The sequence below is a fragment of the Nonomuraea sp. NPDC049607 genome (assembly GCF_040675375.1).
Classification (GTDB): domain Bacteria; phylum Actinomycetota; class Actinomycetes; order Streptosporangiales; family Streptosporangiaceae; genus Nonomuraea.
Map to the genome: position 1 here is coordinate 167,832 of NZ_JBFAOV010000008.1, position 112,527 is coordinate 280,358.

At 72.3% G+C, this 112,527-nt stretch carries 106 protein-coding genes (2 of these 106 running past the window's edge); 55 read left to right on the forward strand and 51 right to left on the reverse strand.

Translation table 11 applies throughout. The features are described from left to right. Together AB0J97_RS18365 and AB0J97_RS18370 are read right to left on the reverse strand one after the other, a co-directional pair. A protein-coding gene (locus tag AB0J97_RS18365; protein ID WP_357698154.1) for a YccF domain-containing protein crosses the window boundary here: on the reverse strand, positions 1–136 show its 5' portion. The gene continues 239 nt to the left of window position 1, outside the view; the window shows 136 of its 375 coding nt (coding positions 1–136); it begins with the start codon at positions 134–136; its stop codon lies off the left edge, out of view. A gap of 54 nt (positions 137–190) precedes the next feature. Beyond that, positions 191–955 (reverse strand): TIGR03084 family metal-binding protein, encoded by a 765-nt coding sequence (locus tag AB0J97_RS18370; RefSeq protein WP_364090297.1) that lies wholly within the window; start codon positions 953–955, stop codon positions 191–193. A 55-nt stretch (positions 956–1,010) separates the two neighbouring features. On the opposite strand from AB0J97_RS18370, the gene AB0J97_RS18375 reads away from it, so the two are divergent. The 6 genes from AB0J97_RS18375 to AB0J97_RS18400 all read left to right on the forward strand — a co-directional run bounded on the left by AB0J97_RS18375 (position 1,011) and on the right by AB0J97_RS18400 (position 4,694). Further along, entirely contained in the window at positions 1,011–1,136 is a 126-nt protein-coding gene (locus tag AB0J97_RS18375) for a hypothetical protein (RefSeq protein WP_260478325.1), read from the forward strand. Positions 1,137–1,204: 68 nt separating this feature from the next. Further along, the gene (locus AB0J97_RS18380; RefSeq protein ID WP_311132608.1) at positions 1,205–1,288 is read left to right on the forward strand and encodes a putative leader peptide; all 84 of its coding nucleotides are present in this window, start codon (positions 1,205–1,207) and stop codon (positions 1,286–1,288) included. A gap of 103 nt (positions 1,289–1,391) precedes the next feature. Further along, on the forward strand, positions 1,392–3,065 hold the full coding sequence (locus tag AB0J97_RS18385; RefSeq protein WP_364089916.1) for a nitrite/sulfite reductase: 1,674 nt from the start codon (positions 1,392–1,394) through the stop codon (positions 3,063–3,065). Then, on the forward strand, positions 3,062–3,205 hold the full coding sequence (locus AB0J97_RS18390; protein WP_103955276.1) for an Insertion element protein: 144 nt from the start codon (positions 3,062–3,064) through the stop codon (positions 3,203–3,205). Before AB0J97_RS18385 ends, AB0J97_RS18390 begins: the two co-directional genes overlap by 4 nt. Continuing rightward, on the forward strand, positions 3,202–3,930 hold the full coding sequence (locus AB0J97_RS18395; protein ID WP_352328173.1) for a phosphoadenylyl-sulfate reductase: 729 nt from the start codon (positions 3,202–3,204) through the stop codon (positions 3,928–3,930). The genes AB0J97_RS18390 and AB0J97_RS18395 overlap by 4 nt, the downstream gene beginning before the upstream one ends. Before the next feature lie 23 nt (positions 3,931–3,953). After that, complete coding sequence (locus tag AB0J97_RS18400) at positions 3,954–4,694, forward strand: sirohydrochlorin chelatase (protein ID WP_364089921.1); 741 nt, start codon at positions 3,954–3,956, stop codon at positions 4,692–4,694. Between the two features lie 4 nt (positions 4,695–4,698). Here the strand turns inward: AB0J97_RS18400 and AB0J97_RS18405 are convergent, their stop codons facing one another. From AB0J97_RS18405 to AB0J97_RS18415, 3 genes are all read right to left on the reverse strand, one after another. Next, positions 4,699–5,388 carry a hypothetical protein gene (locus AB0J97_RS18405; RefSeq protein ID WP_364089924.1) on the reverse strand — a complete coding sequence of 230 codons (690 nt, stop codon included), beginning with the start codon at positions 5,386–5,388 and terminating at the stop codon, positions 4,699–4,701. Positions 5,389–5,390: 2 nt separating this feature from the next. Next, positions 5,391–5,888, reverse strand: a complete 498-nt coding sequence (locus tag AB0J97_RS18410) for a SigE family RNA polymerase sigma factor (RefSeq protein ID WP_364089927.1) — start codon at positions 5,886–5,888, stop codon at positions 5,391–5,393. Positions 5,889–5,959: 71 nt separating this feature from the next. Continuing rightward, the gene (locus AB0J97_RS18415) at positions 5,960–6,718 is read right to left on the reverse strand and encodes a DUF1707 domain-containing protein (protein WP_364089930.1); all 759 of its coding nucleotides are present in this window, start codon (positions 6,716–6,718) and stop codon (positions 5,960–5,962) included. A 167-nt stretch (positions 6,719–6,885) separates the two neighbouring features. Here AB0J97_RS18415 and AB0J97_RS18420 point away from each other — a divergent pair, with 167 nt between their 5' ends. Continuing rightward, on the forward strand, positions 6,886–8,232 hold the full coding sequence (locus tag AB0J97_RS18420; RefSeq protein ID WP_357698143.1) for an ankyrin repeat domain-containing protein: 1,347 nt from the start codon (positions 6,886–6,888) through the stop codon (positions 8,230–8,232). 84 nt (positions 8,233–8,316) lie between these two features. Here the strand turns inward: AB0J97_RS18420 and AB0J97_RS18425 are convergent, their stop codons facing one another. The 3 genes from AB0J97_RS18425 to AB0J97_RS18435 form a co-directional block, all read right to left on the reverse strand. Continuing rightward, positions 8,317–9,087: a SigB/SigF/SigG family RNA polymerase sigma factor gene (locus AB0J97_RS18425; protein WP_364089934.1), complete on the reverse strand. Its 771-nt coding sequence runs from the start codon at positions 9,085–9,087 to the stop codon at positions 8,317–8,319. Positions 9,088–9,261: 174 nt separating this feature from the next. Continuing rightward, on the reverse strand, positions 9,262–10,152 hold the full coding sequence (locus AB0J97_RS18430; protein WP_364089937.1) for a maleylpyruvate isomerase family mycothiol-dependent enzyme: 891 nt from the start codon (positions 10,150–10,152) through the stop codon (positions 9,262–9,264). Further along, a complete protein-coding gene (locus AB0J97_RS18435) occupies positions 10,152–10,703 on the reverse strand; it encodes a sigma-70 family RNA polymerase sigma factor (RefSeq protein WP_364089940.1) in 552 nt (183 codons plus the stop codon). Before AB0J97_RS18435 ends, AB0J97_RS18430 begins: the two co-directional genes overlap by 1 nt. Before the next feature lie 157 nt (positions 10,704–10,860). Between AB0J97_RS18435 and AB0J97_RS18440 the strand changes: the two genes are divergently transcribed. Beyond that, a complete protein-coding gene (locus AB0J97_RS18440; RefSeq protein ID WP_357698135.1) occupies positions 10,861–11,286 on the forward strand; it encodes an OsmC family protein in 426 nt (141 codons plus the stop codon). Positions 11,287–11,319: 33 nt separating this feature from the next. Next, a complete protein-coding gene (glgX, locus tag AB0J97_RS18445; RefSeq protein WP_357698133.1) occupies positions 11,320–13,449 on the forward strand; it encodes a glycogen debranching protein GlgX in 2,130 nt (709 codons plus the stop codon). A gap of 12 nt (positions 13,450–13,461) precedes the next feature. Here glgX and AB0J97_RS18450 read toward each other — a convergent pair whose 3' ends face one another. Continuing rightward, positions 13,462–13,863, reverse strand: coding sequence for a hypothetical protein (locus AB0J97_RS18450; protein WP_364089944.1), 402 nt, complete (start codon positions 13,861–13,863; stop codon positions 13,462–13,464). Between the two features lie 131 nt (positions 13,864–13,994). Here AB0J97_RS18450 and AB0J97_RS18455 point away from each other — a divergent pair, with 131 nt between their 5' ends. Genes AB0J97_RS18455 through AB0J97_RS18465 form a run of 3 tightly spaced genes read left to right on the forward strand, consistent with a single transcriptional unit; the run spans position 13,995 to position 16,210 of the window. Then, complete coding sequence (locus AB0J97_RS18455) at positions 13,995–14,717, forward strand: pyrimidine reductase family protein (protein ID WP_357698129.1); 723 nt, start codon at positions 13,995–13,997, stop codon at positions 14,715–14,717. Beyond that, positions 14,714–15,844 (forward strand): ATP-dependent DNA ligase, encoded by a 1,131-nt coding sequence (locus AB0J97_RS18460; protein ID WP_364089947.1) that lies wholly within the window; start codon positions 14,714–14,716, stop codon positions 15,842–15,844. Before AB0J97_RS18455 ends, AB0J97_RS18460 begins: the two co-directional genes overlap by 4 nt. Before the next feature lie 27 nt (positions 15,845–15,871). Further along, on the forward strand, positions 15,872–16,210 hold the full coding sequence (locus AB0J97_RS18465; protein ID WP_357698125.1) for a hypothetical protein: 339 nt from the start codon (positions 15,872–15,874) through the stop codon (positions 16,208–16,210). Between the two features lie 40 nt (positions 16,211–16,250). Here the strand turns inward: AB0J97_RS18465 and pgeF are convergent, their stop codons facing one another. After that, positions 16,251–16,958 (reverse strand): peptidoglycan editing factor PgeF, encoded by a 708-nt coding sequence (pgeF, locus tag AB0J97_RS18470; protein ID WP_357698123.1) that lies wholly within the window; start codon positions 16,956–16,958, stop codon positions 16,251–16,253. 71 nt (positions 16,959–17,029) lie between these two features. Continuing rightward, positions 17,030–17,620, reverse strand: a complete 591-nt coding sequence (locus AB0J97_RS18475; RefSeq protein WP_364089951.1) for a GNAT family N-acetyltransferase — start codon at positions 17,618–17,620, stop codon at positions 17,030–17,032. 69 nt (positions 17,621–17,689) lie between these two features. Between AB0J97_RS18475 and AB0J97_RS18480 the strand changes: the two genes are divergently transcribed. Beyond that, positions 17,690–19,123: an aldehyde dehydrogenase family protein gene (locus AB0J97_RS18480; protein WP_364089954.1), complete on the forward strand. Its 1,434-nt coding sequence runs from the start codon at positions 17,690–17,692 to the stop codon at positions 19,121–19,123. A gap of 17 nt (positions 19,124–19,140) precedes the next feature. After that, positions 19,141–20,028, forward strand: coding sequence for a tetratricopeptide repeat protein (locus tag AB0J97_RS18485; protein WP_364089957.1), 888 nt, complete (start codon positions 19,141–19,143; stop codon positions 20,026–20,028). Between the two features lie 114 nt (positions 20,029–20,142). Here AB0J97_RS18485 and AB0J97_RS18490 read toward each other — a convergent pair whose 3' ends face one another. Both AB0J97_RS18490 and AB0J97_RS18495 read right to left on the reverse strand, forming a co-directional pair. Beyond that, on the reverse strand, positions 20,143–20,544 hold the full coding sequence (locus tag AB0J97_RS18490; RefSeq protein WP_364089960.1) for an RNHCP domain-containing protein: 402 nt from the start codon (positions 20,542–20,544) through the stop codon (positions 20,143–20,145). Position 20,545: 1 nt separating this feature from the next. Continuing rightward, a complete protein-coding gene (locus AB0J97_RS18495) occupies positions 20,546–20,914 on the reverse strand; it encodes an RNHCP domain-containing protein (protein ID WP_364089963.1) in 369 nt (122 codons plus the stop codon). Between the two features lie 320 nt (positions 20,915–21,234). On the opposite strand from AB0J97_RS18495, the gene AB0J97_RS18500 reads away from it, so the two are divergent. Beyond that, positions 21,235–23,322 carry an acyl-CoA dehydrogenase gene (locus tag AB0J97_RS18500; protein WP_364089966.1) on the forward strand — a complete coding sequence of 696 codons (2,088 nt, stop codon included), beginning with the start codon at positions 21,235–21,237 and terminating at the stop codon, positions 23,320–23,322. On the opposite strand, the gene AB0J97_RS18505 is transcribed toward AB0J97_RS18500, so the two are convergent. Beyond that, the gene (locus tag AB0J97_RS18505; RefSeq protein ID WP_357698103.1) at positions 23,282–23,818 is read right to left on the reverse strand and encodes a YceI family protein; all 537 of its coding nucleotides are present in this window, start codon (positions 23,816–23,818) and stop codon (positions 23,282–23,284) included. The genes AB0J97_RS18500 and AB0J97_RS18505 overlap by 41 nt on opposite strands. Positions 23,819–23,966: 148 nt before the next feature. Between AB0J97_RS18505 and AB0J97_RS18510 the strand changes: the two genes are divergently transcribed. From AB0J97_RS18510 to AB0J97_RS18525, 4 genes are all read left to right on the forward strand, one after another. Further along, the gene (locus tag AB0J97_RS18510) at positions 23,967–25,139 is read left to right on the forward strand and encodes a histidine kinase (protein WP_364089969.1); all 1,173 of its coding nucleotides are present in this window, start codon (positions 23,967–23,969) and stop codon (positions 25,137–25,139) included. Beyond that, positions 25,136–25,783, forward strand: coding sequence for a response regulator transcription factor (locus AB0J97_RS18515; RefSeq protein ID WP_357698099.1), 648 nt, complete (start codon positions 25,136–25,138; stop codon positions 25,781–25,783). The genes AB0J97_RS18510 and AB0J97_RS18515 overlap by 4 nt, the downstream gene beginning before the upstream one ends. A 71-nt stretch (positions 25,784–25,854) precedes the next feature. Continuing rightward, on the forward strand, positions 25,855–26,049 hold the full coding sequence (locus tag AB0J97_RS18520; protein ID WP_352325673.1) for a hypothetical protein: 195 nt from the start codon (positions 25,855–25,857) through the stop codon (positions 26,047–26,049). Between the two features lie 5 nt (positions 26,050–26,054). Continuing rightward, on the forward strand, positions 26,055–26,867 hold the full coding sequence (locus AB0J97_RS18525) for an MBL fold metallo-hydrolase (RefSeq protein WP_364090300.1): 813 nt from the start codon (positions 26,055–26,057) through the stop codon (positions 26,865–26,867). A 261-nt stretch (positions 26,868–27,128) separates the two neighbouring features. On the opposite strand, the gene AB0J97_RS18530 is transcribed toward AB0J97_RS18525, so the two are convergent. Continuing rightward, positions 27,129–27,698 (reverse strand): hypothetical protein, encoded by a 570-nt coding sequence (locus AB0J97_RS18530; protein ID WP_357698097.1) that lies wholly within the window; start codon positions 27,696–27,698, stop codon positions 27,129–27,131. Positions 27,699–27,996: 298 nt separating this feature from the next. Here AB0J97_RS18530 and AB0J97_RS18535 point away from each other — a divergent pair, with 298 nt between their 5' ends. Next, positions 27,997–28,299 carry a hypothetical protein gene (locus AB0J97_RS18535; RefSeq protein WP_357698095.1) on the forward strand — a complete coding sequence of 101 codons (303 nt, stop codon included), beginning with the start codon at positions 27,997–27,999 and terminating at the stop codon, positions 28,297–28,299. A 101-nt stretch (positions 28,300–28,400) separates the two neighbouring features. Here the strand turns inward: AB0J97_RS18535 and ligD are convergent, their stop codons facing one another. Then, positions 28,401–29,408: a non-homologous end-joining DNA ligase gene (ligD, locus tag AB0J97_RS18540; RefSeq protein WP_357698093.1), complete on the reverse strand. Its 1,008-nt coding sequence runs from the start codon at positions 29,406–29,408 to the stop codon at positions 28,401–28,403. Between the two features lie 322 nt (positions 29,409–29,730). Between ligD and msrB the strand changes: the two genes are divergently transcribed. Then, on the forward strand, positions 29,731–30,132 hold the full coding sequence (msrB, locus tag AB0J97_RS18545) for a peptide-methionine (R)-S-oxide reductase MsrB (RefSeq protein WP_364089976.1): 402 nt from the start codon (positions 29,731–29,733) through the stop codon (positions 30,130–30,132). A 171-nt stretch (positions 30,133–30,303) separates the two neighbouring features. Here msrB and AB0J97_RS18550 read toward each other — a convergent pair whose 3' ends face one another. Further along, positions 30,304–31,350: a hypothetical protein gene (locus AB0J97_RS18550; protein ID WP_364089979.1), complete on the reverse strand. Its 1,047-nt coding sequence runs from the start codon at positions 31,348–31,350 to the stop codon at positions 30,304–30,306. Positions 31,351–31,459: 109 nt separating this feature from the next. On the opposite strand from AB0J97_RS18550, the gene AB0J97_RS18555 reads away from it, so the two are divergent. The 4 genes from AB0J97_RS18555 to AB0J97_RS18570 are packed head-to-tail and all read left to right on the forward strand — an operon-like array spanning position 31,460 to position 34,898. Beyond that, complete coding sequence (locus AB0J97_RS18555; protein ID WP_364089982.1) at positions 31,460–32,440, forward strand: ABC transporter ATP-binding protein; 981 nt, start codon at positions 31,460–31,462, stop codon at positions 32,438–32,440. 1 nt (position 32,441) lies between these two features. Then, entirely contained in the window at positions 32,442–32,621 is a 180-nt protein-coding gene (locus AB0J97_RS18560) for a hypothetical protein (RefSeq protein WP_364089985.1), read from the forward strand. Position 32,622: 1 nt separating this feature from the next. Continuing rightward, positions 32,623–33,768, forward strand: coding sequence for an ABC transporter permease (locus AB0J97_RS18565; RefSeq protein ID WP_364089987.1), 1,146 nt, complete (start codon positions 32,623–32,625; stop codon positions 33,766–33,768). Then, a complete protein-coding gene (locus AB0J97_RS18570; RefSeq protein WP_364089990.1) occupies positions 33,765–34,898 on the forward strand; it encodes an ABC transporter permease in 1,134 nt (377 codons plus the stop codon). Before AB0J97_RS18565 ends, AB0J97_RS18570 begins: the two co-directional genes overlap by 4 nt. Here the strand turns inward: AB0J97_RS18570 and hemQ are convergent. Both hemQ and hemG read right to left on the reverse strand, forming a co-directional pair. Then, the gene (gene hemQ / locus AB0J97_RS18575) at positions 34,895–35,596 is read right to left on the reverse strand and encodes a hydrogen peroxide-dependent heme synthase (RefSeq protein ID WP_364090303.1); all 702 of its coding nucleotides are present in this window, start codon (positions 35,594–35,596) and stop codon (positions 34,895–34,897) included. The two genes, AB0J97_RS18570 and hemQ, sit on opposite strands and share 4 nt — an antisense overlap. A gap of 5 nt (positions 35,597–35,601) precedes the next feature. Continuing rightward, positions 35,602–37,005 (reverse strand): protoporphyrinogen oxidase, encoded by a 1,404-nt coding sequence (gene hemG, locus AB0J97_RS18580; RefSeq protein ID WP_364089993.1) that lies wholly within the window; start codon positions 37,003–37,005, stop codon positions 35,602–35,604. Between the two features lie 108 nt (positions 37,006–37,113). On the opposite strand from hemG, the gene AB0J97_RS18585 reads away from it, so the two are divergent. Continuing rightward, entirely contained in the window at positions 37,114–38,085 is a 972-nt protein-coding gene (locus AB0J97_RS18585) for a DUF4349 domain-containing protein (RefSeq protein WP_364089996.1), read from the forward strand. 3 nt (positions 38,086–38,088) lie between these two features. Here AB0J97_RS18585 and hemE read toward each other — a convergent pair whose 3' ends face one another. Then, complete coding sequence (gene hemE / locus AB0J97_RS18590; RefSeq protein WP_364090306.1) at positions 38,089–39,039, reverse strand: uroporphyrinogen decarboxylase; 951 nt, start codon at positions 39,037–39,039, stop codon at positions 38,089–38,091. 400 nt (positions 39,040–39,439) lie between these two features. Between hemE and AB0J97_RS18595 the strand changes: the two genes are divergently transcribed. From AB0J97_RS18595 to AB0J97_RS18620, 6 genes are all read left to right on the forward strand, one after another. Continuing rightward, positions 39,440–39,649, forward strand: coding sequence for a hypothetical protein (locus tag AB0J97_RS18595; protein WP_357698077.1), 210 nt, complete (start codon positions 39,440–39,442; stop codon positions 39,647–39,649). A 60-nt stretch (positions 39,650–39,709) separates the two neighbouring features. Continuing rightward, positions 39,710–40,306, forward strand: a complete 597-nt coding sequence (locus AB0J97_RS18600) for a DUF3000 domain-containing protein (RefSeq protein WP_357698075.1) — start codon at positions 39,710–39,712, stop codon at positions 40,304–40,306. A 45-nt stretch (positions 40,307–40,351) separates the two neighbouring features. Continuing rightward, positions 40,352–41,578 (forward strand): ribonuclease D, encoded by a 1,227-nt coding sequence (locus tag AB0J97_RS18605; protein WP_364090000.1) that lies wholly within the window; start codon positions 40,352–40,354, stop codon positions 41,576–41,578. A 134-nt stretch (positions 41,579–41,712) separates the two neighbouring features. Beyond that, positions 41,713–42,858, forward strand: coding sequence for a Gfo/Idh/MocA family oxidoreductase (locus AB0J97_RS18610; protein WP_364090002.1), 1,146 nt, complete (start codon positions 41,713–41,715; stop codon positions 42,856–42,858). Beyond that, positions 42,855–44,015 carry a DUF993 family protein gene (locus AB0J97_RS18615; protein WP_364090005.1) on the forward strand — a complete coding sequence of 387 codons (1,161 nt, stop codon included), beginning with the start codon at positions 42,855–42,857 and terminating at the stop codon, positions 44,013–44,015. Before AB0J97_RS18610 ends, AB0J97_RS18615 begins: the two co-directional genes overlap by 4 nt. Further along, a complete protein-coding gene (locus AB0J97_RS18620) occupies positions 44,012–44,872 on the forward strand; it encodes a sugar phosphate isomerase/epimerase family protein (RefSeq protein ID WP_364090008.1) in 861 nt (286 codons plus the stop codon). The genes AB0J97_RS18615 and AB0J97_RS18620 overlap by 4 nt, the downstream gene beginning before the upstream one ends. Here the strand turns inward: AB0J97_RS18620 and AB0J97_RS18625 are convergent. From AB0J97_RS18625 to AB0J97_RS18655, 7 genes are all read right to left on the reverse strand, one after another. Further along, positions 44,869–45,912 (reverse strand): hypothetical protein, encoded by a 1,044-nt coding sequence (locus tag AB0J97_RS18625; protein WP_364090011.1) that lies wholly within the window; start codon positions 45,910–45,912, stop codon positions 44,869–44,871. The two genes, AB0J97_RS18620 and AB0J97_RS18625, sit on opposite strands and share 4 nt — an antisense overlap. Positions 45,913–46,027: 115 nt before the next feature. Beyond that, the gene (locus AB0J97_RS18630; protein ID WP_364090014.1) at positions 46,028–48,598 is read right to left on the reverse strand and encodes a PEP/pyruvate-binding domain-containing protein; all 2,571 of its coding nucleotides are present in this window, start codon (positions 48,596–48,598) and stop codon (positions 46,028–46,030) included. Positions 48,599–48,633: 35 nt separating this feature from the next. Further along, entirely contained in the window at positions 48,634–49,551 is a 918-nt protein-coding gene (locus AB0J97_RS18635; RefSeq protein WP_364090017.1) for an alkaline phosphatase family protein, read from the reverse strand. 8 nt (positions 49,552–49,559) lie between these two features. Further along, positions 49,560–50,333, reverse strand: a complete 774-nt coding sequence (locus AB0J97_RS18640; RefSeq protein ID WP_364090020.1) for a TIM barrel protein — start codon at positions 50,331–50,333, stop codon at positions 49,560–49,562. Then, a complete protein-coding gene (locus AB0J97_RS18645; RefSeq protein ID WP_364090023.1) occupies positions 50,330–51,331 on the reverse strand; it encodes a LacI family DNA-binding transcriptional regulator in 1,002 nt (333 codons plus the stop codon). Before AB0J97_RS18645 ends, AB0J97_RS18640 begins: the two co-directional genes overlap by 4 nt. Positions 51,332–51,457: 126 nt before the next feature. Beyond that, on the reverse strand, positions 51,458–52,525 hold the full coding sequence (locus AB0J97_RS18650; RefSeq protein ID WP_364090026.1) for a hypothetical protein: 1,068 nt from the start codon (positions 52,523–52,525) through the stop codon (positions 51,458–51,460). A gap of 157 nt (positions 52,526–52,682) precedes the next feature. Beyond that, the gene (locus AB0J97_RS18655) at positions 52,683–54,110 is read right to left on the reverse strand and encodes an FAD-dependent monooxygenase (protein WP_364090029.1); all 1,428 of its coding nucleotides are present in this window, start codon (positions 54,108–54,110) and stop codon (positions 52,683–52,685) included. 92 nt (positions 54,111–54,202) lie between these two features. Between AB0J97_RS18655 and AB0J97_RS18660 the strand changes: the two genes are divergently transcribed. Continuing rightward, positions 54,203–54,496 (forward strand): helix-turn-helix domain-containing protein, encoded by a 294-nt coding sequence (locus tag AB0J97_RS18660; RefSeq protein WP_364090032.1) that lies wholly within the window; start codon positions 54,203–54,205, stop codon positions 54,494–54,496. A gap of 10 nt (positions 54,497–54,506) precedes the next feature. Here AB0J97_RS18660 and AB0J97_RS18665 read toward each other — a convergent pair whose 3' ends face one another. Continuing rightward, positions 54,507–55,880, reverse strand: a complete 1,374-nt coding sequence (locus tag AB0J97_RS18665; protein WP_364090035.1) for an LCP family protein — start codon at positions 55,878–55,880, stop codon at positions 54,507–54,509. Positions 55,881–56,211: 331 nt separating this feature from the next. Here AB0J97_RS18665 and AB0J97_RS18670 point away from each other — a divergent pair, with 331 nt between their 5' ends. The 4 genes from AB0J97_RS18670 (at position 56,212) to AB0J97_RS18685 (ending at position 60,731) form a co-directional block, all read left to right on the forward strand. Next, positions 56,212–56,940: a hypothetical protein gene (locus AB0J97_RS18670; RefSeq protein WP_364090038.1), complete on the forward strand. Its 729-nt coding sequence runs from the start codon at positions 56,212–56,214 to the stop codon at positions 56,938–56,940. A gap of 41 nt (positions 56,941–56,981) precedes the next feature. Then, complete coding sequence (locus tag AB0J97_RS18675; RefSeq protein WP_357698048.1) at positions 56,982–58,166, forward strand: thiolase family protein; 1,185 nt, start codon at positions 56,982–56,984, stop codon at positions 58,164–58,166. Next, positions 58,163–60,250: a 3-hydroxyacyl-CoA dehydrogenase NAD-binding domain-containing protein gene (locus tag AB0J97_RS18680; protein WP_364090041.1), complete on the forward strand. Its 2,088-nt coding sequence runs from the start codon at positions 58,163–58,165 to the stop codon at positions 60,248–60,250. The genes AB0J97_RS18675 and AB0J97_RS18680 overlap by 4 nt, the downstream gene beginning before the upstream one ends. 88 nt (positions 60,251–60,338) lie before the next feature. Then, a complete protein-coding gene (locus tag AB0J97_RS18685) occupies positions 60,339–60,731 on the forward strand; it encodes an SSI family serine proteinase inhibitor (RefSeq protein WP_357698045.1) in 393 nt (130 codons plus the stop codon). A gap of 40 nt (positions 60,732–60,771) precedes the next feature. Here AB0J97_RS18685 and AB0J97_RS18690 read toward each other — a convergent pair whose 3' ends face one another. Next, positions 60,772–62,238 (reverse strand): amino acid permease, encoded by a 1,467-nt coding sequence (locus AB0J97_RS18690; RefSeq protein ID WP_357698043.1) that lies wholly within the window; start codon positions 62,236–62,238, stop codon positions 60,772–60,774. Between the two features lie 90 nt (positions 62,239–62,328). On the opposite strand from AB0J97_RS18690, the gene AB0J97_RS18695 reads away from it, so the two are divergent. Continuing rightward, the gene (locus tag AB0J97_RS18695) at positions 62,329–62,967 is read left to right on the forward strand and encodes a DedA family protein (RefSeq protein ID WP_364090046.1); all 639 of its coding nucleotides are present in this window, start codon (positions 62,329–62,331) and stop codon (positions 62,965–62,967) included. Here AB0J97_RS18695 and dxs read toward each other — a convergent pair. Beyond that, positions 62,912–64,795, reverse strand: coding sequence for a 1-deoxy-D-xylulose-5-phosphate synthase (gene dxs / locus AB0J97_RS18700; RefSeq protein ID WP_357698294.1), 1,884 nt, complete (start codon positions 64,793–64,795; stop codon positions 62,912–62,914). The two genes, AB0J97_RS18695 and dxs, sit on opposite strands and share 56 nt — an antisense overlap. A gap of 149 nt (positions 64,796–64,944) precedes the next feature. Here dxs and AB0J97_RS18705 point away from each other — a divergent pair, with 149 nt between their 5' ends. The 3 genes from AB0J97_RS18705 to AB0J97_RS18715 are packed head-to-tail and all read left to right on the forward strand — an operon-like array spanning position 64,945 to position 67,494. Further along, on the forward strand, positions 64,945–65,841 hold the full coding sequence (locus AB0J97_RS18705; RefSeq protein WP_364090049.1) for a neutral zinc metallopeptidase: 897 nt from the start codon (positions 64,945–64,947) through the stop codon (positions 65,839–65,841). Between the two features lie 54 nt (positions 65,842–65,895). Next, a complete protein-coding gene (locus tag AB0J97_RS18710; RefSeq protein ID WP_357698037.1) occupies positions 65,896–66,708 on the forward strand; it encodes a neutral zinc metallopeptidase in 813 nt (270 codons plus the stop codon). A 36-nt stretch (positions 66,709–66,744) separates the two neighbouring features. Further along, complete coding sequence (locus AB0J97_RS18715; protein ID WP_357698035.1) at positions 66,745–67,494, forward strand: neutral zinc metallopeptidase; 750 nt, start codon at positions 66,745–66,747, stop codon at positions 67,492–67,494. Here AB0J97_RS18715 and AB0J97_RS18720 read toward each other — a convergent pair. The 5 genes from AB0J97_RS18720 to AB0J97_RS18740 form a co-directional block, all read right to left on the reverse strand. Continuing rightward, complete coding sequence (locus tag AB0J97_RS18720; protein ID WP_364090053.1) at positions 67,491–68,696, reverse strand: ROK family transcriptional regulator; 1,206 nt, start codon at positions 68,694–68,696, stop codon at positions 67,491–67,493. The two genes, AB0J97_RS18715 and AB0J97_RS18720, sit on opposite strands and share 4 nt — an antisense overlap. A 35-nt stretch (positions 68,697–68,731) precedes the next feature. Further along, positions 68,732–69,994: an ABC transporter permease gene (locus AB0J97_RS18725; protein ID WP_357698031.1), complete on the reverse strand. Its 1,263-nt coding sequence runs from the start codon at positions 69,992–69,994 to the stop codon at positions 68,732–68,734. Continuing rightward, positions 69,991–70,755 (reverse strand): ATP-binding cassette domain-containing protein, encoded by a 765-nt coding sequence (locus AB0J97_RS18730; RefSeq protein WP_364090056.1) that lies wholly within the window; start codon positions 70,753–70,755, stop codon positions 69,991–69,993. Before AB0J97_RS18730 ends, AB0J97_RS18725 begins: the two co-directional genes overlap by 4 nt. 60 nt (positions 70,756–70,815) lie before the next feature. Continuing rightward, complete coding sequence (locus tag AB0J97_RS18735; protein ID WP_364090059.1) at positions 70,816–71,937, reverse strand: substrate-binding domain-containing protein; 1,122 nt, start codon at positions 71,935–71,937, stop codon at positions 70,816–70,818. A gap of 378 nt (positions 71,938–72,315) precedes the next feature. Continuing rightward, positions 72,316–73,365 carry an aldo/keto reductase gene (locus tag AB0J97_RS18740; RefSeq protein ID WP_357698026.1) on the reverse strand — a complete coding sequence of 350 codons (1,050 nt, stop codon included), beginning with the start codon at positions 73,363–73,365 and terminating at the stop codon, positions 72,316–72,318. Between the two features lie 49 nt (positions 73,366–73,414). On the opposite strand from AB0J97_RS18740, the gene AB0J97_RS18745 reads away from it, so the two are divergent. Next, positions 73,415–73,810, forward strand: coding sequence for a MerR family transcriptional regulator (locus tag AB0J97_RS18745; protein ID WP_364090062.1), 396 nt, complete (start codon positions 73,415–73,417; stop codon positions 73,808–73,810). A 168-nt stretch (positions 73,811–73,978) separates the two neighbouring features. Then, complete coding sequence (locus AB0J97_RS18750) at positions 73,979–74,293, forward strand: hypothetical protein (RefSeq protein WP_364090065.1); 315 nt, start codon at positions 73,979–73,981, stop codon at positions 74,291–74,293. Positions 74,294–74,353: 60 nt separating this feature from the next. Here AB0J97_RS18750 and AB0J97_RS18755 read toward each other — a convergent pair whose 3' ends face one another. Further along, positions 74,354–75,394: a hypothetical protein gene (locus AB0J97_RS18755; protein WP_364090068.1), complete on the reverse strand. Its 1,041-nt coding sequence runs from the start codon at positions 75,392–75,394 to the stop codon at positions 74,354–74,356. A gap of 69 nt (positions 75,395–75,463) precedes the next feature. On the opposite strand from AB0J97_RS18755, the gene AB0J97_RS18760 reads away from it, so the two are divergent. After that, entirely contained in the window at positions 75,464–76,003 is a 540-nt protein-coding gene (locus tag AB0J97_RS18760; protein WP_364090071.1) for a DinB family protein, read from the forward strand. 9 nt (positions 76,004–76,012) lie between these two features. Here the strand turns inward: AB0J97_RS18760 and AB0J97_RS18765 are convergent, their stop codons facing one another. Further along, on the reverse strand, positions 76,013–76,738 hold the full coding sequence (locus tag AB0J97_RS18765) for a sulfite exporter TauE/SafE family protein (protein WP_364090074.1): 726 nt from the start codon (positions 76,736–76,738) through the stop codon (positions 76,013–76,015). An 87-nt stretch (positions 76,739–76,825) separates the two neighbouring features. Here AB0J97_RS18765 and AB0J97_RS18770 point away from each other — a divergent pair, with 87 nt between their 5' ends. Continuing rightward, positions 76,826–77,545, forward strand: coding sequence for a neutral zinc metallopeptidase (locus AB0J97_RS18770; protein WP_357698016.1), 720 nt, complete (start codon positions 76,826–76,828; stop codon positions 77,543–77,545). Here the strand turns inward: AB0J97_RS18770 and AB0J97_RS18775 are convergent. Then, positions 77,482–78,162, reverse strand: a complete 681-nt coding sequence (locus AB0J97_RS18775; protein WP_357698014.1) for a TetR/AcrR family transcriptional regulator C-terminal domain-containing protein — start codon at positions 78,160–78,162, stop codon at positions 77,482–77,484. The genes AB0J97_RS18770 and AB0J97_RS18775 overlap by 64 nt on opposite strands. A 70-nt stretch (positions 78,163–78,232) precedes the next feature. On the opposite strand from AB0J97_RS18775, the gene AB0J97_RS18780 reads away from it, so the two are divergent. Both AB0J97_RS18780 and AB0J97_RS18785 read left to right on the forward strand, forming a co-directional pair. Then, positions 78,233–79,147: an ATP-binding cassette domain-containing protein gene (locus AB0J97_RS18780; protein ID WP_364090079.1), complete on the forward strand. Its 915-nt coding sequence runs from the start codon at positions 78,233–78,235 to the stop codon at positions 79,145–79,147. Between the two features lie 45 nt (positions 79,148–79,192). Beyond that, entirely contained in the window at positions 79,193–79,987 is a 795-nt protein-coding gene (locus AB0J97_RS18785; RefSeq protein WP_364090082.1) for an ABC transporter permease, read from the forward strand. Positions 79,988–80,147: 160 nt separating this feature from the next. Here the strand turns inward: AB0J97_RS18785 and acnA are convergent, their stop codons facing one another. After that, positions 80,148–82,877 (reverse strand): aconitate hydratase AcnA, encoded by a 2,730-nt coding sequence (acnA, locus tag AB0J97_RS18790; protein WP_364090085.1) that lies wholly within the window; start codon positions 82,875–82,877, stop codon positions 80,148–80,150. Between the two features lie 145 nt (positions 82,878–83,022). Continuing rightward, positions 83,023–83,751 (reverse strand): metal-dependent hydrolase, encoded by a 729-nt coding sequence (locus AB0J97_RS18795; protein WP_364090088.1) that lies wholly within the window; start codon positions 83,749–83,751, stop codon positions 83,023–83,025. 310 nt (positions 83,752–84,061) lie between these two features. Between AB0J97_RS18795 and AB0J97_RS18800 the strand changes: the two genes are divergently transcribed. The 4 genes from AB0J97_RS18800 (at position 84,062) to AB0J97_RS18815 (ending at position 87,150) form a co-directional block, all read left to right on the forward strand. Next, a complete protein-coding gene (locus AB0J97_RS18800) occupies positions 84,062–84,793 on the forward strand; it encodes a PadR family transcriptional regulator (RefSeq protein ID WP_364090091.1) in 732 nt (243 codons plus the stop codon). A gap of 55 nt (positions 84,794–84,848) precedes the next feature. Continuing rightward, positions 84,849–85,334 carry a DUF1707 domain-containing protein gene (locus AB0J97_RS18805; protein ID WP_364090094.1) on the forward strand — a complete coding sequence of 162 codons (486 nt, stop codon included), beginning with the start codon at positions 84,849–84,851 and terminating at the stop codon, positions 85,332–85,334. A gap of 90 nt (positions 85,335–85,424) precedes the next feature. Next, complete coding sequence (locus AB0J97_RS18810; protein WP_364090097.1) at positions 85,425–86,105, forward strand: DUF6879 family protein; 681 nt, start codon at positions 85,425–85,427, stop codon at positions 86,103–86,105. Positions 86,106–86,259: 154 nt separating this feature from the next. After that, positions 86,260–87,150 (forward strand): CAP domain-containing protein, encoded by an 891-nt coding sequence (locus tag AB0J97_RS18815; protein WP_364090100.1) that lies wholly within the window; start codon positions 86,260–86,262, stop codon positions 87,148–87,150. 43 nt (positions 87,151–87,193) lie between these two features. Here the strand turns inward: AB0J97_RS18815 and AB0J97_RS18820 are convergent, their stop codons facing one another. From AB0J97_RS18820 to AB0J97_RS18855, 8 genes are all read right to left on the reverse strand, one after another. Continuing rightward, entirely contained in the window at positions 87,194–89,437 is a 2,244-nt protein-coding gene (locus AB0J97_RS18820) for a hypothetical protein (RefSeq protein ID WP_364090103.1), read from the reverse strand. A 15-nt stretch (positions 89,438–89,452) separates the two neighbouring features. After that, positions 89,453–99,103 (reverse strand): hypothetical protein, encoded by a 9,651-nt coding sequence (locus tag AB0J97_RS18825; protein ID WP_364090106.1) that lies wholly within the window; start codon positions 99,101–99,103, stop codon positions 89,453–89,455. Between the two features lie 156 nt (positions 99,104–99,259). Then, positions 99,260–99,772: a G/U mismatch-specific DNA glycosylase gene (mug, locus tag AB0J97_RS18830; RefSeq protein WP_364090109.1), complete on the reverse strand. Its 513-nt coding sequence runs from the start codon at positions 99,770–99,772 to the stop codon at positions 99,260–99,262. 31 nt (positions 99,773–99,803) lie between these two features. After that, positions 99,804–101,204 (reverse strand): sugar porter family MFS transporter, encoded by a 1,401-nt coding sequence (locus tag AB0J97_RS18835; protein ID WP_364090112.1) that lies wholly within the window; start codon positions 101,202–101,204, stop codon positions 99,804–99,806. 85 nt (positions 101,205–101,289) lie between these two features. Then, positions 101,290–101,415, reverse strand: coding sequence for a hypothetical protein (locus AB0J97_RS18840; RefSeq protein WP_364090115.1), 126 nt, complete (start codon positions 101,413–101,415; stop codon positions 101,290–101,292). A gap of 28 nt (positions 101,416–101,443) precedes the next feature. Next, positions 101,444–103,903, reverse strand: a complete 2,460-nt coding sequence (locus AB0J97_RS18845; RefSeq protein WP_357697984.1) for a polynucleotide kinase-phosphatase — start codon at positions 103,901–103,903, stop codon at positions 101,444–101,446. Continuing rightward, positions 103,887–105,521, reverse strand: coding sequence for a 3' terminal RNA ribose 2'-O-methyltransferase Hen1 (locus AB0J97_RS18850; RefSeq protein ID WP_364090118.1), 1,635 nt, complete (start codon positions 105,519–105,521; stop codon positions 103,887–103,889). Before AB0J97_RS18850 ends, AB0J97_RS18845 begins: the two co-directional genes overlap by 17 nt. 42 nt (positions 105,522–105,563) lie before the next feature. Next, entirely contained in the window at positions 105,564–106,478 is a 915-nt protein-coding gene (locus AB0J97_RS18855; protein ID WP_364090121.1) for an LLM class F420-dependent oxidoreductase, read from the reverse strand. Positions 106,479–106,597: 119 nt separating this feature from the next. Here AB0J97_RS18855 and AB0J97_RS18860 point away from each other — a divergent pair, with 119 nt between their 5' ends. From AB0J97_RS18860 to AB0J97_RS18875, 4 genes are read left to right on the forward strand one after another with little or no spacing between them, the layout of a single operon-like run. After that, entirely contained in the window at positions 106,598–107,611 is a 1,014-nt protein-coding gene (locus tag AB0J97_RS18860) for a hypothetical protein (RefSeq protein ID WP_364090124.1), read from the forward strand. A gap of 26 nt (positions 107,612–107,637) precedes the next feature. Further along, a complete protein-coding gene (locus AB0J97_RS18865) occupies positions 107,638–108,768 on the forward strand; it encodes a histidine kinase (protein ID WP_364090127.1) in 1,131 nt (376 codons plus the stop codon). Continuing rightward, positions 108,765–109,865, forward strand: a complete 1,101-nt coding sequence (locus AB0J97_RS18870) for a histidine kinase (RefSeq protein ID WP_364090130.1) — start codon at positions 108,765–108,767, stop codon at positions 109,863–109,865. The genes AB0J97_RS18865 and AB0J97_RS18870 overlap by 4 nt, the downstream gene beginning before the upstream one ends. Beyond that, entirely contained in the window at positions 109,862–110,461 is a 600-nt protein-coding gene (locus AB0J97_RS18875) for a response regulator transcription factor (RefSeq protein ID WP_357697972.1), read from the forward strand. Before AB0J97_RS18870 ends, AB0J97_RS18875 begins: the two co-directional genes overlap by 4 nt. A 2-nt stretch (positions 110,462–110,463) precedes the next feature. Here AB0J97_RS18875 and AB0J97_RS18880 read toward each other — a convergent pair whose 3' ends face one another. The 3 genes from AB0J97_RS18880 to AB0J97_RS18890 form a co-directional block, all read right to left on the reverse strand. Continuing rightward, on the reverse strand, positions 110,464–111,606 hold the full coding sequence (locus AB0J97_RS18880; RefSeq protein ID WP_364090134.1) for a DUF418 domain-containing protein: 1,143 nt from the start codon (positions 111,604–111,606) through the stop codon (positions 110,464–110,466). Between the two features lie 82 nt (positions 111,607–111,688). Further along, on the reverse strand, positions 111,689–112,036 hold the full coding sequence (locus AB0J97_RS18885) for an STAS domain-containing protein (protein WP_357697969.1): 348 nt from the start codon (positions 112,034–112,036) through the stop codon (positions 111,689–111,691). Positions 112,037–112,181: 145 nt separating this feature from the next. Beyond that, positions 112,182–112,527, reverse strand: the 3' portion of a protein-coding gene (locus tag AB0J97_RS18890; protein WP_357697967.1) for a class I SAM-dependent RNA methyltransferase. It continues 905 nt past the right edge of the window; the window shows 346 of its 1,251 coding nt (coding positions 906–1,251); its start codon lies beyond the right edge, outside the window — the gene reads right to left on this strand; its stop codon occupies positions 112,182–112,184.

A 112,527-nucleotide genomic window follows, 5' to 3' on the forward strand; every position in this document is an offset into this window, starting at 1 on the left:
CGGCGATCCTGAACGAGGCGATCCCGAACGGGATGGTGACGATGAGGACGCAGCAGATGATCCCGGCCACGGCGTAGCCGATCGCCAGCCAGATTCCGGCGAACACGAGCCAGATGACGTTCAGAATGGTCCGCATGCTCACAGGATGTCACCGGCCGTGCCGCCGACGTCATCCGGTACGACCCTGAACTTACCCTGACCGCGGCGGCCGTCCCTTCCCCGGCGGCCCGGCGAACGCCTGCGCGATCTCCATCCAGGCGCGGGCGGGCTCCCCTGTCGCCTCCAGGGCCGTGTCCGACAGGTGGACGCGCTGGGTGACGAGCAGGCAGAAGTCGAGCATCGGGCCGCGTACGACGGCGGAGGCGTCCGCGGGGCCGGCGGTCCACGGGTCGCCGGCGGGGGTCGTGAGCTCGACGCGTACGGGCTCGGCGGGCTCGGGCAGGCCGCGGGCGGCGAAGCTGTAGGGCAGGGCGCGGCAGCCGAGCAGGGCCACGTGCCGCAGCCGTTCGGTGGGCTCCCGGGTGACGCCGAGCGCGTCGGCCACGTCCTGGCCGTGGGCCCAGGTCTCCATCAGGCGCGCGGTGACGAAGGACGCGCCCGACATCGCCGGCCCGAACCAGGGCACCCGTACGCGGGCGCCGAGCGTGCCGAACGCCTCCAGCGAGCCGGCGCGGGCCGTGCGGAACCAGGCGTGCAGCTCTCCCGGCGGCATCGCGCGGCAGGCGGCGGCGAGGTCGTCCACCGAGCCGGCCCGCGCGGCCAGGGCCCGGAAGGCGGCCGGATCGGTGACCGACACCACGGCGGCGTCGTCGAACCAGGCCAGATGGCTCACCTGGTCGCGCACGGCCCATCCGTCGGCGGGCGTGGGCGTCTCCCAGTCGGCGGGTCGCAGGGGCGCCAGCAGCGCCTCCAGGGAATCGGTCTCGGCCCGGAGGTCGGCCAGCAGCCCGGCCATGAGGTCCACGCACGCCAGCCTAACCCGAACAACGTTCTAGGAGAATAATGCAGACGTGATCTGCGAGAGCTGCAAGGACAAGCGTCACGACGACTGCCGCGGCGGCTCCTGGTGCGACTGCCAGCACCAGAGCGAGGAGCGGCCGCAGGAGTCTGCGCTCGACTGGCCGCGCCAGGGTTAGGGTCCGGCGGAGTCCAGACTCTGGACCCCATCTTGGACATCCGGGATCTCCGGAGTATCTTCAGAGGTATGCCAGCGGACCCCATGCTCGTCGGTCGACGCCACGTCGACCTTCAGCGTGTCCGCAGTGCCATCTGTTGCGACGCCCGCTAACTCATCTTCTCCACCGCAGAGCGCGTCGCAACCACCTGAACCCCTGCACTCGACGACGAGGCAGGAGGAACGCTGCGCGCGCCCACAATTCGAAGGACGCGCAATGAGCACCCCTGCCAGCCGGCATCACAAGCGCCCGCGCGGCGAAGGCCAATGGGCCCTCGGTTACCGGGAGCCGCTGAACAAGAACGAAGAGAACAAGAAGAACGACGACGGCCTCAACGTCCGCCAGCGCATCATCGACGTCTACTCCAAGCGGGGCTTCGACTCGATCGACCCCGCCGACCTGCGCGGCCGCATGCGCTGGTACGGCCTGTACACCCAGCGCAAGCCCGGCATCGACGGCGGCAAGACCGCGATCCTGGAGCCGGAGGAGCTCGACGACCGCTACTTCATGCTCCGCGTGCGCATCGACGGCGGCCAGCTCGACCTGCGCCAGCTCCGCACGATCGCCGACATCGCCAACGAGTACGCCCGCGGCACGGCCGACCTGACCGACCGGCAGAACATCCAGCTCCACTGGATCGAGATCGAGTCGGTGCCCGACATCTGGGAGCGCCTGGAGGCCGTCGGCCTGTCCACCACCGAGGCGTGCGGCGACACCCCGCGCGTGATCCTGGGCTGCCCGCTGGCCGGGATCGACGCCGAGGAGGTGCTGGACGCCACCGACGACATCCACGCGATCAACCGGCAGTTCATCGGCAACCCCGAGTACTCCAACCTGCCGCGCAAGTTCAAGAGCGCGCTGAGCGGCTGCCCGGCCCACTGCACGGTGCACGAGATCAACGACGTGGCCTTCGTCGGCGTCGTCAACGAGCACGGCGAGGCGGGCTACGACCTGTGGGTCGGCGGCGGCCTGTCCACCAACCCGATGCTGGCCAAGCGCCTCGGCGTGTTCGTCAGCCCTGACCGCGTCGACGACGTCTACGCGGGCGTGATCGGCATCTTCCGCGACTACGGCTACCGGCGGCTGCGCCACAGGGCCCGGCTGAAGTTCCTGGTCAACGACTGGGGCGTGGAGAAGTTCCGCGAGGTGCTGGAGACCGAGTACGTCAAGGAGAGCCTGCCCGACGGCCCGGCGCCGGCCCTGCCGCGCGGCAGCCGCCGCGACCACGTGGGCGTCTACCCGCAGAAGGACGGCAACTTCTACGTCGGCTTCGCGCCCAAGGTGGGCCGCCTCGACGGCGACAAGCTCCACACGATCGCCGACATCGCCGAGCGGCACGGCTCGGGCCGGGTGCGCACCACCGTCGAGCAGAAGATGGTCGTCCTCGACGTCGCGCCGGACCGGGTCGAGTCCCTCGTGGCCGAGCTGGAGGCCAACGACCTCCAGGTCAACCCCTCCACCTTCCGCCGCCAGACGATGGCCTGCACCGGCATCGAGTACTGCAAGCTCGCCATCGTCGAGACCAAGGCCACCGCCGCGCACCTGATCGACGAGCTGGAGCGGCGGCTGCCCGACTTCGAGCAGCCGCTCACCATCAACGTCAACGGCTGCCCCAACTCCTGCGCCCGCATCCAGGTCGCCGACATCGGCCTGAAGGGCCAGCTCGTCGTGGACGAGAACGGCGAGCAGGTCGAGGGCTACCAGATCCACCTGGGCGGCTCGCTCGGCGTCGAGTCGGGCTTCGGCCGCAAGGTGCGCGGCCTGAAGACCACCGCCAAGGCCCTCCCCGACTACGTCGAGCGCGTGGTGGGCAACTACGACGCCCAGAAGAAGGAGGGCGAGACCTTCGCCAACTGGGTGCAGCGCGCGGACGAGGCGGACCTGAAATGACCACGCGAGCGGTTCCCTTCCACTGCCCGTACTGCGGCGACGAGGACCTGGAGCCCTACGAGGGGGACGGCGGCTGGTACTGCCGCGCCTGCGCCCGCGCCTTCAAGCTGAAGTTTCTCGGAATCGGAGTGAAGATATGACGCTGGTCGACATCGAAGTCGGTTTAAGAGATCAGCGCGGCACGCTCGACCTGCAGGACATCGTCGAGTCCGCCGCCACGTTCCTTGAGGGCGCCCCGGCCCGGGAGATCATCCGGTGGGCCGCGGCGACGTTCGGCGACCGGTTGTGCCTGACGTCCTCCATGAGCGACGCGTTGCTCATCGATCTGGTGAGCCGCGTGAAACCCGGCGTGGACGTGCTGTTCATCGACACCGGTTACCACTTCGCCGAGACCATCGGCACGCGTGACGCGGTGCGGCAGGTCTATGACGTCAACGTGATCGACATCAAGCCGTCCAGGACGGTCCAGGAGCAGGATCGCGACCTCGGGCCGCGCCTGTTCGGCCGCAACCCGGACCTGTGCTGCTACCTGCGCAAGGTGGAGCCCCTGAACCGGGCGCTGGAGCCGTACCTGGCGTGGATCTCCGGCATCCGCCGGGACGAGTCGTCCAGCCGTACGGACACCAGGGTCGTCGAGTGGGACGCCAAGCGCCAGATGGTGAAGGTCAACCCGATCGCCGCCTGGACGCAGGAGGACGTCGACAACTACATCGCCGACAACGGGGTGCTGATCAACCCGTTGCACTACGACAACTACCCCTCGATCGGCTGCGCGCCGTGCACGCGCCAGGTGGCCGAGGGCGAGGACCCGCGCAGCGGCCGCTGGGCGGGGCTGGGGAAGGTCGAATGCGGCATTCACCTGTGATCCCCGGAAGGGGCCGCGTCCCGTTGGCAGGCGGGCCGGCCCCCGGGCGCGTGCCACTGGTGGCGGTGGCGCACGGGTCGCGTGACCCGCGGGCCGCCGCCACCGTGGCCGCGCTGCTGGACCGCGTGCGCCTGGCGCGTCCCGACGTGCCGGTGCGGGTGGCCTACCTCGACCACTGCGCCCCCACGCTGGGGCAGGCGCTCGACGGGCTGGGCGAGGCCGTGGTGCTGCCGCTGCTGCTCACCGAGGCCTACCACAGCCGGGTCGACCTGCCCGCCGCGCTCAACGAGGCCCGCGCACGCGACCCGCGCCTGCGGGTGCGCTACGGCACGACGCTCGGGCCGCACCCGCTGCTGCTGCCGGCGCTGGAGCGGCGGCTGTCGGAGGCGGGCGTCCCGGCCGGCGACCCCGACACGGCGGTGGTGCTGGTCTCGGCCGGTTCGAGCGACGCCAGGGCCAACGAGGTGGTCGCCGGCATGGCCCGCGCCTGGCGGCGCGCCGGCTGGTGGACGGTGACCGCGGCCTACGCCTCGGCCGCCGGGCCGACCCCCGAGGAGGCCGTCGCGCGGCTTCGGGCCGCGGGCGCGCCGCGCGTGGCCGTCGCCCCCTACCTGCTGGCTCCCGGCTTCTTCGCCGACCGCATCCGCCGGGTCACCGCCCCGGCCGTCTGCGCCGACGTGCTCGGCCCTGCGCCCGAGCTGGTGGACGTGCTGCTCGAACGGTACGAGGCGGCCCTGCTCGACCGCGTCCCGGTGGCCGGCTGAGCGCTCAGCACCGAGCCGTGATCTCGCCGCTCCTCGGATCGACCCGGATCACGTCGGCCCGGCACGAGCGGGTGCGGGCGTCCACCAGCGTCAGCCGCCACTCGGCGGCGTAGGACGCGGTCCTGGCCAGCAGCAGCTCGGCGCTCGCGGCGGTCATCGGGCCGGTTCCCACGTCGGCGGCCCGCACGACGGCGGCGCTCACCTCGTTCACGCCGTCGCGGGCCGTGGCGTCGCCGAACCAGCCGGGAGGCTGCCGGACCGTGGGCCCGCACGCGCCGGTGGCGGCCAGGTCGCCGTTGAGCCAGACCAGCCCGTAGCCGCCGGACGGGCAGGTGAGGGCGAAGGACAGCCTCTCGGCCTTCGCCCTGAAGGTGAACGTCTCCCGCCTGCCTCCCTGGGAGTAGCCGTGGAAGAGCGGCAGGCCAGGCTGGGCGCCGCCGGGCGACGGCTCAGCCAGGGCGCCGACCCACACGTCCCCGGAGGCGGAGGCGGCCTGGGGAACGGGCCGGGCGTCCACGGTGAGCACCGTGACGGCCGTGACCGCCAGGGCCGCCGCCGCCACCGAGCCCGCCGCCCGGCCCCGGCGCCACCGCAGGCGGCGGACGCGGGCGTCCACGTCGGCCAGCCGGATCCCGCCCGGGGGCGCTCCGGCGCTGTCGTGGTCGAGCAGGTCGCGCAGTCGCTGTTCTGTCATCGTCAGCTCCCGGTCTCCGCCGCGGCCCTGGCCGCGGGGTCCAGCCGCAGCTTGGCCAGCGCGCGGCTGGCCTGACTGCGTACGGTGGCCACCGAACAACCCACGATCCCGGCTATCGCCTCGTCGGGCAGGTCCTCGAAGTACCGCAGCACGACCACGGCCCGCTGCTTGGGCGGCAGCGCGGCCAGGGCGGCCCTGAGCGCGTCACGGGTGCCGATCCCGGCCGTCTCGTCCCGCTGCGGCTGGTCCGGGAGCTCGCCCGTGGCCACCTCGCCCCGCCAGCGCCGCCGCCACCAGGAGGCGTGCGTGTTGGCCAGGATGCGGTAGACGTAGGCGTCGGGGTCCGCGCCGACGCGCCGCCAGGCCAGCCAGGCCTTGGCCAGCGCGGTCTGCGTCAGGTCCTCCGCCATGGCCCAGTCGCGGCACAGCAGGTACGCCGTCCTGAGCAGGCGGGCCGAGCGCTGCTCGACGTAGCGCTCGAAGTCGGCACGATCCCGCATCGAGAGATCCTCACTGTCCGGTGATGTTCACCGATCAGTACGCCGAGGACCCCCGCGTACGTTGCACGGCCTCAGTAGCCCCGGTAGTCGCGGCGGCGTTCGCGGCGTTCGTGCTCCAGGGCGCGGTGCTCGTCGCGGATCTGCCGGCCGACCTCGCGGGCGTCGTCGCGCATCCGGCGGCCGATCTCGCGCCAGTCGTCGCCGTGCAGCGCCCGCCAGTGCTCCCGCCAGGCGGCCAGACCGCGCTTGAGCGGCTGGGCGCGGGAGTCGCCGAGCACCTTGACGTCGCCCATCACGGCGTAGGCGCGCACCCGGATCACCGGCACGTTCATCCCGGGGGCCGCCTCCAGCACGTCGACCCTCTTGTCGCCCATCACGGCGACGCCGTCGAGGTCCACGTTCACGCCGTCCGGCACGATGATCTTGACGTCGCCCATCACGGACACCGCCGTGACATCGACCACGTCCGTGCGCACCTCGGCCTCGCGCAGGTCGAGCAGCACGTCGCCCATGACGGCGACCGCGCCCAGCTCCTGGTCGATGCGCCAGGTGCCGCGCCGCTTGGTGTCGCCCATGATGCCGACGAACCAGCGCCGCTTGCCGCCCTGCCTGCCACCCTGGTGGGCCGGGGCGGGCACGGGGCCGGCGCCCATGGGGAGGTCCTGGGTGAGCAGCGCGAGCTCGGCGTGCGTGGTCGCGGTGTAGGCGGCCTCGGTACGGTCGGTCAGCTCGGCGAGCGTGAGCCGGCCCTCGACCGAGGCGACACGGAGCTGCTCCACGACGGCCTCGCGTTCGGCGTCCGACGCGCGCACCTCACCCGGATCTGTCATAGACGCAACATATCGCGTCTTGGACCGATCTGGACTCCTCCCTTGGGAGGAACATCCGTACACCCTTGGATGGGCACGCTCCCCGGCACCACCCCCCTGGCCGCTGCCGCGCGCGCCCGTCAGCGTGCTCCGGCGACCCCGGGCGGCGAAGACGCTAGGGTCCTGTCATGCATGAGGAACAGCTCTACCGCGCGGCGTTGAACGGCGAGACCGAGACCGTGGGCAAGCTGCTCACCGGGGGCGCCGACCCCAACAAGGCCAGCGAGGGCGAGGAGGCCGGGCTGCCGCTCTGCGCGGCCGCCGCCTGGGACCGCGTCGAGGTCGTCGAGGCGCTGCTCGCTGCCGGGGCCGCGGTCGACGGTCGCGAGGCCGGCGGCTGGACCGCCTTGCTGTGGGCCGCCGCCAACGGCCACGCCGCCACCGCCCGCGTGCTGATCGAGGCCGGGGCCGAGCTCGACGCCGCCAACGACGACGGCGACACGCCGCTGACGCTGGCGGCCAGGCGCGGGGCGCTGGGCGTGGTGCAGACGCTGCTGGAGGCGGGCGCCGACCACGAGAAGTTCGACGGCGACGGCGACAGCCCGCTCGACATCGCGGCCGACTGGGTGGGCGTGCACCTGGAGTCCGCGCTGCTCGACCAGATCGCCCAGGAGGGCTGGGAGTACGTCGTCGGCCGCCAGTACGCCAAGGACGGCACCGAGCTGGTCACCGTGGCCGGCCGCTCCCCCGACGGCTCGGAGACCGAGCAGGTGCAGGCCCAGCGCGGCCACGCCGCCATCGCGACCGTCCTGGAGGACGCGGCGGGCGTCTACACGCCGGCCGACCAGCTCGTCGCCAGGGCCGTCGCCCACCGCGACGTCGACGAGGACGCCGAGACCTGGTGGATCGTGGCCGACTCGCTGGGCCGGCGGGCCGACGACGAGACGTACGAGGCCCTGGCCCGGCTGTGCGTGAGCGAGGACGCGCGGGAGCGGGAGTTCGGGGTCGACGCGATCGCCCAGTTCGGCTTCGCCGACGGCGAGAAGCCCTATCTCGACCGCACTCTCGCGCTGCTGCAGAAGATGGTGACCACCGAGGGCAACCCGCAGGTGCTGCGCTCGGTGCTGGCCGCGCTCGGGCACCAGGGCGACCCGCGCGCGCTGCCCGCCGTGCTCGACATCATCGGCCGGCCGGGCCACAAACGCACGATGACGGACGCCATCGCGCTGGCCGACGTCCTGCCCGCCGACCACGAGGAGGGCCTGGCCCTGCTCATCGAGATGTCCCGGGACGAGGAGGCCGAGATCCGCGACTGGGCCACGGCCGGGCTGGCCGGGCTGTCGGCGGACACGCCCCGCATCCGGGAGGCGCTGGCCGACCGGCTGGGGGACGCCGACCTGCGCACGGTGGCCGAGGCGGCGCGGGGGCTCGCGACGCGCGGCGACGAGCGGGCCGAGCAGGGCGTCCGGCGGGTGCTGGAGGAGAGCGACGACGACTACGCCAGAGACCTCGTCACGGGGATCGGCGAGGAGTGACCCCGGCGCCCCCGGCGCCCCCGCCGTGCGGGGCCGCCGGGGGCGCGGGTTCTCGGCCGGGCCGCGGACCGCCTGCCCGCCCGGTCAGTCCGACAGGGCGGTGCGGAGCCGGGTGAGCACGGCGCGCAGGATGCGGGAGACGTGCATCTGCGAGATGCCGAACTCGGCGGCGATCTCCGACTGGGTCATGTTGCCGTAGAAGCGCATCAGCAGGATGTTGCGCTCGCGCGACGGCAGGGCGTCGATGAGCGGCTTGACGGCGTACTTGCCGAGCAGCGTGTCCAGCGAGTCGTCCTGGGAGGGCAGGAAGTCGCCGAGGTCGGCGCCGTCGTTGTCGCCGCCGACGGGGGCGTCCAGCGACAGGGCGCTGTAGGCGGTCGAGGCGTCCATGGTGAGCAGGACGTCCTCCTCCGTGATGTTCATGTGCGCGGCGAGCTCGGAGACGGTGGGCGAGTGGCCGAGCGTCTGGGTGAGGTCGGCTGTGGCCTTGTTGAGCTCCAGCCTGCGCTCCTGGTAGACGCGCGGCACCTTGACGGCCCACGTGCGGTCGCGGAAGTGCCGCTTGACCTCGCCGACCATCGTGATCATGGCGTAGCCGCGGAACTCGTGGCCGAGCTCGGGGTCGAAGCCGTTGATGGCCTTCATCAGGCCGACGTACGCGGCCTGGCGCAGGTCCTCCATCGGCTCGCGCTGGTGGCGGTAGCGACGGGTGACCTCGGTGACGAGGGAGTCGTACATGGTGACGACGCGCTCGCGGATGCGGGCCTTGTGCTCGTCCGAGGCTTCCGGCCTGTTCATCTCAGCCAGAAGCTGTTCGGCGGTCATTTCGTCGAGTGCGATTTCCAGGACGGCCATCTGAGTAGCTCCATATGCCCGATGGCGGCTCTGCCCATGGAAAAAGCCCAGGCAGAGGCACGCCACGTTTGAACGTGAGATGAAGCCCTCTGCTGGACTTCGGATCAAAGGATTCCCTATGGATCCCGATTTATCACCTTATATTAGGTAACAAATCGATCACAGCCTACCCGCTCACGGCCCCGACAGCGCGGGAGCCGTGGTCAGGACGTCGCGGGCCAGCGCGAGGTCGCCCGTCAGCTCGGCCGGGAAGGTGTCCGGCTCTCCCCTGCCGCCCAGCAGGAAGCAGAAGGCGACCACGTCGGCCGTCACGTGGGCGTCCGGCGTGCCCGGCGCGGTGTCGGAGACGCCGAGCGGGATCCGCCACTCGCCGCCGCCGGCGCCGGTCAGCGTGAGCAGGAGGGTGCGGCCGGAGCCGTCCAGGCCGGACAGCAGCATCGTCCAGGGCAGCAGGCGGGCGCACAGGTCGGCCGTCGGGCGGATGTGCTCGGGCACGGGGTCGGGCAGGCGGATCCCGGCCGTCGTGGCGGCGTCGGCGGTGTGCACCCACGTCTCCAGGCTCCTGGCCAGGACGTGGTCGCGCACGGCCGCCTCCATGCCGTCCACCGTGGCCGGCCGGGCCGGGTCGAGTCCGTCCAGGTGGCGGCAGAGGGCGTCGGCCTGGGCCCGCCAGTCGCGCCTGGTCTGCTCGGGGCTGCGGGCCCGCTCGTACGCCTGCACGTCGGCCGTGCGGCCGGCCCCGTCGGAGGCGGCCGGCGGAGGGCTGAGCACGGGCGCGCCGACGGAGGCGGCCAGCAGGCCGTCCTTGGCGGCCAGGTGGGCCACGAGCTCCTGCAACGTCCAGCCCTCGACGATGACGCGTGACCAGTCGTCGTCCACGGCCGAGGCCAGCAGCGCGTCCATGGCGGCGACGCGGCCCGCGTACGGCCGCGCCCAGCCGGCGGTCGGCGCCGCGGGGCGGCGGCGGGCCCTGGCGCCGGCCAGGAGCTGCGGGCGCAGGGAGCCGACCGGCACCGCCGGGTCCTCCATCAACGCGTCCAGAAAGAGGCGCTCGACAGGATCCATCAGCCTTCTTCCTCCGCCAGCGCGTCCGCCAGGCGCCGCAGCGCCAGCCGGATGCGCGACTTGGCCGTGCCCTCGGGCACGCCCAGCTCCTCACCCACCTGCCGATAGGTACGGCCGCCGTAGTAGGCCAGTTCGACCGGCCGGCGCAGCCCCTCGGGCAACGACGTCACCGCCTGCCGAACGCGCTCGGCCTCCTCGGCGGCCAGCACGGTGTCCTCCGGCCGCACGGGCTCGCGCTCGAACAGCTTCGGCCCGAGGACGGAGACCCGGCGGCGTTCCTCGGCCCGTACGTGGTCGACCCCGCGGCGGTGGGCGATCGTGGCGAGCCAGGCGCGCAGCGTGCCGCGCTCCGGGTCGTAGGCCAGCGGGCGCTCCCAGAACACCAGGAACACCTCCTGCGTGATGTCCTCGGCGATCACACGGTCCCTGGTGACCCGTAAGGAGAGCCCGAAGATCAGCGCGGACAGCCGATCGTAGACCTCCCCGAGCGCCGACTCGTCGCCGCCGACCACCCGCTGGTGCAGCAGGCGGTCGTCGTACGGTGCCTCCACTGGCACCACACTCCCGTGGTCCGGACCAAGACGGCGGGTGCGCCGCGACCCGAGCATGCCATTGTTCGCCGGAAATGTTGAGGCGGACGACCCCCCGCGGCGGCTCCTGAGGCCCACGATAGTGTCGAGAGGACGACGACAGGAGGGATCACCCGCCATGGCCACCACCCGCACCGCCACCACGCAGTGGAAGGGCGCCCTGCTCGACGGCTCGGGCACCGTCTCGCTCGACTCCTCGGGCGTGGGCACGTTCGACGTCTCCTGGCCCTCCAGGGCCGAGGCGGCGGGCGGCAAGACCTCGCCGGAGGAGCTCATCGCCGCCGCCCACTCCTCCTGCTTCGCCATGGCCCTGTCGCACGGCCTGGCCGGCGCGGGCACGCCGCCGGAGTCGCTGCGCACGAGCGCGGACGTGACATTCCAGCCGGGTGAGGGCATCACGGGCATCGTGCTCACCGTGCAGGGACAGGTTCCGGGCATCACGGCCGAGCAGTTCCAGGAGGCCGCCGCGACCGCCAAGGCGAACTGCCCGGTCAGCAAGGCGTTGGCGGGCACCACGATCACACTGAACGCCGAACTCCTCTAACGGGAGCGCTTTGGCGTGCGACAATCGGGTCACATGCGCGAGGTCTGGCCGGGCGAGCCCTATCCACTCGGCGGCACCTGGGACGGCGTCGGCACCAGCTTTGCCGTGTTCTCCGAGGTCGCCGAGCGGGTCGAGCTGTGCCTTTTTCACGATGACGACAGCGAGGAGCGGGTCCCGCTCCCGGAGGTCGACGGCTTCGTCTGGCACGGCTACCTGCCGGGGATCCAGCCGGGCCAGCGGTACGGCTACCGCGTCCACGGGCCGTACGAGCCGTCGCAGGGGCGTCGTTGCGACCCGTCCAAGCTGCTGCTCGACCCCTACGCCAAGGCCATCGACGGCGACCTGACCTGGAACGAGGCGCTGTTCCCCTACTACTTCACCGATCCGTCGGTGCGCAACAGGGAGGACAGCGCCCCGTACATGCCGAAGAACGTGGTGGTCAACCCGTTCTTCGAGTGGGGCAACGACCGGCCGCCGCGCATCCCGTACCACGAGACGGTGATCTACGAGGCGCACGTGCGGGGGCTGACCATGCGCCACCCGGGCGTGCCCCAGGAGCTGCGCGGCACGTACGCGGGGGTGGGGCATCCGGCGATCATCGAGCACCTGCTGTCCATCGGCGTGACGGCGGTCGAGCTCATGCCGGTGCACCACTACGTGCCCGAGCACTTCCTGGTGGCCCGGGGGCTGACCAACTACTGGGGCTACAACACGATGGCCTACCTGGCGCCCCACGGCCGCTACTCCGGCTCGGGCACGCGGGGCCAGCAGGTGCTGGAGTTCAAGGCCATGGTGCGGGCGCTGCACGAGGCGGGCATCGAGGTCATCCTCGACGTGGTCTACAACCACACGGCCGAGGGCGACCACATGGGCCCCACACTGGGCTTCCGGGGCATCGACAACGTCAACTACTACCGCCTGCACGACGGCGACCGGCGCTACTACCTCGACTACACCGGCTGCGGCAACTCGCTCAACGTGCGCTCGCCGCACGCGCTGCAGCTCATCATGGACTCGCTGCGCTACTGGGTGCTGGAGATGCACGTCGACGGCTTCCGCTTCGACCTGGCCTCGGCCCTGGCCAGGGAGCTGCACGACGTCGACCGGCTGAGCGCGTTCTTCGACCTCATCCAGCAGGACCCGGTGATCTCGCAGGTGAAGCTGATCGCCGAGCCCTGGGACGTGGGGCCGGGCGGCTACCAGGTCGGCAACTTCCCGCCGCTCTGGACGGAGTGGAACGGCAAATACCGCGACATCGTGCGCGATTTCTGGAGGGGCACGAACTCCGCCCTGCCCGAGTTCGCCTCCCGCCTGACCGGCTCGGCCGACCTCTACGAGTCCTCCGGCCGCCGCCCGGTGGCCTCGATCAACTTCGTCACCTGCCACGACGGCTTCACCCTGGCCGACCTGGTCTCGTACGACCACAAGCACAACGAGGCCAACGCCGAGGAGAACCGCGACGGCACCAACGACAACCGCTCCTGGAACTGCGGCGCCGAGGGGCCGGTGGAGGACCCGGACATCGTCGCGCTGCGCCGCCGCCAGCGCCGCAACTTCCTGACCACGCTGTTCCTGTCGCAGGGCGTGCCCATGCTCTCCCACGGCGACGAGATCGGCCGCACGCAGCGGGGCAACAACAACGCCTACTGCCAGGACAACGAGCTGGCCTGGATCGACTGGTCGATGCTGCACGCCGAGTCCGACCTGCTGGCGTTCGTCCGCACGCTGTCGAAGCTGCGCCGCGAGCACCCGGTCTTCCAGCGCCGCCGCTTCTTCCACGGCCGCCACCCCGACAACGGCAAACGCGACCTGGTCTGGCTGACCCCGGGCGGCAAGGAGATGACGGCCGGCGACTGGCACACCGGCTACGCCAAGTCGCTGATGGTCTACCTCAACGGCGAGGCCATCACCGAGCCGGGCCCCCGTGGCGAGCGGATCGTCGACGACTCCTTCCTCCTGCTCATCAACGCCCACCACGAGAACCTGTCGTTCACGCTGCCGGGGCCGGAGTTCGGGGCCGAGTGGCTGCCGGTGCTCGACACCGGTCACGACGTGGTGGAGGAGGCGTCCGGCGACGAGCGGTGGCGGGCGGGCGACCTGGTGGCGGTCACCGGCCGGTCGTTCCAGGTGTTGCGGCTGCCCAGGGAGCCCCGGACGCCGTAGCCGGCCGGGCCGCTAGAAGAGGCGGGCGATGCCGGCCGTGACGAGGAGCAGGGCGAACGTGGTCACCCCGGCCACGCCGTGCAGCACCACCGCGAGCACCGGGAAGCCGGTGGCCCGGCGCTGGTGACGTCCGCCGCCGAGCCAGCGGGTGAACATCGCGAAGCCGAGCAGCGCCGCCACGGTGAGCCCGCAGAAGGCGATCCAGGCCAGCGGCACGCTGCCGGTCAGCACGTACGCGACCCAGCAGGCCAGCGACGACACCGCGAGCGCCGGATGGGACAGCAGCAGCGTCACGGGGAAGCGGGTGACCTTGGCCTCCTGCCCGCGCAGGCCGCCGGCCGAGAGCCAGCGGTAGAGCAGGTACACCCCGATCAGTGCGGCGATCGCCCATGCGGCGGCGGTGACCAGGCCCACGTTCCCTCCCGGCAAGTCCCTTCCGTCACCGTATGCAGGCAAGGGGCCTTTCGTCCTTCGATTACCCAAAAGTGCTGTCGGCGGCCAAACCCCCGGGACGGATTGTCAGTGGGGTGTGCCAAGGTAGAGGAGTGCGGCGCATCTATCCCGACATTCAAGACAACCCGGACATCGAGCAGGCGTACGCCTACCCCGAGGGGCGGCCCTGGCTGCGGCTCAACATGGTGTCCAGCGCCGACGGCGCGGCCTGGCTGAAGGGGCGCTCGGGCGGGCTGTCGAGCAGGGGCGACAAGCGCATCTTCGGCGTCCTGCGCGGGATGTCCGACGTGATCGTCGCGGGGGCGGCGACCGTCCGCACCGAGGGCTACGGCCCGGTCAAGCCGCGCGCCTCCTGGTCGTCGATGCGGGCCGGGCGTCCGGAGGTGCCACCGATCGCGGTGATCACCCGCAGCCTCGACCTCGACCTCGACGGCGAGCTGTTCACCGACGCGACCAGCCCGACGATCGTGATCACCTGCGAGGCCGCGCCCGCCGAGCGGCGCAAACTGGCCGCCCAGCGGTCCGACCTGATCATCGCCGGCGACGACGGCGTCGACATGCGGCTGGCCGTGCGCGAGCTGCACGAGCGCGGCCTGACCCGCGTCCTGTGCGAGGGCGGCCCGCGCATCAACGCGCAGCTCTCGGCCGACGACCTCATCGACGAGTTGTGCCTGTCGGTGAGTCCCATGCTGGTCGCGGGCGGCGCGGCCCGCATACTGAACGGCGTGGCCGCGCAGGTCCCGCTTGACCTCCGCCAGGTCCTGGAAGAGGAGGGGGTCCTCTTCTGCAGATACACGAGGGAGCAGAGCCCATGACCGAGCAGCCCGTCGAAGAGCCGGTGCCCAACCTGCCGGTCCGGCCGCCCGTGCCGCCGATGCTGGCCAAGCCGGTCAAGGCCATGCCCAAACAGGACGGCACGCTGTTCTACGAGCCCAAGTGGGACGGCTTCCGCTGCATCGTGTTCCGCGACGGCGACGAGGTCTACCTCGGCAGCCGCAACGAGCGCCCGTTCACCCGCTACTTCCCCGAGCTGGTCGAGGCGGTCAAGGCCGAGCTGCCCGACAAGGTGGTCGTCGACGGCGAGATCGTGCTGCCCCGGGGGGCGCAGCTCGACTTCGACGCCCTCCAGCAGCGCATCCATCCGGCCGCCTCGCGGGTGAAGCTGCTCTCGGAGCAGACGCCGGCCCAGTTCGTCGCCTTCGACCTGCTGGCGGTGGGCGACGAGTCGCTGATGGAGGAGCCGTTCTCCGAGCGTCGGCGGCGGCTTGAGGAGCTGTTCCCGCACAAGGGCGGGTCCGTCCGGCTGACGCCGGTCACCACCGCCGACGAGCAGGCGCGCGAATGGTTCGAGACGTTCGAGGGGGCGGGGCTCGACGGCATCATCGTCAAGCCGGGCGACCAGCCCTACGTGCCCGACAAGCGCACGATGTTCAAGGTCAAGCACGAGCGCACGGCCGACGTGGTGATCTGCGGCTACCGCGAGCACAAGAGCGGGCCCATCGTCGGCTCACTCCTGCTCGGCCTGTACGGCGACGACGGCCGGCTCCACCACGTGGGCGTGGCGGCGTCGTTCCCCATGGCGCGCCGGGCCGAGCTGGTGGAGGAGCTCAGGCCGTACCTGGCGGAGCTGAGTGAGCACCCGTGGGGCCACTGGGCCGAGCAGTCCGCCGCCAACGCCGGGCAGCCGGCGGCGGGGCCCGCCACCGGCGGGCAGCGGGTGCCGGGCGCGGTGTCGCGGTGGAACGCCAAGAAGGACCTGTCGTTCATCCCGCTCAGGCCCGAGCTGGTGATCGAGGTGGCCTACGACCAGATGGAGGGCGACCGGTTCCGGCACACGGCGCACTTCCGGCGCTGGCGGCCCGACCGTACCCCGCAGTCGTGCACGTACGAACAGTTGGAACGGCCGGTCAGTTACGATCTCGATGACATCCTCGCCCGTTAGGGGGCAAAGCGGTCTAGTCTCTCCCGTATGACCACCGGTGATGAGCTCAAGGCGGCCGTGTCCGCGCGGCGCGACCTCGGCCCCGACTTCGAGGACGCGCTGGTGGAGTCGTTCCTCGACAAGGTGGGCCAGGAGGTCGATCGGCGCGTCGACCAGCGCCTGGCCGGCGCGGCTCCGCGCGCCAAGGCGCCCGCCAGGGGGTCGGACGGGCAGCGGCTGGCGCTGGCGATCGTCTCGCTCTCCCTGGGCACGCTGTCCACGATCGCGCTCGCGTTCGCGGGGGGCGGGCGGGCGTTGATGATGATCCCGATCTGGGTGGGGATCATCATCGTCAACGTGGTCTTCAACAGCTCCCGCGAGAAGTAGGCCCCCGGTCCGGGCGCCGCCGTCCGGCGAGGCGCCGGGGTCAGGTCAGCCAGATGAGGCCGGCGAATCGGCCGCCGGGCTGTTCGCGGCGGTGGGAGTAGAGCTCGGCGGACTCGATGGTGCAGCGCGCGTCGTGCCGCACGTCGGGCACGCCCGCCGCCCTGAGCTGGGACTCTATCCCGGCCCGCAGGTCGAGCGCCGGGGTCTCCCACGACGTCGTCGACCAGGTCGCCGGCACCTTCGAGGCGACCCGGTCGCGCAGCTCCGCGGGCACCTCGTAGCAGCGGCCGCACGCGCCCGGGCCGATCAGCGCGACCATCCTGCCGGGGCGGGCGCCCTTGGCGGCCATGGCCTCGACGAGGGCGGTGGCCACGCCCGCCTCGGTGCCCGGACGGCCGGAGTGCGCGGCGCCCACCATCCGCGCCTCGGGGTCGGCCACCAGCACGGCGGGGCAGTCGGCGCCCAGTGAGGCCAGCGCCAGGCGCGGCTCGGTGGTGAACACGCCGTCGAGCGGCGGCGGGTCGTCGCCGAAGGGCTCGCTCACGTACGCGACCTCGGCGCCGTGGACCTGGCGCATGTACACGACGGCGCGCACGCCCAGCTCGGCCGCCAGGGTCTCGCGGTTGGCCCGTACGGCCGCCGGGTCGTCGCCGACCATGCCGCCGAGGTTGCGCGAGCCGTACGGCGGGGCGCTGACCCCTCCGTGGCGGTCGGTGACGACGGCGTGCACTCCGGGGGCCAGCAGCATGCCCCCGATCCTAACCGCGACTCCCGGGCGAACAGGAGCCGGACCGCCAGGGACGGGCCAGGGGTCGTGGATCAGGGGGTTGCGGGGTTGGGGGAGGAGCCGGGGCCGCCCGGGGAGGAGCCGTGGAGGATGACGCCGGGCCGGCGGCCGAGTTCCAGATACATGCTCACCTCGTCGAAGCGCCATTCCCCCACCTCGACGACGTTCGGCAGCCGCCCCCACTCACGGAACCCGAGGCTCCCGTACAGGGCGATCGCGCCGTGGTTGTTGCCGCGCACGCGCAGTGTGAGCGTCTCGATGCCGGCGGCGCGGGCGTCGTCCGCGAGGCCGGACACGACCAGCCGGCCGAGACCGAGCCCGCGCGCCTCCGGGTGGGCCATGACCTTGCCGATCTCGCCGGAGTGCCGGAAGACGGCCTCCTGGCCGCGGCGCCAGACCCCCATGGCCTGGACCGTGCCGTCGACCGTGGCGAGGGCGAGGCGGCCCTCGCCGTTCGCCGCCGACGCGAGCGCGGCCCGCACCCAGGGGTCGGTCTCGTCCCGGGTGGGCGGCGCCAGGTAGCCGACGGCGCCACCCAGCTCGACGACGGCGTGCAGCACGCGGTGGACGGCGGCGAGCACGGGTTCGTCGGCGGTTTCCGGCCAGGTCAGCTCAATCTTCACGGAAGACCATTATGCCCCGAGCCATCCAGGACTGGCCCATCGCTGGCAAGCAAGCATATGCTTGGGCTCGTGCCTGAGTATCGCAATCTCATCGGCGGCGAGCTGGTCCCCGCGGACCGGACGATGGACACCGTCAACCCCGCCACCGGCGAGGCGTGGGCGAGCATCCCGGCCAGTGGCGCACGGGAGGCCGAGGCCGCGGTGGCGGCGGCGCGGGCGGCCTTCCCCTCCTGGTCGGCCATGCCCGCGCTGGGCCGGGCGCACTTCCTGCGCAAGGTGTCGGAGCTGTTCGGCCGGCACGCCGAGGAACTGGCCCGGCTGGAGACCCGCGACAACGGCCGTATCCTGCGCGACACGCTCAAGAAGGACCTGCCGGGCATGGCGTACCTGTGGCAGCTCGCCGCCGGGCAGTGCCTGGACGCGGTCAAGGGCGACACCGTCCTGCTCGGCCCCGACACGCTGGGGCTGACGCGGCGCGAGCCGTACGGGGTGGCGGTCTGCATCATCCCCTGGAACTCCCCCATTTCCACCTTCTCCGCCAAGGCCGCCTACGCCCTGGCCGCCGGGAACACGGTGATCGTCAAGCCCGCCGAGCAGGCGAGCGCGTCGGTGCTGCGGCTGGGTGAGCTGCTGGCCGAGGTGTTCCCGCCCGGCGTGCTGAACATCGTCAGCGGGCTCGGCGAGGAGGTCGGCGACGCGCTCGTCCGGCATCGGGACGTCGCCAAGGTCAGCCTCACCGGCTCCACGGCCACCGGCCAGGCCATCACCCGGGCCTCGGCGGACGCGCTGAAGCCGCTGACGTTCGAACTGGGCGGCAAGTCGCCCAACATCGTCTTCCCCGACGCCGACCTGGACGCCGCCGCACAGGGCGTCACGGTGAACTCGGTCTACACCGGCAACGCCGGGCAGGTGTGCGTGGCCGGCTCGCGCATCCTCGTCCACCGGTCGATCTGGGACGACCTGCTCGGGCGGATCAGGCACATCTGCGCCGGGCTGGTCCTGGACGACCCCCTCGACCTGGCCACGTCCATGGGCCCGATCGTGTCGGCCGGGCAGTTCGAGCGGGTGCGGTCGTACCTGGAGACGGCCGAGAAGGAGGGGGCCGAGCTGGTCTTCGGCGGACGGTCGGGGGCCGAGGTGGTGCCCGGCCTGCCGGGCGGCTACTGGGTGGCGCCCACGCTCTACACGACCGAGGACAACGGCCTGCGCATCTGCCAGGAGGAGATCTTCGGGCCGGTGGCGGTGGCCATCCCGTTCGACGGCGACGAGCAGGCGCTGGAGATCGCCAACGACTCGCCGTACGGGCTGGCGGCCGGGGTGTGGACGCGGGACCTCGGGCGGGCGCACCGGTTCGTACGGGATCTGCAGAGCGGGACCGTGTGGGTGAACACCTACCGCCAGATGCCTCCGGGCCTGCCGTTCGGCGGCGTGAAGGACAGCGGGTACGGCCACGACTCGGTCCTGGAGTACACCCGCGAAAAGGCGGCCATCATCCAGATTTAGTTAGATAGATTCCCTCCATGAGCGAGGGGATCAACGACCAGTCCGAGCTGACCGAGCTGACCGAGGCAGCCGCCCAGTCGCGCGCGTCAGTGTTGCGCAGCCGAGCCGAATCGTACATCGCGCTGTCGCGGCACGAGGCCGCTATCGCCGATCTGACCGAGTCGATAGCGCTGGTCCCGGACAACGCCCGCGCCTGGCGGCTGCGCGGTGAGAGCCATCGGGTCATCGAGCGGTACGAGGCCGCCCTGGCGGACTTCGACGAGTCGTTGAGACTGGAGCCCGACAGCGCGTACGCGTTGGGCTCGCGCGGCCAGGCGTACGCGGCGCTCGGCCGGCTGGAGGAGGCGATGGAGGACTTCGACCACGCCCTCACCCTCGCCCCCGAGTCCCTGTGGATCCTGGAGGCCAAGGCCGACGCCCTGGTGGACATGGACCGGCTGGCCGAGGCCCTGGACGAGCACGCCAAGATCATCGCGTTGAACGAGGAGCTGGCGTACTCGTGGGTGGCGCGCGGCGACCTGTACCAGCGCATGCACCTCTACAGCGAGGCCATCGACGACTACACCAGGGCTCTGGCGGCCGACCCCGACCACGTACGGGCGCTCAGCCGGCGCGGCGAGGCGCTACGCATGATCGACCGGTACCAGGAGGCGCTGGCCGACCTGAACCGCGCGGTCGAGCTGGACCCCGACAACGACCGGGCGTACGGCAGCCGGGGCGCGGTGCTGAGCGAGATGGGCGACAACGAGGCCGCGCTGCGCGACCTGGACCGGGCCGTCGAGCTGGACCCCGAGTACATCTGGGCCTACCGGGTGCGCGGCGAGATCTTCCAGGAGATGGAACGCCACGAGGAGGCGGTGACCGACTTCACGCTGGCCCTGCGCCTGGAGTTCGGGGACGACTAGGCCGACGCGAGGGGCGGGCCGCCCCGAAGGACGACCCGCCGTCTCACGAACGCGCCTCACAAGGCGCGCCTCACAGAACGCGTCTCAGAGGCGCGTCTCACGCAGAACGCGTCTTCACAGCGCCAGCAGCGCGTTGACCGGCAGGCGGCTGTCGGACAGCGGCCGGACGGCGATGCGCAGCAGGGCCAGCGCGTTGTCGTCGCCGGCGATGCGGTTGGCGCTGAGCCCGCCGCACGCCTGGCAGTGGTGGATGATCAGCCACTCCCCGTCCGGCCTCACGGTGACGCTCAGCGCCGCCATCGGGCCCCGGCAGCCCGCCCGCCGGTCCCCCGGGATCCGGTGGTCGACGTGCAGGCTGGTCAGGCAGTGCGGGCAGTGGTTGCGGTGCGCCGTTCCCGGCGCGTCCATCGGTACGTCCAGCCGGCAGCCGACGCAGCGGAACGCGTCGCCGCGCTCGCCCCGCTGTACGGCCTTGGGCTGTTGCGGCCTGACCCGGCCAGGGTTCTTCCTGGGCATGTCACAGGTCGCCGAACGCTTCGAGCGGGAACGGCGGCTGTGCGAGCGGGCGTACGGCCATGCGCATGAGGATGAGCTGGTTGTCGTCCCCGCAGATCGGGTTGGACGTCAGCTCGCCGCAGCGCGAGCAGCGATGGATGATCATCCAGTCGCCGGTGCGGAGCACCGCGATGGAGATCGGGTTCATCCGCGACCGGCACTCCGACGGGCCGCCCTCCACCCGGTCGAGCACGTGCAGCGAGTGCAGGCAGCTCGGGCAGTGGTTGCGGCGGGCGCCGTCGGGGGCGTGCGCGGCGACGGTCAGGCCGCAGCGGACGCACGCGAAGGTGTCGGTGCTGATGATGGAACGAGGTTTGCCGTTGGCAGACAACCTGGGTTCTCCTTGCCGGATCTTGGTACGAGAAAAGGCAGCAAGGGAGCGCCGAGCGGGCCTCACAGGCACGCTGGTGCGACAGGTGGTCCGGTCCTTCTGAGGCCTTGACCCTTTCGGAAGCCGGTCCTCTGGCTCTCAGGGAAGGCGGGGCACACCCGTGGCACGGAGAGGCGCGCTGGGCGCGGTGCCGGGCATCAACCCACCTCCAGAAATCGCGCCGAACGGGACAGTTGCGAGGGTAACCATCCCCGGCGGTCGCGCGCCAACGGTTTTCCGGGGCGCTGGAGATCGACCGAATATCGTTCTAGTGTGCGTCCATGGGGATCGGGCTGACCGAGGAACACCGGGCGCTGGCGGCCTCCGTACGGGGGCTGGCGGGGCGTACCGTCGAGCACCGGGCGCTGGCCGGGCAGGGGCTGCTGGGGCTGCACCTGCCGGAGGAGCACGGCGGGCAGGGGTACGGGCTGGTGGAGCTGTGCGTGGCCGTGGAGGTGCTGGGCGAGTTGCGGGTGGCGGGGCCGTACCTGCCGGTCGTGCTGGCCTCGGCGGCGCTCGCCCGGTCCCGGGCCCCCGCGCCCGGCCTGCTGCGCGGGCTGGCCGACGGGTCGCTGACGGCGGCCGTCGTCCTCGGGCCGGTCGCCCTTGGGGCGGCCGGGGCCGACCTGTTCCTCGTGCCGCACGGCGACGGGTGGGCGCTGCTGGACCGTGCGGACGTGACCGCCGAATCCGCCGAGGGCGTCGATCTGGACCGGGACCTCTGCACGGTCACGGCCCGCGGGGTGCCGACGGACCGCCTGGTCCGCGCCATCCCGCCGGAGCGGGTGCTCGGCCCGGTGCCGGTGCGGGAGCTGGCCGCGGTGCTGCTCGGCGCCGACGCGTGCGGCACCGCCGCCTGGGCGGTCGGCACGGCCGCCGCCCACGCCAAGGTGCGCGAGCAGTTCGGCCGCCCGATCGGCCAGTTCCAGGGCGTCAAGCACCGGGTGGCCGCCGCCCTGGTGGCCCTTGAGCAGGCCCGCGCCGCCGTCTGGGACGCCGCCCGCGCCCTCGACCACCCCCGTTCGGACAGCCCCCACCCGGACGGACCGCGCGAGGACGGACCGCGTGTGCTCGGCGGCGAGGCGAGGCTGGCCGTCGGGGTGGCGGCCGTGCTGGGGCCCGACGCGGCGGTGCGCTGCGCGGCCGACGCCATCCAGGTGCTCGGCGGCATCGGCTACACCTTCGAGCACGACGCCCACCGCCACTATCGCCGCGCCCTGTCCGGCCGCATGCTCGCCGGGGACCCGGGACCGTGGGCCGAGCAGGTCGCCGAGCTGGCCCTCGCGGGCGTCCGCCGGGCGATGGAGCCCGACCTGCCCGAGGAGTCCGCCCCCCTCAGGGAGACGATCAAGGCGGAGGCCGGGTCGCTGCGGCGCGAGGAGCCGCTCGCCCGGCTGGGCCGGTTCGCCCGCGAGGGCTGGATCATGCCGTATCTGCCCAGGCCGTGGGGGCGCGCGGCCACGCCGCTGGAACAGGTGATCATCCACCAGGAGTTCCGCGACCTCAAACGCCCCAACCTGGGGATCGCCGCCTGGGCGGTCCCGTCCATCGTCACGTACGGCACCCGCGAGCAGCAGGAACGTTTCCTGCCGAGGACGTTCACCGGCGAGCTCGTGTGGTGCCAGCTGTTCAGCGAGCCGGGCGCCGGGTCCGACCTGGCCGGCCTGTCGACCAGGGCCACCCGCGTGGAGGGCGGCTGGTCGCTGAACGGCCGGAAGATCTGGACGTCCCTCGCCCAGCACGCCCACTGGGGCATCTGCCTGGCCCGCACCTCACCCGACAGGCCCAAGCACGAGGGGATCACGTACTTCCTGGTGGACATGTCCGCCCCCGGCGTCACCGTCAGGCCGCTCAAGGAGATCAACGGGGACGAGATCTTCAACGAGGTCTTCCTCGACGACGTCTTCGTCCCGGACGACCTGGTGGTCGGCGAGGTGGACGGCGGCTGGCGGGTGGCCCGCGACACGCTCTCCCACGAACGGGTCGCGCTCGGCGACTCCTGGGGACCCGGCTCTCAGCACACCGACATGATCCGGCTGATCGGCGGCCTGCCGCCGCTGCGGCAGTCGCGACGCGAGCAGGCGGGCCGCCTGTGGGCCGAGGGGCAGGCGATCTCGGCGCTCGGGCTGCGCGTGACGCTGTCCAGGCTGGCCGGCGCCGACCCCGGGCCCGCCTCCAGCGTGCGCAAGCTGCTCGGCATGCGGCACGCGCAGGCGATCTCGGAGTTCTGCTGGTCGCTGGTTCCGTCCGACCGTCACTGGAACCGCATGATCCTGGCCACCCGGGCCTTCACCATCGGCGGCGGCACCACCGAGGTGCAGCTCAACATCATCGCCGAGCGCGCGCTCGGTCTTCCCCGCGATCCTTGACGCCCGCCCGCACGCATCTGACCTCGGCCGACATCGTCAGGTGACGCGCGGCGAGCCCGGGCATGGCGGTCACCCCGAAGGCGGTGCGGTCCACGCGGGCGGCGACGACGACGGTGAAGCCGTTCGGGGTCACGTCGCAGCGTTCGACGGTGAGGGTGAGCGGCTGTTCGACGCCGGCGACGGTGAGCGTGCCGGTCAGCGTCTCGCCGTCGGTGTGGCCGCCGGTGAAGGTGATGACCGGGTTGCGGGCGACGTCGAGGAAGCGGGCCGAGCGGACGGTCTCGTCGCGCCGGTGGTTGCCGGTGTGGAAGCCGGCGGCGTCGATCTCCACGCGGACGCGGGAGTCGGCGAGCGGCTCGGCCACGTCCACGGTGCCGCCCTTGACGTCGAACGTGCCGCGGGCGCGGCCGAGGCCGTACAGGTGCCTGGTGGTGAAGCGGATCGCGGAGTTCTCGACGTCGATCTCGTAGCGGCCCAGCGGGGGAAGGTTCGTCATGGGTCCATTGCACGGCGGCGGGACGGCCGTCCGGCAGGGCGGGCCGTCGGTCGTGGGGGCGACGTTCGGAGGGAGCGCGTGCGACTTTCGTATGCATTCCGACTTGCCCGATATCTACGGCATACAGGGATGTCATAGCGTTTGCGGCATGAGTGCAGGGGCGTGTCGCCGTTCCCTCGTGCTGGACGTGGTCATCGCGGTCGGCTTCGCACTGCTCGACACCGGCTCGACGCTGCTCGGCCTCACGTGGTGGCCCGAGCGTCCGGGCCCGCTCGCCTGGGGGCTGCTGGCGGTCCAGGCGGCCGTCTGCCTGTCGCTGGTGGCCCGCCGCCGGGCGCCGCTCACGGTCCTGGCCGTCCTGGGGACGTTCACGCTGGTGCTGACGTTGCTGATCTCGCCGGGCGGGGTGCTGGTCCCGGCCGGACCGGGGAACGTGTGGGCGCCGTTCGCGACCATCGCGGCGGCGTACGGGCCGGTCTACCGCCGGGACCGGCGGGTCGCCCTCGCCGCGCTGGCCGTGTACACGCTGGTGATCGCGCGGGTGTGGGAGCCGTCGGTGGGCGTCCTCGTCAACGGGGTGCTGCGCACGGCCGTCGGGCCGCTGCTCGCGCTCTACCTCGACGGACGGCGGCGGGTGATCAGGATGCTGACCGAGCGCGCCGAACGGGCCGAACGCGAGCGGCACCTGCTGGCCGAGCAGGCCCGCGCCGAGGAGCGCGCCCGGCTGGCCGCCGAGATGCACGACGTCGTCACCCACCGGGTGAGCCTCATGGTGTTGCAGGCCGGCGCGCTGCGGGTGACCGCGGGCGACGAGCAGACCCGGCAGGCCGCCGAGGAGCTGCGGGCCGCGGGCTGCCAGGCGCTCGACGAGCTGCGGGACGTGATCGGCCTCCTGCGCACCGCGCCGGAGCCGGACGCGCCGCCGTCGGCGGCCGACTTCGCCGCGCTGGTCGCCGAGTCCGCCTCCGTGGGCACCCCGGCCGAGCTGGTCGAGGAGGGCGACCGGGCGCTGGCCTCGCCGGTGGTGGGGCGCACGGCGTACCGGATCGTGCGCGAGGCGCTGACGAACGTGCGCAAGCACGCGCCGGGCGCGCGGGTGGAGGTGCGCATCGAGTACGGCCAGGCCCAGGTGCGGCTCACCGTGCGCAACACCCCGCCGACCGGCCTGCCCGGCGGCCCACTGGCCGGGACCGGCTCCGGCCTCGGCATCGCCAACCTGCGGCGGCGGGTCGAGGTCGTGCACGGCACACTGCGCGCCGGGCCCGCCGACGACGGCGGGTTCAGCGTCGAGGCCGTCCTCCCCGCGTACGTGGCCACATGATCAGGGTCGTGGTCGTGGACGACGAGCCGATGGTCTGCCGCTTCCTGCGCACCATCCTCGGCTCGGCGCCCGACATCGAGGTCGTGGACGAGGCCCACGACGGCGCCGCCGGCATCGAGGCGGTCGTGCGCAGCCGTCCGGACGTCGTGCTCATGGACCTGCGCATGCCCGGCCTGGACGGGCTCACCGCCATCGAACGCCTGGGCGAGCTGCCCCGTCCGCCGGTCGTCGTGGTGCTGACGACGTTCGACGCCGACGAGTACGTGCTGCGCGCCCTGCGCGCGGGCGCCTGCGGCTTCCTGGTCAAGTCGACGCCTCCGGAGGACCTGATCGGGCTCGTCCGGGTGGCCGCCGAGGGGCACACCGTGCTGTCGCCGGTCGCCGCCCGGAGGCTGGTGGCGGCCTCGACGGCGGCGGACCCGGCGCGCGCCCGCGCCCGCGAGCTGGTGGAGTCGCTGACCGGACGCGAGCGCGAGGTGCTGGCGTGCCTCGGCGAAGGGCTGTCGAACGCGCAGATCGGCGCCCGCCTGCACCTGGCCGAACCCACCGTCAAGGGGTACGTGTCCCGCCTGCTGGACAAGCTGGGCTGCCTCAACCGCACCCAGGCGGGCCTGATCGCCCACGACGCGGGCCTGACCCGGTAGCCGTCGGCGGGCGGAGGGTTTGGCGGCGGAGGTGCGAGGTAGGTGATAAGCCGCAAAGGGGGATAAAAGCCATGAGTAATCCGCAACAGCCCGAACTTCGCCGGTCGGGTAAGTCCGGCGCGAACTCCAAATCCACCGACGCCGTGCCGGAGTCCAAGAGCGGCGGCAAGCGGGCCGGGCGGCCGCACGGCAGCGACAAGGGACACAAGGGCGGCGGCAAGGGCGGCGGCGTGCCCCCGGGCCAGCACCCGCCGTATCCGGGGTGAGCACAATGAAGGGCAGCCTGCAGTTCATCGGCAACGCGACCACGCTGATCCGCTACAACGGCTTCACGCTGCTGACAGATCCCAACTTCCTGCACCGCGGCCAGCGAGCCTACCTGGGCTACGGCCTGAGCTCGCGGCGGCTGAAGGACCCGGCCATCGACGTGTCGGACCTGCCGCCCGTCGACGCGGTGGTGCTGTCGCACCTGCACGGGGACCACTGGGACCGGGTGACCGAGAAGGGGCTGGACACGGACACCCAGATCATCACCACCCGGCAGGCGGCGCGCACGTTGCGCCGCCGCGGCTTCGGCCGCAGCACGGGCCTGGAGGTGTGGGAGCAGCACGAGCTGAACGGCCCGCAGGGCAGCGTGACCGTCACCGCCCTGCCCGCCAGGCACGCGCCCGGCCCGGCGGAGGCGCTGCTGCCGCCGGTGATCGGGACGATGCTGGAGTTCCGCGGCCCCGAGGGCCTGGTGGAGCTGCGCCTGCACATCAGCGGCGACACGCTGCTCGACCGCCGCCTGGAGGCGATCCCGCGCCGCTTCCCCGACGTCGACCTGGCCCTCGTGCACCTGGGCGGCACCCGCCTGCTCGGCACGCTGCTCGTCACCATGGACGGCGAGCAGGGCGCGACCTGGGTCGACCTGATCAACCCGCACACGGTGGTGCCGGTGCACTTCGACGACTACGGCGTCTTCAGCTCGCCGCTGGACGACTTCCGGCACCACATCGAGCAGGTGGGCCTGGCCGACCGCGTGGTCTACCTGGAACGCGGCGAGACCCGCGAGCTGGCGCCACATCATCTCGTGCGCCGCTGAACCGACGTTCCGCACCCGTCCCGGCTCGTCCTGGACGGGTGCTTCGGCGATTCCACCCAGGATGAGATTTCTTCTACCTGAGGGGAGAATCCTCTACCGCGAGCGGAAATCAGATATCCGATTCCTCCCTCAGCGGGAGATGTGCGCGTTACCTTCGTTTCTCGGCCGCACCTCTTGTGCCGCCGCACGGCCGGGCCGTCGGGTCCCGTCCCAGGCGCCGGGTCCGGCCGTGCGGCTCTCACGCCCGGCGCGGGCCGCACGTCAGGAGATGCGGGTCAGCTTCTCGGACGTCCGCTGGAACGCCTTGCCGGTCCACTTGTAGGTCTGGCGGACGAGCAGGTCGGGGCAGCATCGGGGAGCCCGGTCGCTGAGCACCTTGCCGCTCAGGCGCACCTGGCCCTGCTGGATGGTGACGCTCTGGGTCTTGAAGTAGCGGTTCTTGCCCAGCTCGCCGATCAGCCGCGGGGCCGAGCGCTTGGAGGCGCCGTCGTAGACGAAGGCGATCATCGGGTTGCCCGCCGTGGGGCTCGGGCAGGACGAGACCACGACGGCCTCGGGCCGTCCGTCACGCGTGAGGTCGCCGACGGCGGCGACGCGGGCGCGGACGACGTACCACTTGTCCTTCGGCCCCGGCTTGGGGCAGTGGAGGGCGCGCTCCACGACGGGCGCCCAGTCGACGCCCCGGAAGGGGTCCGTCGCCCGGCCGGTCGCGGCGGAGGCGGCGCCCGTGGCGAGGATCGGCGCCAGTGAGGCCGACAGGGCGACGGTCGACGCCCAGACGAGGAGCCGGCGGGCCGTCGGGCTGTTCTTGTGCGTGGCGCTTGAGTTCATGACCGTTTCGATGCGGGAAACGCCTGACAAGTTCGGCCGGAGGCGCATGACATCTGCCGTCATGCCGTTCGCAGCGTTTCGTCATGCGGAAGGCGCGCAGGTCTTTGTGGGGACTCGACCATATTTTCGGGAACGCCGTCGCGGTGTTACACGCGACACGCCCAGACCTGCGGCTCTCATCCTGTGCCCTGACACGATCGCCACCGCCGTTACCAGTCTGAGATGTTCGCTTATGTCTCCACCTCGCCCCCTGCCCAGGCAGCCGCCTGGCCGAGGCTGGAACGGAAGGACATCGCATATGCGCCCAGCCACCCGAGCAGCCCTCACCACCCTCGCCGTCGCGTGCTGCACCTTCAGCACGTTGCCGGCCTGGGCCGCCGCGCCGGCCGGTAACGCGCCGTCGTGCGTGACCGTCTGGCAGAGCACCGGCACCATCACCAAGACCGGCTACGCCCGCAACGACTGCGAGGGCCGGCTCAGGCTGAAGATCATCTGGGCGCACGGGACCGACGGCGCGTGCCAGACCGTCGACCCCGGCGAGACCATCTACTCGCGCGTGCCGCGCGGCGTGCGCACCTTCGACGGAGCCGACACCTGCTGACCGGCTCCCGCGAAAAGGCCGGCCTCCGCGACGGGGCCGGCTTTTCGCCGTCACCCCCTTGGCGACAGGACCCTGCCTCGGCGACAGGGGCCGGCCGCGGGTCACTCCCCTGTGTCGGGTCTGGCCTTGCTGGGTTGGACGCGCTTGGGCTCGCCCGGCATCTTCGGGTAGTTGGGCGGGTAGGGCAGGTCGCCGCGATCGTCGGCGGCGTACATCTCCAGCAGGGGCTCGATCGAGTACGCCTGGTCGTCGATGGCCGCGTGCACGTCGCCCAGCTTGGCGAAGCGGGCCGGGACGGTGCGGATGTCGAAGTCGCGCGGATCGGCGTCGGCCAGCTCGTCCCAGGTCAGCGGGGTCGAGACGGGGGCGTGCGGGCGGGCCCGGACGGAGTAGGCGCTGGCGACCGTGCGGTCTCTGGCGTTCTGGTTGAAGTCGACGAACACGCGGTCGCCGCGCTCCTCCTTCCACCAGGCGGTGGTCACCAGGCTCGGGTCGCGCGCCTCGACCGCCCTGGCCAGGGCGATGCCGGCATGCCGCACCTGGACGAAGTCCCAGCGGGGCTCGATGCGCACCGCGATGTGCACGCCGCGGTTGCCCGAGGTCTTGACGAAGCCCGTCATGCCCAGCTCGTCGAGCACCTCGCGGGTGCGCTCGGCGGCCCGGCGCGCCGCGTCGAACTCCAGGCCAGGCTGCGGGTCGAGGTCGATGCGCAGCTCGTCGGGGTGCTCGACGTCGGCGGCCCGCACCTGCCAGGGGTGGAAGTCGATCGTGCCCAGGTTGGCGCAGTAGGCGATCGCGGCGACCTCGGTCACCCGGAGCGAGTCGGCGGTGCGGCCGCTGGGGAAGGTGACCGTGACCGACTGCAGCCACTCGGGGTGCCTGGGCGGCATGCGCTTCTGGTAGATGGCCTCGGTCTGGACGCCGTCGGGATGGCGCTTGATGTTGGTCGGCCGGTCTCGGAGCGCGCGCAGGGCACCCTCGCCGACGCTTACGTAATATTCGACCAGCTCCCGCTTTGTCGCCCCGATCTCCGGGAAGTAGACCTTGTCGGGATTGGTGACCTTGACGGTCCGCTCCCCCACCTCGAGCTCTATGAACGGCGATGCCATGCCACCGAACCTACTCCCCCGCCCCGACAAAAGAGGTGGGCCCGTCCCGGAGCCGCGTCGGTGGCGGGACCGGGGCTCGACGGGACGGACCTAAGATCATCCTTCGCCGTTCCGGGCGCTGGCGCGCCACCCGGCCGGCCATCTCCGGTCGCCGGCGGCGCCAGCACGGGCGTGGGCTGTGCCGCTACGGCGAGCCGCGGACGATCTCACCCCTTGGCAGGAGGCGATGACACCCCCTTACCGACAAAGACGCGAATTCGGCCGAGAAAGGATGCTTCACCCTGCGGAGATCTCTTTTTGCCGGATCTCGTAGTCTGGACACATGGACAAGGTGGTCAAGAGCGAGGCCGAATGGCGGGCCAGGCTTTCTCCTGAGGAGTTCCACGTGCTCAGGGAGGCCGGGACCGAGCGCCCGTTCACGGGGGAGTACGTCGACACCAAGACCGAGGGCGTGTACTCGTGCCGCGCCTGCGGCGCGGAGCTGTTCCGGTCCGACACGAAGTTCGAGTCGCACTGCGGCTGGCCGAGCTTCTTCGAGCCGTCGGAGTCGGAGGCGGTGAGGCTGATCGAGGACCGCAGTCACGGCATGACGCGCACGGAGGTGCGCTGCGCGAGCTGCGACTCCCACCTCGGTCACGTCTTCCACGGCGAGGGCTACGCGACGCCGACCGACGATCGTTACTGCATCAACTCGCTCTCATTGCGGCTCGAACCCAAGGGGTGATCGATCACCGACAGAGCGTACCGATCGCCCACGGGGGGTAGGGGCCTCTTCGTGGGCCGGGTCCATCTTCGCCACCGCTGGATGACGATTGAGACGATCGGACGTGTCATGACCCAGCGGTGTGAAGTGTGCGCGAAGACGCGGGTCCGGGTGCGCTAGTCCGGCCACGGGTCAGTTCGGCCGGGGGTAGGTGACACGGCAGCTGCGGTCGGACGGGCCCAGGATGTTGGCGAGGACGGGGTTCCCGTTCTCGCCGAACTCCGCCTGCACGAAGACGATCGGACGCTTCACGCCGTTCGCCCGCAGGAATTCCAGGCCGCGTTTGCACAGCGTGATGGCCGTGCGCGAGTTGTCGGCTGAGTCCGGCAGGTTCGTGTAGATGCGTAGATATCCGCCTATGGTGCGGATGTCCTTGAGGTGTTTCATCGCCTTGTCGCCGGGGCCCCAACGGGCGCGGAAGTACTCGGCGGCCTCCCGGTCGGTGTGCCGCGACGGCCCGTCCGCCTTGAAGCCCGCCGAGTCGCCGCGCTTGCGGCCGGCGGAGTCGTCCTTGCGACCGGCGGAGTCGTCGGTTTTGTGACCGGCCGGGGCGTCGGCTTCGGGGACGCTCACCTCGGCGTCGCCGGTGTCGGTCGTCCCCTGGACGGTGTCGGCCTTTCCCGGGACGGCGTCCGGCTTCGCGGCGGACTCCGCGCCGGGCTTCCCGGCGGGATCGGCCGTGCCGGTCTGGGCGGGGGCGCCGGAGCCTCCGGAGTCCGTGGGCGATGTGCTCGGCCGGGCCTCGCCCTTCTGCTGCTCGCGGGCGTCCGCGGCGCCCTTGCCGTTCGCCGGCGCCCGGCCGGGGTTCGCCGGGACGCGGCTGTCGGCCGCCGGGTCCTGCCGGGCCGTGTCGCCTTCCGCGCCGGCCTGGACTCCCAGGGCGGTCACCGTACCGCCGAGCGCGCCGTTCAGGCCGAGGAGCAGCGCGACCCCGCCGGCCAGCGCGATCGCACCCGCCGTCAGGCCGCGTTTCCCCGTACGCCCGCGCCGTCGCCGTCCATGCCGCCCACGCCCCGCCTGCACCTCCACCCGCTCGCTGGTCGCCCGCTCGCGGGTCGGTCGAGGGTCAGTCGGTTGTTCGCCGGTCAGGCTGTCGGCGCGTCCCGATTCCCGTAACGCCGCGTGGCGGCCCGTCGCGCGGCGCCGTCCGGGGCGCGGCCCTTCCGCGGACTGCTCCACCCCGCCCTCCTCGCCCCCTCGTGGACCGTGCCACCGACGTCACGCCACCCGAGGGAATTCATCCTCGATTGTGACAAAGGGGATAGATCAATGCAGGGAGATCGTCAAGTTGGTCTTGATCTTCCTGGCCGTCCGGCACGACACTGCTCCTGTGGCCCAGGACGAGATCCTGAAATGTCAGAGCCTGCGCAAGACGTTCGGAGACCTCGTCGCGGTCGACGACGTCAGCTTCACCATCGCCGCCGGTGAGACGTACGGCCTGCTCGGCCCCAACGGCGCGGGCAAGACCACCACGATCTCCATGATCGCCGGCATCCTGGAACGCGACGGCGGCGAGGTGCGCGTGGCCGGCCGCATCCACGACACCAGAAGCTCCTGGGGCAAGGAGCGCCTCGGGTACGTCCCGCAGGACCTCGCGCTCTACCCCGACCTCAGCGCCCGCGAGAACCTGCGCTTCTTCGCCCGGCTGCACGGCCTGCGCAAAGGGGACGTCCGCACCCGCGTCGGCGAGGTCCTGGAGCTCGTCGGCCTGGCCGAGCGCGCCGACGACCGGGTCAAGGACTACTCGGGCGGCATGAAGCGGCGGCTCAACATCGGCGTCGGCCTGCTGCACCGGCCGCCCCTGCTCATCCTGGACGAGCCCACCGCCGGCGTGGACCCCCAGAGCCGCAACGCCATCCTGGAGAGCGTCGCGGCGCTGGCCGGCGAGGGTGTCGGGGTGCTCTACACCACGCACTACATGGAGGAGGCCGAACGGCTCTGCGACCGCATCGGCATCATCGACCTGGGCCGGATCAGGGCCGAGGGCACCCGCAGGGAGCTGGTCGGCCTGGTGGGCGAGCTGGACCGCATCACGCTGACCGCCGACGCCGCCCAGGCCCTGCCCGCGCTGGCGGCGCTGCCCGGGGTGCGCGAGGCCGGCGGCCGCGAGGGACGCGTCGAGCTCACGGTGGAGGACGCCCGGAGGTCGCTGCCGCGCATCCTGGCCGCGGCCGCCGACGCGGGCGTGGCCGTACGGGCGGTCGAGGTCGCCGAGCCGGACCTGGAGTCGGTCTTCCTGCACCTCACCGGCAAAGCCCTACGGGACTGACATGCGCCCGCTCCCGCTCGATCCGGACGCGACCATCGAGACCCCCATCCGCACACTCCCGCTCGAACCGGACCCGACCATCGAGACCCCCATCCGCACACTCCCGCTCGAACCGGACCCGACCATCGAGACCCCCATCCGCACACTCCCGCTCGAACCGGATCCGGACCCGGGAGGCTGATGTGCGCACGATTCTCCTCATCGCGGGTAAGGACCTGCGCCAGCGGCTCAGGGACCGGTCGCTGCTGCTGCTGGCATTCGTGGTGCCGTTCGGGCTGGCGGCCGTCTTCAGCGTGGTCTTCCGGGACGTGGACGCCCAGCAGCCGGTCACGTTCGCGGTCGCGGACCTGGACCGGGGGCCGATCGCGACGACGTTCACCGGCCGCGTCCTGCGCCCGCTGGAGCAGGCCGGGGTGGTCAGGCTGCGCGGCGCCGACGACGAGACCATGGCACGGGCGATCGTGGACGGCGGCCAGGCGCAGGCGGCCTACGTCATCCCCACGGGCTTCAGCCAGGCCGTCCAGACCCGACACAAGGCCACCATCCGGGTGATCGGCGACGTGGACGACCGCATCGGCGCGTTCGTGGCCCGGTCGATCGCCGACTCCTTCGCCTCCGACGTGCGCTACGTCCAGGTGGCCCTGGCGGCCAAGGGCGGCGGAACCCCGGAGCAGGCCGCGGCGGTGCCCCCGCCGGTCACGGTCACCGATCTGACGGCCGACCGGCGGCAGCTCACGCTGGCCGAGGGGTTCCAGGCCGGGATCGCGGTGTTCTTCCTGTTCTTCGCCGTGCAGTTCGGATTCAGCTCGATCCTGGACGAACGCCGCGACGGCACGCTCGCCCGCCTGCTCGCCGCGCCGGTCCCCCGGCTCACGATCGCGCTGGCGAAGCTGCTGACCGGGGTCGTGGTCGGCGTCGTCAGCATGACCGTGCTGCTGGCCGCCTCGTCGCTGCTGCTCGGCGCGGACTGGGGGTCGCCGGTCGGGCTCGGGCTGCTCATCGTGGCCGGCGTGCTGGCCGCCAACGGGGTGATGGCCCTGGTCGTGACCGTGGCCAGGACGGCCGAGCAGGCGGGCAACGCCGAGACGGTGGCCGCCATGCTGCTCGGCGTGCTGGGCGGGGTGCTCGTCCCCATCCAGCAGACCGGCGGCGCGCTGGCGACGCTGAGCCTGGTCACGCCGCACCGCTGGTTCATGCGCGGCCTGGCCGACCTGCACGGCGTGAACGCGCCCGTCGTGCCGCTCGTGCCGGTGCTGGCGCTGCTCGGCTTCGCCGTCGTCACGCTCGGACTGGCACTGTCGCGGACGGAGAGGATGTTCCGCCTGTGACAGCCATCGTCTGGGTCAACCTGGTCAGGCTCGTACGCGACCGGACGAACATCTTCTCCGTCGTCGTCTTCCCGATCGTCCTCATCCTGGTCTTCGGGCTCTCGTTCGGCGGGACGGGCAGGCCGCGCCTCGGCGTCGCCGCCGGGGACGGCCCGCTGGCCGCCGAACTGGTCGCGGCGCTGGCCAGGTCCGGGGAGCTGGAGCTGGTACGGGTCGGCGGCGAGGCCGAGGCCCGCGACGGCGTCGAACGTGGCACGCTCACCGCCGCGCTGATCATCCCCGGCGGCTACGACCGCGCCCTGGCCGCCTTCACCCCGGTCGAGCTGCCGTACGTGGCCAGGAACGAGCCGTCGGCGCTGCAACTCGGCGCGACCGTCAGGTCGGTGGTGTCGCAGGCCACCGTGGCCCCCCGCGCCGCCGCGTACGTCCGCGAGGGGTCATTCCCCGACCTCGTCGCCAGGATCGGGCGCATCAGCGCGCCGGGCGTCACGGTCGAGTCGGTCACGACCGGGCCGGTCAGGCCGGTGCAGGTGTCCGGCTTCGACGTCGCCGCCACGTCCCAGCTCCTGCTGTTCGTCTTCCTCACCTCGCTGACCGGCGCGTCGGCGCTGATCGAGACCAGGCGGCTCGGGGTGTCGCGGCGGATGTACGCCGCCCCGGTCGGCAGCCGGGCGATCCTGCTCGGCGAGGCCGCCGGGCGCGTCGGCGTGGCGCTGGCGCAGGGGCTGGTCATCATGCTCGGGTCGGGGCTGCTGTTCGGCGTGCGCTGGGGCGACCCGGTCGGCGCGGTGGCCCTGCTGCTGGCGTTCTCGCTGGTCGGAGGGGGCGCGGCGATGTTGCTCGGCGCGGTGGCGCGCACCTCGCAGCAGGCGGTGTCCGTGGGGGTGCTGGCCGGGATGGGCCTGGCCGCGATCGGCGGCGCGATGGTGCCGCTGGACCAGTTCACCGGCCCGATGCGGCAGATCGCGCACCTCACGCCGCACGCCTGGGCCCTGGACGGCTTCGCCGAGCTGCTGCGCAGGGACGGCACGGTGGCCGACGTCCTGCCGCAGCTCGGCGTGCTCGCGCTCTTCGCGGCGGCGTTGCTCGCCCTGGGGTCGTGGCGGCTGCGGGCCGCCCTGACCCGCTAGGGCAGGGCCGCGACGAGCTCCTGCACCGGCTTGCGCGCGCCCGTGAAGAACGGGATCTCCACGCGGGTGTGGCGGCGGGCCTCCGCGCCGCGCAGCGTGCGCATCAGGTCGACGATGCGGTGGAGCTCGTCGGCCTCGAACGCCAGCATCCACTCGTAGTCGTTGAGCGAGAAGCAGGCCACGGTGTTGGCCCGCACGTCGGGGTAGTCGCGGGCCATCCGGCCGTGCTCGGCCAGCATCGCCCGCCGCTCGGAGTCCTCCAGCAGGTACCACTCGTAGGAGCGCACGAACGGGTAGACGCTCACGTACGCCCGCGGCTCCTCCTCGGCGAGGAAGGCCGGGATGTGGGACTTGTTGAACTCGGCCGGCCGGTGGAGCGCCATCGCCGACCAGACCGGCCTGCTGTGCCGGCCGAGGCCGGTGCGGCGGAACCGGGAGTAGACGTCCTGGAGGTCCTCGGGCGTGGGCGCGTGCCACCAGAACATGTAGTCGGCGTCGGCACGGAAGCCGGCGACGTCGTAGACCCCCCTGGTCACGATGTCCTTCCCGGCCGCCTGGCCGAGCAGCTCCTCGACCTCGTCGGCCATGTTCTCCCGGTTGCCCGGGACCTGCTCGGTCACCTGGAAGACCGACCACATGGTGTAACGGATCACCTGGTTGAGATCGCGGGCCTTCAGCCGCGGCGCGCCCTCTGTCATGTCCTTCATTCTCCTTGTCGCGACAGGTGGTCCAGAATCCGGGCCGCGGCGGTGCGGGCGGTCGCGACGCAGGCCGGGACGCCGATGCCGTCGTAGGCCGCGCCGCACACGGCGAGCCCGGCGGCGCCCGACACCGCGGCGCGCACCCGGGCCACCCGGTCGAGATGGCCCACGTTGTACTGCGGCAGCGCGCCGCCCCAGCGGGTGACCCGGCTGTCGATCGGCAGGCCGCGCACGCCCACGACGTCGGCCAGCTCGGCCGTGGCCAGCGACACCAGCTCGGCGTCGTCGCGCTGGAGCAGGTGCTCCTCGCCGATCCTGCCGACCGAGCAGCGCACGACCAGCAGATCTTGGGCCAGGTGGGGCCACTTGACCGAGCTGAACGTGACCGCCTTGACCGGCCGGCCCTCGACCGGCGGCACCAGGTAGCCGCTGCCGCCGGGCGGCTGCGCGAGCGCGTCGATCGGGTAGGCGAGGGTGACGACGGCCATGCTGGCGTACTCGATGCGGGCCAGCTCGGCGGCGGCCTTGGGCACCTCGTCCTTGAGCAGGCGGGCGGCGGCGGGCCCCGGCGTGGCCAGGATCACCGCGTCGGCCTCGATCACCTCCGGCTGCGGCACCGGCCCGGCGACCAGCCGCCAGCCATGCTCGGTGCGGTGGAGCTCGCGCACGGTCACGCCGGTCCTGACGTCGGCCCCGGACGCCTTGGCCACCGCCTCGGGCAGCCCGCCCAGCCCCTGGCGCAGCGTCGTGAAGACCGGCCCGCCGTTCTTGGGCGCCTCCTCGACGATGTGCCGGGCGGCGTTGAGCAGCGAGCGCTCGGCCCTGGCGACGGCCGCGACCTGCGGCATCGTCGCCTCCAGCGACAACATGTCGGAGCGGCCGGCGTAGACGCCGCCGAGCAGCGGCTCGACCAGGCGCTCGACGATCTCGCCGCCCATCCGGGCCCGGATGTAGGAGGCCACGGACACGTCGGTGCGCACCAGCGTGGGCGGCAGGATCTGGTCGAGCGGCACGCGCAGCAGGCCGCCGGGCGAGACGATGCCCGACTTCGCCAGCTCGGCCAGGTCGGCGGGCACGCCCATGACGTGCCCCTTCGGCATCTGCCGCAGCGCGCCCCTGGAGTAGACGGCCGACCGCACGGTGCCCGGGAAGACGAGATCGTCCTCCAGCCCGACGGCCTTGGCCAGCTCGACGCCCTCCGGCCGCCGGGCCAGCATGGCCTCGGCCCCGGCGTCGACGCTCACCCCCGCGACCTCGGAGGCGTGCAGCTTGCCGCCGAGGCGGGGGCTGCCCTCCAACACGGTCACCTTGACCTGCTCGCTCGTACCCTGACGAAGGAACCACGCGGCCGCCAGGCCGGAGATCCCACCGCCGATGACGACGACGTGCGCCCGATTGCCTTCCACGTCTCCTGACGCTACCGCCTCGGCAGACCGCCCAGCTGATCGGGGCACGTGACCGTACCGTGACGTAGGTCGCCAAACCGGGGTGATCCACCGTCCGTCATAGAGGGCATGAGGAGAATCCGGTTAGGCATCGCGCTCTCGGCCTGTGCCGCCCTGCTGCTCGCAGGCTGCGGCGCCGACGGCGGCGGCGAGCCCATGGTGGCTGCGGCCGGCGCGTCGGAGGCGTCTTCGCAGGCGCTCGCCGCGCCCGAGGCACAGGATCAGGCGGCGCCTGAGAAGAGGGTCGCGCGGCAGAGCGGCGACAGCGCGGTCTCCGGCGTCAAACTGGCCCAGCAGCAGCAGGACCGGCAGGTCATCTACACCGGCAGCATGACGGTACGGGCCAAACAGGTCACCTCGGCGGCCCAGCAGGCCAAGCAGCTCGTCACGGCGGCGGGCGGCTACCTGTCGAAGGAGGAGACCAACACCGCCAGCGACACCGAGGACTCGGCCCTGCTGGAGTTCAAGATCCCGCCCACCCGGTACGCCGACGTGACCGGCAGGCTGGGCAGGGAGCTGGGCAAGCAGCTCTCGATGAACCAGGGCACCCAGGACGTCACCCTCCAGGTCGCCGACGTCGAAAGCCGGCTGAAGTCGGCCCAGGAGTCGCTGGCGTCGTTGCGCACGCTGCTGAAGAAGGCCGACACCATCGGGCAGGTGCTGCAGGTGGAGCGGGAGATCAACTCCCGCGAGTCGGACCTGGAGGCGTTGCAGGCCCAGCAGAAGGAGCTGGCCACCCAGGTCGCGATGGCCACGCTGACGCTCCGGCTGGTCGGGCCGGTGGCCGTGGTCGAGGACCCGGCCGAGGAGCCGGCGGGCTTCCTCGGCGGGCTGAAGGCCGGCTGGGAGGCGCTGGTGTCGTTCACCAAGACGGCGCTGACCGTGTTCGGCGCGCTGCTGCCGTGGCTGGTCGTCATGGTGCCGCTGGTGGCCGTGGCGGTGTTCCTGGTGCGGCGCAACCGCGCGCGCCGCCCCGCTCCCCCGGCCGCCCCGAAGCCCGCCGAGGCCGAGCCCGCCGAGCCTGGGCCGTCGGCGGCCTGACGGTCAGGCGCTCGCTTCGTGGACCAGGTCGGTCAGGCGCTTGAGCTGGTCGGGGTCGGTCGAGGGAAGCACGCCGTGGCCGAGGTTGAACACATGACCCTCGGCCGCCGCGCCACGCCGCAGCACCTCGCGGGCCTTGCGCTCCACGACCTCCCACGGCGCGAGCAGGATCGCCGGGTCGAGGTTGCCCTGCAGCGCCTTGCCCGGCCCGACGCGCCGGGCCGCCTCGTCGAGCGGCACCCGCCAGTCGACGCCCACGACGTCGGCCCCGGCCTCGCCGAGCACGCCGAGCAGCTCGCCGGTGCCGACGCCGAAGTGGATGCGGGGCACGCCCGTGACGCCCTCGAAGATGCGCCGGGTGTGGGGCAGGATGAACTCGCGGTAGTCGGCCGGGGCCACCGCGCCCACCCACGAGTCGAAGAGCTGGATCGCCGAGGCGCCCGCCGCGATCTGGATGCGCAGGTGCTCCAGGACGATGTCGGTCAGGCGCTCCATCAGGGAGTGCCACAGGGCCGGCTCGCCGTACATCATGGCCTTGGTGCGGTCGTGGTTCTTCGACGGACCGCCCTCGATCAGGTAGGAGCCGAGGGTGAAGGGCGCGCCGGCGAAGCCGATCAGCGGGGTGCCGGCCAGCTCGCCGACCAGCGCCGAGACGGCCTCCGTCACGTAGGGCACGTCGCCGGGCTCCAGCGGCCGAAGGGCCGCCACGCCGCGCGCGTCGCGGATCGGGTCGGCGACGACCGGGCCGACGCCCGGCTTGATGTCGAGGTCGATGCCGATGGCCTTGAGCGGGACGACGATGTCACTGAAGAAAATGGCCGCGTCGACGCCGTAGCGGCGCACGGGCTGCATGGTGATCTCGACGATCAGGTCGGGCGTCGCGCAGGCGGTGAGCATCGGCACACCCTCGCGGACCTTCAGGTATTCGGGCAGCGAACGCCCGGCCTGCCTCATGTACCAGACCGGGGTGTGCGGGACGGGCTGCCTGCGGCAGGCGCGCAGGAAGGCTGAGTCGGCGAGATTCACCCTCCAAGGGTGCCATGGCCCCCGATCGGCCGGGACATCGGCGCGAGGTGTCGGAAAAACATGCATTGGATACCCAAAATCATGATCAGATAGCCAGATGAAGGTTTACCGGTCTGCCCGGCAGCGGCGTCGCACACGGGTCGAACACACCCCATGGCCGCCCAGAGAGCCGGTCTCGACTGGACCAAATGTTCACCAACGCACCGCGCGGCATCGATTCAGCGACCACTTTCGGGACACGCCGAGCGCGTTGCGGGGAATTGTCAGCGGCTCGTGCCAACGTCGGAGCCACGACCCGAAGAAAGGCCCCGGTTCGATGACTGGTGCGATGACCGCGTTGTGGAGTTCCCCGGAGCGTCGCAGCGAACGCTGTGCCGCCTGTGCCGGCGAGCGGCTGTTCGAACAGCCGCCCTGTTTCGACGGGCACGGGCCGGGCGAGTGCCCGGAATGGGCCTGCGCCGAATGCGGCCACGCGATCCTGCTCGGCCCGGCCGAGACCACCCGACCGGTCCGCCAGCTGGTTACGGCAGCGGCTTGATCACCAAGGATGAGCACCCCCGTGGTCCCCTTCCGTCCGTCCTCGACCTACGCTTCGGCTATGACCCTCGGTGACCAGCCACCGCCGCCCGCCGCGTTCACCCGCGCGGCGGAGAGCCTGCGGCTGTGCGAGGTCAGGCCGGAGATCGAGCTTGAGGACCTGCCCGCGCCGCAGCGGCTGGCCCCCTACTCGGCCGCCATCGGCGCCTCGGTCTACCGCGACGACGACGAGCTCGCGGTCGGCCGGCTGATCCTGCTCTACGACCCCGACGGCCAGCGCGGCTGGGAGGGCCCGTTCCGGCTGGTGGCCTACGTCCGGGCCGACATGGAGCCGGAGATCACCTCCGACCCGCTGCTCGGCCCGGTCGTGTGGAGCTGGCTGACCGAGGCCCTGGAGGCGCACGAAGCCGACTACTCCGCCGCGGGCGGTACCGTGACTAGAGCCGTGTCCGAGGGCTTCGGCAACAAGGCGGAAGACCCGGTCACGACCGAGCTCGAGCTGCGTGCGTCCTGGTCGCCCGCCGAGGAGGATCTGACCGGCCACGTCGCCGCCTGGTGCGACCTCATGTGCCTGGCGGCGGGGATCCCGCCGCTCCCGCCCGACGTGGCCGCGCTGCCGCGCCGACGTGATGATCCGGAGAGTGACCGTACGAAGTGAGGGCACCAGTCAAGACAGCACCAGCGTCATGAGGTCGGTGAGCTCATGACAGAAGAACGCATCGTCGAGCCCCTGCTCGAACCCCGCGAAGGCATCCCGCCGGTGATCGCCGACGCGCAGGGGCTGGCGCGGGTCGTCGACGCCTTCGCCGCGGGCACCGGGCCCGTGGCGGTCGACGCCGAGCGCGCCTCCGGCTACCGCTACGGCAACCGGGCCTACCTGGTCCAGCTCCGCCGGGCCGGCGCGGGCACCGCGCTGGTCGACCCGGTCGGCTGCCCCGACCTGTCGGCGCTCGACGCCGCGCTGACCGGCACCGAGGTCGTGCTGCACGCCGCGTCCCAGGACCTGCCGTGCCTGATGGAGGTCGGCTTCAAGCCGCGCGAGATCTTCGACACCGAGCTGGCCGGCCGGCTGCTCGGTTACGAACGCGTCGGGCTCGGCACCATGGTCGAGACCGTGCTCGGGCTGCGGCTGGAGAAGGGCCACTCGGCCGCCGACTGGTCCACCAGGCCGCTGCCCGAAGACTGGCTGCGTTACGCGGCCCTCGACGTCGAGGTGCTGGTCGAGCTGCGCGACATGCTCCACCAGGAGCTGACGGAGTCGGGGAAGCTGGAGTGGGCGCGCGAGGAGTTCGCGGCCGTGCTCAACACCCCGCCGCCGGTGCCGCGGTCCGACCCGTGGCGGCGTACGTCGGGCATCCACAAGGTGCGCAACGTGCGCGCGCTGGCCATCGTGCGCGAGCTGTGGACCATGCGCGACACGATCGCCAGGGAGAGCGACCTGGCTCCCGGCCGGGTGCTGCCCGACGCCGCGATCGTCACGGCGGCCCTTGAGGGCCCCCGCACGAAGAAGGCGCTGACGGAGATCTCGGCCTTCACCGGCCGCAGCGCCCGCCGGTACATGAACGACTGGCTGGCCGCCGTCAACCGGGCACGGGCGCTGCCCGACGCCCAGCTCCCCCAGCCGAGCACCCCGGGTGACGGGCCGCCGCCGCCCAACCGCTGGGCCGACCGCGACCCTGCGGCGGCCAAACGCCTCGCTGCGGCGCGCGCCGTGGTGGCCGCGCTGGCCGAGGAGCACCACATGCCCACGGAGAACCTGCTCCAGCCCGACGCGGTGCGCAGGCTCACCTGGGAACCCCCGTCCGAGATCACCGACGAGAGCGTGACCGCGCGGCTGCGGGCGCTCGGGGCGCGTGAGTGGCAGCTCACGCTCGCGGCCCATCCCATCGCCAAGGCGCTGGCCCGGCTCGAAGGCCGGGGCGACAGCTAGCCCACTGCCGGCGTACGGGCGGAGGGTCCACCCCTCCGCCCGCCGTCGTCGCCATCCCACTTGACGCTCCGAGGGGGACGGCCGTACGTTTCGGGAAAGCGCTTTCCCCTCCCCCGCTGCCTGAAGGGATCCTCATGAGCGTGCGCACCATCGGCGTCGTGATGAACGGCGTCACCGGACGAATGGGCTATCGCCAGCACCTCGTCCGCTCCGTGCTGGCCATCAACGAGCAGGGCGGCGTCACGCTCTCCGACGGCGAACGCGTCAGGCTGCGCCCGGTGCTGGTCGGCCGGAACGCCGCCAGGATCGCCGACATCGCGGACCGCCACGGGATCCCGGACCACACCACCGACCTGGACGCCGCCCTCGCCGACGACGACAACCTGATCTACTTCGACGCCCAGGTCACCAGCGCCCGCGTCAAGGCCGTGCTCAAGGCCATCGAGGCGGGCAAGCACGTCTACGCCGAGAAGCCCACGGCCGAGTCTGTGGAGGAGGCCGTCGCACTGGCCGAGGCCGCCACGGCCAAGGGGGTGAAGAACGGCGTCGTGCAGGACAAGCTGTTCCTGCCGGGCCTGCTCAAGCTGAAGCGGCTGATCGACGGCGGGTTCTTCGGCCGCGTCCTGTCGGTGCGCGGCGAGTTCGGCTACTGGGTGTTCGAGGGCGACTGGCAGGAGGCGCAGCGCCCGTCCTGGAACTACCGGTCCCAGGACGGCGGCGGCATCGTGCTCGACATGTTCCCGCACTGGCACTACGTGATGGAGAACCTGTTCGGCCGGGTCCGGTCGGTCTACGCCAAGGCCGTCACGCACGTCCCGTCCCGGGTGGACGAGCAGGGCCGGGCGTACGAGGCCACCGCGGACGACGCCGCGTACGGCATCTTCGAGCTTGAAGGGGACGTGATCGCTCAGATCAACTCCTCCTGGACGGTCCGCGTGAACCGGGACGAGCTGGTCGAGTTCCAGGTGGACGGCACGCACGGCAGCGCCGTCGCGGGCCTGCGCAACTGCCGCTTCCAGCACCGGGCCGCCACCCCCAAGCCGGTCTGGAACCCCGACCTGCCGGCCACGGCCCGCTTCCGCGAGGACTGGCAGGAGGTGCCGGACAACGCCGAGTTCGACAACGGGTTCAAGGTCCAGTGGACGGCGTTCGTTCGGCACGTGCTGGAGGACGCGCCCTTCCCCTACGACTTCGCCTCCGGCGCGCGTGGCGTGCAGCTCGCCGAGCTGGGCCTGCGCTCGAACGCCGAGGGCCGCAGGATCGAGGTGCCGCAGCTGTGAGGATCGACCTGCCGGGCGGCGCGTACGAGCTGCGCGAGCCGGTGACCTGGCCGGTGTCGGCCGCCCCGGCCACGAGCAGGGTCGTCTACGCGGCCGCGCACGTCGTCGCCGACCCGCTCGGCGACAACACGCCGGGCTCCCCCGCCGCCGTCGACTGGGACGCCACGCTGCGCTTCCGCCGCCACCTGTGGTCGCACGGCCTGCGGGTGGCCGACGCCATGGACACCGCCCAGCGCAACATGGGCCTGGACTGGGCGGCGACCAAGGAGCTGATCCGGCTCAGCGCCCAGGAGGCCTCCCCCTTCGGCGACCCGGCGGCGCTGGTGGCCTGCGGCGCGGGCACCGACCACGCGCCCGGCGCCGCCGACCTGCACACGATCACCGCCGCGTACGCCGAGCAGGTGGAGGCCGTCCAGGCGGCCGGCGCGGGCGTGATCGTGATGGCCTCCCGGCAGCTCGCCGGGGTGGCCGAGGGGCCGCGGGACTACCACCAGGTGTACGGCAAGGTGCTCGGCCTGGCCGACCGCCCGGTCATCCTGCACTGGCTGGGCGAGATGTTCGACCCGCAGCTCGCCGGCTACTGGGGCGCGCGCGACGTGGACGCCGCGACGGAGTCGTTCCTGGAGCTGGTCCACGCCCACGCCGCCCTGGTGGACGGCGTGAAGGTGTCGCTGCTGGACGAGCAGCACGAGATACGGCTGCGCGCCGCGCTCCCCGAGGGCGTCCGCCTCTACACCGGCGACGACTTCAACTACCCCTCGCTCATCAGGTCGGGCTCGCACGCGCTGCTCGGCATCTTCGACGCGATCGCCCCGGCCGCCGCCGCGGCCCTGCGCGAGCTGGACGCGGCCGAGACGGCCACCGGTGCGGAGGCGGCCCATCACCTGGCCCGCTACGACGAGATCCTGGCCCCCACGGTCGCCCTGTCACGCAAGATCTTCGAGGCGCCGACGTACCACTACAAGACCGGCATCGTCTTCCTGGCCTGGCTGAACGGCCACCAGGACGCGTTCGCCATGGTGAACGGCGCCCAGTCGGCGCGCTCGCTGCGCCACCTGTCGGAGGTGTTCCGGCTGGCCGACCGGGCCGGGCTGCTGGCCGACCAGGAGCTGGCCGTGCGCAGGATGACGGCGCTGCTGGCGGTGAACGGCCTGTGAGCCTGTCGCTGAACCAGTGGACGACCCGGCGCTGGTCGGTCGCCGAAGCCGTGGACGGCTGCGCGCGGCACGGCCTGGAGGCGATCGGGCTGTGGCGCGAGAAGGTGGCCGAGGAGGGGCTCGCGCGCAGCGTCAAGCTGGTGCGCGAGGCCGGGCTGCGGGTGTCCTCGCTGTGCCGGGGCGGCTTCCTCACGGCGGGCGGGCTGCCCGGCGAGGAGGGCCGGCGCGCCTTCGACCGGGCGCTCGACGACAACCGGCGGGCCGTGGACGAGGCGGCCGAGCTGGGCGCCGCGTGCCTGGTGATGGTGGTCGGCGGGCTGCCGGGGGTGCGGCCGGGCGAGCCGCTGCCGTCCGGTTTCTCCAAGGACGTCGCCGGTGCGCGCGAGCGGGTGGCCGAGGCACTGACGGTGCTGGCCCCCTACGCCGGTGAGCGCGGCGTCCGGCTGGCACTGGAGCCGCTGCATCCGGTCTACTGCCCGGACCGGGCGGTGCTGTCCACGCTGGGCCAGGCGCTCGACCTGAGCCTGCCGTACCCGGAGGAGCAGGTGGGGGTGGTGGTGGACACCTTCCATGTGTGGTGGGACCCCAGGCTGTTCGAGGACGTCGCGCGGGCCGGCCGGCGGATCGCGTCGTACCAGGTGTGCGACTACCTGCACCCCCTGCCCTCGGACGTGCTGCTCGGCCGGGGGATGATGGGCGACGGGGTGATCGACTTCGCGCCGATCACGCGGGCCGTGCTGGCCGCCGGCTACGCGGGCGACATCGAGGTCGAGATCTTCAACGCCGACGTCTGGGCGGCCGACCCGGACGAGGTGCTGGCCACGATGAAGGCCCGCTACGCCGAGCTGGTGGTCTAGACGCGGCTGGGGTCGACCGTGCCGTCGAGGGTGAGGGCGGCTTCGAGCAGGAAGTAGTCGCCCCAGATGAGCTCGTTGCCGGTGGCCAGGCCCTTGCGGCGGTCGTAGCAGCCGTCCACCAGGCCGCCGTGCTCGTTGAGGTGGTCGCGGGCCAGCGACTCCAGGGTGTCGGCGGCGTGTTCGCGGTAGCCGTCCTTGGCCAGCGGCGCGAGCTTGGACAGGGCGGCGGCGGCGATCGCGGTGGCCGAGGTGTCGCGGGGCGCGTCGGGGATGGCGGGGTCGTCGAAGTCCCAGTAGCAGACCAGGTCGGACGGGACGTGGGCCAGGTACCAGTCGGCGACCTCGGTGGCCGGCCCGATGAACTCGGCCGACAGGTGGGCGGCCTGGGCCAGGCCCAGCATGGCCCACGCCTGCGCGCGGGCCCAGGTGCTGCCCGGCGAGGAGCCGTTGACCGCGCCGGCCGAGGTCTGGGCGACCGAGCCGTCCTCGCGGACGCACATGGCGTAGCTGGCGCGGGCGTGGGACTCGGCCATCACCAGCAGCTCGCGGGCGCCGGTGCGTTCGCAGGCGAAGGCCAGCAGTGGGACCGTGCCGGGCAGGCCGTCCACGCAGGCGCCCGGCCGGGGCCAGTCGTACTTGAGGACGTCGTCCTCCTGGGGTGGGAGCAGGCCGGCCAGCGGGTCGAAGCCGATGCTCAGGGACCGGGCGGCGGCCACGGCGGTCGTGGCGCCCGGGTCCTCGTCGCCGGCGAGCACGGCCGGGAGCGCGGCGCCGTACCAGAACAGCAGGCCGCGCAGCAGGGTGGGGGCGTCGGTGCGGGACGTCAGCCGCTCGGCGACCTGGCCGGCCGCGCGGGCGTATCCGGGCTCGCCGGTGGCGACGGCCGCCAGGGACAGCAGGCCGCCCCAGAAGCCGCCGCACCAGTCCCCGTCCTCGGACCAGGTCCATTCGCCCGTCACGGGGTCGGCGTAGAGGGGGAAGCGCCCTTGCGACTGCGCAAGGGTCGTGCCTACCCTGCGCACCAGCTCTGTGACCAGCATGGGACCGCCTCATCCGGGAACGTCATGCCCTCCCCGGTTACCCTCGGCGGCGCGGGCTTAACGGCAGGCGCCGCCCACGATCCGGTGGCGCCGCGGTGACAACCACCCGGCCGGCCTACAGGGTCACGGTGCCCGCGGACCCGTCGAGGGTGATCTTCTGGCCCGTGGTGACCCGCCGGGTGGCGTCGGGCACGCCGACGACGGCGGGGATGCCGTACTCGCGGGCCACCACGGCGCCGTGCGACATGGCGCCGCCCATCTCCATCACCAGGCCGCCGGCCGTGAGGAACAGCGGGGTCCAGCCGGGGTCGGTCGAGGGGCAGACCAGGATCTCGCCCGGCTCCAGGTGGGCGCCGGTCGGGTCGAGCACCACCCTGGCCACGCCGGTGACCGTGCCGGCCGAGGCCGCCGTGCCGGTCAGCGCGCCCTCGGGGGCGGGGCCGGCCAGGGCCTCGGGCTCGGTGCCGTCGGAGAGCATGATCCGGGGCACGTGCCTGCGGCGCGACTCCCGCTCGTACGCCGCCCGCCGCTCGCGCACGAGGTCGCGCAGGTCGCCGCCGGTCAGGGCGGCCCTGGCCTCCTCCAGGCGCAGGAAGTACACGTCGAGGGCGTCGTCCAGGACGCCGGCGCGGACGAGGTGCTCGCCGACCGCGCGCAGGCTGTCCCGGACGGCGGCGATGGCCCTGACCAGGTGGAACTTGGGCAGTTCGCGCAGCCCCGCGTAGGCCCGGGTGCGGCCGAGCGCGAAGCGCACCACGGGCCCCCGCCACCGGCCCCTGCGCGCGGCCAGCGCGGCGACCCGGTCCACCTCCTCCCGCGCGGCCCGCGCGCCCCTGGCGAACAGCGCGGCGGGGGCGAGGTCGGAGTCGCCGTCGATGCGCAGGTAGTTGGCCAGGACGCCGAGGATGTGGGTGGGGTCGTCGGACCAGCGGGGCACGCCGAGGTCGATCTCGGCCACGCCGCGGTGCCCGTACTTGTCCAGGAACGCGGCGAGGCCCTGCTGGGCCCGCGGCGGGAGCTCGCCGGCCTGGTAGCGGCGGGCCAGCTCGGCCGCGGGCAGGTCGCGGAACGGCTCGGGCTCGACGCGGGTGGCCAGATCCCACAGTTCGAGGTCCATCTCGGTGGTCGGGTTGTGCGGGACGCCGCGCAGGACGTCCTGGAGGTCGCCCACCCGCGTGCCGGAGAGCCGGGCGGCCAGGCCGAGCAGCGCGTAGCCGGTGATCACGATCGGCATGATCGAGACGATGGCCGGGAACGTGCCGCCGAGCAGGCGTTCGGCGTGGTCGAGCCGCTGTGCGGGGGTGGCGCCGGGCGGCGGTTCGAGCCGTCCGTCCAGTTCCGCGCCGACGCGGGCGGCGTAGGCGAGCGCCCTGGCCGGGCTGAGCAGCGCGTCGCGGACGCGCGCCGGAGCGTGGACGCGGCGTGCGAAGCGGCGCAGCCCGCGCAGGAACGGGCGGCGCGAGTTCTGGACGACCGACAGCCGCGGATCGTCGGCCAGCTCCCGCACGACGGCCGCGGCCCGCGCCTCCCCCAAGGGCATCATCCGCGTCAGGACGGCCCGGCCGGTACGGCTGCGCAGCGGCGTGGTCAGGTCGAGCCACAGGCGCTGCCCCGCCTCCGACAGGAACGCGGGCCCGTCGAGCCGGTCGGCGGGCGCGTGCCCGAACACGCCCGCCGCCCCCGAGCTGACCAGGTTGAACGCGGACACCCCCATCGGCGTGAACGGCCCCATCACGCCCTGGGCGACGTTGAGCGACAGGTGCACGCGCAGCCCGGGACCGGCCGGCTCGGGCACCGGGTGGAGCGTGGTGATCGGCCTGGCCTGGGTGAGCCAGAGCGTGCCGTCCGGGCCGATGGCCCATTCGGTGTCCTGGGGCGCGCCGTAGTGGCCCTCGACGCGCGCGCCGAGTGCGGCCAGGGCGAGCACCTGCGCATCGGTCAGGCACAGGCCGCCGGCGGCGGTCTCGACCCGTTCGACGCCGCCGCCGGGCAGCGGCCGGACGGCCAGCCTCTTGTCGCCCGCGTGCCGCTCGCGCACTTCGCCGCCGGAGACGACGAAGCGGTCGGGGTTGACTGCACCGGAGACGACCGCCTCGCCGAGACCGGGGCTCGCGTCGAGGACGGTCTCGCGCCGCCTGCCGGTCACCGGGTTGGCGGTGAACATCACTCCGGCCACCCGCGCGTCCACCATCACCTGGACGACCACCGCGAGCCGGACGGCGGCGTGGTCGATGCCGTTGGACTCCCGGTAGGCCACGGCCCGGTCGGTCCACAGCGAGGCCCAGCAGCGGCGGACGGCGTCGAGCACCGCCTCGGCGCCCACCACGTTGAGAAAGCTGTCCTGCTGGCCGGCGAAGCTGGCGAACGGCAGGTCCTCCGCCGTGGCCGAGGAGCGCACGGCCACCGGGACGTCCGCGCCGAGCCGCGCGTAGGCCGCCATGATCGCCTCGCGCACCGGGCCGGGCACCGGGGCCTGGAGCAGGTGCCGCCTGGCCCGCGCGGCGAGCCCGTCGTCCGGGGTGAGGTCGAGCCCGGCGGCGACCTGGCGGTAGGCGTCGGTGGTGAGGGCCCAGCCGGGCGGGACGGGCAGGCCGGCCCGGGTCAGCTCGCCGAGGTTGGCGGCCTTTCCGCCCACCTCGGCGAGCATCGTGGCGTCGATCTCGGAGAAGTCACGCGTGGTCCTCATTGAAGGCACCCCCTTCCCCGGAGTCTGCCATAAATTCACCAACTGTTGAACAGCGGTTCCCCGTCCAGTTCCCAGGCCGGGTCGAGCGGCACGCCGAGCAGGGCCAGGGCGGTCGGGCCGACGTCCACCAGGCGGGGCTCGTCGAGCGGGCGGCCGCCCAGGTCCTCGCCCAGCCGGTTGGCGATCACGAACACCGTGCGCTCCTCGGGCGAGGTGCCGCCGTGGCCGCCCTCGTCCACGTGGCCGTGGTCGGTGGTGACCAGGACGGTCCAGCTCTCCCCGGGACGGGCGCGGACGGCGTCGAGCAGGCGGCCGAGGTAGGCGTCCTGGGCGTGCAGGGCGGCGGCGTACTCGGGGCAGTGGGGGCCGAGGGCGTGGGCCACCTCGTCAGTGTCGCCGAGGTAGACGAAGGCGAGATCGGGGCCGGTGTCGGCGAGATGGCGCCCGGCCGCGTCGGCGATCTGCCGGTCGGCGGCGGTCCAGGTGAGGGCGTAGCCGTCCAGGACCATGCGGTGGTCGATGGCGGGGCCGAACGCGTTGTGCTCGCCCAGGGCCGCCCAGGAGAGGAAGGCGGCGGTGGTGAGGTCGGGGCGGGCATTCTTCGCACGACTCAAAAAGTCCGGAAATTTCGTGAACTGGGGGTCGGTGAAGCTGTTGTCTACGACGCCGTGTTTGTCGGGCCAGGTGCCCGTGGCGATGGACGACCAGCCGGGGCCCGAGTCCGTCCGCGACCTGATCACGCGGCCCGCCGACGGCGGCTCCGGGCTCTTCGGCACGACCTCGCCGGGCGACTCCGTCCTGGGCGCCGCCGCCTCGCCGTACGGGAGCCGGCTGGTGCCGTACGCGCCGGAGGCCATCAAGGACGACAGGACCGGCGGGGCGAGGGCGACGAGCCGGTCGAAGCGCAGGCCGTCCATGCCGACCACGAGGACTTTGTTCTTGTTAAGGGGCATTCCCCTATCTAAGCGGTGAACCGCCGCACCCAGTCGGCCGCGCCCGGCAGGATCTCCTCGACCGGCGCCACCTGCGGGTACCACGTGCGCTCCCACTCCAGCGAGACCCACCCGGCGTACCCGGCCGCGCGCAGCAGGTCGCCGGCCTCCTCCAGCGGGACCGAGCCCGTCCCCATCGGGACCGGGGTGGTGTCCGCAGCCGAGACGGCGTCCTTGACCTGGACGTAGGCGAGCGAAGGACCGAGCGCGGCGAGCGTGGCGGCCGGGGGTTCGCCGTTCCGCCAGGGGTGCAGCAGGTCCCACAGCGCGCCGGTGGACTCAGGCCGGCCCGCCTCGGCCAGCAGCGCGGCCACGGCCGCCCCGGTGGCCATCTCGTCGTGCGTCTCGACCAGGACGCGCACGCCGAGGGCGGCGGCCGTACCGGCGACGGACCTCAGCCTGCGGGCGCCCACCGCCGGATCGTCGCCGCGCGGGAACACCCGCACGCCCGGCGCGCCCAGGTCGGCAGCGAGCCGCAGGTCGGCGAGGAGCGCGTCGGCGACCGGCCCGTCCGGGCCCGGCTCGCAGATGCCGACATATCCGGCCAGGGCGGCGATCTCCAGCCCCGCCCGCCCCACCCGCTCCCGCACCGCGCGCCGCTCCGGCGCGGCGAGCCCGGCATGGACGCCGGTGTCCGGATGCAGCCGCAGCTCAAGCCCCTGACAGCCGTTCGCGGCGGCGATCTCCACCGCCCGCTCCAGCCCCTCCCCCGGCATCCCCAGCGTGCTGACGGCCAGCCTCACGCCATCCTCCTGACGCTCTCCCGCAGCACGACCTCGCCCGCGACGTGCTCCACCACGGGCGCGGCGGTGACGTCCGCGCCGCCGAGCGCGAGCTCCAGGGCGCGCGCCCCCATGTCCTTCAGCGGCAGCCGCACGGTCGTCAGTGCAGGCACGTGATCACGCAGCGTGACGATGTCGTCGAACCCGGCCACCGAGACGTCCTCCGGCACCCGGATCCCGCGTTCCCGGCAGGCGGCCAGCGCCCCCACGGCCATCACGTCGTTGACCGCGAACACGCAGGTGGCGTCGCCGATCTCGGTCGCGGCCCGGTACCCGCCGTCGCGGTCGAACGCCCCGTGGACCACGACGGGCTCGGGCAGCCCCAGGCCCCGCAGCGCCTCGGCGAACCCCTTGCACCGGTCGGCGGCGGTCACCAGCTGCGGCGGCCCGGCCAGCACGGCGAACCGGGTGTGGCCCAGCCCGGCCAGCGCGCGGGCCAGGGCCGCGGCCCCGGCCCGGTTGGCGGGCGCGACGGTGTCCACGCCGAGCAGGTCCTGCCCCACGCACGCGGCCCGCCCGCCGCCCTCCCGGTACCGGGCCAGCTCCTCGCGCAGCCGCCCGGTCACGACGGGGTCGGCGACCCGCGAGCCGGCCAGCAGCACGGCCCGCACGCGCTGGGCGTTCATGGTGGCGACGTAGGCGATCTCCTGCTCGGGGTCGCGATGGGTGGTGCCGACCATGACCAGCAGCCCCTCGGTGGCGGCGGCCCGCATCGCGCCGTCGGCCAGCGCCGCGAAGTAGGGGTCGGTCAGGTCGTGGACGACGATGCCGATGACGTTGCTCGCCCCCCGGGCCAGCGTCTGGGCGGCGATGTTCGCGCGGTAGCCCAGCTCGTCGGCGGCCCGCTCGACACGGGCCCGCAGGGTCGCGCCCACCTGGCGGGTGCTGCCGTTGAGCACCCGCGAGGCGGTGGCGAGGGAGACGCCCGCCTGTTTGGCGACGTCCTCAAGCGTGACCACGAGACCTCCCGGAAAGCGGTTTCCAAGTCTGCCAGACGGCGACCTGGCTCCGCATCCTCGCACGCCCGCCCCCGGCGGCGACAGAACCCGCGCACCGTGCTCGGGCGGGCCGCGACAGGCGTCCCGCTACCAGGGGAACAGGATGTCGAACAGGCCCTTCTTCTCGCTCGGCGCGGGCGCGGGCTGGTCCTGCTGGGTGGGGGGCGGCGCCTGCGTGGGGGCGCCGGTCTCCTGCCGCTCCGGCTCCTTGGTGGCGGGCGCCTCGGCCGCGTCCTCGGGGGCACCGTCGGAGGTCTCGTTCATGTGGCCGCGCGTGCCGCGGGTGGCGTCGTCGTCGGGCGTGGCCGTCGGGCGGCGCTCGCGGCTGGAGGTGGTGGGCCGGGCCGTGGGCTCGCGGGTGGGACGGGGGCGGCGGGCCACGGGGGTGGGGGTTACGGTCTCGGACACGGTCGGCTCGGCGGTGTCCGTAACCTCGGGCTCGGGGGTGGCCTCCTCGGTCTGCTCCGGCAGCGCGGTCTGCGGCGGGGCGCTGACCTCGCTCGCGCTCGCGCAGCGGGCGGTCCCGCAGGGGTCGTCGGAGGAGGTGCCGGTGAGCAGCCAGCCCGCCCCGGCCCCGACCAGCACCACCGCGACGCCCGCCAGCACCAGCACCCTGGTACGCCGGCGCACCTCGCGCTCGCCGGCGCCACGGCGGTCGTCGGCGTCGTCGGTCCAGCCCGAGCCGAGGAATCCGCGCCTCGTCCCGCCCGCGTCGGCGTCGTCGTCGTCGCGCTCGGGCTTGTAGCCCTGGTCCAGCGGCAGGTAGGGCAGGTCGTCGTCGACGGCACGGTCGCCGGTGGCGGCGTCGAGCGCGTCCGCCCCGAGGACGGCGTGCGGCCCGCTCAGCGTCTCCTGCGGCCCGGCCAGCGTCTCGTGCGGCCCGCTGAGGGCCTCGTGCGGCCCGCTCAGCACGTCGTGCGGTCCACTCGCGCCGTCGAGGACGTCGTGCGGGCCGCTGGGACCGTCCAGGACGTCGTGCGGCGCGTCGGCGGGGGTCGCCGGGGTCGCCGGGGTCGCCGGGGTCGCCGGGGGCTCGACGGACTGCGCGGCCTGGCCGGGCGGCAGGATGTAGGTCTCGTTGCCGGAGACCTGGATGGCGGGCTGCTCGTCGGTGTCCTCGGTGCTCCACCGGGGGGACAGCACGTCTCCGGTCATCTCCGGATTTAACGACTTACTACCCTGCCCATCCTCGTACGGCCTGTCGTTCTCGTCGCGCGCCACGATGGACCCTCTCTAGCTTTGAATACGGACCGCGACCTTTCTTAACAGACTTGTCCGGAAATTTCACATGTTTCCCTAAAGTTACTCTCCGTCACACAGGCCCCAGCCACCGGGCCAGCGCCGCCTCCAGCGGACGCCCCGGCACCCCCGACGTCCAGGCCGTATACCCGTCGGGCCGCACGAGCAGCGCCTCGGCGTCGTGCTCCGCGCTCCCCCGTACGATCTCCAGCCGGTCCGCCCACGGGGCGGCCGCCGCCACCAGGTCGTCGCGCCCGGCGAGGTCCAGCAGCAGCGCCCGGCCGCCGCGCAGCAGCTCCACCGTGCGCACGACGCCGTCGGCCGTCTTGACCGGCAGGTCGGGCGCCATCCGCCCGGCCCCGGGCACGCCCACGTCGTAGACCGTGTCGAGCCCGCTGATCATCCCGCTCAGGTACTCGTTGACCTGGTCGAACCGCATCAGCTCGGCGAACAGCTCGCGCAGCGGGTCGACGGCCGGGTCGGGGTCGGCCAGCGCGCTCTGGGCCCGTACGTTCCACAACACCCGCGCCCCGACCGGGTGCCGCTCGGCGTGGTAGCTGTCGAGCAGCCCGGCCGGGGCGTCGCCGCGCACCTCGGCGGCCAGCTTCCAGCCCAGGTTGAACGCGTCCCCCAGGCCGGTGTTGAGCCCTTGCCCGCCCCACGGGAAGTGCACGTGCGCCGCGTCCCCGGCCAGCAGGACGCGGCCCGCGCGGTAGGTCTCGGCCTGAAGGGCGGCGTCGCCGTACCGGGACAGGTTGCGCGCGCCGGCCATCGGGACCGGGACGCCGAGGATGTGCTCGGCCGCCTCCTGGAGCTCCTCCAGGGCGACGGGGGCCTCGCGGTCGGCGTGCGGGGCGCGGAAGTCGTAGGTGGTGACGCGACTGTGCCCGGCGGGGTCGAGCCAGACGATGATCCAGCCGCGCGGCGTCCGCGTGTAACCCGGCGGCACCGTGTACGGGTCGAGCAGCCGTACGTCGCCCATGAGCGCGGCGACGCGGGCCCCGGTGCCGGTGAACGGGATGCCGGCGGCCTTGCGCACCACGCTGCGCGCGCCGTCGGCGCCGACGACGTACCGGGCGGCCAGCTCGCGGCCGTTCACGGTCAGCACGACGTGGTCGTCCCGCTGCTCCAGACCGGTGACGTCCTGGCCGCGCCTGATCTCCGCGCCCAGGGCCGCCGCGCGGCGGGCGAACACCTGCTCGGCCCATGCCTGCGGACTGCCCACGATGGTCGGCCCGCCGTCCGACACCGCCCCGAGGTCGAGCCCGAACATGCCGGAGAAGTGGAAGCTCACGCTCCCGTACGTGGTGCGGCCCACCGCCTCCAGCAGCCCGCGCCGGTCGAGGCTCTGGGCGATGCCCGCATGCAGCGTCCCGGCCTTGGACTGGCCGGTCGGCGCGGGGAGCCGTTCGAGCACGAGCGGACGTACCCCCTGAAGGCCCAGCTCGGCGGCGAGCAACATGCCCACGGGCCCGCCACCCACCACGGCGACATCGAACACGACACCCTCCTCGGACCGATTGAGTACGTAATCTTCGTACATACGAACAATGCCCGTCAAATCATCGTTCGCGTTGTCCGTACAATGGCCGCATGCTGCACCCGTCGCGTGACCAGATCCAGTTGGTGGAGGTGCTCGCCGCGCTCGGCCACCCCGTACGCGCCCAGATCGTGCGCGCGCTGGCCTCGGGGGACGAGCTGTTCTGCGGCGAGGTCGTCGAGGACGTGCCGAAGTCGACGCTGACCGCCCACTGGCGGGTGCTGCGCGAGGCCGGCGTCATCTGCCAGCGCCCGGAGGGCCGCAAGCTGTTCATCCGGCTGCGCCGCGACGACCTCGACGCCCGCTTCCCCGGCCTGGTCGACCTGCTCGTGGCCGAGAACCTCTAGCCCGCCGCCCTCACAGGCAGGGGTTCGTGGTGGAGTCGACCACCTTGTCCTTGAGCGAGCCCGGGATCGGCGACACCACCCGCACGCCGGGCCAGTCGGCCCCGATGACGAGCTGCACGATCGGCCCGTCGGGCATCTGGGCGACCTTGGCCGGGTACGGCTTCGGGTTCACCGGGGCGACCTTGCCCGCCACCGGCGTGCGCTTGTCCTTCGACAGCCGGGCGGCCACCGCGTCCCCGTAGGCGATCCCGTTGTCGGCGTCCTTCTTGGCGTACCGGATCGACGTGGTGGGAACCGGCGCGGCGTTGCCGACCTGGACGACGACGAAGCCCTGGTCGGCCAGCTCGTCGGCCACCTGACCGGCCTTGCCGACCTCCGTCGTGCCGTTGAGCACCTGGACGCGCACCCGCCCGTTCTCGACCTTCGGCTTGGTGGCGACGGTCGAGGGCGGGCTCACCTCGGTGTCCGAGCGGACGGCCTCGAAGAAGTTGCGGGCGTCCGGCTGCCTGAGCTGCACCCGGTTCTTGTCGGCCGGGTACGCCTCCACGGGCACGGTGATGCCCTTGAGCTCCTTGGCGGTCAGCCCCTTGACGCTGCCCGCGATCTCCACCATCCGCTCCAGCGTGAGCTTGTCGTCCAGGGTGACGGCCTTGGCCCCGGCCCTGAGGAACGCGTTGAGCTTGATGGGGTCGGCGAGCAACCCGCCGTTGGTGATCTTGTCCAGCACCTTGGTGAGGAAGACCTGCTGGCGCTGGATCCGGCCGAGGTCGCTGCCGTCGCCGAGGGAGTAGCGGGTGCGCACGTACGCGAGCGCCTGCTCGCCGCGGACCACGTGCTTGCCCGCGCTGAGCTGGAGCTTGGCCTTGGGGTCGTTGACCGCCTTGGGCAGGCAGATCTCGATGCCGCCGATGGCGTCGACGATGCCCTTGAAGCCGGTGAAGTCCACCTTCGCGATGTGGTTGATCTTGATGTTGGTGAGCGATTCGATCGTCCGGACCGTGCAGTTGATGCCGCCGTCGTTGAAGGCGGAGTTGATCTGGCGCAGGCCGCCCGCCAGCGTCGCGCCGGTGCGGCTCTGGCACTGCGGGATCATGACCATGGTGTCCCGGGGGAAGCTGATCATGGTGGCCTTGTCGCGGTCGGGGGAGATGTGCAGGACCATGATCGTGTCGGTGCGCTCACCGAGGCCCTGCGACTTCGCGCCGTACTTCTTGTTGTCGCCCTCGCGCGAGTCGGAGCCGACGAGCAGCACGTTGAGCGCGCCGGTCTCCGGCGGCCGCGTCGATCCGGGGTCCACGGCGACGCGCGGGATGTCGCCGTCGATGCTGCGGTAGTACGCGTACCCGCCCAGCGTGACCGCGACCAGTACGAAGGTCAGCACCATGCTCGTCCACGCCAGCGGGGTGATGCGCCGCGTGCGCCCCGGAGGCCGGTCCGGGCGGCGATGGGGACTGTGCTGCGGCCGTTCCGCCACTCTCCGGCCCTCGCTCACGCGCCCCCCTCTACGCGCGCCCGCACAGGACGCACCCCGCGCGCCCCTCGCGGAACGCGGCCCCCTTTGGTGTGACGCGCAGCATACTGACATTCCTCCACTTATACGGAATGTCGCGGATTTCACCCGATGCCAGACTCCTGGGGACGCGTCCGGCGAGGGCTCCATGTGAAGCGCACAAACCCGGGGCGTCACTACGGTCCGTGACGCCATCATGACGTTCATGCTTCTGACCGAGATGGCGCCCCCTCCAGGCGCCGAGGCGTTGACCGGGCTGCGCGCCCGGGCCAGGACCGCCCGCCGAGCCGTCTTCGTCGCGCTCACCGGCTCGATCGCGCTGCTGACCACGGCCCAGGTGCTGGCCGACCGGGCGCCGACCAGAGAGCAGACGTTACCGCTCGCCGTGTTGTCGCTGGCGGTGCTCGCGACCGCGCTGCCCGTCCTGGCGGCCACCCAGCTCGTCTGGGGCGCGCGGGCGCGCGTGGTGCGCCGTCGCGAGCGCGAGCTGTTCGCCGTGCCGCCCTCGGCCCGGCGGCGTCCGCTGAGCCGGCTCGGCGTCGCGTGCGGCTGGGCGGTGCTGCTGCTGCTCGGCGGCACCTGTCCCGGCCAGTTCAGGGCGTCCGCCCTGTACGCCTTCGCCGACGCCCTGAGCTGGGCCGTCGAGGCCGCCATGGTGATCGGGTCGGCCGCCGGGGTGTCGTTCCTCATCTGGTGGGCACGGGACGCCCTGGGGATAATGGCGCGCGCCGGCCGTCCGGGAGGATCACCTGGCGATCCGTGGGATCCCGGCCGGGGCGCGCGTCCACGAGGGGGCGCGGCGCTCTGGACGGGCGCGGCCGTGGCGGTCGCCGCCCTGCTCGGAGCCCGCGCCCATCTCTGGGAGCCGCCCATGCCGATCATTTACGCGCTGCTGACCGCCGCCCTCGTCTGCGGGGTGGTTACCGACGAGTAGCATAGGCCGCGGAACCCCATCCAAGAACGAGGAGCGAATCCGTGCCTTCCTCTCGTGACGTCGTGTTCGTCGACGGCGTACGCACGCCCTTCGGCAGGTCAGGGCCGAAGGGACTGTACGCGGAGACCCGCGCCGACGACATGGTCGTCCGCGTCATCCGCGAGCTCATCCGGCGCAACCCCGGTCTGCCTCCCGAGCGCGTGGACGAGGTGGCCATCGCCGCGACGACCCAGATCGGCGACCAGGGCCTGACCATCGGCCGCTCGGCGGCGGTGCTGGCCGGTCTGCCCAAGAGCGTGCCCGGCTACGCGATCGACCGCATGTGCGCGGGCGCGATGACCGCGGTCACCACGGTCGCGGGCGGCATCGCCTTCGGCGCCTACGACGTGGCCATCGCCGGCGGCGTCGAGCACATGGGCCGCCACCCCATGGGCGAGGGCGTGGACCCCAACCCGCGTTTCCTGTCGGAGAAGCTGGTCGACCCGAGCGCGCTGGTCATGGGCATGACCGCCGAGAACCTGCACGACCGCTACCCGTCGATCTCCAAGGAGCGCGCCGACGCCTACGCGGTGCTCTCCCAGGAGAAGGCGGCCAAGGCGTACGCCGACGGCAAGATCCAGCCCGACCTCGTGCCCACCGCGGTCAGGACGGCCGAGAAGGGCTGGGGCCTGGCCGCCGAGGACGAGGCGCCGCGCCCCGGCACCACGATGGAGGCGCTGGGCGCGCTCAAGACGCCCTTCCGCCCGCACGGCAACGTCACCGCGGGCAACTCCTCCGGCATCAACGACGGCGCCACCGGCTGCATCGTGGCCGCCCGCGACGTCGCCGGCGAGCTGGGCCTGACGCCGAAGATGCGCCTGGTCTCCTACGCGTTCGCGGGCGTGGACCCCGAGGTGATGGGCGTGGGCCCGATCCCGTCCACCGAGCGGGCGCTGCGCCTGGCCGGGCTGTCCATCGGCGACATCGGCCTGTTCGAGATCAACGAGGCGTTCGCCGTCCAGGTGCTGGCCTTCCTGGAGCACTTCGGCCTCGCCGACGACGACCAGCGCGTCAACGCCTACGGCGGCGCGATCGCCTTCGGCCACCCGCTGGCCTCCTCGGGCGTACGGCTCATGACGCAGCTCGCCCGCCAGTTCGGCGAGCGGCCCGACGTGCGGTACGGCATCACCACCATGTGCGTCGGCATGGGCATGGGCGGCACTGTGATCTGGGAGAACCTGGCATGAGCGACATCGAGACCTGGCGCGCGCTGCTGAGCGGGCGCAATACCGACGAGGTCGTCACCAAGGCCCTGGTGCGCGACGTGCCGCTGCCCGGCGGGGCGGGCACGATGGCCCTGATCACGCTGGACAACGGCTTCGACCACACCAAGCCCAACACCTTCGGCCCGCACGGCCTGTTCGCGCTGGACGAGGCCCTGTCGGAGATCGCCGCGCGCACCGACCTGGCCGCCGTGGGCGTCACGGGCAAGCCGTTCATCTTCGCCGTCGGCGCCGACCTCAAGGGCGCGGCGGCCGTGGCCTCGCGCGAGGAGGCCCACGCCATCGGCGCGCTGGGCCACCACGTCTTCCGCAGGCTGGGCGAGCTGCCGATCCCGACGTTCGCGTTCGTGAACGGCGCGGCCATGGGCGGCGGCCTGGAGATCGCGCTGCACTGCACGTACCGGACGATCTCCTCCGGCGTGCCCGCGGTGGCGCTGCCCGAGTGCTTCCTCGGCCTGGTGCCCGGCTGGGGCGGCACGCAGCTCCTCCCCCGCCTGATCGGCCCGGCCAAGGCGATCAAGCTGATCATCGAGAACCCGCTGTCGCAGAACCGCATGATCAAGGGAGCGGACGCGTACGAGCTGGGCGTCGCGGACGCGATGTTCGAGCCGGCCGACTTCCTGGAGGAGTCGCTGCGCTGGGCCGCCCGCGTCGTCAAGGGCGAGGTCACCGTCGAGCGGCAGGAGCACGACGGCTGGGAGAAGGCCGTCGCCGACGCGCGCTTCCTGGTCGACATGAAGCTGCGCGGCGCCTCCCCCGCCCCCTACCGGGCGCTCGACCTGATCGGGCTGGCCGCGACCGCCTCGCGCGACGAGGGCTTCGCCGCCGAGACCGAGGCGCTGACCGACCTGCTGATGGGCGACGAGCTGCGGGCCGGGCTCTACTCCTTCGACCTGGTCCAGCGCCGCGCCAAGCGGCCCGCGGGCGCGCCGGACCGGTCGCTGGCCCGCAAGGTCACCAAGGTCGGCGTCGTGGGCGCCGGGCTGATGGCCTCGCAGATGGCGCTGCTGTTCGCCCGCCGCCTGGAGGTCCCGGTCGTCCTGACCGACCTCGACCAGTCCCGCCTGGACAAGGGCGTCGGGTACGTCCACGCCGAGGTCGACAAGCTGCTGGGCAAGGGCCGCGTCTCGGCCGACCAGGCCAACCGGCTCAAGTCCCTGGTCACCGGCTCGCTGACCAAGGACGCCTTCGCCGACGCCGACTTCGTCATCGAGGCCGTCTTCGAGGACATGGCGGTCAAGAAGCAGGTGTTCGCCGAGGTCGAGGCCGTGGTCTCGGCCGAGTGCGTGCTCGCCACGAACACCTCCTCGCTCTCGCTCACCGAGATGGGCGCCGGGCTGGCCCACCCCGAGCGGCTGGTCGGCTTCCACTTCTTCAACCCCGTCGCCGTGATGCCGCTGCTGGAGATCATCAGGGGCGCCTCGACCGACGACGCCACGCTGGCCACGGCGTTCGCGGTGGGCAAGTCGCTGAGGAAGTCGTCCGTGCTGGTCAAGGACGCTCCGGCGTTCGTGGTCAACCGGCTGCTGACCTGCTTCATGGGCGAGGTCGTGGCCGCCGTGGACGAGGGCACGCCGCTGGAGGTCGCCGAGCACGCGATCGACGGGCTCGGGCTGCCGATGACGCCGTTCGCGCTGCTGCAGCTCGTCGGCCCGGCCGTCGGCCTGCACGTGGCCGAGACGCTGCACGCGGCCTTCCCCGAGCGCTTCGGCGTCTCGGAGAACATGGCCAAGCTGGTCGCCTCGGGCAAGCCCGGCGTCTACCGTCCGGACTTCTCACTCGACCCGGAGGCGGTGGCCCTGTTCGCCGGCGGCACGTCGCCGTCCACGGCCGAGCAGGTCCGCGAGCGCGTGCTCGGAGCGCTGGCCCGGGAGATCCGGATCATGCTGGACGAGGGCGTCGTCGCCGGCCCGCAGGACATCGACCTGTGCATGATCCTGGGCGCCGGATGGCCGTTCCATCTGGGTGGCATCACGCCTTATCTGGACAGGTCGGGGATCGCCCAGCCTCGGTTCCTTCCGCCCGGCGTGGCCTCGCTGCCCGCGTGATTTTACGGAGACCCGCCCGGCGGGTCTCCGTACGTCATGGCCTTCTTCGCCGTAGCGTACTGTGCCGTCCTACGAACGGAGAGTAACCATGATGCGAGCAGTCGGCACGATCGCTCTGTCCGGAGCCCTCGTGCTGGGCGCGTCGTCGCCCTCCCTGGCGGCGCCGCGCACCCCCAAGGCCGTCCTCAAGGTCACCGTCGCGGTGAAGAACGGTCCCACCAAGGGCGCCTGGCTCAACTGCAGCCCCGACGGCGGCACCCACCCCTCCGCCCACGCCGCCTGCGAGATCCTGCGCAAGGTGAACGGCGACCCGGCCAAGATCAACCTCTCGCCGAAGGCGGCCGCGGCCTGCGGCAAGGAGGTGGAGCCACGTGCCGTCATGATCCTCGGCAAGTGGTACGGCAAGACCGTCCAGTGGGGCAAGGTCTACACCAACGCCTGCACGATGAAGGCGGGCCTCGGGACGCTCCTGGCCGTCTGAGCCGACAGGGGGATGGGCGGCCGGCCCATCCCCCGCCGTCTCACTCGCCGGTCACGGCGGCGCCCCGCCTGCTGTGGCGGTAGCCGTAGGCGAAGTACACGACCACGCCGACGATCATCCAGATGACGAACCTGAGCCAGGTCTCCAGCGGCAGGTTGAGCATCAGGTACAGGCAGGCCAGCACCGACAGGATCGGCAGCAGCGGCACCAGCGGCACCCGGAAGCCCCGCTCCAGGTCCGGCCGGGTGCGCCGGAGCACGATCACGCCGATCGAGACCACCATGAACGCGAACAGCGTGCCGATGTTCACCAGCTCGGCCAGCTCCCCGAACGACACGAACCCGGCCAGCGCCATGGTCACCAGGCCGACGAGGATGGTGAGCCTGGCGGGCGTGCCGAAGGTGGGGTGGACGACGGCCAGCCGGCGCGGCAGCAGGCCGTCGCGGCACATGGCGAACAGCACCCGGGTCTGCCCGAGCAGCAGCACCAGCACCACGGTCGTCAGACCGGCGATGGCGCCCACGCTGATGATCGTGGCCAGCCAGGGATGGCCGACGGCGGTGAAGGCGTCCGACAGCGGCGCGCTCGTGCTCAGCTGCCGGTACGGCTGCATGCCGACCACGACCAGCGAGACGGCGACGTAGAGGATCGTGCAGACGGCCAGCGAGCCGATGATCCCGCGCGGCACGTCGCGCTGCGGGCGCACGGTCTCCTCGGCGGCGGTGGCCACGATGTCGAAGCCGATGAACGCGAAGAACACGATGGCCGCGGCCGAGAAGATGCCGATCACGCCGAACGCGACGGGCGTGACCCCGAACAGCACCTGGATCAGCGGCGCCTTCAGCCCCTCGACCCGCGGCGTGGTCACCGGCTCGGGGATGAACGGCGTGTAGTTGGCGGCCTTGACGAAGAACAGCCCGGCCACGATGACCAGCAGCACCACCGTGATCTTGGTGATCACCAGGATCAGGTTGACCCGCGAGGAGATCTTGATCCCGGCCACCAGGATCGCGGTGAGGATCAGCACGATGACCACCGCGGGCACGTTGACCACGGGGTCGTCGCCCGCGATGGAGGGCGGCAGGTGGAGGCCGACGGAGTCGAGCATCGAGGCGAAGTAGCCCGACCAGCCGACCGCCACCACGGCCGCGGCCAGCGCCAGTTCCAGGATCAGGTCCCACCCGATCACCCAGGCGGGGAACTCGCCCAGGGTGGCGAAGGAGAAGGTGTAGGCGGACCCGGCGACGGGGATGGTGGAGGCGAACTCGGCGTAGCACAGCGCCGCCAGCCCGCACACGACGGCCGCCACGACGAACGAGACCGCGACCGCCGGCCCCGCCACCTCCTTGGCGACCTGGCCGGTGAGCACGAAGATCCCCGTGCCGACGATCACGCCGATGCCGAAGACCATCAGGTCCATGGCGGACAGGCGCTTGCGCAGCTGGTGCTCGGGAGTTTCGGTGTCGCGGATCGACTGTTCGACGCTCTTCGTGCGAAAGATGTCCACGATCAGCGATCCTTCCCAGACCCTCCGTGATCATGCGCTCCCGCCGGGCTTCCCGGTGAAGCGCCTCCCCGGGGGTAGCGGACCCGCATCATGTTCGACGATCTGCTGGACACGCTGGCCAGGCAGGACGTGGCGGTGGTGCTGTCATTCGTCCTGGTCTTCCTGACCCTGGACGCCTCGGTCGGGATCGGCCTGATCACGCCGGGCGACGGCCTGCTGCTCGTCGCGGGCGCCACGGCGGGCAGCGTGCCGGAGACTCTGGCGCTGATCGGCACCGGCGTGCTGGCCTGCCTTCTGGGCGCGACGGGCGGCCACTGGCTGGGCCGCCGGTACGGCCCCCGCCTGCGCCAGAGCAGGCTCGGCCGGCGCGTCGGGGAGGAACGCTGGACGCGCGCGGAGCGGATACTCCGGCGCAGCGGCTGGGCGCTGGCGCTGGCCTACTTCCTGCCGATGGTGCACACGCTGACGCCGGCCGTGGCGGGCGCGGTGGGCATGCCCTACCGCAGGTTCATGCCGTGGGCGCTGCTGGGCAGCACGGCGTGGGTGAGCACGTACATCGTGCTGGGGGCGGTGGCCGGGCAGGTGGCGCGGCGGGACGCGGGCCTGCTGCTGCCCGTGGCGGGCGCGGCGGTGGTGGCCGTGCTGGCGATCACCGCCGTGGCCCGCCGGGTGCTCAACGGCGGACGGGCTGCTCCACGCGGGAGGTCCGCCGGGCGACGGCCTCGGTGATCTGGCGCGCGAGGTCCTGGCCGGTCAGGCCGATGCGGCCGAGGATCGCCGCCCGCTTGGCGTGGTCGAGGAACTCCTGCGGGATGCCGAAGGTGCGCACCGGGACGTCGACGTCGGCGTCGCGGAGCAGGCGGGCCACGGAGTCGCCCACGCCGCCCACGCGGCCGTTGTCCTCGACCACGGCGACCAGCTTGTGGGCGCCGGCGGCCAGCGTCAGCGCCTCGTCGAGCGGCTTGACCCAGCGCGGGTCGACCACGGTGGCCGAGATGCCCTGCGCGTCGAGCAGGACGGCCGCCTCCATGCACACGTGCGCCATCGGGCCGACGCCCACCAGCAGCACGTCGGGTTCGCCCTCGGCGGCGCGCAGCAGGTCCATCTCGCCCAGGCGGCCCACGGCCTCCAGGGGCTCGGCCACCGGCCCCTTGGGGAAGCGCAGCACGGTCGGCCCGTCGGTGACCTCCACGGCCTCGCGCAGCAGCTCGGTGACGCGGTCGCCGTCGCGCGGCACCGCGATCCGCAGGCCGGGCACGACCTGGAGGATCGACAGGTCCCACATGCCGTTGTGGCTGGCGCCGTCGTCGCCGGTGACGCCGGCCCGGTCGAGGACGACGGTGACCGGGAGCCGGTGCAGGGCGACGTCCATCAGGAGCTGGTCGAAGGCCCGGTTGAGGAAGGTGGCGTAGACGGCCACGACCGGGTGCAGGCCGCCGAGCGCGAGACCGGCGGCGCTGGTCAGCGCGTGCTGCTCGGCGATGCCGACGTCGTAGATGCGGTCGGGGAAGGCGTCGGCGAAGGCGTTGAGGCCGGTGGGGTGGAGCATGGCCGCGGTGATGGCGACCAGGTCCTCGCGCTCCTTGCCGAGCCTGACCAGCTCCTCGCTGAAGACGTTGGTCCAGATGCGGGGCTTGGGCTTCTCGGCGCCGGTGGCGCGGTCGAAGGCGCCGGGCGAGTGGAACTGGTCCTCGTCGTGGTTCTCGGCGGGGGTGTAGCCGCGGCCCTTCTGGGTGAGGGCGTGGACGATGACCGGGCCGCGGAAGGCGCGGGCCTTGCGCAGCGCCGCCTCCATGGCCTGCTCGTCGTGGCCGTCGATCGGGCCGACGTACTTCATGCCGAGGTCCTCGAACATGACCTGCGGGGCCAGGACGTCCTTGACGCCCTTCTTGAAGCCGTGGAGGGCGTCGTAGATGACCGGAACGTTCCCGAGCTTGTCCTTGACGTACTCGAGCATGTCCTCGTAGCGGCGGTTGACGCGCAGCGAGGACAGGTGGGAGGCCAGGCCGCCGATGGTCGGGGAGTAGGAGCGGCCGTTGTCGTTGACCACGATCACGACGGGCAGGTCTTTGATCGCGGCGATGTTGTTGAGCGCCTCCCAGGCCATGCCGCCGGTGAGCGCGCCGTCGCCGATCACCGCGACGACCGTGCGCTCGCGGTCGCCGCGCAGCTTGAACGCCTTGGCCAGGCCGTCGGCGTAGGACAGCGCGGTGGAGGCGTGGGAGTTCTCGACGAAGTCGTGCTCGGACTCGGCCTGGCTCGGGTAGCCCGACAGGCCGCCCTCCTGCTTGAGCGCCTCGAAGCCGGCCGCGCGGCCGGTGAGGAGCTTGTGCACGTACGCCTGGTGGCCGGTGTCCCAGATCACGGGGTCGTGCGGGGAGTCGAAGACGCGGTGGAGGGCGATGGTGAGCTCGACCACCCCCAGGTTCGGCCCCAGATGGCCGCCGAACCTGGCGCAGGAGTCGACGAGCAGGTCACGGATCTCCCCCGCGAGCCGCGGCAGCTCCTCAACAGCGAGCCGTTTGACGTCGTGCGGTCCCTCTATCGAGCCCAGCAACCCGCTCACGGATGCGACTCCCCTCTGCCTCGTTCGCCGTCTGTTCCTTTTCGACGACGCAGAAGAGTCTAGTTCGCCGACGTCTCACTGACTCCATCGAGTCAAATCCACCCACTTATGTCCGATCTTGACCTAGTCTTTCCGGACATATGAACTCCCTCCCTAAAGGCAGGATCGCGGCCGTCGCCGCCGCCGCCCTCGCCCTCGCCATGGCCGCCGCCTCCCTCGTGCTCGTGCTTTCCGACGTCGCCCCGACCTCGGCCGAGCGTGCGCCGGTCAACCAAGCTCAGAAGATCGCCCTGCCTCCGGCGGGCGCCGCGGCCCGCAGCGGCGGCGCCGCCGCCCCCGGGGGCCAGACGCAGGCCACCGCGAACCGGCTCTACAAGACCGGCAGGCTCGTCGACGTGAACTGCGCGCCGGGCGCCCTGCCCGCGGGCAGCATGATCGCCTACCGCCGCTTCCTCACCCGGGTGACGAACTGCCTGAACAAGGCGTGGGCCGCCCAGTTCCGCAAGGCCGGCATGTCGTTCAGCAGGCCGCGGCTGCGGATCATCACCAAGAAGGTGCGCACGCCCTGCGGCGCCTGGAACACCGGCGCGGACGGCGTCTACTGCTCCAGCGACCGCACGATGTACCTGATGATCAGCCGGGACCAGCTCCGCAACCCGTTCCCGCTGGGCATCAGCCGCCTGGTCGCCCACGAGTACGGCCACCACGTCCAGCAGGCCTCCGGCATCTGGAACTACTTCTGGACGGCCAGGTCCGCCGCGGGCAAGGCCGGACGCCTCCAGCTCTCGCGCAGGTCCGAGCTCCAGGCCGAGTGCTTCTCCGCCATCTTCATGAGCACGATGAAGGGCACCGATCTGGTGAACCAGTCCGACTGGGACTACACCGTCCAGTGGTTCTACAAGAACGGCGCCAAGGGCTGGCCGCAGAACGACCACGGCAAGGGCCCGACGCAGGCGGCCTGGATGACCAGGGGCTTCAACCGGGGCGCGCCGGGCGCCTGCAACACCTGGGCGGCGGCTGCACGAAACGTCCAGTGACGTCGGGCGTTTTCCGCTTTACGTAAAACCCCCTCTTTTGTAGTGTGCCTTCCCATGCGTACCCCCCGATTGGCGATCATTGCCGGCGCCCTGGCGAGCGTCTTCGTCGCCGGTACGGCCCACGCGGCCGTGGCCGCCCCGGCAAGCAAGCCGGTCCTGACGAAGAACCCGATCTACAAGACCGGCCGGCTCGCGCTCAGGACGTGCGAGGAGCCGCCGGTCCAGTCCGGGACCGAGGACGAGGCGCGGGTCTACTTCGACGCGGTGCTCGGCTGCCTCGACAAGGCATGGGGCCCGAAGCTCAAGCAGGCGGGCTTCGCCTTCGGCAAGCCGAAGTTCAGGGTGACCACCAAGCTGGGCACCCCGACGGGATGCGGCGGCTTCCCCGAGGGCGCGCAGGCCCTGTACTGCCCGGTCAACAAGACGATGACCCTCCTGCTCAGCCCGGGCGTCGTCGAGCAGCCGTCGGACCCGGTGCTGATGCTGGTCGTGGCCCACGAGTACGGGCACCACGTCCAGAAGCTCACCGGCATGCTCCGGCACAACAAGCGCGGCGAGTACGTCCTGGACAACCCGCGTGACCTGGAGCCGGTCCGCCGTACCGAGCTACAGGCCGAGTGCTACGCCGGCGTGTTCATGGGCAGCGTCTGGGACTCCCTGGGCCGCAGCCAGAAGGAGTTCGACTCGCTGCTCAAGGGGTCGCACAACGCGTTCGACCTGAGCGCGATCGGTGTGAAGGCGCGCTCCTCGGCCGACCTGACGCACGGCACGGACGCCAACGTCGCGTACTGGCTCAAGCGCGGCTTCACCGGCAGGTCGGCGGGCTCCTGCAACACCTGGGCCGCCTCCAAGGCCAAGGTCCGCTAGCCCGAACCCGCCCAAACTCCTCTAAGATCCGCGATCGTGCGCATTCCCCTCATGGCGCTTGCCATGTGCATGATCGCGGATCTTCTGCTGCCGGCTCCGGCGGCCGCGGCGGGCAGGCCCGCGCAAGGGGGGCTCTCGGCCGCGCCGGTCGTCGCGCGGGAACGTCTGTCGTGCAGGATCCCCGCCATCAGGACGGGCAGCGCCGCCTCGCTCAAAGCCTTCCACCGGGCCATGGCCGGGTGCGCCGACCGCTTCTGGGCCGGCCGGTTCGCGGCCGCGGGCCTGACGTACACCCCGCCCGAGGTCACCGTCACCACGGGACGCGACTCCGTCTGCGGCCGGATCACCACCAACGGCGCGCAGTACTGCCCGGCGCAGCGCACGATCGTCATCCGCATCATGAAGCACGACCTGGACGACCCGTTCCGGATGAACATCGCGCACTCCGTCGCGCACGAGTGGGGACACCACGTCCAGCAGCTCACCGGCGTGCTGGACGCGCAGAACGCCCTGTACTGGCCCGCCTCCACCGGGGCGCGCACCGTGCTCAGCCACCGGCTGGAGATGCAGGCCGAGTGCTACGCCGGCGTCTTCTACAACGCCGCGCTCACCTCGATCAAACCCGACGTCGGCTGGCGCGAATGGCTGGCCGCCGTGCGCCGGGCGGACTACAGCAAGATCCACGGACGCCCGCGCAACCTGGCCTACTGGCAGAACCGCGGCTACCGCGAGGGCTCCACCGCCGCCTGCGGCACCTGGACGGCCGCCAAGGAGCGGGTGCGCTAGGAGCTGACCCTGGCCAGCACTTCCAGCGGGTCGGCCAGCACGTGGGCGAAGGCCAGCTCGGCCGCCCCGACCAGGGTCACGTGGTCGCCGAGCGCCGAGGTGCGCAGCCGTACGTGCTCGCGCTGGGGGGCCATGGCGTGCAGCGCCAGCCGGGTGCGGACCTGCGCCGCCGAGCCGAGGTAGACCTCCCGCAGCATGCCCCCGAAGATGACCATCTCCGGGTTGAAGATGTTGACCAGGTTCGCCACGCCCAGCCCGAGCCAGTCGCCGACCCGGCTCAGCGCCTCCTGGGCGACGATGTCTCCCCGGTCGGCCGCGTCCACCACGGCCCGCACCGCGTCGCGGCCGTGCTGGCCGGGCCCGAAGCGGCCGGCCAGCTCCAGCAGTGCCCGCTCCCCCACCTCGGCCTCCAGGCAGCCGTGCGAGCCGCAGGAGCACTCGCGCCCGCCGGGGTTGACGACCATGTGACCGACCTCGCCGCCGTAGCCGTCGAAGCCGCCGAGCAGGTGGCCGCCGGCGATGATGCCGCCGCCGATGCCCACGTCCCCGTGCAGGCAGATGAGGTCGCGCACGCCCACGCCGAGGCCGCGGCTGTGCTCGGCCAGGGCCGCCAGGTTGGCGTCGTTGCCCACGCTGACCGGCAGCCCGAGGCCCAGCCTGCGGCCCAGCTCCTCGCCGAACGGCACGTCGTGGGCCATCAGGTTGGGCCCGAACGTCACCACGCCGTCGCCCTTGCGCACCCCGCCGGACACGGCGGCGGCGGCGCCCACGCACACGGTGTCGTCGCGTGTCTTGCGCCGCATCTGCCGGGCGAAGCCCGACAGCACCCCGGTCAGCTCGTCGAGGGCGAACTTGCCGCGCTCGCGGGTGGTCTCCCTGCGGTCGAGGATGACGCCGCCCAGCCCCACCCGGGCCGCCACCAGCCGGTCGGGGCCCACGTCGAACGCGAACACGTAGACGCGCGCCGACTCCGGGCGCACCACCAGCGAGGGCCGGCCGGCCCGGCCGGTCTCGCGCGGCAGCTCCTCCCGTACCAGCCCGGCGGCGGTGAGGTCGGAGGTGAGCGCCATGATGGTGCTGCGGTTGAGCCCCATCTTCGATGTCAGCTCGGCACGCGAGATCGGCCCGCCCAGGTGGACATGGCGAAGCAGCGCGCCGAGATTGTGGCGCCTGATGTCCTCCTGGGACGGTCCGGCACGCATCGTCTGGGGTTCCTTCGGGGGCTGCGGGTCGCTGATCACCTTAGACCAGCAGCAGCCGCCCGCTTGCGCGCCAGGGCGTCGACGCCCGCGGCCAGCAGCAGGACGCACCCCGTGACCAGGTACTTCACGCTGGCACCGTAGCCCATCAGGCCCATGCCGTTCTCGATCACGGCCACCACGGCGCCGCCGAGCACCGCGTCGAGCACCCGGCCCTTGCCGCCGAACAGGCTGGTGCCGCCGATGACCGCCGCGCCGACCGCGTACAGCAGCACCGAGCTGCCGCCCGTGTTCGGGTCGACCGAGCTGGCCCTGGAGGCGGCCACGATCCCGCCGACCGCCGCCATCGACGAGCAGATGACGAACGCCGCGATCTTGATGCGGTCGACCGGGATGCCGGCCCGGCGCGCGGCCTCGGTGTTGCCGCCGACGGCGTACAGGTGCCGGCCGAACGCGGTGCGCCGCAGCACGAGCGTCCACACGACCAGCAGCACGACGATGACCGGCACCACGATCGGCACGCCGGTGAGCGAGACCAGCGCGGGGTTGCGGCTGCGCTCCAGGTTGAGCACGTAGACTGCGAGCCCGCCGAACAGCGCCAGCGCGCCCACCCGGGCCGCGATCAGCGACAGCGGGTCGGCGACCAGGCCGCGCGCGGACCGGCTCCTGGCCCGCGCGAGCTGCACGCCCGCGAAGCCCGCCACGCACACCGCGTACAGGATCCAGCCGAGCAGCGGCGACAGGTTCTTGTTGGCGACGGCGACGATCACGCTGTCCCGGACCGAGATGTTCGTGCCCTCGTTGACCAGCACCAGGACCAGGCCCTGGAAGGCCAGGAAGGCGGCGAGCGTGACCACGAACGACGGTATGCCGACCTTGGCCACCAGCGTGCCGAGCACGACGCCGATGAGCACGCCGGTGGCGATGGCGGCCAGCACGCAGACGTACCAGGGCAGGCCGAAGCTCGCGAGCGTGACGGCGAGCACCGCCGCGCAGACGCCGCTGGCGAAGCCGGCCGACAGGTCGATCTCGCCCAGCAGCAGGACGAACACCAGGCCCATGGCGATGAGTGTGACGTTCGCGCCCTGGGTGAACAGGTTGGCGAAGTTGATCGAGGTGACGAAGGCGGGCCGGGCCAGGGCGAAGACCGTGCAGAGCACGATCAGGCCGAGCACGGCGGGCAGCGCGCCCATGTCGCCGCCGCGCACGCGCTCCCAGTAGGCGCGCACGCTGTGCGCGATCGACGGGGACTGCGCGGCGACGACGATGGCCTCGCCCGGGAGTTCCTTGACCTTGCTCATGAGGTGACCCCGTTCTTGAGGCCGAGTTCGCCGCTACGGCCGGAGGTGATCAGTTCGACGACCTGGGCGTGCGTCAGGTCGGCGGTCTTGACCTGGGCGGCCATCCTGCCGAGGTAGAGCGCCGCGATCCGGTCGGAGACGGCGAACACGTCGTTCATGTTGTGCGAGATGAGGACGACGGCCAGGCCCGTGTCGGCCAGCCTGCGCACGAGTTCGAGCACCTGGGCCGTCTGGGCCACGCCGAGGGCGGCGGTGGGCTCGTCGAGGATGACGACCTTGCTGTTCCACAGCACGGCCTTGGCGATCGCGACGGTCTGCCGCTGGCCGCCGGACAGGCTGGAGACCTGCTGCCTGATGGACTTCACCGTGCGCACGGACAGGCTGCTGAGGGTCTTCTCGGCCAGTTCCTCCATGCTGTCCTCGTCGAGCAGGAAGCCGTTCTTGCGTTCCCTGCCGAGGAACATGTTCTGGACGATGTCGAGGTTGTCGCAGAGCGCCAGGTCCTGGTAGACGATCTCGATGCCGAGCTCGCCCGCGTCCCGGGGGGTGTGGACGGTGACCTGGCGGCCGTCGAAGAGGATCTCGCCCGAGTCGATGGGGTAGATACCGCCGATGCACTTGACCAGCGTCGACTTGCCGGCGCCGTTGTCGCCGACGAGCGCGGTGACCTCGCCGGGGTAGGCGGAGAACTCGACCTCGTGCAGCACCTTCACCGGACCGAAGCTCTTGTCGATCCCGCGCACTTCGAGGAGGGGGGTCATGGGGCTCCCTAAAGAGGGGCGCGGCCTCGCGCCGATGGCACCCGGCCGCGCCCGTCCCTGCTATTGGATTCCGGCCTCAGTGCACTTCTTGGCGAAGTCGGCGGTGCAGAGCTCCTCCTTGGTGACGTAACCGTCGGCCACGACGTCCTTGACGTTGTCGAAGGTGATGGCCTGCGGCTCCAGCAGCTCGGAGGGAACGTCCTGGCTGGTCTCGGGGTCCTTGACGCTGGCGCTCGCCGTGGGCTTCTCGCCCTTGGCCAGCGCGACGGCGAGCTTGGCCCCGGCGTCGGCCTCCTTCTTGACCGCCTTGTAGACCGTCATGCACTGGTCGCCGACGAGGATGTTCTGCAGGCCCTGGACGGTGGCGTCCTGGCCGGTGACCGGCACCTTGCCGTTGAGGTTCTGCTTCTTCAGCACGGTGATGGCGGCGTTGCCGAGGCCGTCGTTGGCGGCCAGCACGCCGGCGATCTTCGGCTGCTGGGTGAGCATCTGCTCGAAGATCGTCCCGGCCTGGGCGTTGTCCCAGTCGGGCACGGCCTGGTCGGGGCCCTTGACGTACTCGCCGGCGTCGAACTTGGGCTTGAGCACGCCGTCGTAGCCGTTCTTGAACAGCGTCGCGTTGTTGTCGGTCGGCGAGCCGTTCAGGTAGGCGACGATGGGCTTGTCGGCCTTCTTGTCGGCCAGGCACTTGCTCAGGCCCTCGCCCTGGAGCGTGCCGACCTTGGTGTTGTCGAAGCTGACGTAGTAGGCGGCGCCGCCGCCCAGGGTCAGGCGGTCGTAGTCGATGGTGGCCACGCCCTGCGACTTGGCCTTCTCGATCACGGCCTTGCCGCTGCCGCTGTCCAGGTTGACGATCATCAGGACGGTGGCCCCGTTGGTGATCATCTGGTCGGCGATGGTCTGGAACGCCGTCTTGTCGTTCTGGGCGTTCTGGATGTCGTATTGGACGCCGGCGGCCTTGAACGCCTCTTCCAGGTACTTGCGGTCCGCCGTCTCCCAGCGCGCCGACGACTTGCTGTCCGGGAGGATGACGCCGATCTTGCCGGCCTTGGCGGGCTGCGCCGCCGTGGCGGAGGAGGAGGTGGCGGTGGTGCCGGTCTGACCGCTGTCGCCCCCGCAGGCGGTGAGACCGAGGGCGAGCGTCGCCGCCGCGGCGGTCAGGCTGAGGATCCCCTTGCGCATGATGCAGGGTCCTTTCTTCCGGAGGGGCCCGGATGAATGTTGTTTGCGGCAACGTATTCCGCCACAGCCTGCTTTGGAAGACCCTTCCGTCGGGGAGTTTGTTGTTTCCGGTAACAATCCAGAAACACGAGGACGCGGTTCCGTGACCGGGAGCGGGCCGGCGCCGCCGGAAGTGACCGACTCCGGGGCGAGCGGCGGCGGGGGAAGTGGCCGGCTCTTGGGCAGCCGGCGCCGGGGAAGTGGCCGGCTCTCGGGCGGCCGGCGCCGGGGAAGTGGCCGGCTCTCGGGCGGCCGGAGCTCCGGTCGGGCGGGGTGGCGCGACCGGAGGGGATGCCGGGCGCCGGACCTCGTCGGGCGAGGTCCGGCGGATGTCCGGGGTCAGCTCGCGGCGCGGTCACCCAGGTGGCGGCGGCGCAGCGCGGGGTCGGTCAGGGGCGCGGGGCTCCAGAGGCCGACCGGGTGGTAGACGTTGGTGCCGGGCGGCACGAGCTCGTCGATCCGGTCCATCACGGCGTCGTCGAGCAGCAGCGAGGCGCCCTTCAGCGAACCCTCCAGCTGCTCCATCGTGCGCGGGCCGAGAATGACCGAGGTGACCGCCGGATGCGACGTGACGAAGGCGACGGCCAGGGCCGGCAGGGTGCAGCCGAGCTCGTCCGCCAGCTTGACCAGCTCCTCGACGACCTCCAGCTTGGCCGCGTTGACCGGAATGGAGGGGTCGAACCGTTCGGGCGCCCGCGCCGCACGCCCCCGGGACAGGTCGACCTGCTGTCCCTTGCGGTAACGTCCGGTCAGGAACCCCCAGCCCAGCGGGCTGTAGGTGAGCACGCCCATGCCGAGCCGCTGCGCCGTGGGCAGCACGTCGCCCTCGATGCCGCGGGCCAGGAGGTTGTACGGCGGCTGCTCGGTGCGGAACCGGTACAGGCCGCGCTGCCGGGCCACGTGGTAGGCCTCGACCGTCTCGTGCGCCGGGAAGGCCGAGCTGCCGAAGGCGCGGATCTTGCCCTGCCGTACCAGGTCGGTGAGTGCGGAGAGGGTTTCTTCGATGTCGGTCCGGTGGTCGGGGCGGTGGATCTGGTAGAGGTCGATCCAGTCGGTGCGCAGCCGCCTGAGACTCGCCTCCACCTCGCGTACGATCCAGCGTCGCGAGTTGCCGCCCCGGTTGGGCCCCTCCCCCATGGGGAAGTGCACCTTGGTGGCCAGCACCACCTCGTCCCGCCTGCCCTGCAACGCCTTGCCCACGATCTCCTCCGACTCGCCCGCCGAGTACATGTCGGCGGTGTCGACGAAGTTGATCCCATGGTCGAGGGCGGCGTGGATGATGCGGATGCTGTCGTCGTGGTCGGGGTTGCCGGCCGCGCCGAACATCATGGTGCCGAGGCAGTGGGCGCTGACCTCGATGCCGGTGCCGCCGAGGATGCGATATCTCATATCCCGGAACCGTAGGTTCTAGAGTCGGCTCTAGGTCAAACTGGACAGCATGTCAGGTTTGAGCATTGGCCAGGTCGCCGAGCGCACCGGGCTCAGCGTGCACACGCTCCGGTTCTACGAGCGTGAGGGCCTGCTGGCCCAGCCCGTACAGCGGGGAACGACGGGACGCCGGGTCTACGGCGAGGGTGACGTCGACTGGCTGGGCGTGTGCATCCGGCTGCGCGCCTCCGGCATGCCCCTGACCGACATCCGGCGCTACACCGAACTCGTCAGGGCGGGCCGCGGCAACGAGGCGGAACGGCTGGAGGTGCTGCGCGAACATCAGGAACGGGTGCTCACCCGGATGCGGGAGCTCGACGGCTGCCTCAAGCTGATCACCAACAAGGTGGCGGTCTACGAGGGACGCCTGGGCCTGCGGGACGACACCCCGGAATGCACACCTTGATCCGTCACGGAGAGTAATGGCCTGCGGGGGACCACGCCGAGCGACTTTGCTGCTCAGTGGGCCACTGCACGATCCGCGGCGAGATCGAATGTCACCTTTCGGTTACTGTGCGTGACAGATGGGGCGCATGAGGATGGAGGGGCCCTCGAAACGAAAGGAACCCCGCCCATGCGCCACTCTGCTCGCCTGGCCGCCCTGACCCTGGTCCTCGCCTCGGCGACCGCGCCGTTCGTCGCGGCGGCCCCCGCCCGGGCCGCGACCGGCCAGGTCGTCGTCTTCCAGGTCGAGGCCCTCCCCCTGGAGATCTACGACGACCCCGGCGGCTGCACCAAGTTGCCCCTCGCCGCCCACGTGCTGAACAACCAGACCGATCAGGCCGTCCGCATCTACGGCGACCCGTTCTGTCTCGGCTCCTCCGTCACGGTCCGGCCCGGCTACGGCAGCCACGTCCCGGCGGGGTCGGGAAGCTTCTCCGTCGCCTAAGTGAGCGCCGAACGGCCCCCGCACCCGCGGGGGCCGTTCCTCGTGCCCGCCGACCGGGCGTCAGCGGCGCGACGTGTACGGAGCCAGCGCCCCGAAGTCGCGGTCCGCGTCCGGCCAGCGACGCCGAAGCGCGGCGGCCACCCGGCGGCACCACCCGGCCAGCCGGGGCAGGGCCCCCTCGGCGGCACGGGCGGCCGCCTCCAGGGTCGCGACGAGCTGGGCGCGGCTGTCGTCCCCCGCCGGGCGGCCGTCCAGCACGGGCAGCCGGGTCAGCCTGGCCAGCGCGTACGACGCGCACGCCGCCGCCAGCCCCCTCCCGTAGCGCCCGTCGTCCTCGGCCTGCGGGACCCCGGCCGCCAGCGCCCGCCGGTGGATCTCGGCCTCGGCCGCGCCGCCCAGCGACAACCAGCCGGGGCCCGGTACGTACAGGGGGACGGCGTCGTGCAGCGCGTGCGTGAACCCGGCGAACTCGAAGTCGATCAGCCGCGGGTCGGCGTGGCCGTCCGCGCGTACCAGGACGTTGTTGGCCTCGGCGTCGCCGTTGCTGAGCACGAGGAACGGGCCGGGATCGGCCAGTTCGTCCAGGGCCGCGCCGAACTCCCGCTCCACCCCGCCCGGGACCGGCACGTCCGGCACCGACGGCATCCCCGACGCGCGCTGCCGGGCGACCCGCCCGAGCCGGTCGGCGGCCGGATCGACCGGCCCGAGCGCGCTCCGCCGCCGGTAGTACGCCTCCGCGTGACCCGCGGTGATCGCGCCGAGCTCACCGCGGACGCGCGCGGCGGCGGCCAGCCGGTCGGCGTGCGCCGCTGCGCCGTCGCGGCGCAGCAGCCCGTCGAGCGCGGTCCGCGGCGCGAGGTCCTCCAGCACCAGCCGTCCCGTCGCCAGATCGACGGCCAGCACGCGCGGGGCCAGGCCGGCCCCGAGGTCCTCCGACAGGAACCGGAGGGCGGCCGCCTCCGTGCGCACCCGCCACGCCTCGTCGCGGGAGCCGGAGGCGTGCGGCCCGGTCCATTTGACGATCACGCTCTCGTCGCGGTCGGTACGGCCGCGGGCCACCCGCCACGGCTCCAGCCTGGTCCACTCCACCACGTTGACCATCACGCGAGCGTACACAGAAGCCGCCCGACCGCCGCCGCGCGTTCGAACCCGTCGGTAGACTGCCCGCCCATGACCGACTTCGACGAGCAGGGACGCCCGGAACCGCCCTTCATGGGCGACGAGGCGGAGACCCTGCTGGGCTTCCTCGACTTCCTGCGGGCCACCCTGGAGTGGAAGTGCTCCGGCCTCGACGCGGCGGGCCTCGACACCACCGTCGCCGCGTCCACGCTGACGCTCGGCGGCATGCTCAAGCACCTGGCCTACGTCGAGGACCACTGGTTCTCCCGCCGGCTGCACGGGCACGACCCGCACGCCCCCTGGGACACCGTCGACTGGACGGCCGACCCCGACTGGGACTGGCACTCCGCCGCCTCCGACTCCCCCGACGAGCTGCGCGCACTCTGGCGGGACGCGGTGGCCCGCTCCCGCGCCCTGACCGCCGAGGCGCTGGCCGCCGGCGGGCTCGACCAGCCGGCCCAGCGCGCCTGGCCGGACGGCCGCCGTCCCCACCTGCGCTGGATCCTCGTCCACATGATCGAGGAGTACGCCCGGCACAACGGCCACGCCGACCTCATCCGCGAGGCCGTCGACGGGCAGACCGGCGAGTAGCCCGGCGGGTCAGGCCAGCAGGCTCTGCGTGATCAGGGCCAGCGCGGAGACCGTGGCCACGACCAGGACGGCGACGCGCACCTTGCCGCCGTCCAGGTAGCGCCGCAGCGGCCCGGAGGCCAGGAAGCCCAGGATCATCGGCACGATCAGGGTCGCGCCCGTGGCCAGCGCGCGGGCGGGCAGATGGCCGACGAACGCCAGGATGGCGATCGACTGCGCGGCGCTCAGGAAGAAGAACATCGCCAGGGTGGCCCGGATCTGCGGCCCCTTGGCGCTCTGGTACACCAGCGCCAGGGGCGGGCCGCCGATGCCCGTGGCGGTGCCGGTGATCCCGGACAGGAAGCCCGCGCCGGTGATCGTCGCGCCGTTGCGGGCGATGCTGACCGTACGGGCGGTGAGGCCGACCGCCAGCAGCACCATCACGCCGACCAGCACGCCGAGCGCCTGGACGGAGACGTACACGACGATGAGGGCGCCGACGGCGCTGCCGGGAAGGCGGCCGAGCAGCGCGAACCCCAGCCCCCGCCAGTCCACCCGCCGCCACTCGACGGCCAGCGTGAACAGCGGCAGCGTCATGTTGACCACCTGGATCGCGCCGGGCATCAGGCTGTGGTCGAGCATCGTCAGCACGGGCGCGGCCACCAGCCCTAACCCGAACCCCACGCTCCCCTGGACGACCGCCCCGACAAAAACCGCCAAACTACCGACAACCAGTACCAACACCTCATCACTCACGCAGAGCAGTCAATCACCCATACATTCCGCCACCACCCGTGGACGGAAAGCGGGCACACGGGACGATCCGCCGCCACCAGAAGCCCTATGCTGCTCACCGTGCACTCCCCCGCCCCGCGCGCCCCCACGATCCTGGCAGCCCTGTTGATCGGGGCGACGGTCCTCCAGGCCGGGCCCGCACAGGCCGCGACGCCCAGGCTCGGCCGCTCGGCGTGCCCGGAGACGGCGATCAGCTCCGGCGGCATCCCCAGAAGCCGCGAATACCTCACGACGATCGTGAAGTGCCTGGACAAGTCCTGGTCCGCCTACCTCAGGCGTACCGGCCGGACGTTCCGCAAGCCCGTCGTCCGCTACTACGACGAGCCGGTGCGCGAGGTGTGCGGGTTCGCCTGGCCCGAGCACGCGGCGGCCTTCTACTGCATCGGCCGCGACACCCTCGTCTTCCCCCTGACCGGCGCCTGGATCGAGGGCCGCACCGACCTCTACCCGTTCAAGGTCGCCGCCCACGAGTACGGCCACCACGCGCAGAGCCTCCTCGGCGTGCGCAAGGGCGCGCAGAGCCGGCGGTACGAGCTCCAGGCCGACTGCCTGGCGGGCGCGTTCCTGGGCAGCGTGTGGCCGTCGCTGAGCCGTACCCGGCAGGACTGGACCGCGCTGCTCGACGCCACCAGGGCCGCCGGCGACGAGGACGGGGAGCACAGCCACGGCACGGGCGCCAACCGCGTCCGCTGGCTGGAGCGGGGCTACCGGGCCGTCTCGCCGGCGGCCTGCGACACCTGGTCGGCCCCCGCCTGGCAGGTCTCCTGACGGTCGAGGCGGCCCTGCATGCCGTCGAGGATGAGCTGCAGCCCGCCCTCGAACGACCGCTCCCCCTGCGGGTCGCCCACCTCCGTCAGCCCGGCCGTCAGCCGGGGATGGGCCCGCTGGAAGGCCGCCATGTCCGGCATGGCCCCGTCGGCGTCCGGCCGCGTCCGGTCGGCCTGCTCCTCCAGCACGAAGCCGGCGACGTACACGCTGACCGCGAACAGCCCGCGCACCGCGTCGGCCACCGCGAACCCGGCCGACTCCAGGGCCACCACCGACCGCTCCACCACCTCGAACAGCACCGGTGAGGGCCGGGTCCCGGCCACCAGCCGGGCGCCGTCGCGGTAGGAGTTGAGCATCGCCCGGTCGCGGTGGGCGTGGTCGCGCACCCACTCCCGCCAGGCGGCGGGCTCGGTGAGCGCCGGGCGGTCCATGTGGGCGGCCGTCATCGCCTCGGCCATCGCGTCGAGGAGTTCCTGCTTGTTCCTGAAGTGCCAGTAGAGGGCGGGCGCCTGGACGCCGAGCTCGGCCGCGAGCCGCCGCAGCGTGAGCCCGTCGAGCCCGGTCTCCTGGAGCAGCCGCAGCGCCGCGGCCACGATGGTGCCCTTCTCAAGTGCCACGGTTGACAGCTTAACAACGTTCAATGCATCCTTAACGCTGTTAGATTTAACACCGTTAAGGAGCCTCGCGATGATCCGCGCGGAGGGTTTGCGAAAGCGGTACGCGGCCAAGGAGGCGCTCAGGGGCATCGACCTCGACGTCCCGGCCGGCACGGTCTGCGGGCTGCTCGGCCCCAACGGGGCAGGCAAGACGACGACCGTGCGCATCCTGGCCACCCTGCTCCGCCCGGACGGCGGCCGGGCCGAGGTCGCCGGGCTCGACGTGGTGCGCGACGCGGCGCGGCTGCGCTTCCGCATCGGCCTGGCCGGACAGCACGCCGCCGTGGACGAGCTGCTGACCGGCCGGCGCAACCTGGAGCTGTTCGGCCGCCTCTACCACCTGTCCAGGGCCAGGGCCAGGAGCAGGGCCGACGAGCTGCTGGAACGGTTCGGGCTGGCCGAGGCCGGGCGGCGGCTGGTCAGGACGTACTCGGGCGGGATGCGGCGGCGGCTCGACCTGGCCGTGAGCCTGATCGTCGCGCCGCCCGTGCTGTTCATGGACGAGCCGACCGCCGGCCTCGACCCGCGCAGCCGCCTCCAGCTCTGGCAGGCCCTGCGCGACCTGGTCAGCGAGGGCACCACGCTGCTGCTGACCACCCAGTACCTCGACGAGGCCGACCACCTCGCCGACCAGGTCGTGGTGCTGCGCGAGGGCAGGGTCGCGGCGGCGGGCTCCCCCGGCGCGCTCAAGAAGCAGGTCGGCGGCGACCGCGTCCAGATCGTCTTCCGCGAGCCCGGAGACGTGGAGACGGGCCTCAGGACGCTCGGGCTCGGGGCCGGGCTCGTGTCGGAGCCGGGCGGGACGCGGGTGACGCTGCCGGCTCCCGACGGGGCGCAGTCGCTCGTCCGCGTCGCCCGCGCCCTGGACGCGGCCGGGATCGCCGTCGAGGACCTCGCGCTCCGCCGTCCGACCCTCGACGAGGTCTTCCTCCGCCTGACCGCCTGACCGCCTGACCGCCTGACCGCCTGCCCCCTGACAGGAGCCACGAGCATGAACCTGCGCTGGACCGTCAGCGACTCCCTGACCATCGCGGGCCGCACGTACTCGCGATGGCGGGCCCAACCGGGAGAGATCGCCGGTTTCCTGGTGTTCCCCATCCTCATGACCGTGCTGTTCGGGTACGTCTTCGGCAGCGCGATCACCCTCCCCGGCGGCGGCGACTACCGCGACTTCCTCATGCCGGGCATCTTCATGCAGGTCATGGCCATGACGGCGACCGCGGCCGCCACCGCCGTGGGCGAGGACATGGAACGCGGGATCATCGACAGGTTCCGCGCGCAGCCCATCGCCCGCAGCGCCGTGCTCATCGGGCGCAGCGTGGCCGACCTGTCGATGCACCTGATGTCGCTGGCCGCGATGGTGGCGGCGGCCGTGTTCCTGGCCGGATGGCGTCCGCACGGCTCGCCGGGCCGGACGGCGGCGGCGTTCGGGCTGCTGGCGCTGTTCGGCCTGGCGATGATCTGGGTGGGCACCTACATCGGCCTGTACGTGCGCAGCGGCGCGCAGGCCGACGCCGCCACGTTCGGCTGGTTGTTCCCGATGACCTTCCTGGCCAACACGTTCGTGCCCACCGAGGGACTGCCCGCCTGGCTGCGGCCGGTGGCCGACTGGAACCCGATGAGCGCGACCGTGGCCGCCGCCCGTCTCCTGTTCGGCAACCCCACCTCGGCGGGCTCGGTCTGGCCGCTGCGGCATCCGGTCGCGGCGAGCCTGCTGTGGTCGGTGGCGCTCATCGCGATCTTCGCCCCGCTGGCGACCCACCGGTACCGCACGTCCAGCCGGTGACCGGAAAGGGCCGGTGAACAGCGGAGAGCCGCCCGGCGGAGGGTGTTCCGCCGGACGGCTCTCACGGGTCGGGTGATACCCCCGATGCGGGCGCGTGAGGATCCGCGCCCCGTCCCCGGCCCGCGTCCGGCTCTTGACCGGACGCGGACTCGGGAAGTTCCTACTTGGCCAGCAGCGAGCGCAGGACGTACTGCATGATGCCGCCGTGCCGGTAGTAGTCGGCCTCGCCGGGAGTGTCGATGCGGACGACCGCGTCGAACTCCACGTCACCGGCCTTGACGTGCACCGTGGACGGGATGCCGCCCCCGTTGAGCGCCTCGACGCCGGTGATGTCGAACGTCTCCTCGCCGGTCAGTCCGAGCGAGTCGGCCGTGGCCCCCTCGGGGAACTGCAGCGGGAGCACGCCCATGCCGATCAGGTTGGAGCGGTGGATGCGCTCGTAGGACTCGGCGATCACGGCGCGCACGCCGAGCAGCGCGGTGCCCTTGGCCGCCCAGTCGCGCGAGGAGCCCGAGCCGTACTCCTTGCCCGCCAGCACCACCAGCGGCGTGCCGGCCTCGGCGTAGTTGACCGAGGCGTCGTAGATGAACGACACCGGGCCGTCGGCCTGGGTGAAGTCGCGGGTGTAGCCGCCCTCGGTGCCCGGCGCGATCTGGTTGCGCAGGCGGATGTTGGCGAACGTGCCGCGGATCATCACCTCGTGGTTGCCGCGCCGCGAGCCGTAGGAGTTGAAGTCTCTGACCTCGACGCCGTTGGCCTGCAGGTATTGGGCGGCCGGGGTGCCGACCTTGATGGAGCCGGCCGGCGAGATGTGGTCGGTGGTGACCGAGTCGCCGACCTTGACCAGCACGCGGGCGCCCGGGATGTCGGTCACCGGCTCCGGCTTCTCCGGCATGCCCTCGAAGTAGGGGGCCTTGCGCACGTACGTGGAGGACGGGTCCCACTCGAAGGTGTCGCCGGTCGGGATCGGCAGCGAGCGCCAGTGGTCGTCGCCCTTGAACACGTCGGCGTAGTCGCGCTCGAACATGTCACGGCCGATCGAGGAGTTGACCACGGCCGCGATCTCCTCCGGCGCGGGCCAGACGTCCCTGAGGTAGACCGGCTGCCCGTCGGAGCCGAGCCCGAGGGGCTCGTTGTCGAGGTCGATGTCCATCGTGCCGGCCAGCGCGTAGGCCACCACGAGCGGCGGCGAGGCCAGGTAGTTCATCTTGACGTCGGGGTTGATGCGGCCCTCGAAGTTCCGGTTGCCGGACAGGACCGCGGTGACCGCGAGGTCGTTGGCCTGGATGGCGTCGGAGATCTCCGTGGGCAGCGGGCCCGAGTTGCCGATGCAGGTGGTGCAGCCGTAGCCGACCAGGTTGAAGCCGAGCTTGTCGAGGTACGACTGCAGCCCGGAGCGTTCGAAGTAGCCGGTGACGACCTGCGAACCCGGGGCCAGCGAGGTCTTGACCCACGGCTTGCGGGTCAGGCCCTTCTCCACGGCGTTGCGGGCCAGCAGCGCCGCGCCGAGCATGACGTACGGGTTGGAGGTGTTGGTGCACGAGGTGATCGCCGCGATCGACACGATGCCGTGGTCGATCTCGAACGACGTGCCGTCGGCCGAGGTGACCGGGACCGGCTTGTGCGGCCGGCCGCCGTCGGCGCGGGCGTTGGAGGCGGGCGCGTCGGAGGCCGGGAAGGACTCCTCACCCTCCTCGTCGACGCCGTCGGCCACGTAGTTCTGGACGTCGCGGCGCCAGGCGTCCTTGGCCGCCGACAGCTCGATGCGGTCCTGCGGGCGCTTGGGGCCGGCGATCGACGGGACGATCGTGCTGAGGTCGAGCTCGATGTACTCGGAGAAGACCGGCTCGGGGCCCTGCGGGTCGAGCCAGAGGCCCTGGGCCTTGGCGTACTCCTCGACCAGCGCGACCTGCTCCTCGGAGCGGCCGGTCAGGCGCAGGTAGTCGATGGTCTGGCCGTCGATCGGGAAGATGGCACAGGTGGATCCGAACTCGGGGCTCATGTTGCCGATCGTGGCCCGGTCGGCCAGCGGCACGGAGGAGACGCCCTCGCCGTAGAACTCGACGAACTTGCCGACCACGCCGTGCTTGCGCAGGATCTCGGTGATCGTCAGGACCAGGTCGGTGGCGGTGGCGCCGGCGGGCAGCTTGCCGCTGAGCTTGAAGCCGACCACGCGCGGGATCAGCATGGAGATCGGCTGGCCGAGCATCGCGGCCTCGGCCTCGATGCCGCCGACGCCCCAGCCGAGCACGCCGATGCCGTTCTCCATCGTGGTGTGGGAGTCGGTGCCGACGCAGGTGTCGGGGTAGGCCTTGCCGTCGCGGATCATGACCACGCGGGCGAGGTGCTCGATGTTGACCTGGTGGACGATGCCGGTGCCGGGCGGCACGACCTTGAACTCGTCGAAGGCCGTCTGGCCCCAGCGCAGGAACTGGTAGCGCTCGCGGTTGCGCTCGTACTCGCGCTCGACGTTGCGCTGGAAGGCGTCGGGGTGACCGAAGTAGTCGACGATGACGGAGTGGTCGATGACCATCTCGGCGGGCGCGAGCGGGTTGATCCTGGAGGCGTCGCCGCCCAGGTCGCGCACGGCCTCGCGCATGGTGGCCAGGTCGACCACGCAGGGGACGCCGGTGAAGTCCTGCATGATGACGCGGGCCGGGGTGAACTGGATCTCCACACTGGGCGTCGCGTTCGGGTCCCAGCCGCCGAGCGCACGGATGTGGTCGGCGGTGATGTTGGCGCCGTCCTCGGTGCGGAGGAGGTTCTCCAGCAGGATCTTCAGGCTGTACGGGAGGCGTGCGGCGCCCTCGACGGCGTCAAGCCGGAAAATCTCGTACGCCGCGTCTCCGACGCGTAGCGTGTCACGGCTGCCGAAGCTGTTCGCGGACACGGTGATTCGCCTCCTCCATCAGACAATTGCTCACTTGAATCCTGCCGCACCCACGGAACGACACGTACGTTAGGTGAACCTAACCTGCGGGGCTCGCGGCGGATGTCTCGACGTCAAGATATTACTACGGTATCTCGACATCAAGTTAAAGCGGCGCGAGGCGCCAGAAGAGCAGGCCGATGATGGCGACGGAGAGGATCGGCGCGAGGATCTTCTGCTCGAACTTCTTGCCGGTCTTGATGCCGATCTTCCACGGCAGCACGAACTTGGCGCCCAGCGGCCACAGCACCGGGCATCCCCGTTCGGTCATGCAGTCGCCCACCACGTGGATCAGGCAGCCGACGCCCACGGCCAGCCCCAGCCAGGCGTACCCGACCTGCAACGACATGAAGACGGCATAGAGCCCGGCGGTCAGGCCGATGTTGACCATCACCGATCCGGCCTTGTTGCCCGGGATGCCGATGCCGATGGCCCGCAGCGCCAGCCCGACGAGTAACACCACGATGATGTCCCGGCCGATCGGATAGGTGTTGGCCAGCCAGTGGACGCCGAACCCGAGCGCCGCGGCGAAGGCCAGCGAGTGCGTCATGCCGCGATGGCCGCCGCTGATCCACGACACGAACTTGCTGAGCAGCCAGGTGACCGGGCCGAACGTCTGGGCGATGGTCGCGCTGGGATGGTCGAGGTCGGGCAGCATGGCCGCGCCCGCGCAGACCAGCGCGCCGGCGATCAGTTCGGCCGGGCCGAGGGCCCCGGCCATGATGCCGGTCTCGATGAACCGGGAGCTCTCGTTCAGCAGTGGCAGCGCGGCCAGCGGCGGCGCCAGCCCCAGCCAGGCGATCGCCCCGGTCATCGCGTGCGTGTGCCCCATCATGATCGGGACTGTATTGCAAAGAACCGCTTTACGCGGAGAGCCCCGCCGCCAGGTTGTCCTCACGGTGGAACGGTCCGGCGAGAACACCCGTAAACGCAGACGAGGTCGTCTCCGCGGCGACAGCACCCCCCAGCCCTGCCGACGCGGAACGACCTCGTCTGCTCTGTTCAACGGCGGGCATCCCAATACTGTTCCCCGATTCCGCAACTTTTTCGTGATCTGTCTCACTCTCTTCCGCGCCTTGCCAACGAAACAGTAGCGATATATCTTTGACGCATCGAGAATAGATCGCGATACAAGGAGAAAGAACATGACATACGCACATGCGGCGGGCAACCAGTGGTTCGGCCCGCGGGAGAACCTGCGCGCGGCCCGCGAGAAGCTGAGGGCCATGGCCGACGCCTTCGAGCAGATGGGCGGCCACCACCACCATCGCCGGGGCGGCGGCGGTCACGACGAGCACAGGCAGCGCGGCCGGCGCGGCGGTCCCGGCGGACCGTTCCCGTTCGATTTCGGGCGCGGCGGCCCCTTCGGTCCGGGCGGGCCCTGGGGCGGGCACCACGGGTGGGGCGGCCGGGGGCGCAAGGCCAAGCGGGGTGACGTCCGCGCCGCGATCCTGGCCCTGCTGTCGGAGGAGCCGCGCAACGGCTACCAGATCATCCAGGAGATCGCCGCGCGCAGCGAGGGCGGCTGGAAGCCCAGCCCCGGCGCCGTCTACCCGGCGTTGCAGCAGCTCACCGACGAGGGCCTGGTGATCTCGGAGGAGAACGAGGGTCGCAAGACCTTCCGCCTCACCGACGAGGGCCGCGCCTACATCGACGCGCACGCCGACGAGGTCCGCGCCCCCTGGGACGAGATGCGTCCGGACATCGACGACAACACCGCCGATCTATGGCACATCGCCCGACAGTCGGCATTCGCCATGATGCAGGTTCTTCAGACCGGAAACGACGCACAAATCCGCGAAGCGCGTAAGACTCTGGTTGAGACCCGGCGCAAGCTCTACCAGATCCTGGCCGACGGCGAACCGGGTGAGGAGTAACCAGGTGACCGGCTCCGCAGCGACAGGCCGGTTCGGGGAGAGCGAGGAACCAGAGATGGACCACAACGATCTCCGCATCGGCGACGCCGAGCGCGAGCAGACGATGGCGGCCCTGCGCGAGCACTTCGCCCAGGGCCGTCTGACCCACGAGGAGCTCGACGAGCGGCTCGACCGGGCGCTGGCCTCCAAGACGGTCCGCGACCTGTCCCAGGTGACGGCCGACCTGCCCGGTTCGTCCCCCGCCTACGCGCCGCCCCAGCAGGTCCCCCAGTTCGACCGGGACGCCTGGCGCGAGGCGATGAGGGCGCACCGCCACCAGATGCAGGCCATGCGGCACGCGCACGCGGGCCGCCCCTGGCACGACCATTCCCGCCGTCACCGGCGCGGCCACCGCGGCCCCGGACCGTTCCTTCCCTTCCTGATCCTCTTCGGGGTGCTGGGGATGGTCTTCGGGTTCGGCCTCTTCAAGATCCTGCTGGCGGTCTTCGTGGTGGCCACCGTCGCCAACTTGGTCCACCGCCGATTTCACTACCGCGGGTGACCTTCACGCCCCTTTGTGATGTTGGGTCTTGACCCGGGTCAAGTGACATTTCATGATCTGGTCGGGTCTCACCGAACGAAGGGGCGTCGTATGGCAGAGCCGGGTTCCGTGGTGGCCGTCACGAATCCGTTCGCCGCCGTGGGCGGCGCCGACGCACTCGTCCTGGACGCGCCCGGCTACCTGGCGGCCTTCGACCGCGACCACGAGGGCTGCGCCGTCCCGCTGTGGAAGCTGGAGCGCGCCCAGACCTTCTACGAGCCGGACGTGGCGAGCTGGCGGGCCATGATGGACGGCGACTGGAGCGGCTCCCTCGCCCTGTCCGAGCAGATGGCGCCGCTGGTGACCGGCTACTTCCGCCACCGGATGCCGGTCCGGCGGGTACGCGTGGTGGAGTTCCCGGTCACCCCGTACCTGCAGTGGGAGATGCACCTGCTGGACATGCGGGCCCGGGCGGGCTCCCCCTGCCGGGTGGTGCCCGCGGCGCGCGTGGCCGCCCTCGAACCGGTGCCCGAGCTGGTGATCTTCTCCCCCGGCCTGATGTACGAGGTCCTCTACGACGAGTGCGGCGGCGGACGCGGCGGCCGGCGCATCACCGATCCCGGCGTGATCGGCCCCTGCCTGCGGGCGGTCCAGGAGCTGTTCGCCGAGGGCGAGGACGTCCGCGACTTCCACCGGCGGGAGATCGTGCCGCTGCCGCCGCCGTCGGTCACCGACGAGATGCGGGCCGCGGTGCCCCCGTACGCCCACCGGACCGAGGAGTTCCGGGTCTGAGCGCGGCGGCGGCTGGAACGGGCCACGACGCGTTTCCCGACACTTTGGTTTACTCGGACCTCAAGGAAATTTCGCAAATTTCGTGACACAGGGGTTGCGGTCCTACCAGAATGCGGTGCGATCCAGCGTCCATCGCAACTGGAGGAAGCCCCCAATGCGCAGACCCCTAGGGGTACTCGCCGGCCTGGTGAGCCTGGCGGCACTCGGTACGCCGATGACCGCGGCCACGGCCGCCACGGCCGCCACGGCCGCCACGGCCGGCAGCGAGGCCGCCGGCCGCTGCCGGGTCACCGTGGCCACGCCTCGCGTCACCGACACCGCACAGATCGTCTCCTCCGCCGCCCGCCAGGGCTGCCGTACGGACGCGCTCCTGCGCGTCCGGCTCAAGCGCGCCGTCCCGGGCACCGACCCCGTCGTCAAGAGCGGCGCCACCAGGTCGGGCAGCCTCGCGCTCACCCTCCCCTGCGCGCCCGGCGTCTACTACGCGGTCGCCACCGACCACCGAGGCCGCGGCGCGACGTCCAAGGCGGTCAGGCTCTCCTGCGCGCCGACCGGCACGCCGAGCCCGACCCCGACGGCCACCCCGTCCCCGAAGCCCAGCCCGACGACCTCCGCCACCCCGGCGCCGAAGCCGTCCGGGCCCGCCGGCACGGTGGGCACCGCCGAGGAGAACGAGGTCCTGCGCCTGGTCAACGCCGAGCGCGCCAAGGGCGGCTGCAACCCGCTCAAGCACGACGCGCAGCTGCGCGCCGCGGCGTTCGGCCACTCCTCCGACATGGCGGCCAAGAACTACTTCGACCACACCTCGAAGGACGGCCGCAGCTTCATGGACCGCATCCGCGCGGCCGGCTTCACCGGCGGCACCGCCTTCGCCGAGAACATCGCCAAGGGCCAGACCACCCCGGCCTCCGTGATGAGCTCCTGGATGAACAGCTCGGGCCACCGGGCCAACATCATGAACTGCCGGTACACGGTGATCGGCGTGGGCGTGGCCAGGAACGGCCAGGGCCCCCTCCACTGGACGCAGGACTTCGCGGCCAAGTAACCGTCGCGGGTGCCCCGCGCAGACACGCGGGGCACCTCCTGCGTCAGACGCGGGTCAGCAGGACGTCGCCGTCGCCCGCCTTCCTGACCACGACGACCGCGTACAGCCCGGTCACCTTCGGGTCGCTGATGGTGAGGCGTTCCATCTTGTTCGGGCCGCCGCTCGCGGACTTGCGGGCGGCGGACCTGGGCAGGCCCCACACGGCGGGGTCGGGCGCCATCACGAAGAGGTCGAGGTCCTGCCCGTTGCGCGGCACGACGGTGAGCGTGGCGGGCACGCCCTTCTCGATCCACGTCGTACGCACCTCGACCAGCCGGCCGGCGGCCATGGGGAACTGCTGCGGCGTCCCGGCCTCCAGGTTGCCGGCGGGCGCCTCGGTCACCTCCATCCCGTACTCCTCGTAGTCGGCGTCCGAGCTGACCGAGTTCACGAACCAGTTGCGGGTGGCCGGGCTGGGCTGCACGGCGACGAAGTCCGTGCTGGTGGCGGCCAGTTCGGCGCTCCTGACGGTGGCGCCGCTGCCGTGGGGCGTCGTGGCCAGGTCCACGTCCGCGCCGTCCGGTCCGGCGACCGCGGCCATCACGTGCCATCTGTCCGGAGTGGTCATGAAGGCCGTCTGGAGCGGGACGTTGGCGGGCCGGCGCGTCGGGGTCCGGTCGGCCAGGTCCTCCACGTGCTGGGCAGGGATGGCGTTCTGGAACAGCGCCGCCTGCGCGAGGTCGTGGTGCTGGGGGTCGAGCAGGTTCAGGAAGTCGTCGAGGTCCTGGGCGACCCCCTTCCTGAACGTGGCCACGATCGCTTCGGGCCCGAGGCCGCCGAGGTCCCAGTACTTCTCGTCGCGCGTTCCCGAGTCGGCCAGGTCGATGAGCACCCCGGCCACGCGGCCCTCGGTCCTGCTCGCGTCCGCCTTGGTCGGCCAGCCCTCGCTGAACCAGTGCGGGCTCTCCAGGTCCAGACCGGTCGTGTACCACCGGTAGTGCGTCTCGTCGTAGGTCTGGACGGCGACCCAGTCCGCCCAGCCCTCTCCCCACGCGCAGACCGTGCTACTCATCGGCGTCGTCATGTAGTGCTTCCCGCAGTCGGTGCCGTCCGAGGGCATCAGGCCGTAGGTGTAGTCCATGATGAAATGCCCCAGCTCGTGGGGGACCGTCATCTTCGCCAGCGGGATCGACGCGTCCAGGTTGATCTGGAACCGGCCCGCGCACTCAGGGTTGCTCCCCGGGCAGTAGTACGACGTGGGCAGGACCCTGTCCGGGGCCCAGATGAGGGTCACGGACCGGCAGTTCTGCTCGCCCGGCTTCCAGCAGTCGTCGGCCGGGTCGTTCAGCCAGCCGGTGTAGGCCTTCCACGTGTCGTAGGCGGCGGAGTGGAGGCGGAAGGCCCCCTCCATCGGATCACCGCCCGCGCTCTGGTAGTCGATGACGGTGGTCGACGTGCCGGGGGGAACGTCCTGCGTCGGCGCGCTCGCGTCGGTGTAGATGTCGTCGGCCTTCTCCGAGAAGCCCACGGTCCAGTAGATGTTGGCGGGGCTGACCTCGATGGTGACGTCCTGGCCGGTGCCGTCCTCCTCGGTGCCGGGGAAGCACACCTTGTAGCCGCCGGAGGCGTCGGTCTCGGCCCAGCCGAGCATGAGCCGGCCGCCCGCGTCGGTGTCGAACGCGTCCACCTCCGCCATTGGCACGCCGCCGATGGAACCGTCCGTCCTGACGTGGGTGACGCGTCCCTGGACGCACGTGTCGCCGGCCGCCGCCGTCGCCGCCGCCGATCTCCCCGTACGGCGTCCGCGGCCCTCGCGCGGCATGCCGAACACCGACGACTCCGCGCCGACGGTGACGTAGGCGAGCCCGTCCGAGCCGGGTCCGGGCCGCCCGTCGCGGGCCTGGACGCGGATCGAGGCCGGGCCGGGCGCGACCGCCGTGACGACGCCCTCGTACCGGACCGGCTTGCCGGCGCGGGCGCGCCAGGTCCGGGTGGCCCGGTCCACCGGGCTGCGGCCGATCGTCGCGGCGGCACGGGAGAGCCCGGCGGGCGGGGTCGCCCACCGCATGGTCTCCGGCAGTTCGATGATCGTGGTGGCGTCGGGTATGTCCTGTTTCGGCGTCACCACGACCGTGAGTCTCGCGCTCTGCCCGACGCCGGGGGCGCGGTCGAGCGAGACCTCGACGGTGAAGCAGTCCCCCGGGTCGCACGGGGGCCGCCCGGGTGCGGCGGCATGGGCCGGGGCCGTGGTGAGTCCCACGGCCGCCAGCACCCCCGCCAGGATGGTCGCCATCAGACGGCGTGACATCGGCATGTCTCCTGATCAGCCCGCGCAGGCCACGGGCGAGTCGAAGTGTCCGGGTGAGGTGGGATAGGGCGAACCGCTGTCGCCCGAGGCCGGGACGGCCACCTCCCGCGTCCCCGACGGGTCGCCCGCCGCACGCCCGGCGCCCGAGCCCCAGGCCACTTTGGCCAGGAAGTCGAGCATCGCCGGGGAGTGCTGGCGGACGATGTTGTGCCCGCCGTTGGCCGGGCCGCAGTGGGTGTAGAGGTTGAAGCCGCCGTTCCAGTCGATCATCTTGTCGCCGGGGTTGGGGCCGTTGGCCGTGCGGTCGCCCTGGAGCACGTCGCGGTCGGCGCCGCCGTACTGCCAGTCCACGCCCTGGTGGTGCTGGTCGTCGTCGGTGGCGGCGTTGTCCTTGTCGGTCATCCGGAACCACGCGCACGGGTCCACCACCGTGGTCAGCTCGCCTTCCGGCATCTTGCCGGGGGCGCACGAGCCGGGGTACGAACCGCGCGGGTTGTAGTCGAGCAGGTCCGCGCCGGCCCCGCCGAAGACGCGGTCCACGAAACGGTCGCCGGTGCCGCGCGCGGCCGGGTCGAACGCGCCGCCGGACTGGCAGTCCGGGGTGGCGGCGTCCAGGACCGGGTCGCAGCCCTTGCCGCCCCAGATGACGTCCGCGCCGTCGCCGCCGAACACCTCGTCGCCGCCGCTGTCACCGTTGACCAGGTCATCGCCGGCGCCGCCGTGCATGCTGTCGCGTCCGGGGCCGCCGCGCAGGCGGTCGTCGCCGCCCTTGGCGAAACCGTCGTGCGGCATGGCGGCGCTCACCCACGCCTCGCCGTCGGTGTCGTGCAGCAGGTCGGTGCGGCGGTCGTACGTGCCGGCCTGGAAGCCCTTGTAGGTCTCCTTCGGCGGCGCGTTGAGGCTGACGGTGAAGCCGAGCCGCTGGGCGTCGGAGGCGTCGATGCGCTCGTTCAGCACGCCGCCCCGGTCGCCGAGCATGGCGTCCTCGCCCGGGCCGCCGTACAGGGTGTCGTCGCCCAGTTCGCCGAACAGGTCGTCGTCGCCCTGGCCGCCGTGCAGTTCGTCGTCGCCGTCCTGGCCCCACAGTGCGTCGTCGCCGTCGTCGCCGTACAGGTGGTCGGCGCCGGAGGAGCCGGCCGGTTCGCAGGTGGTCTGGGTCTGGGTGCAGAACCTGGTGGAGTCGCCGGGCAATGCGGGGTCGTGGCCGCGGACGCGGGTGGCGTCCGCGGGTGTCTGGCCCGCGGGGTAGCGCTCGGCGTAGACCTTCTCGCTGGTGCCGGTGAGGGTGCGGACGAGGGAGCCGTTGTCGCCGAGCAGGACGTCGGCGCCGCCGTTGCCCTCGATCGCATCGGCCTGGTCGGTGGCGGCCTGTCGGGCCGAGCCGCCGATCAGGTCGTCCTGGCCGGGGGTGTCGTCGCCTTCCAGGTCGGCCGGGCCGCTGGGGTCGCCCTTCCAGCCGGGGTCGGGCAGAGGGCGGCCGATGGTCCTGGTGGACTCGGCCGACAGCGGCAGGTCACCACGGATCTGGTCCGCGCCGTCACCACCCTCGGCGTAGTCCCCCTGGCCCCCACCCGACATCTGATCGTCCCCGCTCTGCCCCCACAGGACATCCACCCCAGAACCCCCCGAAATCCTGTCCCCTCCAGAGCCGTCGCCCAGGAGGGTGACCGCGCGTGGGGTCATCGGGGTGCCCGACGAGCCCAGGCGGACGGTGGCGGCGGCCGGGGTGCCCGTCAGCGTCACCACGGCGTTGTCGCCGGCGATGACGTCGTCACCGGGGCCGCCGTACAGGGCGTCCGCGACGTCGTCCGCTGTGGTGTCGGCTGTCGTGTGGGTGCCGCCGACCAGGTCGTCGTTGCCCTGGTCGCCTTCGACCCAGTCCACGCCCGCGCCGCCCTCGGCGTAGTCGTCGCCTTCCTGGCCGCGCAGCCGGTCAGGGCCGCCCTGACCGAAGATCGCGTCGTTGCCCGCACCGCCGTCGGCCACGTCGGGGCCGAAGCCACCCGCGAGCAGCTTCACCCGGTGCGCAACCGCCTGCCCCGGCCGCGCGGCCACCGAAGTAGCCGCGTCAGACGCGTCCACATCGGGTGCGGACTTGCCGGGCGGGGTGGCCGTGACCGATGGCGAGGCCGACGGTGTCTGCGTTGCTGATGGGCTTTCCGTCGCCGACGGCCTTACGGTCGCCGGGCTCCCCGTCCCCGACGGGCTCGCCGAAGTGGGAGGCGTGTTGGTCCCGGAAGCGGCCGCGCTGGGCGTGGCCGACACCGACACCGACGGCGTCGCAGTGCCGGATGTGGTGGTGGGCGGCATCGCACTGCCGGAGGGAGTGCTGGTCGGAGTCGGGGACTGGGTGGGTTGGGTTGGGGTGGTGAGGAGGGCGTTGTCGGCGGTGATCACGTCCGGGCCTTCGCCGCCCAGCAGCGTGTCGCCGCCGTCCGGGTACGGGCCCGAAGCGCCGCCCACGAGTTCGTCCTCCCCGGCCTCGCCGTACACCTTGTCGCCGCCGACGCCGCCTTCCAGGTGGTCGTCGCCCGCGTCGCCGTGCACCTCGTCGGACCCGATCCCGCCGTACCCCACGTCGGCGCCGTCGCCGCCGTGGATCACGTCCGGGCCGCCGGCCTCCTCCGGGGTGCCGTCGAGGTCGAACGGGCCACCGGCGTCGCCGTTGTCGCCGATCAGCCGGTCCGCTCCCGCATCGCCGTACAGGACGTCGCCCTTGTCGTCCTTGCCCGCCGTGCGCGTGCCGCCGATGACCAGGTCGTCACCTTCGCCGCCGAACAGCCGGTCCTGCCCGGACTCGCCCACCACGGTGTCGTCGTGAGCGCCGCCGTACAGGGTGTCGTCGCCGGAGCCGCCGGTCACCTCGTCATCGCCGTCGTCGCCGAGCGCCGTGTCGTCGCCCGAGCCGCCCGCGACCTGGTCGTCGCCCGAGCCGCCGGCCAGGCGGTCGTCGCCGCGTTCGCCGCAGACCCGGTCCTGGCCGCCACCGGCCTCGACCCGGTCGGCGCCGCCGCCTGCCGACACGATCTCCTTGCCCGCGCCGCCGAGGACGAGGTCCCGGCCGTCGGCGTCGCCGTCGTGCTCCTCGCACGGTTCGTCCCGCCAGCGGTCGCCGAAGACGGTCGCGCCTCCGTCACCGCCGACGACGTGGTCGTTCCCGTCGCCGCCGGACAACCGCTTGGCCGAGGGCTGCACGCCCGCCGGCAGCGGCAGATGACGCACCTGCCGGGCAGGACCGAAGTCGTCACGCCCCTGCGCCTCACCGACGTCGGACGGCTCGGCGATCACCCAGTCGTCACCGGGACCACCGAAGATCTCGTCCTTGCCGTGACCACCCGCCAGCACGTCGTCCCCGCCACCACCGATGATCTTCACGACCTCACCCGGAGCCGAGTGGCCGGCGACCAGATCAACGGCCTGACCGCCGAACACCTTGTCCGCACCCGCGCCGGTGTCGACGTAGTTCGGCCCCGAATCGGCGGGGCCCGCCTCGTCCCGGCCGAACTCCTCACGCGGCCCGGTGTAGATCTCGTCGGCCGCCGAACCACCGGTCAACGTGTCCGCACCGGGTCCACCGACCAACAGGCTCGGCTGCGCCCGGAAACGCGGCGAACCGTCCGTCGTCGCCAGCGGACTGTCGGAGGCCACGGCGATGGTGTCGTTCCCGCCGTTGCCATAGAGCCGGTTCTCGCCGAGCCCGGCCGCGATGCGGTCGGCGCCGTCGGACGAGCCGTCGGCGGGCGTGCCGGGCAGATCCTCGGCGGTCCAGTCGGCGACCTGCACGTCACCGACCCTGCGGGTGGCGGGGGTCAGGTGGCCGTCACCGGCCACCCAGCCACCCGCGCCGCCCACGGTGACGTAGTCGTCGCCGGGGCCGCCGGCCACGATCGCGGCGGGACCGTCGTACTGGTCGCCGCTGGTGATCTGGTCGTCGCCCTTGCCGCCGTCGATCACGTTCCGGCCGGCGCCGGCCAGGATCATGTCGTCGCCGTCACCGCCGAACGCCACGACGGTCCGGTCGAACGGGCGCGGCCCGGCGGTGTCGTCGCCGTACCCCTGGAAGACCAGCCGCAGCGCGCCCTTCGCGCCGCGGCCGTCGGCCAGCACCCGCGTCAGGCCCGCGTTGCGGTGCTCCTCGCGCACGCCCAGCGCGCTGACCACGAAACCCTCGTCGCCGGGGAGCTGGCTGACGGTCCACTGCTCGGCGTCGTCGCCCGGCTTGGCCGTGCTGCCGCCCCTGGCCTTGCGCATCGGTCCGACGTGCAGCACCAGGGCGTCGCCTGCGACGGTCGCGAGCTTCGGCGGGTCCTCGTCGCACTTCGGCCTGACCGAGAAGTCGAGGAGCTTGGCCTCGACGATCGTCCAGTCGAACCGTTTCTTGAAGATCGAGATGCCCACCTCGACCCAGGCCTTCAGGTAGACCTTCAGCTCGCCGTCCAGGGAGAACAGGCACAGCGGGTTGCGCAGCAGGACGTCGGCGAACTCGGAGAACCTGAACTTGCCGTCGTTGGTGGGATCGAGCCAGTTCATGGCGACGGTGAGGAAGACGCCGCCGCTCACCCCCGCCTTGACCAGCACCACGTCGACCGCCGCGCCCGCCTCCAGCCGTCCGGTCAGGGTGATCGCGGGCAGGGGTCTGCCCTGGTCGTCGGTGGTCTTCAGGTACAGGCTGTCCAGGACCTGGAGGTCGAGCTTGCGCTGCTCGATCGCCTTGCGGATGCCGTACGTGTCGAAACCCGCCCTGATGTGGGCCTCGACCGCGGCGGTGCCGGAGATGACCACCATGATGGGCGGCGGCGACCAGACCGGGCCGAAGGACTGGCTGTAGGAGAAGCCGAGCCGCAGCGGCCCGGAGTCGAACGCGACCAGCTCGACGTCCTTGCCCATGAGCAGGCTGAAGATCGACCGTCCGGCGTTCTGCAGCACGGGGAAGCTGAAGCCTGCCTTGGCGGAGTGCTCCATGGGCCCCTGCGCGTCGGCGACGGCGGCCTTGCCCTTCCCGCACGTTCTGGCGCCCTGGTCGAGCGCCGCGAACAGGTCGTCCGTGGCGGGGGCCATGTCCTTGATCAGCGAGTCCGCGACGTCGGGCGAGTTCTCGGTGTTCAGCGCGCGGTCGCCGGCCACGGTGAAGCTGCCGATGGGGATGTGCAGCTCGCCCTGGCAGTCGGGCAGCGCCGAGACCAGCCTGCCGACCTCGATCATCCGCTCGATGAACTTGGTCGTGCCGCCGCCCGCCACCGTGTTGTACTTCTTGGCGATCGTCATCAGGTTCACCTCGCCGCCGCCCGCGGCCTTGCTCAGGTCCGACAGCACGGGGATGGGCGCGTAGAGCTGGTCGATCACCGGTCTGACCGGGTCCGTGACCTTCTTGACCTGGGTCACCACCGGGCCGAGGACGCTGCGGAAGAAGTCCCCGGCCTCCAGGTTCACGTTGTTGAAGGCGATGTTCAGGTTCGCCGGGTCGGGGGAGCCGCCCTTGGTGAGGTCCCAGTCCAGGTCGAAGTCGCCGAACAGGCCGGGGAACATGGCCGAGCCGGCCGTCACCTTGAAACGCCAGTCCACCGCGACCTTGGCGTGCAGGGAGGTCTCCACCAGGCCGGTGGCGTCGGCGAGCTGGTTCAGCCCGATCCGGCCGACGGGCTTGAGCCCGATGGTGAAGGCGCCCGCGAACAGGTCGGGAGCGTTCTGCTCGCGGTTCTTGAGCGTGACGTCGAGGATCGCCAGCCTGGCGTTGATCTCCTCGGGCAGCGAGACGTTCACGCCGACGGTCGCCCGCGGGCGGTTGGCCTCGCCGGCGTCGAGGTAGAAGCCGCTGGTCCGGTCCAGGCCCACCATGGCCTCGGCGTGCCAGCCGAGCTCGGCCCGTACACCCTTGCCCGCGCCCTGCCGCAGCGCGAGGCCCGGGACGCCGATGTCGAGCGGCCGCTCCACGCCCAGGCAGTCCTTGACGCAGCCCTGCTCAGGATCGACGTCGCCCCTGCCGATGCTGACCTTGAACGCGATGCCGGTCAGCTCGGCGCCCTTGGCCGCGTCGCACGCCTCGGGCTTGGCCGGGTCGGGGACGGGCGCCTGCACGCAGGTGATCACGGGCTGCACGCCGGGCCCGACCTTGGGCGCGAGTTCGTCGTTGTACCACTTGCGCAGGTCGCCGCCGGTGGGCACCTTGCCGCCGTTGGGCAGCTTCGCGAGGGCGGCCTTGATCTCCTGACGTTTGGCGCCGACGAAGTCGGCCCCCTGCTGCAGGTCGGCGCCGACCATGGGCAGCCGGCCCTGGCCGGAGGCCATGCGCATGCCGGTCTCCAGCGCGGTGAGGTACCGGTCGATGCCGTCGCCGAGGTTGGTCCAGTCCAGCTCCAGGCCGGGAGGCAGGGTCGAGAAGTCGAAGGAGGGCAGCTCCAGCCGGTTCACGTCGCCGGGCAGCTTCCTGGTCAGGTCGAACATCTCGGCCAGCGGGGCGGACCTGGGCAGCCGCAGCACGAGCGCGTGCTTGCCGTCCGCGGTCAGCGGGGCGCCGTTGAGGTAGGCGGGCAGGACGGCGCACAGCGCCAGGTCGGTGTCGTCGCGGTGCGGGTCGCGGTCGCAGGCGACCGGCTCGCTCGTCTCGTTCAGGGCCAGGTCGAGCCCGGAGAAGAACGCGGCGGGGGTGACGGCGTCCTGCGCCTCGCCGCCGTAGCGCAGGCTCACGCCGTAACCGAGCCTGGCCTGAAGCGGGTCGTCGCCCTCCTTGCCGACGGCCAGCGGCAGCGGCCCGACGTCGGCCTTGACCGTGCCGTCGAGCTGCGCCTTCGCCTGGAGGTCGAGGCCGGAGTCGGTCTCGATGAGCAGGTCGCGGGCCGGGTCGAAGTCGCGCTTGAGCGCCACGCGCAGGCCGAGACGCACCTCGCCCTCGACGGCGGCGTCGAGCGTGGCCGAGCCCTTGGCGGCGACCAGGCTGCTCTCGCCGAACGCGAAGCGCAGGGGCTCCTTCACGGCCGCCTTCTTGTCGTAGGCCAGCGACAGCCGCAGCGCGCCGTCCTCATAGCCGATGTGCGCCTGGCCGCCCAGCGCCTTGTTCAGCTCGGCCACCAGCGCCTGGACGGTGTCCGGCGGGGCGGCGGTCAGGCGGTCGATCGCGTCCCTGAGCGGCGAGCGCAGCGCGTAGGCGGCGCCCGCCTCGGGAACGGCCTGGCCGAACTTCTCGGCGAAGGACAGCGTGTGCTCGCCGCACGCGGTCGCGACGGTCAGCACGCGGGTGCCGACGGCCACCCGACGGCCGATGTGCGCCTGCGTGAACGTGCGCGAGGGGTCGGTGACGTAGGCGTTCTCGTTGCCGCAGGCGCCGTCGCCGTAGACGACGCCGGGGCCCGAGCCCATCTCCTCGGAGGCGACCAGTTCGGACAGCGAACGCCCGAGCAGCGGCACCTTCGCCGTCATCGCCTCGCCGACCGGCCCGCTGCCCTTGACGCTGTCGAGGTACGCGGCCACCGCGCCCAGCGACTTGATCAGCGCGCCGAACAGCGCCTGCGGGTTGTCGGGATCGAAGGCGAAGTCCTTGACCCTGCCGATCTGGTCGAAGCCGCTGAACGTGACGGTGGTGGGCTTGCCGATGTCCGGCATCTCCACCTCGCCGGAGACCTTGCCGCCGAAGAAGTCGGCCAGGCCCGGCACGCCCAGGGTGAGCCGCGCCTTGGCGGCCGCGTCCACCTGGGAGGTCAGGACGTCGCCCGGCTTGCTCGCCAGCCGCTCGAACAGCCGGGTCAGCGGCACGTCGCCGAGGTCCTTGAGGCCGACTTTGACCAGGTCGCCGCCGTTCCTGCTGCCCATGGTGAGGTCACCGGCGATCTGGACGCCCAGGTAACCGGCGACGGCGTTGACGTTCACCGAGGAGAGCACCGACACGCGGGCGCCGAACAGGTCGCGGCCGGTCCGCAACATGATCCGGTCCGCGGCCCTGGGCAGCTCGTTCACCACGGTGGCGCTGCCGTCGGCGTTGACGTGTTTGTACGGGCACGCCTTCTGCTGCCCGTCCGGCCGCTGCGCGCACCCCTGGCCGGTCACCGGATCGCCGAGGTCGAGCACGACCGTGGCCGAGGCGTGGTAGCCGCGCATGACACCCGCCACCGCGGCGGTCGCGTTGGCGCGGTCGAGCCCCGCGGCGGTCTTGAAGGTGTCGCCGAAGGCGACCTGCCCGATCATCGGGTCGCTCGCGGAGATCCGGTACGGCGCGCCCGCGGCGGGCACGCCACCGCGCCACCCCTGCTCGGCGAGGGTGACGGTGTCGGCGGTGTTGTCGGCCACGATGCCGCTGGACGCGCCCGCGGTGACCGTACGCCCGGCGAACTGCCCCGGCGTCCACTTCTGCCCGGCGTGCTTGAGCGTCTTGGCCGTGTACGTCACGCCCGTGCCCGTCCCGCTGACGGTCTGACCCGCGGGGTTGAGCGGCTCGGGCGTGGGGTTCACGGTCCGGTCCACGACGAGGGTGAAGGCGATCTTCTTGGCGGCGTCGTCGTAGCCGGCGTCGGCGACCTTGATGATCGCGCCTCCGGGCAGGCCGCGGGCCTTGCCGAGCGCGGCGAACAGGTCCTGGATCGAGGTGAAGGTGGGCCGGCCGGTGTTCCGGTCCACGCTGGCGGCGGCGAAGGCGTGGATCGCCTCCGACACCTGCACGGCGTCGGCCAGGGAGCCGCGCATGAACGGCAGGTCGAGGTCGCCCCGCCCGTCCCAGCGGGCGCGCTGGGCGGCGGTGATCGCGTTGGCCAGGTGGGTCAGCCCGTCGAGCAGGTCCTTCGGGGTGAGCGTCTGGAAGCGGTCGAGCCGGTCCAGGTCGGCCTGGGTGACGGTGACGGCCGGGCCGCCGGTCGCGAGGTCGGGCCAGCTCACGTCGATGGTCGCGGCGGCCCCCTCGACCGGGGCGCCGGCGAACGGCTGCGCGGTGACCTGGAGCTTGGCGGTCGCCGAGCCCTTGCGGGCGAAGGTGAACAGGCTCTCCGAGCCCAGCTCGCTCGGGTCCAGCCTGCCGTTGCCGTCCGGGTCGGCGGCGGTGGCGGTGAACTCGGCGGTGAAGGAGAGCGCCGAGGCCGCCGAAAGGTCGACGCCGAGGATGCCGAAGGCGGCGGTCGGCCTGGCCCCGGCGGCGAGCTTGCCGTCGGCCCGCACGGTGACCGTGGCGTCCTTGCCCAGCCAGGCGGACTTCGTGGCCGGGTCGTAGGCGAAGGGCAGCTTCGCAGTGAGCTTCAGCGTGACGTCCACGCCGCCCGAGGTGGTCAGCGAGACCTTCGGCTGGGCGCTGGCGATGGAGATCGGGCGACCGGCGACCGTCCTGGCGACGTCGAGGGTCAGGTCGAGCCGCCTGATCCCGCCCTGGGTGCTCGCCTTGGCCAGCAGCTTGCCGGCGCGGGGGCCGGACAGCTCGTACTCGTCCTGGAGGTCGTCCAGGGCCGTCAGGTCCTTGAGCTTGTCGTGGACGGCCACCTGGAACAGGTCGCCCAGGCCCAGGGCGTCCTCGCCGCCGGGCACCAGGCCGACGAGCGGCAGTTGCTCGCCCATCGGCCCGACCGCGGCCAGGCCGCCGCCCGCGGTGGAGAAGCGTTCCACCGCGGACAACAGGGCCGCCGTCTCGGCGTCCGGTTGTGTGGACGCGACGGCCGGCGGCGGCACGGCCGCCACCAGACCCGTGAGTAACGCCAATGCGCATAAGACACGCGACAATCGCCGGCTTGCCACCAGACCCCCCAGTGCGAAGACGCAACGAACCGGGCACGTGTCTAGCGATCGACGCTTGTGCGTCACTTGGATCCGTCCGCAAGCGCAGTTCAGCGACCGGCTGTGCGGCGCTCGCCGGGCCTATCCGGAGTGCGGCCGGTCCAGTGAGGCCCGCAGGCGGGCCATCTCCTCCGCGATCGTGGTCACGGTCCAGTGGGCGTTGAGCCCGCTCGGGTTCGGCAGCACCCACACGCGGGCCTCGCCGACCTGCTCGGGCTGGGGTCCGATGACCGCCTTACGCTGATCGAAGGCCGTCCGGTACGCCGAGACACCCAGGATGGCCAGCACCCGCGGCCTCAGCTCCGCCACCCTCTCCGCCAGCGCCCGGGCGCCCTCCACCAGCTCGTCCCTGCTCAACTCCGACGCCTTGGCACTGGCCCGGGGGACGATGTTCGTGATGCCCAGCCCGTACGAGGGGAGCAGGTGCTGCTCGGCGGGGGCCAGCAGGCGCGGCGTGAAGCCGGACAGGTGCAGCGCGGGCCAGAACCTGTTGCCCGGCCGGGCGAAGTGGTGGCCGGTGGCCTCGGACATCAGGCCGGGGTTGATGCCGCAGAGAAGCACGTTCAGGCGGGGACCGAGCACGTCGACAAGCACGTGCCGGAGGTTAGCCCACTCCGCGGCGTGGTCAGCCCATCTCTTCGAGTCTGCGGCCCTTGGTCTCCTTGACCCATTTGGTGACGAAGAGGAATGACAGCAGGGCGAACAGGGCGTACATGGCGTAGGTGAGCGGCAGGTTCCACTCCGACAGCGCCGGGAACGAGACCGTGATCAGCCAGTTGGCGATCCACTGCGCGGCCGCGGCGACGCCGAGCGCGGCGGCGCGGATCCGGTTCGGGAACATCTCGCCGAGCAGGACCCAGACCACCACCCCCCACGACAGGGCGAAGAACAGCACGAACACGTTGGCCGCGATGAGCGCGATCGGCCCCTGCGGGCTCGGCAGCGAGACCACGCCGCCGATCTCCCGCGACGCGCTGAACGCCCAGGCCGCCGTGCCCAGCGCGATCGTCATGCCGGCCGAGCCGATCAGCAGCAGCGGCCGACGCCCGATCCGGTCGACCAGCGCGATGGCGATGAACGTGCCGATGATGTTGATGATCGAGCTGGAGAAGCTGATCAGCAGCGAGTTGCTCTGGTTGATGCCCACCGACTGCCACAACACGGACGAGTAGTAGAAGATCACATTGATGCCGACGAGCTGCTGGAACGCCGACAGGATGATGCCGATCCAGACGATCGGCAGCAGGCCGAGCGCGCTCCCGCGCAGGTCCTTCAGCCCCGGCACGCGCTCGGTCCGCAGCACGTGCTGGATCTCGGCGATCCGGGCGTCGAGGTCCACGTCGTCACCCTCGACCTCGGCCAGCACCTCGCGGGCCTTCCTCGACCGCCCCGACATGATCAGGTAGCGCGGCGACTCGGGGATGGTGGAGGCGAACAGCAGGTACAGCAGGGCCGGGACGGCACAGGCGCCCAGCATCCACTGCCACGCCTGCAGCCCCCACAGGTGGTTGTTGACGTCGCCGCCCGCGAGCTCGGCGATCAGGTAGTTGACGAGCTGCGAGACCGCGATGCCGAGCACGATGGCGAGCTGCTGGAACGAGCCCAGCCTCCCCCGGTAGGCGGGCGGCGCGACCTCGGCGATGTAGGCCGGACCGAGCACCGAGGCCATGCCGATCGCGAAGCCCGCGATGACCCGCCACAACCCCAGGTCCCAGATCGCGAACGGCAACATCTGCCCGATCGAGCTGACGGTGAACAGGCCCGCGGCCACCTGCATCGACCGGGTACGCCCCCACCGGTCGGCCAGCCCGCCCCCGATCCAGGCCCCGAGCGCGGACCCGAGCAGCGCGATGGCCACGACGAAGCCGATCTGGACCGCGCCCACCTGGAAGTGCCGCTGGATGCCGGTGACCGCGCCGTTGATGACCGAGCTGTCGTATCCGAACAGGAAGCCGCCGATGGCCGCCGCCGCGGTGATGAAGACGACGTGGCCCAGATGCTCCTGATGGGTGTACCGAGTTGCCATACAGGTCCCTTCCCCGTGATCGGGGACCTACCCGGAGATCACCTGTGTAGCGCGGCGCTTACCCAACCTTGCCGCAAACCGGGCATCAGGACCGGGTCAGCCAGAAGACCGCGATCACGACGACCGCCGCCACCAGCGCCAGGGCGTACCCCAGCAGCGCACGCCCGAGCCTGCGCCGGACGTAGCCCGGACGGTGACGGTCGGCGGTCATGTCGTCTCCTTGGAGAGGGCCCGGGCGGTCACAGGCGCGGGTCCACCGGCTCGGACTCCAGGGCCAGCACCGCGAAGACCGGCTCGTGCACCCGCCAGCCCGCCTCGCCGTCCGCCAGGCGCGACAACGCCTCCAGGCCGAGGGCGTACTCGCGCAGCGCCAGGGAACGCTTCTTGCCGAGGAAGCGCCGGCGCAGCACGTCGAGGGACTCGGTGTAGTCGGGCCCGTAGATGATCCGCAGGTACTCCCGGCCGCGTACCTTCACGCCGGGCTGCACCCGGCCGGGCACGTACGTGGCGGGCTTGACCACCATGCCCTCTCCCCCGGCGGCGGTCAGCGACTCCCACCAGGCGGTGGCCGCGTCCCTGGACTCCGGCGAGCCGAGCGTGACGGTCACGTTCCTGGTCGGGGCGATCAGCGGCGAGTCGAGCAGCGCCAGCGTGGACAGGTGCCAGGCGTGCGGCTCCAGCGCCGTGGCCCGTCCCTCGCAGGCCAGGATCTGGAACGGCGCCAGCCTGATCCCGTCGAGCCCGTCGACCGGCCAGCAGTAGCGCGCGTACGCGTCGCGGAACAGGGCGGCGTTGGCGGAGCGGCGCCGGGTGCGGGTCAGCAACCCGCCCACGTCGAGCCCGCGCCCGGCCGCCGCCTCCAGGGCCGTGACGGCCTCGGGCAGCGCGGCCCGCGCGGCGGCGCCGACGGAGGCGTACTGCGACCTGATCAGCTCGCCCGCCTTGGCCGACCAGGGCAGCAGCTCGCAGTCGAGCACGACCCAGTCCGAGCGCAGTTCCTCCCACAGCGGCTCGCAGGCCGCGCGCAGCGCCTCGACCAGCGGCGTCATGTCCCGGAAGAACGGCCGCCCGGTACGCGTGAACACCGCCCCCGCGCTGCCGTCGGCCACGCCGAACCGGGCGGCGGCGACCTCGGGCGTCCTGGCCAGCACGGCGACGGCCCGCGAGCCCATGTGCTTCTCCTCGCACACGACCTCGCTCACCCCCGCCGCGGCGAACTCCTCGAACGCCTCGTGCGGGTGCTCCAGGTAACCGTCGAGCCTGGACGTCTCCGGCGGCGCCATGGTCGGCGGCAGGTAGACCAGCCAGCTCGGGTCGACGGCGAACCGGCTCATGACCTCCAGCGCGGCGGCCGCGTTCTCCTCCAGCACCTTGACCCGGCCGCCGAAGCGGGTCTCGACGTGCCGGGTGCCGATCACGTCGCCGACGTCGAGCATGCCGGGCTCGCGGGCGGGCCCGCCGAGCGGCTTGACCGGCTCGTACCAGACCTGCTCGGCCGGGACCTGGACGATCTCGCGCTCGGGGTAGCGCAGCGCGGTCAGGTGGCCGCCGAAGACGCAGCCGGTGTCCAGGCAGATCGTGTTGTTGACCCACTCCGGGGTGACCGTGGGCGTGTGGCCGTAGACGACCATGGCCCGGCCGCGGTACTCGTCGGCCCACGGGTAGCGGACCGGGAGGCCGTACTCGTCGGTCTCGCCGGTGGTGTCGCCGTACAGGGCGAAGGCGCGTACACGCTTGGAGGCGCGGCCGTGGTAGGACTCCTTCAGCCCGGCGTGCGCGACGACGAGCCGGCCGCCGTCCAGGCGGTAGTGGCTGAGCAGGCCGTCCATGAACGTCCTGGCCCGCTCGCCGAACTCGGGCGGCTCGGCGGCGAGCTGGTCCAGCGACTCGCGCAGGCCGTGGGCGACCGTGACCTTGCGGCCGTTCAGCGCGCGCACGAGCTTCTGCTCGTGGTTGCCGGCCACGCAGATGGCGGTGCCCGCCTCGACCATGTCCATGACCAGGCGCAGCACGCCCGGCGTGTCGGGCCCGCGGTCGACCAGGTCGCCGACGAACACGGCGGTACGGCCCTCGGGGTGGGCCAGGCCCTGCCAGCCCAGCTTCCGCAGCAGCGTCTCCAGCTCCGAGCGGCAGCCGTGCACGTCGCCGATGATGTCGAACGGGCCGGTCAGCTCGGTCCGGTCCGACCACGCCTTCTCGTACGTGATCTCGGCGTTGTCGATCTCCTCCAGGCCGCGCAGCACGTGCACCCGCCGGAAACCGTCGGCGGAGATCTTGGACAGCGAGCGGCGCAGCTCCTTGCGCTGGCGGATCACGACGCCGGGGCCGAAGTCGCGGTCGGGACGCGCGGCGTTGCGCTCGACGGCGACCTCCTCCGGCGTGTCCAGCACGATGGCGTCGGCCAGCACGTCGTGCTGTCTGGCCAGCTCGATGAGGCTCTTGCGGGCCGGGTACTGGACGTTGGTGGCGTCCACGACGGTGAACAGGCCCCTGGACAGGCGGACGCCGACGATGTGGTGCAGCAGGTCGAACGCGGCGGGCGTGGCGGCCTGGTCGTTCTCGTCGTCGGACACCAGGCCGCGGCAGAAGTCGGAGGAGATGACCTGCGTGGGCTTGAAGTGGCGGCGCGCGAAGGTGGACTTGCCGCTGCCGGAGACGCCGACGAGCACCACGAGGGACAGCTCAGGAACGCTGATCACGGGTGAAGACTCCCATCTGGGTGGGCGGGCCGACCTCGGGGTCGTCCTCGCCGACGGGTTCGAAGGCGACGTGGTAGCCGTACTGGGCGGCCACCCGGTCGGCCCAGGCGGCGAACTCGGCCCGGGTCCACTCGAAGCGGTGGTCGGGGTGGCGCAGGCCGGTCAGGAACTCGTAACGCACGTTGTGCTCGATGTTGGGCGTGGTGACGAGCACGTGCTCCGGCCGGGCGCGGCCGAACACGACGCGTTCGAGCGCGGCCAGCCGCGGCGGGTCGACGTGCTCGACGACCTCCATGAGCACGGCGGCGTCGTAGCCGGCCAGCCGCTTGTCGGTGTACGTCAGCGCGCCCTGGAACAGGGTGAGCCGGGCCCGCTTGGCGTCGGGCATGCGGTCCAGGCGCAGCTTGCGGGCGGCGATGGTGAGCGCGATGGAGGAGACGTCCATGCCGGCGACGCGGGCGAACCTGGGCCTGGCCAGCAGCGCGGCGACCAGCTCGCCCTGCCCGCAGCCCAGGTCGATCACGCTCGTCGCGCCGAGCTCTTCGAGCCTGCGCAGCACGGCCTCGCGCCGCAGCGTGTTGAGCGGCCGCGCCTTCGGCTCCGGCCGCCCTCCGGGCGCGGCCTCCCCTTCGGGCCCGGCTTCCGGAGCGTCGGCAGCGGCGCCAGTGTCGGCAGCGGCAGGGTCGGAAGCGGCAGGGTCGGAAGCAGCAGGGTCGGAAGCAGCAGGGTCGGAAGCAGCAGGGTCGGAAGCAGCAGGGTCGGAAGCAGCGGGGTCGGAAGCGGCGGGGTCGGCGGTGAAGGCGGCGGCGGCCTCGTCGGCGGCGGTCTCCTCGGCGGGGGCCTCCTCGGCGAGCGCCGGCTCCAGCTCCTCCTCGGTCTCGTCGCCCAGCTCGGCCAGCCTGGCCAGCGCGGCGCGGGCCAGCGACCAGCGCCGCCCGAAGTAGCGCCGGGTGATCAGGCCGCGCTCCGGATGCTCGCCGAGCCAGCCCGCCCCCGCCTTGACGAGCTTGTCGATCTCGTCGGACGCGATCCAGTAGTGCTTGCCGTCGTCCAGCACGGGGAGCAGCACGTAGAGGTGGTTGAGCGCGTCGGCCAGGAGCACGGTGCCGCTCAAGGTGAGCCGCACGTACCGGGACTCGCCCCACTCGGGGAAGCCCTCGTCCAGCGGCAGCGGCTGCGCCTCCACCGTCCAGCCCAGCGGCTCGAACAGCCGCCGGGCCAGCTCGGGGCCGCCCCGGCAGGGCAGCGCGGGCACCCGGATCTCCAGCGGCAGCGCGGTGCCCGGCAGCTCGGGACGGGCCTTGCAGCGGCCCGCCCGCGCGGTGCGGAAGACGTCGGCGAGCGCGACGGCCAGCAGCGACGAGGCCGCGTACGGGCGGTCGTTGACGTACTGCGACAGGCTGAAGTCGGGCGAGTTGCGGCCGCGCGACCGGACCAGCGCGATCGGGTCGACCTCCAGCAGGAGGGCCGCCGTGCAGCGCTCCTCGCCCGCCTCCGGGTAGAACACCGTGGCCGTGCCGAACGATTGGCCGAACTCCTGCACGCGCTCAGGATGCTTGTGCAGGAGAAAGCCCAGGTCGGTGGCCGGCGTGGCGGTGGTCGTGATCGTCAACAGCACGCCCCAAGTGTGCCGTAGCCGGACGAAGCACCGCCAACGGAATTACACGTGCGGCAACACCTCTGCGGCGATCAGCTCCAGGTGTTCGAGGTCGGCCAGGTCGAGGACCTGGAGGTAGACCCGCTCGGCCCCGAGCTTGGCGAACGCGCCGAGCTTGGCCACCACCTCGTCGGGGGTGCCGCACAGGCCGCCCTCGCGCAGCAGGCCGGGGTCCTGGCCGATGGCGGCGGCGCGCCGCTCGATCTCGGCCTGGTCGGCGCCGACGACGACGGTCTGCGCCGCCGACAGGATCAGGCCGCGGCCCACCGCGTCGGCCGCCTCGCGCACCCGCGCGAACGCCTGCCCGGTGTCGGCCAGGGTGCGGAACGGCACGTTGTACTCGTCGGCGTACTCGGCCGCCAGCCGGGGCGTGCGCTTGGCGCCGAAGCCGCCGATGATCACCGGCGGACGGGGCCGCTGGGCCGGCTTGGGCAGCGCCGGCGAGTCGACCAGCCGGTAGTAGCGGCCCTCGAAGGAGTAGGAGTCCTTCGCCGTCCACAGGCCGGTGACGATCTCCAGCTGCTCCTCGAAGCGGCCGAACCGCTCGCCGAGCGGCGGGAACGGGATGCCGTACGCGGAGTGCTCCCCGTCGAACCAGCCGGTGCCGAAGCCCAGCTCGACCCGGCCGCCGCTCATCTGGTCGACCTGGGCCACGGTGATCGCCAGCGGGCCGGGCAGCCGGAACGTGGCCGGCGTCACCAGCGTGCCGAGCCTGATCGTGGACGTCTCCCTGGCCAGGGCGCCGAGCGTCACCCAGGCGTCGGTCGAGCCGGCGCCGGGGTCGCCGGGGCCGATGCGCTGGTAGTGGTCGGACCGGAAGAAGGCGTCGAACCCCAGGCGTTCCGCGGCCTGGGCGACGGCGAGCAGGTCGTCATAGGTGGCGCCCTGCTGGGGCTCGGTGAAGATCCGCAGCTTCATGAGGCTCATTATCCGCCCACATCGGACGGCGACCGGAAAAGCCCCCCGCCACCCGGCGAAGGCTTGCTACCTTCACCATCAACCGCTGAAAGTAGCCGATCAATCACGATGGGTGGCATATGTCGCGGAAGGCAAGAGAGTCCGGCACGCTCCCCCGTCCCCTGGCGGTGCTGGCCGCGCTGGTGCTGGCCGGGGCCACGTGCCTGGCGATCCGGATGTTGCCCGCGGGCGCCAGCCCGGCGCCGCCGTCCGCCGCCCCCGCCCGCTTCGCGCCGCCGCGGCCGCCGGTGGCCGTGCGGGAGCCGCCGCGCTCGTTCGTGGGGTTCGTCGACACCGTCCGCGAACCGGAGTTCGACCTGGCCGCCGAGTCGCGCGGCAGCGGCGTCCGCCGGTACGCGCTCGGCCATCTCGTCGCGGGCGGCGACGGCTGCCTCGTCCGGTGGGACGGACCGGGCGGCGATCCGGTGGCCGCCGGGCTCGGGCGGCTGCTGGCGGCGGGCGGCGACGCCTTCCCGGTGTTCGGCGGCCCCGGCGGGCAGGATCCGGCCGCCACCTGCACCAGGCCCGGCGGCCTGGCCACCGCCTACCGCAGGGCGGTCGGCGCGCTCGGGGCCGCCGCGGCGGGCTTCGAGATCCGCGACGCCGCCGACCCGGCCGCCGTGCTGCGCAGGGCGCGGGCGCTGCGCGCCCTGCAAGGGGAACGGCCGCTGCGGGTGAGCTTCACCCTGCGTCTGAAGCCGGACGGGCTGGACGCGGCCGACCTGGCGATGCTGCGCACGACCCGGCGGGAGGGCGCCCGGGTGGACACGGTCGAGCTGCTGGCCGAGATGGAGCCGCGCGGCGGGCCGGAGGGGCGGCTGCGCAGGCTGGGATCGGCCGTGCGGGCGGCGGCCGGTCAGCTCGCGCGGGCCTACGCCCCGTCTGCCAAGGGGCCCGCCGATGAGCCCGCCGATGAGCAGGTGTGGGAGCGGCTGGCCCTGACCCCGGTGCTCTCCAGGGCCGGCGATCTGGACGAGACCGAGGCCCGCAAACTGTCGGACTACGCCGTCCGGCACGGGCTGGCCTGGCTGTCGCTGCGCGGCAAACCTCCCAAACCGGACGTATCCCGAATTCTCTGGCTTACCCACTCCTGACATAGGATTTCGCACAAATCCAGGGGGTGAGGGAGACGGTGGCGAACCGGGCCGAGGGCGCGCGCAAGATCCTCATCTACTGGATGGACGCCATGATCACCCTCCTGGGCGTGGTGTTCGTGACCCTGGTCGTCATCTTCGCGGCGCGGGGCGTCATCACCGTCCCGCGGGCGCTGCTCACGATCGCCTGCCTGGTGGGCCAGTTCACGCTGTTCCCCCTGCTGCTGCGGGCCGCCTTCGACGGCCGGCCGCGGCCCACGGCCAGGCTGCTGCTGTCCGGGGCGTTCGCGGCCGGCTCGGTGCTGCTGCTGCCGCACCAGGAGCTGGCCGACATGAGCACCTGGCTGGAGGCCGGCGTCCTGTGGGTGTCGGTGGCCGCGCTCTACCTGCCGCTGTGGGCCACGGCCTGCCTGGGCGCCGCCGTGACCGGCCTGGTCAGCGCGTACGTCACACTGATCACCGACCGGTCCTGGGTCGGCACGCTGATCACCGAGGTGGTCAGTTGCGTCCTGCTGGTCGCGGCCACGCTGCTGTGGCGCTGGCTCTGGTGGACGATCAGGGACGCCCACGACGGCCAGGAGGCCAAGGCCCGCCTGGCCATCGCGGAGGAACGCCTGCGCTTCGCCCGCGACCTGCACGACCTGCTCGGCCGCAGCCTGTCGGTGATCACGCTGAAGAGCGAGCTGGCGGCCAAGTTGTCGGCCAAGGACCAGGCCAGAGCCCTCGCCGAGATGGACGAGGTGCGCCGGCTGGCCCAGGGCTCGCTGGCCGAGGTGCAACTGGCCGTGGACGGCTACCACACGCTCGACCTGGACGCGGAGCTCGCCGGCGTACGGGCCGCGCTGGAGGCGGTCGGCGCGCGCTGCCTGATCGAGACCAGGGCCGCCGACCTGTCCCCCGCAGGACGCGCGCTGCTGGCGTGGGTCGTGCGCGAGGGCGGCACGAACGTGCTCAAGCACAGCTCGGCCACCACCTGCGCGATCACGATCGACGGCGGCGTGCTGGAGATGCGCAACGACGGCGTCAAGGATCTCCCCGTGGCCCCCGGCAGTGGCCTGCGCGGCCTGTCGGAGCGCCTGACCACGGCGGGCGGCTCGTTCTCGGCCGCCCCGACGCCCACCGGCGAGTTCCTGCTGCGCGCGGCGGTGCCCGCATGAGGCGGCCGACCCGGCTGGACAAGGTCCGCTGGCTGATCGTCTACTCCACCGACATCATCCTGCTGGTCTCCGCGACCGGCTTCTACAACCTGTACCTCCTCGCCCAGTCGGTCGACCTGCCCTGGCAGGCGTTCGTGGTCGCCGGGGTGCTGCTGCTGGTCTTCATGGCGCTGGCCACGCGGCCGTTCCGGATCGCCGTGCGCGGCGGCCCGCGTCCGACGGCGCTGCTGGCCGTCTCCGGGGTGCTCGCCCTGGTCCTCTCGGCCTGCACGGTCCTGTACGCCATACCGGTGTGGCTGGCCATGCTCGCCCCCTACGTCCGCCGGCGGACGATCGTCTGGTTGTCCGTCGGCTGGATCGCCGTGCTCGCGCTCGTCCTCGCGCTGACCATGGGCATGCCCATGGAGATGCTGATGGCGGTCGTGGTCCTGGCGATGTTCACCGCGATCGGCGTGGGCGGCGTGCTGGCGAACCTGTGGTTGTGGCGGGTGGCCAAGGAGGCGCACGAAGGGCAGGAGACCAGGGCCAGGCTGGCGGTCTCGGAGGAGCGGCTGCGCTTCGCCCGCGACCTCAACGACCTGCTCGGGCAGAGCCTGGCCGACGTCTCGGCCAGGACCGCCCAGGCCGCCGGGTCGCTGCCGGCCGACCCGGCCGCCGCCGGGCGGACCATGTTCGAGGTGCGCGACCTGGCCAGGCGGTCGCTGCGCGAGGTGCGCGCGGTGGTGCAGAACTACCGGGCGCTCGACCTGGACGAGGTGCTGGCCGGCGTCCGGGCGGTGCTGGAGGCCGCCGAGGTCCGCTGCACGGTACGGGCCGAGACCGCGGCGCTGGCCCCGGAGGCGCGCACCCTGCTCGCCACGGTCGTCCGCGAGGGCGCCACCAACGTGCTCAAGCACAGCAAGGCCGAACGCTGCACGATCACGATCGAGAACGGGGTTCTGGAGATGTCCAACGACGGGGTGAGCGGCCCGGTGGGCGAGCACGCGGCCATCGGGCTGGCGGGCCTGGCCCAGCGGGTCGGCGCGGCGGGCGGCGTGCTGCGGGCCGAGCCGACGGGCGACGGCGGCTATCTGCTGCGCGCGGCGGTGCCGGCATGACCACCCGCGTGCTGCTCGCCGACGACGAGCACCTGATCCGCGGCGCGATCGCCGCCCTGCTCGACCTGGAGGACGGCATCGAGGTCGTGGCGCAGGTGGGCCGGGGCGACGAGGTCGTGGCCGCGGTCGCCGAGCACCGCCCCGACGTGGCCGTGCTGGACATCGAGATGCCCGGCATGGACGGCCTGAGCGCCGCCGAGCACATCAGCGCGCAGTGCAAGATCGTCATCCTGACCAGCCTGGGCCGCCCCGGCTACCTGCGCAGGGCGATGGCCGCCGGCGTGAGCGGATTCCTCGGCAAGGACGCCTCCGCCGAGGAGCTGGCGATGGCGATCCGCAAGGTCATGGCCGGCGGCCGCTACCTGGACGCCGAGCTGGCCGCCGCCGCGATGGCGGCCGGCGACAGCCCGCTGACCGAGCGGGAGCGCGACGCGCTGCGCCTGGCGGGCGACGGAGCGACGATCTCCAGGATCGCCGGCGAGCTCCATCTGACCGAGGGCACCGTGCGCAACTACCTGTCCAGCGCGATGACCAAGCTCAACGCCCAGAACCGGCTGGAGGCGATCCGCACCGCCCAGCGCATGGGCTGGCTCTGACCTCAGCGCCAGTTGGTGACCCGGCGCAGCACGTACTCCACCGGGCCGTGGCGGTGGGTGCGCAGCCAGCGTCCGCTCGCCCACACCAGCAGGGTGTAGATCACCAGGGCGATGCCCATCACGGCGATCGGCGACAGCCGGCCCGCCAGCGCGAGGCCGTACCCGGTGAAGACCAGGGCGATGAGCAGGGACTGGCCGACGTAGTTGGAGGCGGCCACCCGTCCCGGGGCGGCCAGGACGCGGCCCGCCGCCGGGTACCGGCCGATCACCCGGAGCAGGGTGGCGACGTACGCGGCGGCCAGCAGGATCGAGGTGATCGTGTTGACCGCGCCGCCGACCAGCTCCACCGCGCCGTTCCGACCCGACGTCCAGGCGTACAGGAGACCGCCGGGCAGGCCGACGCCGAAGCCCACCCACTGGACGCGGGGCAGCAGGTGCGACCAGCGTCCGAGGTCCTCCAGCAGCCTGGACTTGCCGGCCGCGAGCCCGAACAGGAACATGGCCAGCGCGGCCGGCCCCTGGAAGAGCCAGATCATGGTCACCAGCGGCGGGTACAGCTCGGTCTGCATCGTCAGGAAGTCCAGCGGGCCGCCGGTCGCCAGGCCCAGCACGCGGGCCGCCTCGGCCGGATCGGCCGGTACGGGCTGCCCAGCGGCCGGGTCGAGGGTCGACAGCCAGGCGAGCGCCAGCCAGAACAGGGTCAGCACGCCGATGATCGAGGAGCCGGCGATGACGGCCGTCCTGGGCTTCAGCCCGCGCAGGGCCAGCAGGACCACGCCGAGCGCGGCGTACAGGGTGAGGATGTCGCCGATCCACAACAACAGGCCGTGGGCCACGCCGATGACGAACAGGGCCAGGCACCGGCGCAGCGTCCTGGCCCGTACGCTCGCCCCCGCCCGCTCGGCCGCCCGCATCTGGAGCGTGAAGGAGTAGCCGAACAGGAACGAGAAGATGATGTAGAACTTCGTCAGCACGAAGGCGGTGACGGCCAGGGCCACGGGCCCGTCGGGGGCGGGCATGGCGCCCGACAGCGCGTACCCGGGGTCGGCCAGGAAGCCGATGTTCGCGACCAGGATGCCCGCCAGCGCGAAACCGCGTACGGCGTCGATCTCCTGCACGCGCCCGGCGAGGGTGGTGTGCGTCATGCCCCGACGCTAGGGACGCCTCCCCGCGCGGCGCGTCCGTCCTTGGTCTCGCCGGACGCGACCAAAGGCTCGGACCAGAGGCTCAGGAGGGCGGACCGGCCGTGACCGCGGCGGCCACGGCGGCGTCGACGGTCGTGTGGACCGGCAGGTGCGCGTCGACCCCGGTGATCTCCAGCAGCCGGGCGGGAGCACCCTGCGGGGCGGCGAGGTGGACGCGCGCGTCGTGCTCCAGCGCCTCCTGGTGGCAGGCGAGCAGGACGTGCAGCCCCGAGCTGTCCATGAACGTCATCGCGCTCAGGTCGAACACCACGTGGTCGCCCGGACGCGCCCTGGCCTGCCGGACGTGTTCCCGTAATCGTGTGTGGTTGGTGGCGTCGACCTCACCGCGCACCTCGATCACGGTCACGCCGGGCAGGTGCCGATGGCTCATCGCGAGCGGTGTCATCGGCGGCCTGTCCGATCCTGAGCGGCCCGTGCCTCCGGAGGCGACCATGGATGCACGATAGACAGCTTCACCCTCCCGAGGTTCCGGCAAACCGTCACGATGAGGTCACGCCTTGGCCGGGCGGCGCCTCTCAGCGCTTCACCAGCAGCGCCACGCACTCGACGTGGTGGGTCATCGGGAAGGCGTCGAAGGCCCGCAGATCGGTCAGATCGTAGCCCAGCTCGCCCAGCCACTTGAGGTCTCTGGCCAGCGTCGCGGGGTCGCAGGAGACGTAGACGATGCGCAGCGCCTCCAGCCCCGCGACGCGCTCCACCACCTCGCGCCCGAGGCCCGACCGCGGCGGGTCGACCACCACGAGGTCGGCGCGCTCGATCTGGAACCGGTCGAGCGCCTCCTCGACCCGGCCGCGCTCGACCCTGGCCTGCGGCAGGTCGCGCAGGTTGGCACGGGCGTCGCGGACGGCCGCCGCGTCGGAC

Coding starts and splice junctions, on each gene's coding strand:
- AB0J97_RS18370 (WP_364090297.1), bottom strand. CDS start 955: ATGGCCGGGCTGCTGGCCGACCTCCGGGCCGAGACCGATTCCCTGGAG.
- AB0J97_RS18380 (WP_311132608.1), top strand. CDS start 1,205: ATGCCAGCGGACCCCATGCTCGTCGGTCGACGCCACGTCGACCTTCAG.
- AB0J97_RS18385 (WP_364089916.1), top strand. CDS start 1,392: ATGAGCACCCCTGCCAGCCGGCATCACAAGCGCCCGCGCGGCGAAGGC.
- AB0J97_RS18390 (WP_103955276.1), top strand. CDS start 3,062: ATGACCACGCGAGCGGTTCCCTTCCACTGCCCGTACTGCGGCGACGAG.
- AB0J97_RS18395 (WP_352328173.1), top strand. CDS start 3,202: ATGACGCTGGTCGACATCGAAGTCGGTTTAAGAGATCAGCGCGGCACG.
- AB0J97_RS18405 (WP_364089924.1), bottom strand. CDS start 5,388: ATGACAGAACAGCGACTGCGCGACCTGCTCGACCACGACAGCGCCGGA.
- AB0J97_RS18410 (WP_364089927.1), bottom strand. CDS start 5,888: ATGCGGGATCGTGCCGACTTCGAGCGCTACGTCGAGCAGCGCTCGGCC.
- AB0J97_RS18415 (WP_364089930.1), bottom strand. CDS start 6,718: ATGACAGATCCGGGTGAGGTGCGCGCGTCGGACGCCGAACGCGAGGCC.
- AB0J97_RS18420 (WP_357698143.1), top strand. CDS start 6,886: ATGCATGAGGAACAGCTCTACCGCGCGGCGTTGAACGGCGAGACCGAG.
- AB0J97_RS18425 (WP_364089934.1), bottom strand. CDS start 9,087: ATGGCCGTCCTGGAAATCGCACTCGACGAAATGACCGCCGAACAGCTT.
- AB0J97_RS18430 (WP_364089937.1), bottom strand. CDS start 10,152: ATGGATCCTGTCGAGCGCCTCTTTCTGGACGCGTTGATGGAGGACCCG.
- AB0J97_RS18440 (WP_357698135.1), top strand. CDS start 10,861: ATGGCCACCACCCGCACCGCCACCACGCAGTGGAAGGGCGCCCTGCTC.
- glgX (WP_357698133.1), top strand. CDS start 11,320: ATGCGCGAGGTCTGGCCGGGCGAGCCCTATCCACTCGGCGGCACCTGG.
- AB0J97_RS18460 (WP_364089947.1), top strand. CDS start 14,714: ATGACCGAGCAGCCCGTCGAAGAGCCGGTGCCCAACCTGCCGGTCCGG.
- AB0J97_RS18465 (WP_357698125.1), top strand. CDS start 15,872: ATGACCACCGGTGATGAGCTCAAGGCGGCCGTGTCCGCGCGGCGCGAC.
- pgeF (WP_357698123.1), bottom strand. CDS start 16,958: ATGCTGCTGGCCCCCGGAGTGCACGCCGTCGTCACCGACCGCCACGGA.
- AB0J97_RS18485 (WP_364089957.1), top strand. CDS start 19,141: ATGAGCGAGGGGATCAACGACCAGTCCGAGCTGACCGAGCTGACCGAG.
- AB0J97_RS18490 (WP_364089960.1), bottom strand. CDS start 20,544: ATGCCCAGGAAGAACCCTGGCCGGGTCAGGCCGCAACAGCCCAAGGCC.
- AB0J97_RS18500 (WP_364089966.1), top strand. CDS start 21,235: ATGGGGATCGGGCTGACCGAGGAACACCGGGCGCTGGCGGCCTCCGTA.
- AB0J97_RS18505 (WP_357698103.1), bottom strand. CDS start 23,818: ATGACGAACCTTCCCCCGCTGGGCCGCTACGAGATCGACGTCGAGAAC.
- AB0J97_RS18510 (WP_364089969.1), top strand. CDS start 23,967: ATGAGTGCAGGGGCGTGTCGCCGTTCCCTCGTGCTGGACGTGGTCATC.
- AB0J97_RS18515 (WP_357698099.1), top strand. CDS start 25,136: ATGATCAGGGTCGTGGTCGTGGACGACGAGCCGATGGTCTGCCGCTTC.
- AB0J97_RS18520 (WP_352325673.1), top strand. CDS start 25,855: ATGAGTAATCCGCAACAGCCCGAACTTCGCCGGTCGGGTAAGTCCGGC.
- AB0J97_RS18525 (WP_364090300.1), top strand. CDS start 26,055: ATGAAGGGCAGCCTGCAGTTCATCGGCAACGCGACCACGCTGATCCGC.
- AB0J97_RS18530 (WP_357698097.1), bottom strand. CDS start 27,698: ATGAACTCAAGCGCCACGCACAAGAACAGCCCGACGGCCCGCCGGCTC.
- AB0J97_RS18535 (WP_357698095.1), top strand. CDS start 27,997: ATGCGCCCAGCCACCCGAGCAGCCCTCACCACCCTCGCCGTCGCGTGC.
- ligD (WP_357698093.1), bottom strand. CDS start 29,408: ATGGCATCGCCGTTCATAGAGCTCGAGGTGGGGGAGCGGACCGTCAAG.
- msrB (WP_364089976.1), top strand. CDS start 29,731: ATGGACAAGGTGGTCAAGAGCGAGGCCGAATGGCGGGCCAGGCTTTCT.
- AB0J97_RS18560 (WP_364089985.1), top strand. CDS start 32,442: ATGCGCCCGCTCCCGCTCGATCCGGACGCGACCATCGAGACCCCCATC.
- hemQ (WP_364090303.1), bottom strand. CDS start 35,596: ATGACAGAGGGCGCGCCGCGGCTGAAGGCCCGCGATCTCAACCAGGTG.
- AB0J97_RS18585 (WP_364089996.1), top strand. CDS start 37,114: ATGAGGAGAATCCGGTTAGGCATCGCGCTCTCGGCCTGTGCCGCCCTG.
- hemE (WP_364090306.1), bottom strand. CDS start 39,039: ATGAGGCAGGCCGGGCGTTCGCTGCCCGAATACCTGAAGGTCCGCGAG.
- AB0J97_RS18595 (WP_357698077.1), top strand. CDS start 39,440: ATGACCGCGTTGTGGAGTTCCCCGGAGCGTCGCAGCGAACGCTGTGCC.
- AB0J97_RS18600 (WP_357698075.1), top strand. CDS start 39,710: ATGACCCTCGGTGACCAGCCACCGCCGCCCGCCGCGTTCACCCGCGCG.
- AB0J97_RS18605 (WP_364090000.1), top strand. CDS start 40,352: ATGACAGAAGAACGCATCGTCGAGCCCCTGCTCGAACCCCGCGAAGGC.
- AB0J97_RS18610 (WP_364090002.1), top strand. CDS start 41,713: ATGAGCGTGCGCACCATCGGCGTCGTGATGAACGGCGTCACCGGACGA.
- AB0J97_RS18625 (WP_364090011.1), bottom strand. CDS start 45,912: ATGCTGGTCACAGAGCTGGTGCGCAGGGTAGGCACGACCCTTGCGCAG.
- AB0J97_RS18630 (WP_364090014.1), bottom strand. CDS start 48,598: ATGAGGACCACGCGTGACTTCTCCGAGATCGACGCCACGATGCTCGCC.
- AB0J97_RS18635 (WP_364090017.1), bottom strand. CDS start 49,551: ATGCCCCTTAACAAGAACAAAGTCCTCGTGGTCGGCATGGACGGCCTG.
- AB0J97_RS18650 (WP_364090026.1), bottom strand. CDS start 52,525: ATGACCGGAGACGTGCTGTCCCCCCGGTGGAGCACCGAGGACACCGAC.
- AB0J97_RS18660 (WP_364090032.1), top strand. CDS start 54,203: ATGCTGCACCCGTCGCGTGACCAGATCCAGTTGGTGGAGGTGCTCGCC.
- AB0J97_RS18665 (WP_364090035.1), bottom strand. CDS start 55,880: ATGGTGCTGACCTTCGTACTGGTCGCGGTCACGCTGGGCGGGTACGCG.
- AB0J97_RS18670 (WP_364090038.1), top strand. CDS start 56,212: ATGCTTCTGACCGAGATGGCGCCCCCTCCAGGCGCCGAGGCGTTGACC.
- AB0J97_RS18680 (WP_364090041.1), top strand. CDS start 58,163: ATGAGCGACATCGAGACCTGGCGCGCGCTGCTGAGCGGGCGCAATACC.
- AB0J97_RS18685 (WP_357698045.1), top strand. CDS start 60,339: ATGATGCGAGCAGTCGGCACGATCGCTCTGTCCGGAGCCCTCGTGCTG.
- AB0J97_RS18695 (WP_364090046.1), top strand. CDS start 62,329: ATGTTCGACGATCTGCTGGACACGCTGGCCAGGCAGGACGTGGCGGTG.
- AB0J97_RS18705 (WP_364090049.1), top strand. CDS start 64,945: ATGAACTCCCTCCCTAAAGGCAGGATCGCGGCCGTCGCCGCCGCCGCC.
- AB0J97_RS18710 (WP_357698037.1), top strand. CDS start 65,896: ATGCGTACCCCCCGATTGGCGATCATTGCCGGCGCCCTGGCGAGCGTC.
- AB0J97_RS18720 (WP_364090053.1), bottom strand. CDS start 68,696: ATGCGTGCCGGACCGTCCCAGGAGGACATCAGGCGCCACAATCTCGGC.
- AB0J97_RS18725 (WP_357698031.1), bottom strand. CDS start 69,994: ATGAGCAAGGTCAAGGAACTCCCGGGCGAGGCCATCGTCGTCGCCGCG.
- AB0J97_RS18730 (WP_364090056.1), bottom strand. CDS start 70,755: ATGACCCCCCTCCTCGAAGTGCGCGGGATCGACAAGAGCTTCGGTCCG.
- AB0J97_RS18735 (WP_364090059.1), bottom strand. CDS start 71,937: ATGCGCAAGGGGATCCTCAGCCTGACCGCCGCGGCGGCGACGCTCGCC.
- AB0J97_RS18740 (WP_357698026.1), bottom strand. CDS start 73,365: ATGAGATATCGCATCCTCGGCGGCACCGGCATCGAGGTCAGCGCCCAC.
- AB0J97_RS18745 (WP_364090062.1), top strand. CDS start 73,415: ATGTCAGGTTTGAGCATTGGCCAGGTCGCCGAGCGCACCGGGCTCAGC.
- AB0J97_RS18750 (WP_364090065.1), top strand. CDS start 73,979: ATGCGCCACTCTGCTCGCCTGGCCGCCCTGACCCTGGTCCTCGCCTCG.
- AB0J97_RS18755 (WP_364090068.1), bottom strand. CDS start 75,394: ATGGTCAACGTGGTGGAGTGGACCAGGCTGGAGCCGTGGCGGGTGGCC.
- AB0J97_RS18760 (WP_364090071.1), top strand. CDS start 75,464: ATGACCGACTTCGACGAGCAGGGACGCCCGGAACCGCCCTTCATGGGC.
- AB0J97_RS18770 (WP_357698016.1), top strand. CDS start 76,826: ATGCTGCTCACCGTGCACTCCCCCGCCCCGCGCGCCCCCACGATCCTG.
- AB0J97_RS18780 (WP_364090079.1), top strand. CDS start 78,233: ATGATCCGCGCGGAGGGTTTGCGAAAGCGGTACGCGGCCAAGGAGGCG.
- AB0J97_RS18785 (WP_364090082.1), top strand. CDS start 79,193: ATGAACCTGCGCTGGACCGTCAGCGACTCCCTGACCATCGCGGGCCGC.
- AB0J97_RS18795 (WP_364090088.1), bottom strand. CDS start 83,751: ATGATGGGGCACACGCACGCGATGACCGGGGCGATCGCCTGGCTGGGG.
- AB0J97_RS18800 (WP_364090091.1), top strand. CDS start 84,062: ATGACATACGCACATGCGGCGGGCAACCAGTGGTTCGGCCCGCGGGAG.
- AB0J97_RS18805 (WP_364090094.1), top strand. CDS start 84,849: ATGGACCACAACGATCTCCGCATCGGCGACGCCGAGCGCGAGCAGACG.
- AB0J97_RS18810 (WP_364090097.1), top strand. CDS start 85,425: ATGGCAGAGCCGGGTTCCGTGGTGGCCGTCACGAATCCGTTCGCCGCC.
- AB0J97_RS18815 (WP_364090100.1), top strand. CDS start 86,260: ATGCGCAGACCCCTAGGGGTACTCGCCGGCCTGGTGAGCCTGGCGGCA.
- AB0J97_RS18820 (WP_364090103.1), bottom strand. CDS start 89,437: ATGTCACGCCGTCTGATGGCGACCATCCTGGCGGGGGTGCTGGCGGCC.
- AB0J97_RS18835 (WP_364090112.1), bottom strand. CDS start 101,204: ATGGCAACTCGGTACACCCATCAGGAGCATCTGGGCCACGTCGTCTTC.
- AB0J97_RS18840 (WP_364090115.1), bottom strand. CDS start 101,415: ATGACCGCCGACCGTCACCGTCCGGGCTACGTCCGGCGCAGGCTCGGG.
- AB0J97_RS18855 (WP_364090121.1), bottom strand. CDS start 106,478: ATGAAGCTGCGGATCTTCACCGAGCCCCAGCAGGGCGCCACCTATGAC.
- AB0J97_RS18860 (WP_364090124.1), top strand. CDS start 106,598: ATGTCGCGGAAGGCAAGAGAGTCCGGCACGCTCCCCCGTCCCCTGGCG.
- AB0J97_RS18870 (WP_364090130.1), top strand. CDS start 108,765: ATGAGGCGGCCGACCCGGCTGGACAAGGTCCGCTGGCTGATCGTCTAC.
- AB0J97_RS18875 (WP_357697972.1), top strand. CDS start 109,862: ATGACCACCCGCGTGCTGCTCGCCGACGACGAGCACCTGATCCGCGGC.
- AB0J97_RS18880 (WP_364090134.1), bottom strand. CDS start 111,606: ATGACGCACACCACCCTCGCCGGGCGCGTGCAGGAGATCGACGCCGTA.
- AB0J97_RS18885 (WP_357697969.1), bottom strand. CDS start 112,036: ATGAGCCATCGGCACCTGCCCGGCGTGACCGTGATCGAGGTGCGCGGT.